93 protein-coding genes, 3 tRNA genes and 3 pseudogenes (2 of these 99 running past the window's edge) are annotated in these 115,343 nt (G+C 57.9%); 38 read left to right on the forward strand and 61 right to left on the reverse strand.

The window, feature by feature from the left end:
* Window positions 1-404, reverse strand: partial view of an MDR family oxidoreductase gene (locus tag RYB66_RS14100; protein WP_057403945.1) — the beginning only. The gene continues 580 nt to the left of window position 1, outside the view; only the first 404 of its 984 coding nucleotides appear in the window; its start codon is at window positions 402-404; the stop codon falls past the left edge of the window.
* Between the two features lie 49 nt (window positions 405-453).
* Window positions 454-1,089 (reverse strand): TetR/AcrR family transcriptional regulator, encoded by a 636-nt coding sequence (locus tag RYB66_RS14105; protein ID WP_016981564.1) that lies wholly within the window; start codon window positions 1,087-1,089, stop codon window positions 454-456.
* 142 nt (window positions 1,090-1,231) lie between these two features.
* Between RYB66_RS14105 and RYB66_RS14110 the strand changes: the two genes are divergently transcribed.
* The 6 genes from RYB66_RS14110 to RYB66_RS14135 all read left to right on the forward strand — a co-directional run bounded on the left by RYB66_RS14110 (window position 1,232) and on the right by RYB66_RS14135 (window position 6,365).
* Complete coding sequence (locus RYB66_RS14110; protein WP_002553427.1) at window positions 1,232-2,311, forward strand: NAD(P)H-dependent flavin oxidoreductase; 1,080 nt, start codon at window positions 1,232-1,234, stop codon at window positions 2,309-2,311.
* Between the two features lie 101 nt (window positions 2,312-2,412).
* Window positions 2,413-3,180, forward strand: coding sequence for a molybdate ABC transporter substrate-binding protein (modA, locus tag RYB66_RS14115; RefSeq protein ID WP_005743781.1), 768 nt, complete (start codon window positions 2,413-2,415; stop codon window positions 3,178-3,180).
* Window positions 3,181-3,861 carry a molybdate ABC transporter permease subunit gene (gene modB, locus RYB66_RS14120; RefSeq protein WP_005743783.1) on the forward strand — a complete coding sequence of 227 codons (681 nt, stop codon included), beginning with the start codon at window positions 3,181-3,183 and terminating at the stop codon, window positions 3,859-3,861.
* Window positions 3,862-3,864: 3 nt separating this feature from the next.
* Window positions 3,865-4,953, forward strand: a complete 1,089-nt coding sequence (gene modC, locus RYB66_RS14125) for a molybdenum ABC transporter ATP-binding protein (protein WP_005743784.1) — start codon at window positions 3,865-3,867, stop codon at window positions 4,951-4,953.
* Between the two features lie 88 nt (window positions 4,954-5,041).
* Entirely contained in the window at window positions 5,042-6,112 is a 1,071-nt protein-coding gene (locus RYB66_RS14130) for a DNA topoisomerase IB (protein WP_004665279.1), read from the forward strand.
* Between the two features lie 167 nt (window positions 6,113-6,279).
* Window positions 6,280-6,365: transfer RNA gene (locus RYB66_RS14135), tRNA-Leu, on the forward strand.
* Between the two features lie 478 nt (window positions 6,366-6,843).
* Here RYB66_RS14135 and RYB66_RS14140 read toward each other — a convergent pair.
* From RYB66_RS14140 to RYB66_RS14160, 5 genes are all read right to left on the reverse strand, one after another.
* Window positions 6,844-7,032 (reverse strand): hypothetical protein, encoded by a 189-nt coding sequence (locus tag RYB66_RS14140; RefSeq protein WP_080725955.1) that lies wholly within the window; start codon window positions 7,030-7,032, stop codon window positions 6,844-6,846.
* A 398-nt stretch (window positions 7,033-7,430) separates the two neighbouring features.
* Entirely contained in the window at window positions 7,431-8,105 is a 675-nt protein-coding gene (locus RYB66_RS14145; RefSeq protein WP_080725956.1) for a lytic polysaccharide monooxygenase auxiliary activity family 9 protein, read from the reverse strand.
* 168 nt (window positions 8,106-8,273) lie between these two features.
* Window positions 8,274-8,660, reverse strand: coding sequence for a VOC family protein (locus RYB66_RS14150; RefSeq protein ID WP_002553400.1), 387 nt, complete (start codon window positions 8,658-8,660; stop codon window positions 8,274-8,276).
* Between the two features lies 1 nt (window position 8,661).
* Entirely contained in the window at window positions 8,662-9,675 is a 1,014-nt protein-coding gene (locus tag RYB66_RS14155) for an isopenicillin N synthase family dioxygenase (RefSeq protein WP_044323259.1), read from the reverse strand.
* Window positions 9,676-9,887: 212 nt separating this feature from the next.
* Window positions 9,888-10,541, reverse strand: a complete 654-nt coding sequence (locus RYB66_RS14160; RefSeq protein WP_005743803.1) for an isochorismatase family cysteine hydrolase — start codon at window positions 10,539-10,541, stop codon at window positions 9,888-9,890.
* 193 nt (window positions 10,542-10,734) lie between these two features.
* Here RYB66_RS14160 and RYB66_RS14165 point away from each other — a divergent pair, with 193 nt between their 5' ends.
* The gene (locus RYB66_RS14165; RefSeq protein WP_004665266.1) at window positions 10,735-11,112 is read left to right on the forward strand and encodes a YceK/YidQ family lipoprotein; all 378 of its coding nucleotides are present in this window, start codon (window positions 10,735-10,737) and stop codon (window positions 11,110-11,112) included.
* 86 nt (window positions 11,113-11,198) lie between these two features.
* Here the strand turns inward: RYB66_RS14165 and RYB66_RS14170 are convergent.
* The 5 genes from RYB66_RS14170 to RYB66_RS14190 all read right to left on the reverse strand — a co-directional run bounded on the left by RYB66_RS14170 (window position 11,199) and on the right by RYB66_RS14190 (window position 19,087).
* A tRNA-Cys gene (locus RYB66_RS14170) sits at window positions 11,199-11,272 on the reverse strand.
* A 200-nt stretch (window positions 11,273-11,472) separates the two neighbouring features.
* Window positions 11,473-13,212 carry a tannase/feruloyl esterase family alpha/beta hydrolase gene (locus RYB66_RS14175; protein ID WP_005777057.1) on the reverse strand — a complete coding sequence of 580 codons (1,740 nt, stop codon included), beginning with the start codon at window positions 13,210-13,212 and terminating at the stop codon, window positions 11,473-11,475.
* Window positions 13,213-13,326: 114 nt separating this feature from the next.
* Window positions 13,327-14,736 (reverse strand): efflux transporter outer membrane subunit, encoded by a 1,410-nt coding sequence (locus RYB66_RS14180; RefSeq protein WP_046832838.1) that lies wholly within the window; start codon window positions 14,734-14,736, stop codon window positions 13,327-13,329.
* The gene (locus RYB66_RS14185; protein WP_005777053.1) at window positions 14,736-17,882 is read right to left on the reverse strand and encodes an efflux RND transporter permease subunit; all 3,147 of its coding nucleotides are present in this window, start codon (window positions 17,880-17,882) and stop codon (window positions 14,736-14,738) included. Before RYB66_RS14185 ends, RYB66_RS14180 begins: the two co-directional genes overlap by 1 nt.
* Before the next feature lie 2 nt (window positions 17,883-17,884).
* Window positions 17,885-19,087: an efflux RND transporter periplasmic adaptor subunit gene (locus tag RYB66_RS14190; RefSeq protein WP_005777050.1), complete on the reverse strand. Its 1,203-nt coding sequence runs from the start codon at window positions 19,085-19,087 to the stop codon at window positions 17,885-17,887.
* 144 nt (window positions 19,088-19,231) lie between these two features.
* Between RYB66_RS14190 and baeS the strand changes: the two genes are divergently transcribed.
* Entirely contained in the window at window positions 19,232-20,623 is a 1,392-nt protein-coding gene (baeS, locus tag RYB66_RS14195; protein WP_005777049.1) for a sensor histidine kinase efflux regulator BaeS, read from the forward strand.
* Window positions 20,624-20,628: 5 nt separating this feature from the next.
* Entirely contained in the window at window positions 20,629-21,303 is a 675-nt protein-coding gene (locus RYB66_RS14200; protein ID WP_029240834.1) for a response regulator, read from the forward strand.
* 763 nt (window positions 21,304-22,066) lie between these two features.
* Here the strand turns inward: RYB66_RS14200 and RYB66_RS14205 are convergent.
* The 9 genes from RYB66_RS14205 to RYB66_RS14245 all read right to left on the reverse strand — a co-directional run bounded on the left by RYB66_RS14205 (window position 22,067) and on the right by RYB66_RS14245 (window position 31,365).
* Window positions 22,067-23,467, reverse strand: a complete 1,401-nt coding sequence (locus tag RYB66_RS14205) for an LLM class flavin-dependent oxidoreductase (RefSeq protein ID WP_004665253.1) — start codon at window positions 23,465-23,467, stop codon at window positions 22,067-22,069.
* Between the two features lie 4 nt (window positions 23,468-23,471).
* On the reverse strand, window positions 23,472-23,912 hold the full coding sequence (locus tag RYB66_RS14210) for an acyl-CoA dehydrogenase family protein (protein WP_005733099.1): 441 nt from the start codon (window positions 23,910-23,912) through the stop codon (window positions 23,472-23,474).
* Between the two features lie 15 nt (window positions 23,913-23,927).
* Entirely contained in the window at window positions 23,928-25,142 is a 1,215-nt protein-coding gene (locus tag RYB66_RS14215; RefSeq protein ID WP_316894663.1) for an SfnB family sulfur acquisition oxidoreductase, read from the reverse strand.
* 184 nt (window positions 25,143-25,326) lie between these two features.
* On the reverse strand, window positions 25,327-26,106 hold the full coding sequence (locus RYB66_RS14220; RefSeq protein ID WP_016982582.1) for an ABC transporter ATP-binding protein: 780 nt from the start codon (window positions 26,104-26,106) through the stop codon (window positions 25,327-25,329).
* A 5-nt stretch (window positions 26,107-26,111) separates the two neighbouring features.
* The gene (locus RYB66_RS14225; RefSeq protein WP_057413699.1) at window positions 26,112-27,443 is read right to left on the reverse strand and encodes an ABC transporter substrate-binding protein; all 1,332 of its coding nucleotides are present in this window, start codon (window positions 27,441-27,443) and stop codon (window positions 26,112-26,114) included.
* Window positions 27,444-27,490: 47 nt separating this feature from the next.
* Window positions 27,491-28,558: a branched-chain amino acid ABC transporter permease gene (locus RYB66_RS14230; RefSeq protein ID WP_016980662.1), complete on the reverse strand. Its 1,068-nt coding sequence runs from the start codon at window positions 28,556-28,558 to the stop codon at window positions 27,491-27,493.
* A 21-nt stretch (window positions 28,559-28,579) separates the two neighbouring features.
* Window positions 28,580-29,461: a branched-chain amino acid ABC transporter permease gene (locus RYB66_RS14235; RefSeq protein ID WP_005733105.1), complete on the reverse strand. Its 882-nt coding sequence runs from the start codon at window positions 29,459-29,461 to the stop codon at window positions 28,580-28,582.
* A 3-nt stretch (window positions 29,462-29,464) separates the two neighbouring features.
* Window positions 29,465-30,259 (reverse strand): ABC transporter ATP-binding protein, encoded by a 795-nt coding sequence (locus RYB66_RS14240; protein ID WP_029240831.1) that lies wholly within the window; start codon window positions 30,257-30,259, stop codon window positions 29,465-29,467.
* Window positions 30,260-30,264: 5 nt separating this feature from the next.
* Window positions 30,265-31,365, reverse strand: a complete 1,101-nt coding sequence (locus tag RYB66_RS14245; protein ID WP_005777039.1) for an AMP-binding protein — start codon at window positions 31,363-31,365, stop codon at window positions 30,265-30,267.
* 280 nt (window positions 31,366-31,645) lie between these two features.
* On the opposite strand from RYB66_RS14245, the gene RYB66_RS14250 reads away from it, so the two are divergent.
* Window positions 31,646-32,884: an acyl-CoA dehydrogenase family protein gene (locus RYB66_RS14250; RefSeq protein WP_010197248.1), complete on the forward strand. Its 1,239-nt coding sequence runs from the start codon at window positions 31,646-31,648 to the stop codon at window positions 32,882-32,884.
* A 9-nt stretch (window positions 32,885-32,893) separates the two neighbouring features.
* Here the strand turns inward: RYB66_RS14250 and RYB66_RS14255 are convergent, their stop codons facing one another.
* The 6 genes and pseudogenes from RYB66_RS14255 to RYB66_RS26625 form a co-directional block, all read right to left on the reverse strand.
* Entirely contained in the window at window positions 32,894-33,880 is a 987-nt protein-coding gene (locus RYB66_RS14255) for an ABC transporter permease (RefSeq protein ID WP_004665242.1), read from the reverse strand.
* Window positions 33,877-34,881 carry an ABC transporter permease gene (locus RYB66_RS14260; RefSeq protein WP_016980663.1) on the reverse strand — a complete coding sequence of 335 codons (1,005 nt, stop codon included), beginning with the start codon at window positions 34,879-34,881 and terminating at the stop codon, window positions 33,877-33,879. Before RYB66_RS14260 ends, RYB66_RS14255 begins: the two co-directional genes overlap by 4 nt.
* Window positions 34,868-36,439 (reverse strand): sugar ABC transporter ATP-binding protein, encoded by a 1,572-nt coding sequence (locus tag RYB66_RS14265; protein ID WP_010197252.1) that lies wholly within the window; start codon window positions 36,437-36,439, stop codon window positions 34,868-34,870. Before RYB66_RS14265 ends, RYB66_RS14260 begins: the two co-directional genes overlap by 14 nt.
* Before the next feature lie 15 nt (window positions 36,440-36,454).
* Complete coding sequence (locus tag RYB66_RS14270) at window positions 36,455-37,459, reverse strand: sugar ABC transporter substrate-binding protein (protein ID WP_005777033.1); 1,005 nt, start codon at window positions 37,457-37,459, stop codon at window positions 36,455-36,457.
* Between the two features lie 216 nt (window positions 37,460-37,675).
* On the reverse strand, window positions 37,676-38,854 hold the full coding sequence (locus RYB66_RS14275) for a methyl-accepting chemotaxis protein (protein WP_394298301.1): 1,179 nt from the start codon (window positions 38,852-38,854) through the stop codon (window positions 37,676-37,678).
* A pseudogene (locus RYB66_RS26625) lies at window positions 38,828-39,349 on the reverse strand (MCP four helix bundle domain-containing protein); the annotation flags it as partial. The pseudogene RYB66_RS26625 and the gene RYB66_RS14275, both read right to left, overlap by 27 nt.
* Before the next feature lie 162 nt (window positions 39,350-39,511).
* Here RYB66_RS26625 and RYB66_RS14280 point away from each other — a divergent pair.
* Window positions 39,512-39,943 (forward strand): VirK family protein, encoded by a 432-nt coding sequence (locus RYB66_RS14280; protein WP_005746443.1) that lies wholly within the window; start codon window positions 39,512-39,514, stop codon window positions 39,941-39,943.
* 321 nt (window positions 39,944-40,264) lie between these two features.
* Here the strand turns inward: RYB66_RS14280 and RYB66_RS14285 are convergent, their stop codons facing one another.
* Complete coding sequence (locus tag RYB66_RS14285) at window positions 40,265-40,717, reverse strand: DUF3237 family protein (protein WP_058402371.1); 453 nt, start codon at window positions 40,715-40,717, stop codon at window positions 40,265-40,267.
* Between the two features lie 401 nt (window positions 40,718-41,118).
* Here RYB66_RS14285 and RYB66_RS14290 point away from each other — a divergent pair, with 401 nt between their 5' ends.
* Window positions 41,119-41,886, forward strand: a complete 768-nt coding sequence (locus tag RYB66_RS14290) for a C1 family peptidase (RefSeq protein WP_044345144.1) — start codon at window positions 41,119-41,121, stop codon at window positions 41,884-41,886.
* Between the two features lie 5 nt (window positions 41,887-41,891).
* Here the strand turns inward: RYB66_RS14290 and RYB66_RS14295 are convergent, their stop codons facing one another.
* Entirely contained in the window at window positions 41,892-43,091 is a 1,200-nt protein-coding gene (locus RYB66_RS14295) for a XylR family transcriptional regulator (RefSeq protein WP_316892257.1), read from the reverse strand.
* 182 nt (window positions 43,092-43,273) lie between these two features.
* Here RYB66_RS14295 and xylA point away from each other — a divergent pair, with 182 nt between their 5' ends.
* The 6 genes from xylA (at window position 43,274) to RYB66_RS14325 (ending at window position 50,337) form a co-directional block, all read left to right on the forward strand.
* A complete protein-coding gene (gene xylA / locus RYB66_RS14300) occupies window positions 43,274-44,590 on the forward strand; it encodes a xylose isomerase (protein WP_316894672.1) in 1,317 nt (438 codons plus the stop codon).
* Between the two features lie 139 nt (window positions 44,591-44,729).
* A complete protein-coding gene (xylF, locus tag RYB66_RS14305; protein WP_054077933.1) occupies window positions 44,730-45,731 on the forward strand; it encodes a D-xylose ABC transporter substrate-binding protein in 1,002 nt (333 codons plus the stop codon).
* Window positions 45,732-45,824: 93 nt separating this feature from the next.
* Window positions 45,825-47,381 carry a D-xylose ABC transporter ATP-binding protein gene (gene xylG / locus RYB66_RS14310; protein WP_316894674.1) on the forward strand — a complete coding sequence of 519 codons (1,557 nt, stop codon included), beginning with the start codon at window positions 45,825-45,827 and terminating at the stop codon, window positions 47,379-47,381.
* On the forward strand, window positions 47,382-48,518 hold the full coding sequence (locus tag RYB66_RS14315; protein WP_004667661.1) for a sugar ABC transporter permease: 1,137 nt from the start codon (window positions 47,382-47,384) through the stop codon (window positions 48,516-48,518).
* A 143-nt stretch (window positions 48,519-48,661) separates the two neighbouring features.
* Window positions 48,662-49,054, forward strand: coding sequence for a CesT family type III secretion system chaperone (locus tag RYB66_RS14320; RefSeq protein ID WP_225231678.1), 393 nt, complete (start codon window positions 48,662-48,664; stop codon window positions 49,052-49,054).
* A gap of 143 nt (window positions 49,055-49,197) precedes the next feature.
* Window positions 49,198-50,337 carry a type III effector gene (locus RYB66_RS14325; protein WP_234696685.1) on the forward strand — a complete coding sequence of 380 codons (1,140 nt, stop codon included), beginning with the start codon at window positions 49,198-49,200 and terminating at the stop codon, window positions 50,335-50,337.
* A 45-nt stretch (window positions 50,338-50,382) separates the two neighbouring features.
* On the opposite strand, the gene RYB66_RS14330 is transcribed toward RYB66_RS14325, so the two are convergent.
* The 11 genes from RYB66_RS14330 to RYB66_RS14380 all read right to left on the reverse strand — a co-directional run bounded on the left by RYB66_RS14330 (window position 50,383) and on the right by RYB66_RS14380 (window position 62,837).
* The gene (locus RYB66_RS14330) at window positions 50,383-50,817 is read right to left on the reverse strand and encodes a RidA family protein (protein WP_005733123.1); all 435 of its coding nucleotides are present in this window, start codon (window positions 50,815-50,817) and stop codon (window positions 50,383-50,385) included.
* 40 nt (window positions 50,818-50,857) lie between these two features.
* On the reverse strand, window positions 50,858-52,441 hold the full coding sequence (locus RYB66_RS14335) for a flavin monoamine oxidase family protein (protein WP_005746432.1): 1,584 nt from the start codon (window positions 52,439-52,441) through the stop codon (window positions 50,858-50,860).
* Window positions 52,442-52,463: 22 nt separating this feature from the next.
* Window positions 52,464-53,393, reverse strand: coding sequence for an ABC transporter substrate-binding protein (locus RYB66_RS14340; RefSeq protein ID WP_005733125.1), 930 nt, complete (start codon window positions 53,391-53,393; stop codon window positions 52,464-52,466).
* A 28-nt stretch (window positions 53,394-53,421) separates the two neighbouring features.
* A complete protein-coding gene (locus tag RYB66_RS14345) occupies window positions 53,422-54,207 on the reverse strand; it encodes an amino acid ABC transporter ATP-binding protein (protein WP_057401204.1) in 786 nt (261 codons plus the stop codon).
* Window positions 54,200-55,174 carry an amino acid ABC transporter permease gene (locus RYB66_RS14350; RefSeq protein WP_002553360.1) on the reverse strand — a complete coding sequence of 325 codons (975 nt, stop codon included), beginning with the start codon at window positions 55,172-55,174 and terminating at the stop codon, window positions 54,200-54,202. The genes RYB66_RS14345 and RYB66_RS14350 overlap by 8 nt, the downstream gene beginning before the upstream one ends.
* A 41-nt stretch (window positions 55,175-55,215) precedes the next feature.
* The gene (locus RYB66_RS14355) at window positions 55,216-57,666 is read right to left on the reverse strand and encodes a TonB-dependent receptor (RefSeq protein WP_316894676.1); all 2,451 of its coding nucleotides are present in this window, start codon (window positions 57,664-57,666) and stop codon (window positions 55,216-55,218) included.
* 533 nt (window positions 57,667-58,199) lie between these two features.
* Window positions 58,200-58,868 (reverse strand): DUF3313 domain-containing protein, encoded by a 669-nt coding sequence (locus RYB66_RS14360; RefSeq protein ID WP_316894678.1) that lies wholly within the window; start codon window positions 58,866-58,868, stop codon window positions 58,200-58,202.
* 431 nt (window positions 58,869-59,299) lie between these two features.
* The gene (locus RYB66_RS14365; protein ID WP_316894680.1) at window positions 59,300-60,136 is read right to left on the reverse strand and encodes a sugar phosphate isomerase/epimerase; all 837 of its coding nucleotides are present in this window, start codon (window positions 60,134-60,136) and stop codon (window positions 59,300-59,302) included.
* A gap of 1 nt (window position 60,137) precedes the next feature.
* The gene (locus tag RYB66_RS14370) at window positions 60,138-61,370 is read right to left on the reverse strand and encodes an NAD(P)/FAD-dependent oxidoreductase (protein WP_316894681.1); all 1,233 of its coding nucleotides are present in this window, start codon (window positions 61,368-61,370) and stop codon (window positions 60,138-60,140) included.
* A gap of 18 nt (window positions 61,371-61,388) precedes the next feature.
* Window positions 61,389-61,709 carry a MocE family 2Fe-2S type ferredoxin gene (locus tag RYB66_RS14375; RefSeq protein WP_003376651.1) on the reverse strand — a complete coding sequence of 107 codons (321 nt, stop codon included), beginning with the start codon at window positions 61,707-61,709 and terminating at the stop codon, window positions 61,389-61,391.
* A gap of 36 nt (window positions 61,710-61,745) precedes the next feature.
* Window positions 61,746-62,837 (reverse strand): fatty acid desaturase family protein, encoded by a 1,092-nt coding sequence (locus RYB66_RS14380; protein ID WP_316894683.1) that lies wholly within the window; start codon window positions 62,835-62,837, stop codon window positions 61,746-61,748.
* A gap of 121 nt (window positions 62,838-62,958) precedes the next feature.
* Here RYB66_RS14380 and RYB66_RS14385 point away from each other — a divergent pair.
* Window positions 62,959-64,049 (forward strand): annotated as a pseudogene (locus tag RYB66_RS14385) (LacI family DNA-binding transcriptional regulator).
* Between the two features lie 6 nt (window positions 64,050-64,055).
* Here RYB66_RS14385 and RYB66_RS14390 read toward each other — a convergent pair.
* Window positions 64,056-66,050, reverse strand: coding sequence for a sigma-54 interaction domain-containing protein (locus RYB66_RS14390; RefSeq protein ID WP_057423228.1), 1,995 nt, complete (start codon window positions 66,048-66,050; stop codon window positions 64,056-64,058).
* 192 nt (window positions 66,051-66,242) lie between these two features.
* Here RYB66_RS14390 and RYB66_RS14395 point away from each other — a divergent pair, with 192 nt between their 5' ends.
* From RYB66_RS14395 to RYB66_RS14410, 4 genes are all read left to right on the forward strand, one after another.
* Window positions 66,243-67,265, forward strand: coding sequence for a Gfo/Idh/MocA family oxidoreductase (locus RYB66_RS14395; RefSeq protein ID WP_046832840.1), 1,023 nt, complete (start codon window positions 66,243-66,245; stop codon window positions 67,263-67,265).
* Window positions 67,262-68,050 (forward strand): TIM barrel protein, encoded by a 789-nt coding sequence (locus RYB66_RS14400; RefSeq protein WP_005777002.1) that lies wholly within the window; start codon window positions 67,262-67,264, stop codon window positions 68,048-68,050. Before RYB66_RS14395 ends, RYB66_RS14400 begins: the two co-directional genes overlap by 4 nt.
* A gap of 92 nt (window positions 68,051-68,142) precedes the next feature.
* On the forward strand, window positions 68,143-69,069 hold the full coding sequence (locus RYB66_RS14405) for a sugar ABC transporter substrate-binding protein (protein WP_005732034.1): 927 nt from the start codon (window positions 68,143-68,145) through the stop codon (window positions 69,067-69,069).
* A 47-nt stretch (window positions 69,070-69,116) separates the two neighbouring features.
* Window positions 69,117-69,239: a hypothetical protein gene (locus RYB66_RS14410; RefSeq protein ID WP_005777000.1), complete on the forward strand. Its 123-nt coding sequence runs from the start codon at window positions 69,117-69,119 to the stop codon at window positions 69,237-69,239.
* A 313-nt stretch (window positions 69,240-69,552) separates the two neighbouring features.
* Here RYB66_RS14410 and RYB66_RS14415 read toward each other — a convergent pair.
* The 5 genes from RYB66_RS14415 to RYB66_RS14435 form a co-directional block, all read right to left on the reverse strand.
* Window positions 69,553-69,628 (reverse strand) — tRNA-Gly (locus RYB66_RS14415).
* Window positions 69,629-69,694: 66 nt separating this feature from the next.
* Window positions 69,695-70,255 carry a CDP-diacylglycerol--glycerol-3-phosphate 3-phosphatidyltransferase gene (pgsA, locus tag RYB66_RS14420; protein ID WP_002553346.1) on the reverse strand — a complete coding sequence of 187 codons (561 nt, stop codon included), beginning with the start codon at window positions 70,253-70,255 and terminating at the stop codon, window positions 69,695-69,697.
* A gap of 32 nt (window positions 70,256-70,287) precedes the next feature.
* Window positions 70,288-72,111: an excinuclease ABC subunit UvrC gene (uvrC, locus tag RYB66_RS14425; protein WP_316885855.1), complete on the reverse strand. Its 1,824-nt coding sequence runs from the start codon at window positions 72,109-72,111 to the stop codon at window positions 70,288-70,290.
* A gap of 2 nt (window positions 72,112-72,113) precedes the next feature.
* Window positions 72,114-72,758 carry a UvrY/SirA/GacA family response regulator transcription factor gene (gene uvrY / locus RYB66_RS14430; RefSeq protein ID WP_002553344.1) on the reverse strand — a complete coding sequence of 215 codons (645 nt, stop codon included), beginning with the start codon at window positions 72,756-72,758 and terminating at the stop codon, window positions 72,114-72,116.
* Window positions 72,759-72,936: 178 nt separating this feature from the next.
* Window positions 72,937-73,230 (reverse strand): helix-turn-helix domain-containing protein, encoded by a 294-nt coding sequence (locus RYB66_RS14435; RefSeq protein ID WP_005746418.1) that lies wholly within the window; start codon window positions 73,228-73,230, stop codon window positions 72,937-72,939.
* A 129-nt stretch (window positions 73,231-73,359) separates the two neighbouring features.
* Between RYB66_RS14435 and RYB66_RS14440 the strand changes: the two genes are divergently transcribed.
* The 7 genes from RYB66_RS14440 (at window position 73,360) to RYB66_RS14470 (ending at window position 81,503) form a co-directional block, all read left to right on the forward strand.
* Window positions 73,360-73,596: a DNA-binding protein gene (locus tag RYB66_RS14440; RefSeq protein ID WP_002553342.1), complete on the forward strand. Its 237-nt coding sequence runs from the start codon at window positions 73,360-73,362 to the stop codon at window positions 73,594-73,596.
* A gap of 702 nt (window positions 73,597-74,298) precedes the next feature.
* A complete protein-coding gene (locus tag RYB66_RS14445) occupies window positions 74,299-75,381 on the forward strand; it encodes a 3-deoxy-7-phosphoheptulonate synthase (protein ID WP_005746416.1) in 1,083 nt (360 codons plus the stop codon).
* A gap of 81 nt (window positions 75,382-75,462) precedes the next feature.
* Window positions 75,463-75,744, forward strand: coding sequence for a peptidylprolyl isomerase (locus RYB66_RS14450; protein WP_002553340.1), 282 nt, complete (start codon window positions 75,463-75,465; stop codon window positions 75,742-75,744).
* Between the two features lie 224 nt (window positions 75,745-75,968).
* Window positions 75,969-77,837, forward strand: coding sequence for an extracellular solute-binding protein (locus RYB66_RS14455; protein WP_316894687.1), 1,869 nt, complete (start codon window positions 75,969-75,971; stop codon window positions 77,835-77,837).
* Window positions 77,838-78,902 (forward strand): microcin C ABC transporter permease YejB, encoded by a 1,065-nt coding sequence (locus RYB66_RS14460; protein ID WP_016980726.1) that lies wholly within the window; start codon window positions 77,838-77,840, stop codon window positions 78,900-78,902.
* A complete protein-coding gene (locus RYB66_RS14465; protein ID WP_016980727.1) occupies window positions 78,902-79,924 on the forward strand; it encodes an ABC transporter permease in 1,023 nt (340 codons plus the stop codon). The genes RYB66_RS14460 and RYB66_RS14465 overlap by 1 nt, the downstream gene beginning before the upstream one ends.
* A gap of 1 nt (window position 79,925) precedes the next feature.
* Window positions 79,926-81,503: an ABC transporter ATP-binding protein gene (locus tag RYB66_RS14470; protein ID WP_029240837.1), complete on the forward strand. Its 1,578-nt coding sequence runs from the start codon at window positions 79,926-79,928 to the stop codon at window positions 81,501-81,503.
* A 48-nt stretch (window positions 81,504-81,551) separates the two neighbouring features.
* Here the strand turns inward: RYB66_RS14470 and RYB66_RS14475 are convergent, their stop codons facing one another.
* The gene (locus RYB66_RS14475) at window positions 81,552-82,721 is read right to left on the reverse strand and encodes a PilT/PilU family type 4a pilus ATPase (RefSeq protein WP_005746411.1); all 1,170 of its coding nucleotides are present in this window, start codon (window positions 82,719-82,721) and stop codon (window positions 81,552-81,554) included.
* A gap of 123 nt (window positions 82,722-82,844) precedes the next feature.
* Between RYB66_RS14475 and RYB66_RS14480 the strand changes: the two genes are divergently transcribed.
* The gene (locus tag RYB66_RS14480) at window positions 82,845-83,120 is read left to right on the forward strand and encodes a peptidylprolyl isomerase (RefSeq protein ID WP_002553334.1); all 276 of its coding nucleotides are present in this window, start codon (window positions 82,845-82,847) and stop codon (window positions 83,118-83,120) included.
* A 74-nt stretch (window positions 83,121-83,194) separates the two neighbouring features.
* Here RYB66_RS14480 and pgm read toward each other — a convergent pair whose 3' ends face one another.
* From pgm to RYB66_RS14500, 4 genes are all read right to left on the reverse strand, one after another.
* The gene (gene pgm / locus RYB66_RS14485; RefSeq protein ID WP_219169147.1) at window positions 83,195-84,841 is read right to left on the reverse strand and encodes a phosphoglucomutase (alpha-D-glucose-1,6-bisphosphate-dependent); all 1,647 of its coding nucleotides are present in this window, start codon (window positions 84,839-84,841) and stop codon (window positions 83,195-83,197) included.
* A gap of 115 nt (window positions 84,842-84,956) precedes the next feature.
* Window positions 84,957-87,284: an ATP-dependent DNA helicase gene (locus RYB66_RS14490; RefSeq protein WP_316894690.1), complete on the reverse strand. Its 2,328-nt coding sequence runs from the start codon at window positions 87,282-87,284 to the stop codon at window positions 84,957-84,959.
* Between the two features lie 105 nt (window positions 87,285-87,389).
* Window positions 87,390-88,796, reverse strand: a complete 1,407-nt coding sequence (locus tag RYB66_RS14495; RefSeq protein WP_316894692.1) for a PLP-dependent aminotransferase family protein — start codon at window positions 88,794-88,796, stop codon at window positions 87,390-87,392.
* A gap of 91 nt (window positions 88,797-88,887) precedes the next feature.
* A complete protein-coding gene (locus tag RYB66_RS14500; RefSeq protein WP_316894694.1) occupies window positions 88,888-90,390 on the reverse strand; it encodes a hypothetical protein in 1,503 nt (500 codons plus the stop codon).
* 659 nt (window positions 90,391-91,049) lie between these two features.
* Between RYB66_RS14500 and RYB66_RS14505 the strand changes: the two genes are divergently transcribed.
* Complete coding sequence (locus tag RYB66_RS14505; protein WP_316894696.1) at window positions 91,050-98,876, forward strand: Tc toxin subunit A; 7,827 nt, start codon at window positions 91,050-91,052, stop codon at window positions 98,874-98,876.
* A 52-nt stretch (window positions 98,877-98,928) separates the two neighbouring features.
* On the opposite strand, the gene RYB66_RS14510 is transcribed toward RYB66_RS14505, so the two are convergent.
* Window positions 98,929-99,951, reverse strand: coding sequence for a zinc-dependent alcohol dehydrogenase family protein (locus RYB66_RS14510; protein ID WP_005776975.1), 1,023 nt, complete (start codon window positions 99,949-99,951; stop codon window positions 98,929-98,931).
* A gap of 309 nt (window positions 99,952-100,260) precedes the next feature.
* Here RYB66_RS14510 and RYB66_RS14515 point away from each other — a divergent pair, with 309 nt between their 5' ends.
* Window positions 100,261-101,175, forward strand: a complete 915-nt coding sequence (locus RYB66_RS14515; protein ID WP_002553328.1) for a LysR family transcriptional regulator — start codon at window positions 100,261-100,263, stop codon at window positions 101,173-101,175.
* A 23-nt stretch (window positions 101,176-101,198) separates the two neighbouring features.
* Window positions 101,199-101,309, forward strand: a pseudogene (locus RYB66_RS14520) (Arm DNA-binding domain-containing protein); the annotation flags it as partial.
* A gap of 68 nt (window positions 101,310-101,377) precedes the next feature.
* Here RYB66_RS14520 and hutH read toward each other — a convergent pair.
* The 7 genes from hutH to RYB66_RS14555 form a co-directional block, all read right to left on the reverse strand.
* Window positions 101,378-102,901, reverse strand: a complete 1,524-nt coding sequence (gene hutH, locus RYB66_RS14525) for a histidine ammonia-lyase (protein WP_316894699.1) — start codon at window positions 102,899-102,901, stop codon at window positions 101,378-101,380.
* A gap of 70 nt (window positions 102,902-102,971) precedes the next feature.
* Window positions 102,972-103,856, reverse strand: coding sequence for an ABC transporter substrate-binding protein (locus RYB66_RS14530; protein ID WP_316885795.1), 885 nt, complete (start codon window positions 103,854-103,856; stop codon window positions 102,972-102,974).
* A 49-nt stretch (window positions 103,857-103,905) separates the two neighbouring features.
* The gene (locus tag RYB66_RS14535; protein ID WP_316894701.1) at window positions 103,906-104,607 is read right to left on the reverse strand and encodes an ABC transporter permease; all 702 of its coding nucleotides are present in this window, start codon (window positions 104,605-104,607) and stop codon (window positions 103,906-103,908) included.
* Window positions 104,604-105,254 carry an ABC transporter permease gene (locus RYB66_RS14540; protein ID WP_316894704.1) on the reverse strand — a complete coding sequence of 217 codons (651 nt, stop codon included), beginning with the start codon at window positions 105,252-105,254 and terminating at the stop codon, window positions 104,604-104,606. The genes RYB66_RS14535 and RYB66_RS14540 overlap by 4 nt, the downstream gene beginning before the upstream one ends.
* The gene (locus RYB66_RS14545) at window positions 105,251-106,363 is read right to left on the reverse strand and encodes an ABC transporter ATP-binding protein (RefSeq protein WP_316894706.1); all 1,113 of its coding nucleotides are present in this window, start codon (window positions 106,361-106,363) and stop codon (window positions 105,251-105,253) included. The genes RYB66_RS14540 and RYB66_RS14545 overlap by 4 nt, the downstream gene beginning before the upstream one ends.
* Before the next feature lie 221 nt (window positions 106,364-106,584).
* A complete protein-coding gene (locus RYB66_RS14550; RefSeq protein ID WP_054077715.1) occupies window positions 106,585-107,454 on the reverse strand; it encodes an NAD(P)-dependent oxidoreductase in 870 nt (289 codons plus the stop codon).
* Between the two features lie 312 nt (window positions 107,455-107,766).
* Window positions 107,767-108,495 (reverse strand): UTRA domain-containing protein, encoded by a 729-nt coding sequence (locus RYB66_RS14555; RefSeq protein WP_162235187.1) that lies wholly within the window; start codon window positions 108,493-108,495, stop codon window positions 107,767-107,769.
* A gap of 218 nt (window positions 108,496-108,713) precedes the next feature.
* On the opposite strand from RYB66_RS14555, the gene RYB66_RS14560 reads away from it, so the two are divergent.
* Window positions 108,714-110,720, forward strand: coding sequence for a CoA transferase (locus tag RYB66_RS14560; RefSeq protein ID WP_316885786.1), 2,007 nt, complete (start codon window positions 108,714-108,716; stop codon window positions 110,718-110,720).
* A 324-nt stretch (window positions 110,721-111,044) separates the two neighbouring features.
* Here RYB66_RS14560 and RYB66_RS14565 read toward each other — a convergent pair whose 3' ends face one another.
* Complete coding sequence (locus RYB66_RS14565; RefSeq protein WP_316885784.1) at window positions 111,045-111,314, reverse strand: hypothetical protein; 270 nt, start codon at window positions 111,312-111,314, stop codon at window positions 111,045-111,047.
* Window positions 111,315-111,697: 383 nt separating this feature from the next.
* On the opposite strand from RYB66_RS14565, the gene RYB66_RS14570 reads away from it, so the two are divergent.
* Complete coding sequence (locus RYB66_RS14570) at window positions 111,698-112,390, forward strand: hypothetical protein (protein ID WP_057401798.1); 693 nt, start codon at window positions 111,698-111,700, stop codon at window positions 112,388-112,390.
* Window positions 112,391-112,496: 106 nt separating this feature from the next.
* Here the strand turns inward: RYB66_RS14570 and RYB66_RS14575 are convergent, their stop codons facing one another.
* Window positions 112,497-113,684: an MFS transporter gene (locus tag RYB66_RS14575; RefSeq protein WP_316885780.1), complete on the reverse strand. Its 1,188-nt coding sequence runs from the start codon at window positions 113,682-113,684 to the stop codon at window positions 112,497-112,499.
* A gap of 110 nt (window positions 113,685-113,794) precedes the next feature.
* Between RYB66_RS14575 and RYB66_RS14580 the strand changes: the two genes are divergently transcribed.
* A complete protein-coding gene (locus RYB66_RS14580) occupies window positions 113,795-114,421 on the forward strand; it encodes a TetR/AcrR family transcriptional regulator (RefSeq protein WP_316885777.1) in 627 nt (208 codons plus the stop codon).
* Window positions 114,422-114,522: 101 nt separating this feature from the next.
* Window positions 114,523-115,343, forward strand: partial view of an ABC transporter ATP-binding protein gene (locus RYB66_RS14585; protein ID WP_016980566.1) — the 5' end (the start) only. The gene runs 1,033 nt beyond the window's last position; the window shows 821 of its 1,854 coding nt (coding positions 1-821); the start codon lies at window positions 114,523-114,525; the stop codon falls past the right edge of the window.

Raw genomic sequence — 115,343 nt, forward strand, 5'->3', positions numbered from 1 at the left:
CTGAGCATTGCGGTATAGCCCGCCGTGCCAATGGCCATCGCCTGCGCGGGCGTGAAAGCATCCGGCAATGGAATGAGCCATTCGCTCTTGAGCCGCGCCTTCTGTGCCAGACCGCCCCAGTGCCCTTCGCCAACACCCCAGCCATTGAGCAGGACGTTGTCACCCACCTTGTACTCAGGCGTATCGCTGGCTTGCACCGTACCCGCCAGATCAATACCCGGCACCATCGGAAAGCTGCGCACAATAGGGCTTTGGCCGGTGATTGCCAGCGCGTCCTTATAGTTCAGCGTGCTGTGCGACACGTTTATCGTCACGTCACCTGCAGGCAACTGTGCTTCGTCGATATCGGTCAGATTGACGCGATAACCTGCCTCATCCTTGTCGATCAAAATGCCCTTGAACATGTGCGCCTCCAATTTAGACTGATCGTCTTTAAATAGCCCTGAAAAAAAGTCATTGCGGCAAACCACGAAGGTAACCGGCAATAAACGTGTTCAGTGGTGTGTCGCTTTTGACCAGCCGGGCGCGGAGCACCGCCCCTTCCCAGCCGATCCAGAAAAACGCGGCCAATTCATCGCAATCGGCACTTCTAGCCAACTCACCATGCGCCTGTGCGGCCCTGAGGCAGCAGGCCAGCTTCGACTGCCAGTCCAGCAGCGTCTGCTCCAGTACGGCACGAAACCCCTCCGGCAACAGACCGACTTCCTGGCCCAGATTGCCGACCATGCAACCGCGTCGATAATCATGCCGCGCCATGCCGCTCTTGGCGCTCTGGACAAAACCGACCAGTCGCTCCAGTGGTGAAAGCGCTTCGTCCAGCAGCCAGTGGTCCAACCGCTGTGCAAAATAGCGAGCGTATTCATCCAGTACCGCCCGGCCGAAGGCTTCCTTGCTGGTGAAGTAGTGATAGAACGAGCCTTTGGGAATGCCGATTTCCTTGAGGATGTAATCCAGCCCGGTGGCCGAGAAGCTTTGCTCGGTGAGCACTTCCAGACCGCGGCGCAACAGTGCCTCGCGGGTTTCGAGGTTATCGCGGTCCACTTTCGGTGGCCGCCCGGGGCGTCTGGTTTTTACAGGCAATTGAGTCATGCAGGAATATTAGACCGATCGTTTTTTATGTCAACCTCGCCGCGCGGTCTATGTGTTGCGCCGGAAATGCCGTTTGCCATTCACGCTATTCTCGCGCTCAATGCCCTGTGCATGACTGCCCGAATACAAGCCGGAGAAACACATGAGCCAATGGCCGGACACCCGCATTATTGACCTGTTAACTATAGAGCTGCCGGTGCTGCAAGCGCCTATGGCCGGAGCCACCGGATCACAAATGGCCATTGCTGTCGCGAAGGCTGGCGGGCTGGCATCGCTGCCCTGCGCAATGCTGACCCCTGAGCAAATCGAACAGGAAGTCACCACCTTTCGGCAACATACCGGCAATCTGCCCCTGAACCTGAACTTCTTCTGCCATCAGGCTCCGGCCTACGATGCCGAACGCGCCGAGCATTGGAAACAGGCACTTAAACCCTATTACGAAGAGTTGGGGGCCGATTTCGATGCGCCGACGCCCGTCTCCAACCGTGCCCCTTTCGACAGCGCCACCTGTGCTCTGGTCGAGCGCCTGAAGCCGGAGGTGGTGAGCTTCCACTTCGGCCTTCCCGAGCGAGCGCTACTGGAACGGGTCAGAGCCACCGGGGCAAAGATCATTTCATCGGCGACCACGGTCGAGGAAGCCGTCTGGCTGGAGCAGCATGGCTGCGATGCGGTAATCGCCATGGGCTACGAAGCCGGTGGTCATCGGGGCCTGTTCCTCAGCGATCAACTGCACACTCAAGTCGGCACTCTGGCGCTGGTGCCGCAAATAGTGGACGCCGTGCGCATTCCGGTCATCGCTGCGGGTGGTATTGCAGATGGTCGCGGGGTTGCGGCGGCGTTTGTTCTGGGTGCCTCGGCGGTACAGGTAGGTACGGCGTATCTGTTCTGCCCTGAAGCCAGCGTCAGTGCACTGCATCGCCAGGCGCTGCACACTGCAACGGACAGCCAGACTGCGCTGACCAACCTCTTCACCGGGCGTCCGGCGCGCGGTATCGTCAACCGGATCATGCGCGAAGCTGGCCCCGTCAGCCCACTCGCCCCTGCGTTCCCGCTGGCAGGCGGTGCCTTGATGCCGTTGCGCGCACAAGCGGAAAAACAGGGCAGCAGTGACTTTACCAACCTCTGGGCAGGTCAGGCAGTTGGTATCAAACACCAGTTGGGTGCGACCGAACTGACTCGGCAACTGGCTGAAAACGCGCTGAAAATTCTCTCACCCCGGTAAAACAGTGCTTTCAGAACAACAGGCTATCGCTATATATTTAACTATATAGCGAAACGCCTTTATTTCGACGGCGTGCGTTTTCATCATCAAGGAGCTGTTCCATGCGAACGACCAAGCTGCGCGCCATTCTCAAGTTTTCTGCCCTGGCCTTCGCCGTATCAGCTACAGCCAACGCGTTTGCCGACGAGGTGCAGGTCGCCGTCGCAGCCAATTTCACAGCGCCCATTCAGGCGATTGCCACTGACTTTGAGAAGGACACCGGCCACAAGCTTGTTGCCGCGTTTGGCGCTACCGGTCAGTTCTACACACAGATCAAGAATGGTGCCCCTTTCGAGGTGTTCCTGTCGGCCGACGACACCACCCCGGCAAAGCTTGAGCAGGAAGGCGACACCGTCAAGGGCTCGCGTTTCACGTATGCGGTGGGCACCCTGGCGCTGTGGTCGGCCAAGGACGGTTATGTAGACAGCAAGGGCGAAGTGCTCAAGGCCAATCAGTATCAACACTTGTCCATCGCCAACCCAAAAGCTGCCCCTTATGGCCTGGCAGCGACGCAAGTGCTGAGCAAACTGGGTCTGACCGACGCAACCAAAGCCAAGATCGTGGAGGGCCAGAGCATTACTCAGGCCTACCAGTTCGTTTCCACCGGCAATGCGGAACTTGGCTTTGTGGCCCTGTCGCAGATCTACAAGGACGGCAAACTGACCAGCGGGTCGGCCTGGATCGTGCCGGACGCCCTGCATGACCCGATCAAGCAAGACGCCGTCATCCTCAACAAGGGCAAGGACAACGCCGCTGCCAAGGCGCTGGTCGAGTACCTGAAAGGCCCGAAAGCCGCCGCCATCATCAAGTCCTTCGGATACCAGCTGTAAATGCCACTGGGAAGTGCCGACATCGCGGCGATCTGGCTGACACTGAAGCTGGCGTCATTGACCACCGTCATCCTGTTGATCATCGGCACGCCCATCGCGCTGTGGCTGGCGCGCACTGATTCATGGCTCAAGGGGCCGATTGGCGCGGTCGTCGCCCTGCCCCTGGTTTTGCCGCCGACAGTCATCGGCTTTTATCTGCTGCTGTTGCTTGGCCCCAACGGAGCTGTGGGCCAGCTCACCCAGAGCCTGGGACTGGGCACGCTGACTTTCAGCTTTGCCGGACTGGTGATCGGCTCGGTCCTGTACTCGATGCCTTTCGTCGTCCAGCCGTTACAGAACGCATTTGCAGCCATTGGCACCCGTCCGCTGGAGGTGGCAGCCACGTTGAGAGCGGGTCCATGGGACACGTTCTTCCGCGTGATTCTGCCGCTGGCAAAGCCTGGCTTTATCACTGGGGCGATTCTGGGATTCGCGCACACGGTCGGCGAGTTCGGCGTGGTGCTGATGATTGGCGGCAACATCCCCGAGAAAACCCGTGTGGTGTCAGTACAGATTTTCGATCACGTCGAGTCCATGGAGTACCTGCAAGCACACTGGCTGGCCGGAGCGATGCTGGTGTTCTCCTTTCTGGTGCTGTTGGCGCTGTATTCCAGCGGTAAATCCAAAGCAGGATGGAGCTGAGTCATGGCCTCACCGATAGAAATCCGCCTGCACATGACCTACCCGGATTTCACCGTGCGTACCGACCTGACCCTGCCGGGGTCGGGCATCACCGCACTGTTCGGGCCTTCAGGCTCGGGCAAGACCACCTGCCTGCGCTGCATTGCCGGGCTGGAAAAAGCTGGCCAGGGCTTCATTCGTGTTCATGATGAAGTCTGGCAAGACACTGAAAAAGGCGTTTTCCTCGCTCCGCACAAACGGGCGATCGGCTATGTATTTCAGGAAGCCAGCCTGTTCCCGCACCTGTCCGTGCGGGCCAATCTTGAATTCGGCATGAAACGCATCCCGCGTCAGCAGCGCAACATTCAATTGCCGCAGGCCACTGAACTGCTCGGCATCGACCATCTGCTGGAGCGCAGCCCTGACAAGCTGTCCGGTGGGGAGCGTCAGCGCGTGGGCATTGCACGCGCACTGTTGACCAGCCCGCGCCTGATGCTGCTCGATGAACCTCTGGCAGCGCTGGACGCCAGGCGCAAAAGTGAAATCCTGCCGTACCTGGAACGCCTGCATCGGGAGCTGGACATCCCCATGCTGTATGTCAGCCACGCTCAGGATGAGGTTGCACGCCTGGCAGATCATCTGGTGCTGCTTGAAGCCGGCAACGTACTGGCCAGCGGCCCGATTCGCGAAACACTGGCGCGGCTGGACCTGCCACTGGCCATGGGCGGCGATGCGGGCGTGGTCATTGAAGGCACGGTCAGTGCCTATGATCGTCATTACCAGTTACTGAGCGTGACGCTGCCCGACAGCACATTGTGCATGCGCGTCGCACACGCCGAAATGCAGATCGGCACCCTTCTGCGCGTCAAGGTTCAGGCCCGGGATGTCAGCCTGAACCTGCAACCCGACGATCAAAGCAGCATTCTCAACCGCTTGCCGGTCACGGTGGTACAGGAAGCGCTGGCCGACAACTCGGCACATGTGCTGGTGAAACTGGACGCCGGGGGCACGCCTTTGCTCGCGCGCATCACGCGCTACTCCAGTGACCAGTTGAACCTGCACAGAGGCCAGTCGCTTTGGGCGCAGATCAAAGCGGTTGCCGTACTGGCCTGATGCCCTGAAAAACCGGTCAGTCAGCAAATAAACGGCACCACGGTAAAAGACCGAGGTCAGTGTTTTTAACTGCCTTTGGAAATTAGCCATGCCTGACTCGACTGCCATCAGCCAGCCCGCCAGTGACCTGCATTATGTAGACGACACTCAGCCGGGCCTTACGCGCAAGGTACTGCGCGGCAAATTCGCCTACTTCAACATTGAGGGTAAACGCATCAAGGACGAGTCGGAGATAAAGCGCATCAACGCGCTGGCAGTCCCGCCCGCCTACACCGATGTGTGGATCTGTGCCGACCCGATGGGCCACCTGCAGGCTACCGGACGTGACGCACGCGGCCGCAAACAATACCGCTACCATCCGCGCTGGCGCGAGATACGCGATCAGGACAAATACTCGCGCCTGATAGAGTTCGGTCATGCGCTGCCCAAGGTTCGCAAGCAGATAGAAGCACAACTCGCGCAGCCGGGCATGGGCCGGGAAAAGGTCATGGCGACGGTCATTTCATTGCTGGATGCGACGCTGATCCGCATCGGCAACAGCCAGTACGCCAAGGAAAACCGCTCATACGGCCTGACCACGCTGCGCAACAAGCATGTCGAGGTCAAGGGCGGCCAGATCCTCTTTGAGTTCCGGGGTAAAAGCGGCGTTGAACACAAGGTCAGCGTCAAGGACCGGCGCTTGGCCAATGTGATCAAGCGTTGCATGGAATTGCCGGGACAAAACCTCTTTCAGTACCTGGACGAAGATGGCGTGCGCCATGCGGTGACGTCATCCGATATCAACGCCTACCTGCAAAGCCTTACCGGCTCGGATTTCACCGCCAAGGATTACCGGACCTGGGCAGCGAGTGCTCTGGCGCTCGCGACGTTGCAGAAACTGCATTGGGAGCCGGAGGCCGACGCCAAGCGGCACATCGTCGATATGGTCAAGGCGGTCTCGAAACAACTGGGAAACACCCCTGCCATCTGCCGAAAATGCTACATCCACCCCGCAGTACTGGAAGGCTTCCTGCTCGGCAACCTGGCCAAACTCCCCCGCTCCCGGCAACGCAAAGGCCTGCGCCTGGAGGAAGTCGCCTTGGCGAGCTACCTGCGATTACTGGCTGACAAGGTCGAGGCTGTAGTGAGCGATGCGGTGGTGAAAGAGAGCAAAGCCTGAGCCGTCTGAACGCGGCACGTCAGCCTTTGCTCCAATAAAATTTCGTAGCCTCATGATTTACCAAGCATTTCCGGCAGGCAAAAAAGCGGCATTCCGAGTCATTTGTGACGCTTTCAAGCTTGCTTCATGGGTGCCGGGTGTATATATTCCCTGCTCTTGGCGCTACCGCCCCGATGGCGAAATTGGTAGACGCAAGGGACTTAAAATCCCTCGTCCTTTGGACGTGCCGGTTCGACCCCGGCTCGGGGCACCATATATAGATCAAGGGCTTACAGGGCATTTTGCTCGGTAGGCCCTTTTTGTTTTGTTCCGCAAAAACAGTCGTGGTCCGCAATTCCAAAAAAACTCCTTCTCCGGCGTCCTGCTGACGAACACCACTCCCCAAATCTGAAAGACTCAACTGCTGTATACAAATACAGCAGTTGAGAATCCCCCATCATGAACATCGACTACGCCGAAGACTGAGTGTTTCGCGGATGCCTTTTCAATAGCTATCGGTGAAGCTTCAGACCCGATTGGGCGCAAGGCCAGTCGGGTTTCCTTGTCTCTGTTCGCCGGCACGATCGCAAGCATGCAACCCGGGCCGCCCCCCCAACCGATGACAACCTTACAAATGCGAGGCACACGCTGGATTCCTGCTCTTCCTCTTGGAAATGTTCAGGTTTGAAAGCATCATCTCCAGAACCCTACCCAGATGCCAGGCGCGGTCGTACAGATCCCGGATCTACTGCCTACTTTCCCCTGAATACTCTTGTGCAGATTTGATCGACAACAAATGCCATCGCGATCATCCAGCCGACAAAAAATACCGTCCGTGTGCCGTGATCTATTCCAGGTATCTCAAACCCAAGCCACGCACCTGCAAACATCAGAGGCACAAACAAAACAAGGGCAAGCAATCGTTCTAAAAGCCTGTTCACACTTGAAACTCCACATAAAAAGCGTGAGTCAGTTTAAGCCTCTTCATGCTGCCAGAGCCCAAGGCGCTGACTTCTCGCCCTCGGAAATATGCAAGGCTACTCTTTCAGTTGAAATGGGTCGTATAACCAAAACCATGAAGACGGTTCAGCAAAGTCCACGTGAGATAGCCTATCGACGGGACGATGGCGACCGTTTCAGGTATCGCTGCAAACTGGAGAGTGAGCGAGTCATTTGGAGAACATCCCTGAGTGATACCGGCGAATGGGATCGCTGGGGCTTGCTGCGCAGTCTTCACGTCTGTCGCTGCACTCCAGTAACCTGAACACCCAGGATGCAAGACGGAACCCGAGCCTGGGAGCACCCTGCGGTTAAAGCGCAGACCTTGCAGAATGCCGATTTACTCACCAAAGTCGACATCAAATGCTTGGTAAAACGCCATCGGCGACTCTGCAACAATCCAGAGCAGAAGAATGCAATGGTGACCCTTTTTGCCCTCTGGCAACACTGCCGAATCTATTATTGCCGGCTCAAGCTCACCGCGGTGTTTGTTAAAAGGCTGAAGAAGGGAAATTTTTTCGTCAAAAGGGTTCTCTTGAAAGTGATTGCGAGTCAATCGGGTGCTCTCGTCCCATCCATCTTTGGTAATGAACCAACGATAACCACGCGTCACATGAGGCGCTTCATACCTCCAGGTTACGTCAAACGTACTCCCACTTTTCACGCTCAGGCGAGGCCAGCCTTCAGTGTTAATGATGCCCTTCTTTTTCAGTGCCTCAGTGAGCTCTGCATCGGTGTAATTCAAACAGTCGCGCTCATCAGTCCAGCCTGCACTCACTATCAGTCCATCTACTGGCGGGGCAGCACTATCAACATCGCCATCTGCATACTCGTCTGAGCGAGGAAAATCGTGTGCAGGGCCTTCTAATTTATCAGGGAAGTTTTTGCCGCTTTCTATTCCGTGCAGATGCCACTCCAGTACCATCCCCTGATCCATGGCATACGAGCCCCGCGATGCAGGCTCGATAACCCTGCCGTGTCTGGGTTGCTTACTATCAGATTCACTCATTTCCATATCCTCAATTGTTGAATAAGGCATGCCTTGCCTGTCGCACAATTGAAGACCTGCTTCCATGGGCCGGATAGCTAGCAGTACAGCCAGTAGATTTTTCTGTGAAAACCTGAAACGTGAGGGTTGGTGAACTACCCAACCCGCCACCGTTGTTGTACGTGCCCGCAGCACTTAAAGCATGAAGTTAATCCGAAATATATTCCCCTCGGGGTCCAGCAAAACCGCCTGATACCAATGGTAATACGTCAGATACGGCGCCTTGATCAATCGCGCACCCAGCGCCACTGCTTGAGGCACCAACCTGTCCACCTCGGATTGCTCATCGACATCAATGTTGAGGAGAAACCGGCAACCGGTGCTACCAGTAAACTCATCCAGCCCCAACAATTCGTAGGCATCGAGTGCATTGAAACCGATGCAGGATTTGCCTGTATCCAGCCCACGAAAAATAGGCGACCTGATGGCCTCGATTTCACTGAAGCCGAACAGCTTCGAGTAAAAACCGCTTAAACCGATGATGTCCTGCGCGAACACGTTGACGTATGAAAGTGTGCTCATATCAGGCTACCTTGCTGCCGCCGAAGGTCGTCTGTTTGACGAACTTGGCCAGCAAGTGATCGCCCGAAGTCACCGGCGCGTGCCGTGGCGTGGTGCCAGGCGGCAGGCAACCGGGCAGGCACTCGATCAAGGTGTCGTAGTTGGGTTGATGGAAGAACACCAGTGACTGCCGACGGTTGTCCTGCTCACTGCTAATGGGCGGGTTGACCACGCGGTGCAGGGTGGAAATCCACTGGTCGTTGGTCCACTGCATCATCAGGTCGCCGATGTTGACCACAAAACCGTTCTCGACATAGGGCACATCGACCCATTCGCCTTGCTGATTACGTACCTGCAAGCCGCCCAGTGCATTATCAGGGCGCACGATGGTCAGGCTGCCGTAGTCGGTATGCGCACTGGCGCGCAACTGGCCGGCTTCGACTTCGGTCTTGATGTCCGGGTAACTCAGGCTGCGGAACATACTGATATGCCGGTCGATTCTGTCATCAAAAAAGCACTCGTCCAGCTCCAATGCCAGGGCAAACAGGCGCATCAACGATTGCGCCAGTTCACTCATCGCCTCGAAATAAGCTTGATACGCCTCTTTGAACCCAGGCAACAACGCTTCAGCAGGCCAGACATTCGGCGCGAAATGCGAACCTGCTTCGGCGTTGTGGTAATAATCTTCATTCGGCACGTTGCTTGGCCCGATGGAGAAGGATTCCTTCAGATCTCCCGGCGCACTTTCTTCCAGAGAATATGAAAGGCTCTCCTCGGCTATCGCGCTGTACCCACGCACCATCTCCGGGCTGGGACGATCAACCTTGCGTTTTTCCGCCAGCGGCAAATCAAAGAACTGGCGGGTCAAACCGGAGACCTTATCAATAAGTTCTTTGGGAATCTGGTGCTCGGTGATTACCAGAAACCCAATGTCCTTACACGCTTGATTGACTGCCTGCGCCACGGCTGCCTTGCCGTCCGGTTCTCCTGAAAAATAAGGGGCCAGGTTGATAATGGGCACATAGTGCAGAGTCATACGGCTGCTTCCTCTCGCTGACACGGTGCGGGAAAGTTTCACCGGCAAGGGTGAAGGTCAGCGAGACGAGAGCAGAAAGCATGCCACTGCAAGAATTCACAATTCATACAAACAGTTAGCCGTATCGACCGTTCAAGCCAGATCAAACGGTCTGAAACGGAACGCATGGTTTGAATGCGCACAGATGAAAAACGGCCCAGAACTGCGCACATTTATCTCCCGTGCGGATACGCACTTTCAATACGCCGGATGACCTCGGCGGTCGTGGTGACCTCTCCGAACTCATAGGCAATAGTCGTCAGCGATATACGCTGAACGTCTGCGGCTGAAACTGCACCAAAACCGACATCCGGGTAGTCCATCGCAGCATTGGCGTCACTCAGGGCGATAACCTTGTATTCCCGGTGCACGCCGTCCCTGATCGTGGTTTCACAACACACGTTGGTGACCGTACCGCAGACAATGATCGTGTCGACATCCCGCGCGCGCAGCACCGTGTCCAGGTCCGTGTTGTGAAAGCCGCTGTAGAACAGCTTGTCGACAATCACATCACCCGACTGGGGCGCGAGCGCTTCGATAACCTCAACGTCCGGATCATGCCGTGCCAGTATCTGATCCACATTCGGGTACAAATCGCGCATGCGCCCGGTGTCCGAACCATCGCCGCGCACGATATGGCGCAGATAAACCACCGTCACCTGAGCAGCTCGTGCGGCCTGCAGCAGCTTCTGGATCGGCTGGACGATATCCGCCGTACTTTTTACGTACAACGCTCCAGTGGGCTCACAAAAGACTTTTTGCATGTCTACGACGATGACCGCCGTTCTGCGCGGGTTGATCGGCCATCGGACAAGGGGTTTGCTCATCGGGTTTACCTCGGTTATGCCTGACAGGCTGGTTGGGCATGGCAAGCAATAATCGTGCTGCATGTGACAGATCAATTCCCGGCGAAACAACCATACATTGAACACCCACGGCGATCATGCAACACCGACGGGCATGTGCCTCACGCGCTCGCTCTGCCGTCCCAATTGCATTGAAAACACAAGGAACGTAGTCATGAAGCCAGGTTTCGTAACGCAAAAAGAGTCATGTGTGCCTCATCTGAAAATTCAGTGCCTGCTATTGCTCACGCTTGCTTTGACGGGATGCGGAACAATCAACACAACGTTCAGGCCCGATTCCGTCGCAGGTGAAAAGCTCACTGACTGGAAATCAAATTGCTCCTCCATTCCGCGCGTTTACAGCGGAGTTATGCTCGATTTCTGTGAACTGAACGCAGAGCCCAAACAGAGTAGCGCTTATCAGAAGACCAATGCTCCCGAGTGGGTTCTACTGGACATGGGCTTATCAGGCATCGTAGATACATTGCTCCTGCCTTACACGATTTATCAGCAAAACCAATACGGCTATATCAACGCAAGCCGCTTTAAATAGCGGCCGAGCTCGGTTTTCAAACCCCATCACTTTCATCGCGCCCAATAAAAAACCCCGCAGACGTTAATCTGCGGGGCTTTGAATAGTGGAGGCCGAGGTCGGAATCGAACCGGCGTAGGCGGATTTGCAATCCGCTGCATAACCATTTTGCTACTCGGCCTCAAACGAAAGATGCTTCACTTAAACATCAAACGTATTTTCATTTCGCGGGAAACCGGTATTTCTTTGGTTTCCAACCCATTGAATCTAAAGGGTTTTTTTCAATTCCTCGCTCAGGAATGGACGCAATTCTGTACTGGTTCGCATGTCATGTCAAGAACGAGGAGAAAATAATTCGCTCACTGCGCGCAGGTGTAACAGCTAATCAACCTGACGCTCCAGAGGCGCATACGGTTTGAAGAAGCCTGCCCCCATCCAGTGCGGTGTTTTTTCTGTGGTCAATGGCTGGGCGCGCTGGTAGCTGTTCGCGTTTTTCGAATAGCCCTTGTGGTCGTACTCGGCCATGAACGGGTACGGGAAGACCTTGCGGGTACGCCCGCGATTACCGACGTTTTCCTTGACCATCGATGCTGGCAGGGCTTTTGGCAGCGGTTTCTGCCGGTTGCCAGCCTTCTCGGGGCCTGCCTGTCGGGCAACAATCGCATCCGGTGCCTGGCTTTTTTCAACCCAGGCCATGATCGGCGTCAGCAGATCAACCAGGCTTGGCCCTTCCCCGCCGCCGCAGTGATAAACACCGGGCAACATATATAGCCGTGAGAACGCCTCGGTGCGTGTCTTGCCCATCTGTGCTTCGACCGCCTCGTGGTACGCCAGGGTGTTGAGCGGCGAGATGTTCGGGTCGGCCCAGCCGTGCCAGAGAATCAGCTTGCCGCCGCGGCTGGCGAATGGTGACAGGTCCGGGTTGGTGGCATCGTATAGCGCATGCAGCGGGCGTAGTTGATCAAAGGTTTTCTTGTCGAAGTCCAGTGCGTTCAGATCGAAATCCGCGCTCGGGTTCTTTTCGAACACCACATTGCGAATGGCCTCCAGTGCAGCCGTTTCGCTGTAGACGGGCTGATCGGCGCTGACCGGTACGAATACGCCCGCCCAGGCCAGTTCCGAGCCAGGCTGCGGCCCGCCCAAGGTCAAATGTTCGCCACTGACAGGGTCTTTCGGCCCCTCGTAAAAACGTCTGACAGCAGCCACTTCTTCTGCGCTCAGGCAATTGGCAGTGTCGGCTGCTGTCTTGCATTGCAGTACGGCGGGGTCGAAGTGGCAGATGCGTGGGTCCGCTACAAGGCCATCGATTTGCCCGTCCAGCACATCACATTGGGCGAGTACGGCCTTGTGCAGCAGTGGCAGTCTGGACGCGAGGAGAATCGGCTTGCCGTCTGCCCCTCGGTTGGAGCGGGCCATCCAGCCGTGGTACAGCGTTTTCTGTACCTGAAAGTTGAGCGCAGGAGCCCCGGCGATGATGCCGTCGAAATCGTCCGGGTAACGCTGGGCCTCGATCAGGGCCTCGCGGCCGCCGTCCGAGCAGCCACTGAAGTAGGCGTATTCGGCTTTGCGGCCATAAAACGCAGTGATCAGTTTCTTCGACGCCAGCGCGGTGAGGTGCACGCCACGGTGAGCGAAATCGGCGCGTTTCTGCGGGTCGTCGCCAAAATGGTTATCTGCCGCCTGATGCCCCATGTCGGTGGAGGCTACTGCAAATGCACCGGTATCAAGCGGCTTACAGCCATCAGCGGCGCGTACGGTCGAGTTGATGTTGCCACACAGCCCACCGCAGCCGACTTGCAGGTAGCGTTGTGCCCAAGTGCCGGTAGGCAGTTCAAGCCTGAAGTTTATCTGCGGTGCCAATCGGCCTTCCACGGCACACACTGCTACATCGTTGCGCATTGATTCACTGGCCGATAGCACACGACTGCCCTGCCCGCCGATATCGTTGAGGTCCACGCCGGTCAGCGCAGAGCACGCGCTGACCGGCTTGACCACCGCAAGCCGGGCAATGTTATCGGCAGTTGCAGAGGACGGCGTACGAGCCTGGGCTGGCGTCTGAATGATAAGTGAAGTGACCAGCAGCGACAGAGCGCGGACGTACTTCGGCTGGGAGGGTTTCATGAGAACTCCTGTTCATGAAGGATCAAAACCACAGTGCGAGCACCTAAATGACCGCACTGCAGGTAAGGGTAAAACGTTTAAGCGAGGCAATTATTCAAAGGCTAGTAGAAAAAGTCATCCCGGATTCCATCCGCCGCCCATGACCTTGTAGAGCGTTACCCGGTTGCTCTGCTCGGTAAGGCGAAGGGAAATCAGCTCCTGCTCGGCACTGTACAGCGAGCGCTGGGACTCAAGTGCCTCCAGATAACTCTGCGACCCGCCGCGATACAGGGCATCGGCCAGTTCGTAGCTCTTGCGACTGGCATCGGTATAGGCCTGTTGTGCAGCCACCCGCTCGTCCAGCGTGCTGCGCACCGCCAGTGCATCGGCCACTTCTTTGAACGCAGTCTGAATCGTCTGCTGATAGGTCTGGATCTGAATCTGGTTTTCCACCTTGGCCGAGTCAAGCGTGGCCTGATTGGACCCGCCATCGAAAATCGGCACGCTGATGCTCGGCGCAAAGCTCCATGAGCCGCTCCCGGACGTGAACAGACCTGACAGGCTGGTACTGGCAGAGCCTGCATTGGCGGTGAGGGTGATGCTGGGGAAGAACGCGGCACGCGCTGCGCCAATGTCGATGTTCGCTGCTTTGAGGCTGTGTTCGGCGCTCAGCACATCCGGACGACGTTGCAGCAGGCTGGAGGGCAATTCGTCCGGCACCTGCACCAGTTGCGCCACGGATGGCACGTCGGCAGTGGGCAGAAGCTCCTCCGGCAGATCGCTGCCCACCAGCAGGCGCAGGGCGTTGCGGTCCTGAAGAATCTGGCTTTTATACTGCGCCACATCGCCCCTCGCCGACTCTACCGTGGTTTGCGCCTGAGCCACTTCCAGGCCGGAAGAGCCGCCCAGAGCATGGCTGCTTCTGGTCAGGTCGTAGCTTTGCTGCTGGCTGGCCAGCGTATCTTCAGCCAGTTTCAAAAGCTGGTTGTCGGCAGCCAGGGTGAGCCAGCCGGTCGCGACTTCGGCAATCAGGCTGATCTGCGTGCTGCGCCGGGTTTCGGTCAAGGCCAGGTAATCCTCGAGCGCTTCGTCCTGAAGGTTCTGGATACGCCCGAACACATCCAGTTCATAGCTGCTCAAACCCAGTTGCGCGCTGTACTCATGGCTGATCGACGACTTTCCGGTCATTGAGGTCGATGACGGCGTGCGTGTATGCGTGCCGCTACCACTGGCATCAATGGTCGGCAGGCTCGCTGCACGCTCGATACGGTATTGAGCCTGGGCTTTCTCGACATTCAGGCTGGCCAGGCGCAGATCACGGTTATTCACCAACGCCAGGGTTTGCAGACGTACCAAACGCTTGTCGGTGAAAAAGTTCTGCCAGTCGATATCCGTGGGCACGCTGCCTGACGCAACAGGTTGGCCCGCCGTCGCCGCCAGCCATTGGTTCGATACAGGCGCTTCGGGGCGTTGATAATCCGGAGCCAGGTTGACGCAGCCTGTGAGCAGCGCCGTGACAGCCAGCGAAGGCCAGAAAAGACGCATCATGCTTCACCTGTAGATGTGGATTGGGCAACCGGAGCATTGCCTGCAGAACGACTGAAGCGGCGACGGACTTCGACGAAGAACAGCGGCACCAGAAAAATACCCAGCACGGTGGCGCTGAACATACCGCCCAGCACGCCAGTGCCGATTGCATTGCGCCCAGCCGAGCCTGCGCCGGTGCTGAGGGCCAGCGGCAGCACACCGAACATGAACGCCAGCGAAGTCATCAGAATCGGACGCAGTCGTTGCCGGGCGGCAAGAAGGGTCGCTTCATGCAGGCTTTTGCCCTGTTCCTGAAGATGTTTGGCGAACTCGACGATCAGAATCGCGTTTTTCGCCGCCAGGCCCACGGTGGTCAGCAAGCCCACCTGAAAGTACACGTCATTACTCAAACCGCTGAGCCGTGTCGCCAGAACCGCGCCGACAACGCCCAGAGGCACCACGAGCATGACCGAAAACGGTACTGACCAGCTTTCATACAAAGCCGCCAGGCAGAGGAACACGAACAGCACTGAAACCGCGTAGAGCATGGGCGCCTGAGCGCCGGACAAACGCAGTTGATAGGACTGCCCGGTCCACTCGTAACCGATGCCTTCGGGAAGTTGCTTGATGATTGCTTCAACGGCATCCATTGCCGTGCCCGAGCTGACACCCGGCGCAGGATCACCCACCACTTCAAGCGACGAATTGCCGTTGTAGCGTTCCAGCAACGGCGAGCCATAGCTCCAGCTACTGCGGGCAAACGACGAGAACGGGACCATTTCGTCATTGCTGTTGCGCACGAACCAGTGGTTCAGATCGGCTGATTGCATGCGCGAAGCAGCCTCGCCCTGCACGTAGACTTTCTTCACTCGCCCCTGGTTGAGGAAATCATTGATGTAGCTGCCACCCAGCGCAGTGGACAGGGTCGAATTGATGTCGCTGGTAGACAGGCTCAGCGCACCGGCCTTGCGGTCATCGATGGTCACTTTTAACTGTGGGGTGTCGTCCAGGCCGTTGCTGCGCACGCCCAGCAAGCTCGGGTCCTTCTTCGCCAGCTCGATAAACTGCTCGCGTGCCGCGACCAGCGCCTCATGCCCCACGCCGCCAAGGTCCTTGAGCTGCACATCAAACCCCGAACTCTGCCCCAGCCCGCGCACCGCAGGCGGTTGCATGACAAACACGCTGGCGTCGCCAATGCTTGCCAGCGCCAGAGTCGCCCGCTGCGCCAGCTGCGCGGCGCCCTGCCCCTTGCCGGAACGCTCACTCCAGTCCTTGAGCTTGATGAACGCCCTGGCGGTGTTCTGGCTGTTACCGCCCATCCCCAGCCCGGAGATACTGATCAGTGCCTCGACCTCCGGCTGCTTGAGCATGTAGGTCTCGAACTGCCGCATCACCGCCTGCGTACGGCTGTCGGTAGCGCCTACCGGCAGCTGGATCTGCGCCATCAGCGCGCCCTGGTCCTCATCCGGCAAAAACGATGTGGGCAGGCTGACATAACCCACCGCCATGGCCACCAGCACCAGCACGTACACCAGCAGAGCCCGCCCGCGATGGTTGATCACACCGCTTACGCCTCGCTGGTAACGGTCGGCGCTGCGGTCGAAGGAACGGTTGAACCAGCCGAAAAAGCCGCCCCGTTGTGCATGCAACTGAGCGTCCGAGGCTTTGAGCATCGTCGCGCACAACGCTGGCGTCAGGGTCATTGCAACCAGTACAGAGAGCAGCATGGCCGAAACGATAGTCACCGAAAACTGCCGGTAGATAATCCCGGTGGAGCCGCTGAAAAAGGCCATCGGGATGAATACGGCGCTCAGCACCAGCGCGATGCCGATCAGCGCACTGGTAATTTCATCCATCGATTTGCGGGTCGCCTCCAGCGGGCTCAGTTGCTCTTCGCTCATGACCCGCTCGACGTTTTCCACCACCACAATCGCATCGTCGACCAGCAGGCCGATGGCCAGGACCATGGCAAACATGGTCAGGGTATTGATCGAATAACCAAACAGCGCCAGCACGCCGAACGTGCCCAGCAGCACCACCGGTACGGTAATCGCCGGAATCAGCGTGGCGCGCAGGTTCTGCATGAACAGAAACATGATCAGCACCACCAGTACGATTGCCTCACCCAGCGACTTCACCACTTCTTTGATCGACAGGCTCACGAACGGTGTCGTGTCATAGGCAATCACCGTCTTCAGTTGCATCTGCGTAGGGTAGAACGGTTCCAGTTCCTTGAGTTTGGCCTTGATCGCTTCGCCAACGCTCAGCGCGTTTGCGCCTGACGCCAGTTGAATGCCCATTGCCGCCGCAGGCCTGCCATTGAGCGCCGAATTGATGTCGTAGCTCTCGCTGCCCAGTTCCACCCGCGCCACATCGCGCAGGAGCACAACAGCACCGTCGCTGGAAGATTTGACGACCACGTTTTCGAATTGCTCAGGCGTCTGCAGCTTGCTGCGGGCGCTGATGGTCGCGTTCAGTTGCTGGCCGGTCACCGCAGGCAAGGCGCCCAACTGGCCTGCCGAGACTTCGGTGTTCTGCGCCTCCAGCGCCGAGCTGATGTCGGAGGGCATCAGTGCGTACTTTTCCAGCCTGGCCGGGTCCAGCCAGATACGCATGGCGTAACCCGAACCCAGAGTCTGCACGTCGCCGACGCCATTCACACGGCTGAGTTGGTCGAGCAGCGTGCTGGAAATGTAATCACCTATCTGCGTACCCGTGACACTTTCGTTATCGGATGCCAGGGCAACCAGCATCAGAAAATCGGAACTGCCCTTGGTCACCGTCAAACCTTCACTCTGCACGCTTTGCGGCAAACGTGATTCAGCCTGTTGCAGCTTGTTCTGCACCTGCATCTGCGCCACATCAGGGTCGGTGCCTGCGGCGAAGGTCAGGTTGATGTTCGCACTGCCCGCAGAGCTGCTGGAGGCGGACATATAAGTCAGCCGGTCCAGCCCCTTCATCTGCTGCTCGATGACCTGGGTAACCGAGTCTTCGACGGTCTTGGCCGATGCGCCAGTGTAGGTGGCCGAGATCTTTACCGTCGGTGGCGCGATATTGGGGTATTGCTCAAGTGGCAGCTGGCTGATGGACAACCCGCCGGCGAACATGATGCAAATGGCAATGACCCAGGCGAAGATGGGGCGATCAATGAAGAAACGAGCCATGTTCAGCGCTCCTTCACGTCAGTGGCAGCGACAGTGCCGCTCGGCGATGGCGAATTCGGGCTGTCGGCGTTCTGAACACTGACTTCGGTGCCCACCGGCGTTTTCTGCCCGCCCTCGACCACCACCTGCTCATTGGCCTTGAGCCCGCTGCTCACCCACCACTGGTTGCCCACTGTGCGGTCGACACTGATCACCCGCTGCTCGATCCTGCCGTCAACCACCAGCAACACTGTGGTCTGGCCGCTGGCACTGCGGCTGACGGCCTTTTGTGGAATCAGGATCGCGTTGTGATCCTGCGCCTGCTCCAGCACCGCTACCACGTACATGCCCGGCAGCAACAGCCGCTCGGGGTTGGCAAAGCTGGCACGCAGCGTCACGGTGCCGGTGCCTTCATTGACGCTGACGCCACTGAATTGTAGGCGGCCGTCGTGGTTATAAGTGCTGCCGTCATCCAGCTTGAGGGTGATTCGGGCTTGCCCATCGCCGTTGGTTTGCAGCTTTCCGCTGGCCAGGTCGCGCTTGAGACGCAGCAACTCGGTGGTGGACTGCGTGACATCGACGTAAATCGGGTCCAGTTGCTGAACCGTGGTCAGCGCCGTGTCCTGCTGGGCCACCACCAATGCACCGGGGGTGACGGTCGAGGTCTCGATACGGCCACTGATGGGCGCGGTAATACGTGTGTAAGCCAGGTTGATGCGCGCGGTCTGCACATCGGCCTCCGCCACTTTTACCTCCGCCGCAGCGGTCAACAGACTGGCCTCGGCGTCTTCTTTATCCTGCTGGCTGATGGCATCTATCTTTGCCAGTCCAATATCTCGCCTGGCGGTCGCCTGCGCCGATTTGAGCGTGGCACGGGACTTGGCGAGCGTGGCCTGTGACTCCGCCAGCGCAGCCTGGTAGGTCGCACTGTCGAGCTGATACAAAGGCTGGCCGGCCTTGACGTCTGCCCCCTCGACGAACAGCCGCTGCTGAACGATGCCACTGACCTGCGGCCGTATCTCGGCGACCATGAACGCTTGAGTGCGCCCCGCCAGCTCGGTGGTCAGCGCCTGGCTGCGCGGCTGGACAGTGATGACCGACACGCTTGGTTTTGGCGCAGCGGGCGGCGGATCATCCGCCGAACAACCGCTCAGAAGACTGATAAGGGCTGCGTAGATGACAAAGGTCACCGTCATCAGGTATTTGGCGAAAATCTTGCTCGACATGTTTGCCTCAGGACGTTGTGGCGAAAGCCTGATGTCAGAGTGCGAGGCAAATGTGCAGGAAAATTGAAGATTGCTGCGCCGACTTGAAACTTGCGGTCACGAAGGCCTAAATGGACGCCGTCTTCAGGGAAAACCCGAGCTTTCATGAAATCGAGCATCTCCACCAAATTATTTGTCGCGGTACTGGCCAGCGTGCTGTCAGTGATCCTGATCATGGGTCTGACTGCGAACTGGAGTTTTGCCCGTGGCTTTCTGGGTTATCTCAACGAGCAGGCCATGCAGCGCATGTCGCCGGTCCTGCCGCGGCTGGCCGTGGCCTATGCTCGCGAGGGCAGTTGGGAGTTCATGCGTGACAACAAGGATCGCTGGTTTGAGGTGATGCGCCCGGAGCCCGCACAGGACTTCGCCATTCCCGGACTGGCAACACCCCCCACTTCCGATCTGACTGGTGCAGTGTTTCGAATCGCCCTGCTGGATGCGCAGAAGAACCTGGTAATGGGGTTTCCGGGCGTGCATGACGATGAGTTCATGCGCCCGGTGGAAGTCGCCGGCAAAATCGTGGGCTGGCTGGCCGTCACACCCTTTCAGAGCGTCAGTGAAGCGGGTGGCGAGCGCTTTCAGCAGTACCAGCTGCGCGCCAGCCTGGCGATGGGTGTGCTGTCGCTGCTGCTGGCCGTGCTGATTGCCTGGTGGATTGCCCGCACGCTGCTCGACCCGGTCAAGCGTGTGGCCGCTGCAACCCATCGGCTCGCCGCCGGGGAATACAGCAGCCGCGTGGCGGTTTCCTCCAATGACGAGGTAGGCCAGTTGGCTCGCGACTTCAATCAGTTGGCCTATACCCTGGAGCGCAATGAAAAGATGCGCCGGGAATTCATGGCCGATGTCTCCCATGAGCTGCGCACCCCGCTGTCGGTACTGCGTGGCGAACTGGAAGCCATCGAGGATGGCGTGCGCACCCTGGATCAGGCATCGATGAAGTCGCTACAGGGTGAAGTCGGCATGCTCAGCAAGCTGGTGGATGATCTCTACGAATTGTCGCTGGCGGATGTGGGCGCCCTGACCTACCGCAAGGTCGACTGTGACCTGGCAGAGCTGCTGACAAACATCACTGAGATGTTCGAGGAGCGTTGCGCCGCGCGTCAATTGAGTTTGCAGCTGGAACTTGCGACTCACCCCTTGTCGGTACACGCAGACCCAGGCCGCCTGCAACAGTTGATCAGCAACCTGCTGGAAAACTCGGTGCGCTACACCGATGCCGGTGGCACGGTGCAGGTTCGCGCAGCCATGCGCGATGATGAAGTGTGTATCGAAGTCATGGATTCCGGCCCCGGTGTCGATCCAGCACAATTGCCCAGGCTGTTCGAACGCTTCTATCGCGGTGAAACATCGCGTAACCGCGCCAGCGGCGGTGCGGGTCTGGGGCTGGCGATCTGTCACAGCATCGCCCTCGCCCACGGCGGCAGCCTCAGCGCCGAACACTCGCCTACAGGCGGCCTCTGGCTGACCCTGTGCCTGCCTGGACGGCTGCGACCATGACCTCTATGACCACCGAAACGCCGATTCTCATTGTCGAAGACGAACCCAAACTGGCATCGCTGATGCGCGACTACCTGATCGCTGCCGGTTATTCGACCCATTGCCTGAGCAACGGTCTGGAGGTAGTGCCAGCAGTCAGAGCCCAGCCGCCGCAACTGATCCTGCTGGATATCATGCTGCCAGGTCGCGATGGCATGGACATCTGCAGGGAGCTGCGCAGTTTCAGCGCCGTGCCCATTGTCATGATCACCGCGCGGGTCGAGGAAATCGATCGTTTGCTGGGCCTGGACCTCGGTGCGGATGACTACATCTGCAAACCGTTCAGCCCGCGTGAGATGGTAGCCCGCGTCAAGGCAATACTGCGTCGCACTTCCTCAACCGACCCGCACACGTCCAAGGGTTTGCAGGTGGACGAAGCGCATTATCAAGCCTCGTTCAATGGTGTCAGCCTGGACCTGACCCCGGTTGAGCTGCGTCTGCTGGCCACTTTCGCCCGCTCACCGGGTCGGGTCTTTTCCCGAGACCATCTGCTGGACCGGCTCTACTCGGATCATCGCGTAGTAACCGACCGCACGGTGGACAGCCACATCCGCAACCTGCGTCGCAAACTGGAGCAGGCCTGTCCTGGTCAGGACCCGATCCAGTCGCTTTACGGCGTGGGCTACAAGCTCGAGCTTTGACCGTCACAGCGTTGAGCACACGTCATCATCCATGCCGTTCCAAGCACCCAACATCGGACGCGGAGCGTCCAGAACGGCATGCGACGCAGAGCGCCGCACGATAGTTGCGATGATCGTTCCGCACGCTCCAGCGTGGGAGTGCCGTTCGTGACGCTCCGCGTCACAAATCTGCGCCGCGCCGCAACCTCAAGACCGGACGCAGAGCGTCCAGAACTGCATGCGACGCGGAGCGCCGCACGATAGTTGGGATTATCGTTCCGCACGCTCCAGCGTGGGAGTGCCGTTCGTGACGCTCCGCGTCACAAATCTGCGCCGCGCCGCAACCTCAAGACCGGACGCAGAGCGTCCAGAACTGCATGCGACGCGGAGCGCCGCACGATAGTCGGGATTATCGTTCCGCACGCTCCAGCGTGGGAATGCCGTTCGTGACGCTCCGCGTCACAAATCTGCGCCGCGCCGCAACCTCAAGACCGGACGCAGAGCGTCCAGAACTGCATGCGACGCGGAGCGCCGCACGATAGTCGGGATTATCGTTCCGCACGCTCCAGCGTGGGAATGCCGTTCGTGATGCTCCGCGTCACAGATTTGCGCCGCGCCGCAACCTCAAGACCGGACGCAGAGCGTCCAGAACGGCATGCGACGCGGAGCGCCGCACGATAGTCGGGATTATCGTTCCGCACGCTCCAGCGTGGGAATGCCGTTCGTGATGCTCCGCGTCACAGATTTGCGCCGCGCCACCTGGGCAACGACAGTCGTCAAACGTTTAGGCACTCTCCGTTTGGCGAGCGCGATTTAGTGCAGCGAGGTCGCGAAAGGCAGCGCCCGGGTGCCCCGCTTCCAGGCGCGGTCCTTCGCCGAACAGCTTTTCGCGCAGGGTGCCTTTGGCATATTCGGTCTTGTAGACGCCGCGTTTCTGAAGTTCCGGCACCAGCAGGTCCACCGCATCGATGAACGTTTCATGGGTCAGCGCGTAGGCCAGGTTGAAGCCGTCCACGTCGGTTTCTTCAACCCACTCCTGGAGCAGGTCGGCCACGGTTTCCGGGCTGCCGACAAACAGCGGGCCGAAACCGCCGATACCGACCCAGTCGGCCAGCGCCTGCGGCGTCCACACCGTATTCGGGTCAGCAGTGGAAAAGGTCTCGACTGCCGACTGAATGGCGTTGGTGTGTACATGCCGAAGCGGCTCATCAGGCTTGAACTGGCTGAAGTCGATGCCGGTCCAGCCGGAAATCAACGCCATCGCGCCTTCATAACTGACCCAGCTTTTGTATTCTTCAAACTTGGCCTTGGCCTTGGCGTCCGTTTCACCAAGGATCACCGTCTGCAAGTTGAAAATCAGCACACTGGAGGGGTCACGACCGGCCTCGGCGGTGCGGCGACGGATATCGGCCACGGTCTTTTTCAGTAGAACCTTGGAGGGTGCGGCCACAAAAACGCATTCGGCGTGCTCGGCGGCGAACTGCTTGCCGCGGCTTGAAGCCCCAGCCTGATAGAGCACCGGCGTACGTTGCGGCGAGGGCTCGCACAGGTGGATACCCGGCACCTGGAAGTGTTTGCCAACATGACGAATCTCGTGGATCTTACCGGGGTCACTGAATACCCGACGCTCGCGATCACGCAGAATCGCGCCCTCCTCCCAACTGCCTTCCCAGAGTTTGTAACAAACCTCCAGATACTCCTCGGCATAGTCATAGCGCGCATCGTGCTCGGTAAGGGTTTTCTGCCCCAGGTTCTTCGCGCCGCTCTCCAGATACGACGTGACAATATTCCAGCCTGCGCGGCCCTTGGTCAGGTGATCGAGCGTCGACAGACGTCGGGCAAACGGATAAGGATGTTCGAACGACAGTGACGCGGTCAGGCCGAAGCCCAAATGTTCGGTCACCAGCGCCATGGGCGGGATGAGCTGCAACGGGTCGTTGACCGGCACCTGCGTGGCCTGGCGAATGGCCGCCTCACCGTTACCGCGATAAACATCGTAAATGCCCAGCACGTCGGCAATGAACAACCCATCGAACTTGCCGCGCTCAAGAATTCTGGCCAGATCGGTCCAGTATTCCAGGTCCTTGTATTGCCAGGAGCGATCACGAGGATGAGCCCAGAGGCCAGGCGATTGATGACCGACGCAGTTCATGTCGAACGCATTGAGGCGAATCTGACGAGACATACACTTACTCCTGAAGCTGCGGCGGAACCACGCCATTGAGGCGTTGATTGCCGATAACCTGATAGTGCCAGCGCAGCGGTTCACGACCGGTCGGGGCAGGCAATGACGAACGTTGGCCGGTCAATTCGTACTGAATATTGCCCACCGCCTGCAATGCATCGGCACTGGCGATGACCGCCTCGCTGCTGGCGACAAGGCGCTGCTCGGGCGAGCCATCCAGCCTCCGGGCACGCTCCAGCAGCGCGGCGGCAACCTCCAGACGAATCTGCAGATCTCCGACTTTGCTGATCACATAGGGGTCATCGACAATGCGCTGTAGGTCACTGAGCGGCCATGGCTGAGCGTGCTCACGCAGGTAATCGAGGGTGTCTTGCAAGCCTTCGCGCGCCTGACCAAGGTCTTCAGCGGCGACCTTCAGTTGTGCGGTAATAGCGGGATGCGTCATGGGCGTACTCCTTGATCAGTTCCAGGCATGGCGTGGCGATGCAATGCCGTTGAGCACCTGATTACCGATCAGGTGATATTTCCAGCGTGCCGGGTCATGCAGGGTGTGGGTGCGCGCATTGCGCCAGTAACGGTCCAGATTGAGTTTGCCCAGCACCGAACGGGTGCCAGCCAGTTCGAACAGCTGGCTGCTGGCGAGCAAGGCAATCTGTGCCGACAGCACCTTGGCCTGCGCGACGATCACCGATGCTTGCGCGACGCTGGCCTCACTGGGTTCGGCCAACGCATGGTCAATGGCTTGGCCGGCCTTGGCGAGAATCGCGTCGGTGCCATGCAGCCGCCACTGCAAGTCGCCGATGGTGGCGATGCTGAACGGGTCCTGCCAGCCGAAATCCTGCTTGCTGTCGATCCATGGCCGCGCCAGTCGTGCGTGCTTGAGGGTTTCCTCGAAGGCGCCGTGGGCGATGCCGGTGTCCACCGCCGCCTGAATGATCTGCGAAATCGGCCCGTCGGCAGTCGGCTCATCGAATGCCCGGTGCGCAGGGATCACCGCGCTCGACGGGACTCGGACAGCGTTCAGGACTGCCCCGCCGCTGGCGGTGGTGCGCTGGCCGAAACCGTCCCAGTTGTCGATGATCGTCAGGCCAGGATTATCACGCTCGACGAACGCGATGAAGGCCTGATTTTGCTCGTTGACCCCGGCCACTGGCACGATGTGCGCGAACAGCGCGCCGGTGCAGTAAAACTTTTCACCGTCCAGCACCGCGTGCTCGCCATCGAAGCGGATACGGGTCTGGAATGCACCGGCGTTCTTGCTTTTCGACTCGGAGAACGCATTGCCGAAGCGGTAACCGGCCAGTGCCTTGCCGAAATAGTGGCGCTTCTGCTCCTCGGTGCCGGTCTGCAGCAGGATATCGAGCACGCCCAGATGGTTCTGCGGGATCTGCCCGAGCGAAGAGTCGGCGGCAGAAATGATCTTGATCACTTGCGCAACAGTGACGTAGGAAACGCCTGCACCGCCATAGGCTTTGGGCACGGTAATGGCCCACAGTCCGCTGGCGGAAAACTCATCCAGCTCGGCGACCGGCAGGCGGCGTTCGCGATCACGCAGCGACGCTTCCTCGGCAAACCGGCTGGCCAGTGCTGTGGCGACTTCGATGGCTTCGGCATCGGAAGCGATGACATGCGCTCTGGGCGGTGCTGCAGGTGGAATTGAGAGTGGGTTACTCATGGACTGGCTCCTGCTCGTTGGCGACAGGTTGAAAACACTCAACACGCTTGACCTTGAACAGTGCACAGCCCGTGCCGTAAATTATTTTTCTTTTAAAACAGTCGCTTGCATTAGATTTAAGATTCTCGGCGGTGCCCCGCAGAACAAAATGTCCGAACACTGTTGCTGGGCGAACAGCGGGGATTCACGCTTGGGTCGCCGTGCCCAGATAGAAGTTCTGGATATCGTCACTCCCGGCCAGTTCCTGCGCAGTCCCTGAGCCCACCACCCGGCCGTTCTCCAGCACATAACCGAAGTGCGCGTATTCCAGGGTCAGATTGATATTCTGCTCGGCCACCAGCAGGCTCAGCCCCGCCTCGTGATTGAGCCGCGCCAGCGTGTCAAAAATTTCCTCGACTACCTGCGGAGCGAGGCCCATGGAAGGCTCGTCGAGCAGCAGTAAACGAGGCTGGGACATCAATGCCCGGCCGATGGCGACCATCTGCTGTTCACCGCCCGAGGTATAGCCGGTCAGCCGTTTACGCAGCAGGCGCAGCCTGGGGAAGTAGCTGTAGACCCTCTCCAGCCTGGCCTTGATTTCGGCCCGTGATGGTCGCGACACAAAAGCGCCGATCAGCAGGTTCTGCTCGACACTCAAGTGGGTGAAGCAGTGTCGACCTTCCAGCACCTGCGCCAGACCGTTTTTGACCAGTGCCGAAGGATCGGAATGGGTGATTGGCAGGCCCTGATAGTGAATCCGGCCACTGACCACCTCGCCCCGCTCGGCACTCACCAGTCTGGAAATGGCCTTGAGCGTAGTGCTTTTGCCCGCGCCATTGGCCCCCAGCAAGGCCACGATCTGGCCCTGCCGAACCTGCAGACTGATCCCGCGCAACGCGAGGATGGATTGCTCGTAGAACACCTCGACCTGCTCCACCGACAGAATGGTTTCGGCAGCGGGCGCAGCATGCGGGATCAGGCTCATCGGGTTTACTGCTCCTTGCTGCAATCGCGCGGGGTAATGCCTTTTTCCTTGACGTACTGCGCAGCCGATGCCTCGATGATGGGCCGCAACAAGGCACGATCAGCCTGTATCCAGTCGCTGATCAGGTTCCAGCGCTGGCCGTCCCATTGCTGAAAGCGCACCGCACCACCGCCTTCGTGGTCAGCGCACGACAGCTTCAATGGCTGTACCAGCCCTTTGGCACCCAGCGCCTGCAAGCGTGCGTCGTCAAGGTTCAAATGCTCGAACCCCCAGCGCACCTGCTCGCCAGTCAGTGGCTTATTGCCGAATCGGGCCTGTGCAATGCGCAGCGCTTCGACATTGAGGATGCCGTTCACCACACCCAGGTTGTAATACACGGTGCCAAAACGTTTGGGGTCGGCCAGGTTGCCTTGGCCCTTGTCGAGCACCGCCGTCTTGATGCCTTGCAGCACCGGGAAGTCGGTCCCGGAGGGGTGCGTGGTGATAGAAATGAAGCCCTTGGCGGCTGCCCCTGCGGGAATCACGTCTTCCTCGGAATTGCTCCAGATGTTGCCAATGATGTGATCCACCGGAAAGCCAACCTTCTGCGCCGACTTCAGCGCCACCGGATTCATCACCCCCCAACCGCGCAGGATCACCCAGTCGGGCTTGAGGCGACGAATGTTCAGCCATTGCGATTGCTGTTCGTTACCGGGGTGCGGCACTTCAAGGGTGGTCAGCTCGAAGCCGTAATTTTTTGCCAGGGTTTCCAGTACACCATTGGTTTCCTTGCCATACGGCGAGCCGTGATACAGCACAGCGATTTTCTTGCCCTTGAGCGACGCCAGGCCGCCTTCACGCTGACCGATGTAATTGACGATGGCCGACACTTCGGAGTACGGGTTCAACTGCAGCGGAAACACATAGGGAAAGACACTGCCGTCTGTGGAATCCGTGCGTCCGTGGTTGATGGTGATCAGCGGAAGTTTGTCGGCAGTAGAGCGCTCCAGCGTGGCGTAGGCGATGCCGACGGAAAGCGGATTGGTCGCCGCAGCCGGCGCACCGTTAAGCCCGCCTTTGAGACGCTCGTAGCACTCGACGCCCTTCTCCACCACGTATTCGGTTTCGCACTCCGACCAGGTCAGCTTGACGCCATTGACCCCACCGTTGGCATTGACGTATTGCAGGTAGTCGATGAAACCACCGAAAAACCCGGTGCCGCCCGCAGCATAAGGGCCTACCCGGTAGCTCTGCAGCGGGAAATACTGCTCGTTGGCAGCCTGTGCCGTGGTAGCCAGACCACACCCCAGCAGGGCCATACCGAGGGCCAGACGCAACAGGGATTTTCGGTGTTTCATAGGCGCATTCCTTGAGGTACACGAGGTTTTTGTGGGTGAGTAACCAGTCAATAGCGCAGCGGCCAGACGCGTGCGCGCTGACGAAAGCGCAGCCAGAGACGCGCCAGCCCTTCGGGCTCCTTGATCAGAAAAGCGATGATCAAGGCGCCGAAAAGCATTTTCTGAATGTTTTCCAGTTGCCCGGAATCGATCAGGCCGACCGGCAGCAAGGCGCTGAGGTTGCCGAGCAGAATCGGGAACAGCACGATGAACGCCGCCCCAAGGAAGTTGCCTTGCACGCTGCCCAGCCCGCCGATAATGATGATGAACAGAATCTGGAATGACCGGTTCAGGTCAAAACCATGCGGCTCGACCGTGCCCAGATAAGCGAACGCCCACAGCGAGCCAGCGACGCCCAGATAGAAACCGCTGATGGCGAATGCCAGAAGTTTGGCTTTGAACAGGCGGATGCCGATTACCGCAGCGGCGGTGTCCATATCGCGCACGGCCATCCAGTTGCGGCCCAGCTCCCCGCGAAGCAGATTTCTCGCCAGCCAGAAAAGCAGCACTACCAGCCCAAGCGTCAACAGGTAGCGGCCTTGCGGCGAGCTGAAATTCACCCCGGTGATGATCAGTGGCGGCGAGGTGATCACGCCCGAGGCATTGTCGTTGGTGAACCAGCTGAAGCGGGTCAACACCCACTCGACCACAAACTGTGCGGCGAGTGTCGAAACCAGCAGGTAGAAGCCCTTGATCCGCAGGCTCGGCAGCCCGAACAGCAACGCCACCAGCGCAGACACCAGCCCACCCAGCGCGAAGCCGAGCAGCAACGGCATGCCCGGCACCCGCAGTTGCAGGTTATAAGCAGCGAAAGCACCCACCGCCATGAACGCAGCCGAGCCCAGCGATAATTGCCCGGCGTAACCGATCAACAGGTTCAGCCCCAGCCCCGCCAGCGACAGCACCAGAAACGGAATCAGGATCGCGCTGAACCAGTAATCGTTACCCAGCAACGGCACTGCGATAAAAGCGAATACCAACAGGCTCCACAGCCCGATGCGGTCCTGGCGCAGACGAAACACCCGGCGTTCATCCGCGTAGCTACTCGCCAATTGTCCGGTTTCTCGATAAAGCATGGCATTGATCCTTGATGAAAGTCAGACGCGCTCTATCGCCCGCTCGCCGAACAGGCCGGCAGGGCGAACCAGCAGAAACAACAGCGCCAGCACATACGGCACCCAGTTTTCGATACCGCTGCCGATGATCGGCCCCAGGTAAATCTCGGCCAGCTTCTCGGCTGCGCCGATGATCAGACCGCCGACAATCGCGCCGCCAATCGAGGAAAAACCGCCAATGATCAACACCGGCAGCGCCTTAAGCACCACCAGTGACAGGGAAAACTGCACCCCCAGCCGCGCCCCCCAGAGCAGCCCGGCCACCAGTCCGACAAACCCGGCCACGGCCCAGACCACCGCCCAGATGCGTGGCAAACGGATACCCACGGCCAGCGAGGCCAATGGGTCGTCCGCCACTGCACGCAACGACAGACCGATACGAGTACGGTTGAACAGCAACGACAGGGCAATCACCAGCGCCGCAGCCGTGCCCGCCGCGAACAGGTCGAACTGCGAGAGCAACATGCCGCGAATTTCCAGTGGCTCGTCAGGGATGCCCAGCTCAAGGCCGTGAACCTGCGCCCCCCACAGCGCCTGGGCCAGTCCTTCGATCATGTACGACAGGCCAAGGGTGGCCATGAACAGAATGATCGGTGGACGATTGACCAGTGGGCGCAGAACCATTCTTTCGATCAACAGCGCCAGCACCACCATGCTGGCCAGCGTTGCCAGAAACGCCCAGAAAAATGGCACACCCCGCTCCAGCAGGCTGACAAACGTCAGCGCCGCGAACAGCACCATCGCGCCCTGAGCGAAGTTGAACACCCCCGACGCCTTGTAGATCAGCACAAACCCAATCGCCACCAGCGAGTACATGACACCTGCCAACAGCCCGCCGATCAGCACTTCAAAGAAGAATTCCATGGTTTATGGTTTCCCGACCGAAGACGAACGACGCGTGCCGAGATACGCAGCGATTACCTGAGGGTTGGCGCGAACCTGCGCGGGTGTGCCGTCCCCGATCTTGCGACCGTAATCCAGCACCACCACATGGTCGCTGAGGCCCATCACCACACCGATGTCATGCTCGATCAGCACCACAGTGACGCCCAGCTCACGATTGATATCGCGGATGAACTGACTCATCTCGTGCTTCTCTTCGGCATTCATTCCGGCCATCGGCTCGTCCAGCAACAGCAGACGCGGTTCCGCCGCCAGGGCGCGGGCCAGTTCGACACGTTTTTGCAGGCCATAGGAAAGTTTGCCCACCAGTGCATGGCGCCACGGGTGGATGCGCAGAAACTCAATCACCCGCTCGGCATGCCGGCGTTGTTCGTCGTCTTCGGCAGGTGCCCGACCGATGCGCAGCATCTGCTCAAGCCAGGTACTGCGCCGTTTGAGATTGCGCCCGGTCAACACGTTGTCCAGCACACTCATGCCCTTGAACAAGGCGATATTCTGAAAAGTACGGGCGATACCGCCCTCGGCCGCCTGGTGCGGACGCATCCGGCGGCGCGTCTGGCCGGCATAAGTGATGGAGCCGCTTTGCGCCTGATACACGCCATTGATGACGTTGAGCAGCGAACTCTTGCCCGCACCATTGGGGCCTATCAATGCGCAGATCTCGCCTGTAGCCACCGAGAAACTGATTGAGGTAACAGCTTTAACCCCTTTGAAAGATAAGGAAATATCTTCAAGTTCCAATAGCGCCACAGGCGCCAGCGCATTCAAGACGGCACACCCAGTAGTGCTGGCGCATGCGGCATATCATCTGCCGGTTCTTGTGGCTGACTGGTTTGGCTCGCAGCCCCCAACCTGATTGGCCTGATACCCAGAGCCGTAAAAAACGCTTCGCTCTGTGGCGTCAGCGCATCGCCTGCCAGCAATGGTTTAGCCAGCCGACTCATGCCCAACACGTCCAGCAGCGGGCGGCGAATCAACCAATAACCCAGCCAGCGCCGCACGGCACCCGGAGCAGGAGCCATCGCCCATTGATAAAGCCGGTGGCTGATGCTGGCTGGTAGCGGCAAGCGCTCCCTGACCCAGAGTTCCAGACGTGCGTAGGACTCGCGAGTGCCCAGCACCAGGGTGGGCCCCAGTTCGCGACGGTCGTTGTCGCGAGTGCCAAGGGCCTCGGGAAAATTCAGGCAAAACCCGGCAACCAGCCAGGGTGCCAACAGATAGCGCGCCTGCCCGCTGGCGGCAAACACTCTGGCGGCCAATGCCTGATCCTGGCTGGAAAGCGCATGCCTTTGCGCCAATTGCCTTGCGTCCGAAAGCAGAACTGCATGACTCAACTGCAGGTCCGGCTGCCAGTCGACAGCGGGAAAGACAAAGGCCGCAGCCCGGCTCTGGCGCGGATCGGCAACGTCGCCAGCCGATCCATTCAGCAGTCGGGCATAGTCGATCACCCCGCTGTCATCAGCCTCAGTCAGGCCGCGCTTGTCCAGCAACACGACGATGCCCGATGAAGCGACGCGCACCTGGAGAAGCGCTTCCAGCCCGTCGACCACTGCAAACTCCGGGGACTGGCCTGCCAGCCATGTGCGGTTATCCAGCGCCGGGTCGAGCAGGCTGACGCTGCCCCCAAGCCAGTGCGCCGCCAGCGTCAACAACAACGCTTCGGATCGCGCCTCGCTGATAATGAACAGCCTGTCGGCCGGGCCGAACCCGACGCCCTTCAAGGCAGCGGCCAAGCTTCTGACGTCAATGGCCAGCTCGCCCCAGCTACGTTTCTGCCAGATACCGAATTGCTTGTAACGCAAGGCCGTCTGTTCAGGACGGCTTTGAGCCTGCTGTAGCAGCGCCTGGGGCAATGAGTCGCACATGTTGCGCTTCCGTCGATAAAGAATCGATGAAGCCATAGCAGCGAGCGTGCCAGTCTAACAACCTTATTAATATCAATAGGTTGCAACGCCTGAATGAGTTTTGTCACTGTGCGGTTTGCAGACAAGCTGTCGCGCGGCTGTTGCCCGGACAACAGATGAATCCGCCAATTAAAATAAAATCTATAAAAATCAGATAGTTAGATTAAGGCATAAAGCATGCAGAGATCTGCACGAACCCACCCGGCCCATGTGCCGATCTCTTCGCGTTCAGGAGTACCGCATGACTCAATCAACCGGCTCAAACCCTCTCTCGCTGGGCACCGATTACGAAACTCTGGCCAACCGGTTCCGGCCGATTTTCCGCGAGATTGGCGCTGGCAACGTCGAACGCGAGAAAGCCCGCGCCCTGCCCTATGAACCGATTGCCTGGTTGAAGAAAGCCGGTTTCGGCGCTGTGCGGGTACCCGTCGAACACGGCGGTGCGGGTGCTTCGGTGAGCCAGCTGTTTCAACTGCTGATAGAACTGGCCGAAGCCGACTCGAACATTCCGCAAGCCTTGCGAGCGCATTTCGCCTTTGTCGAAGACCGCTTGAATGCACCACCCGGCGCCGACCGGGACACATGGTTTGCACGCTTCGTGGCTGGGGATCTGGTCGGCAACGGCTGGACCGAGGTAGGGGCAGTGAAAATCGGCGATGTGATAACCAAAGTCAGCCCTCAAGGCGATGGCTTCGTGCTCAACGGCACCAAGTTTTACAGCACCGGCAGCATTTTCGCCGACTGGATCGACGTCTACGCCCAGCGCGCCGACACTGGAACCGATGTGATTGCGGTGGTGGATGCGAGGCACGCAGGCGTGCGTCACAGTGACGACTGGGACGGGTTTGGCCAGCGCACCACCGGCAGTGGCACCTCGGTGTACGACAATGTGCCGCTGCCTGCCACACATGTCATTCCGTTCGAGCAGCGTTTCAAATACCAGACGGCGTTCTATCAGCTGGTGCTGCTGGCGGTGCTGGCAGGTATTGGCCGAGCCGTCGAACGCGACATCGCGCATGAAGTGCGCGACCGCAAGCGCATCTTCAGCCACGGCAATGCGGGCAGCGTCAGCCAGGACTCACAGGTGCAGCAAGTGGTCGGGCAGATCGCCGCTCAGGTCTACGCCGCCGAAGCGGCCACCCTGCGTTCTGCCGAGCCTTTGCAACGCGCTTATGTGGCACGCTTCGGCAATAATCCACAGCAGGAAAAAGACGCCAACATTGCCGCGGAAATCGAGACGGCCAAGGCGCAGGTCATTGTGTCGGAACTGGTGCTGCGCTCTGCCACCGAGCTGTTCAATGCGCTGGGCGCGTCAGGCGTCAGCGTCAACAAGGCGCTGGATCGCCACTGGCGTAATGCTCGCACAGCGGCATCGCACAATCCGCTGATCTATAAGGCGCGCATTGTCGGTGACTGGCGCATCAATGGTACCGAGCCGCCTTTTGTCTGGCAGATCGGCAGCGGTACCGGCAAAGCCTGAGGCGTAAGGTTACGCCGCGTTACGCAACAGGTGGCGACTGGCAAAGCTGAACGCCAGCACCAGAAAGATCAGCACCCCGGTCGCCACCTGCTGCCAATAGAAGTTCCAGCCGATCAACAACAAACCATTGGCGATGACGTTGATGAACAGCACGCCCAATAACGTCCCGACAATGTTGGCACGCCCATGGCGACTCAGCGTCGTGCCGATGAACACCGCACCAATGGCGTTGATCAGGTAGGCATTGCCCGACATCGGCACGTAGGCGTTGACCGTGGAACTGAGCAGGATACCGGCGACCGCGCAGGCCAGAGCGCTGGCGACAAACACCTGTACGGCGATGCGCCGGGTAGAAAGCCCCGAGTAATACGCCAGCTGCGGCTGAGTCCCCAGCGCAAGCATTTCCCGCCCCAAACGGCCACGCGCCAGCACCAGCCCGTAAAACCCTGCCAGCACCCCGACCACCACCAGAGGCAATGGCACGCCCAGAATCAGTACACCGCTGATGCCCGGCAACGCGCCCTGAGCGATGTAGATAGGTTGACCACCGTCGGATAACAGCTGCTGCACGCTGGTGCCGATAAACAATGTACCCAGCGTCGCCAGAAACGGCGAAATACGCAGCCCGGCGATCAGCGTCGCATTGAACGCGCCCGCCGCGCCGCCTGCCAACAAGGCCACCGCGATGGCCGCACCCAGACCGTGGCCGCCATTGAGCGTGACGACAAAGCCGAGGCTGGCAAAGTCCAGCGCTGTTCCCACCGACAGATCGATGCCGCCGGCAGCAACTGCCCAGGTCATACCGACGGCCACAATGGCCAGCAACACAAAATTATTCAGCACCAGGCTCGACAGGTTGCCCCAGCTCAGAAATCCCGGTGCATTGATGGCGAAAAACAGCAGGATGATCAACACCAACAGCGGCAGGACCGCAGGCAAAAGGCGCGGCAGGAATTTCACCAGTGTTGAAGAAGTGTTCAGGGTCAGCGTATTCATTGTTCACCCTCCCGGCGGCCCAGCGCCCCGGAAAATGCCACCACCAGCAGGATCAGCACGCCTTGAACGCCATTGACCCAGAAATTGGAGATGTTCAGCAATTGAAAGCCATTGATCAGAAAACCCAGCAGCAACGTCGCCAGCAAGGTGCCAGGAATGTTGGCGGTCAGGCGCCGCGAGAACACCACACCGAGAAAGGCAATCGCCACCACTGAAAGCAGCATGTCGCCGGAGCCGGTGGTGCTGCCACTGAAAAATGCAGCAGAGCAGAACGCCGCAATGGCGGCGCAGCCACCGGCAATCAGGTAGCTGGCGAACACATGGCCCTGCAGATTCAGGCCGGCAGCAGTTGCCGCTTGCGGGTATTCACCGATGGCATACAGGCGCAGGCCAAACGCGCTGTGCTGAATCAGCAGCCACAACAGCGCTGCAACACTCAGCAACACCCACGCCAGCGCCGGAATGCCCAGCCAGACGCCGGAAGCCAGACTGTCCAGCAGCGCGGAATCGGTAGCCAGTACGGTGTTCTGGGTCAGCACCAGCTCCAGACCTGCAATCACATTCATGCTCGCAAGTGTCGCCAGCAACGGCGGCAAGCGTAAAAACACCACTCCCAGACCATTGAGCGCGCCAACCAGCAGACCACAGGCGAGCGTCAAACCAATCGCTTGCCAGGCTTCGAAACCGGCGTTGTTCAGACTGCTGTAAACGGCTGCGCACAGACCGAGATTGGCCGCCAGCGAGAGGTCCAGCCCGCCGCTGACAACGTTGGAGCCACCGCCGATGACCACACATGTCAGGCCCAGCGCCAATATGCCCAGCACGGCTGACTGGGCGAACACGTTGCTGATGTTGCCGATACTGAGAAAGTTGGGCGCGCTGACCGCAAAGCCCAGCAGTATCGCCAGAAATACCAGTAACGAACCGCGCTGTGCCAGCCGTACCAGCCAGCGTTGCGAGGGATCGCCGACCTGAATGACTGATGTTTCAAGCGTGGACATGGCGGGTCTCCTGGAGAGTATTTTTACCGTCATGACGGCTTTCGCTGGCACCGGTGGCGCAGGCCAGCAACTGGTCACTGTCGGTGCTCGACGAATCGAATTCGCCCGCAATACGCCCCCTGTGCAGCACCACAATGCGCTGGGTGATGCCGATCAGTTCCGGCAGGTCCGACGACAGCACCAGCACTGCTGCACCGCCTTCAGCCAGCCGGGCAATCAGCCGGTAGATTTCCACCTTGGCACCAATGTCGACACCCACACTGGGCTCATCCAGCAGGTACAACGTCGAGTGTCGACTCAGCCATTTGGCCAGGGCGACCTTTTGCTGGTTGCCACCACTGAGCAATTGAACCGCCGCATCATGGTCTGAGGTCTTGATCGCCAGTTCACCGATCAGGCGCTGACTTTCCCTTGACTGCGCAGCACCGTCGAGCAATCCCCAGCGGCTGAAGCGCCCGAGGCTGGCCAGGGTAATGTTCTCCAGCACCGAAAGCGCTGGCGCTACGCCATGCGTGCGGCGCTCTTCGGGGACCAGCGCTATACCGTTGCGCACCGCATCACGAGGGGATTTCAGGCGCAACGGCTGACCATTCAACAGCACGTCGCCACGATCCGGCTTGAGCAGCCCGAACAGGCTCTTGAGCAGTTCCTTGGCACCCGAGCCGACCAGCCCGGTCAGGCCCACCACTTCGCCACTTCGCACGCTCAGGTCAACGCCGTTGTAAAAGCGCCCTGCCCCCAGCCCGTTCAATTGAAGCACTGGCGGGCCGGGCTGCGTCTGCGCCCGGAAATATTGCTCACCCACGTCACGATTGACCATCAGCCGGGCGATCTGCGCGGTGCTGACAAGCGCGGGATCAACCACCGCCACATCGCGTCCATTGCGCAGCACGGTGACCTGATCACACAACGATTCGATTTCCTGCAGGTAGTGGGAGATGTACACAATGGTCAGCCCGTCATCGCGCAAGCGCCGGACAATGGCCAGCAACCGGTCCACCTCCTGTTTGACCAGTGACACACTCGGCTCGTCGAACACCAGCACCTGCGGTTTGGCCAGCAGCGCGCGAGTGATCTGCAATATCTGCCGCTGCGCGCTGTCCAGATCGCGTACCAGCGCCCCGCTCGGCAGGCGCATGGCAAAATAATCATCCAGCAACCGGGCCGCTTCGCGCTCCTGAGCGCGTCGATCGACGAACAGACCGCGTTTGATTTCCTGCCCGAAAAACAACGCCTCGCCGACGCTGAAGCTGCCCGGCAGCAAGCGCTCCTGATGAATGAAATGCACGCCCGCGGCTTCAATCTGGCGCGGAGTAAAGCTGTCGAACTGCTGGCCATGGATACTCAAGCTGCCCGCATCGGCGCTATGAATACCGGCGAGGACCTTGATCAGGGTTGATTTGCCTGCGCCGTTTTCGCCAACCAGCCCATGAATCGTTCCGGCCTCGACCCGCAGGTTGACCCCATCCAGTGCCTGAGTGGCACCAAAGCGCTTACTGATGCCCTGCAAGTGCAAGGCCGCCGTTGCAGTCGTAACGTCTGCAATCGCTGCTCTCATGGTCGATCTCCTGCGTCAGTTATCACCCCTGAGTTCCTGCACTTGCGGCAGGTTGGCGGCCGTGGTCAGCAAGGTCGGCACCTGAGTCTCTTTGGGCAGGTCGCGTTGCCCGGCCAGGTAGCGAGCGACGTTCTGCACCGCGGTCTTGCCGATCAGGGCCGGCTGCTGCGCAACCACCGCACCAATCGGCGAGTTCTCACGGCGCATCAGCTCAAGCACTTCCGGGGTGCCGTCGACGCCATAGGTCTTGATTTCAGTTCTTCCGGCGTCGATCAGTGCCTTGCTGGCACCCAGCTGGGGAATATCCCAGGCCGCCCAGATCGCCGAAACACTGCCTTTGGGGTACTTGTTAAGCAGTGCCGAGACTTGCGAGTAAGCGTCTTGAACCGTGTTGGGAATGACGTCACGCAACTCCGGCTCGATGATTTTCAGTTCCGGATGATCCTTGAGCGCCAACTTGAGCTGGTCGTAACGAATGGCACACACCGGCACACCATAAAAGCCGTTGAATACCAGCACGCTGCCCTTGCCACCCGCGTCTTTGATCAGTTGCCCGGCCAGTGCCTTGCCGGTGGCAATATTGTCCGAGGTGGTGTTGTTGAGGCTGTATTGCGAAGGTGCATCGATGGTGAATAGTGGAATCCCCGCCTTGCTGATGCGCTTGAGCCAGGGGTCGATAACGCTGAGTGTGCCCAGGGTCTGAATCACCGCGTCGGGCTTTTGCGTAACCACGGTCTGCAGTTGATTGACCAGGTTCTTGTCGTTGCGACCTGCATCAAGCGTTATAGGCGTGCCGCCCAGGCGCTTGACCTCATCCACCTGCGCCTGAAACGTCTTGATATCGAAGTAGTGACTGGTACCGGTCATGCTGATCGCGATGCGCTTGCCCGCCAGCGAAGGTACATCGCTGTCATCGGCATATGCCGTCGCGACAAGGCTGGTGGCCAACACGGTCAGTGCCAGAGCGCGCCCTAATGCACGCAGGCGGGTTGGCTTAAAAATCGGGACGGCATCAGGCATTCGGGTGGCTCCGCTGGCTCAGGAAAACAATCCTGATCAGCAGTGCACAGGTCATGCCCAAAGCCCTGCGGTTACGCTGGCAACGGCGCAGAGCCTGGCTTGCAGGCTATTGCGCCGAATTGCGTCTAGGCTGATAGCCGACGCTTCAGGCCCAAGGCGGCGAACACATTGTCGATTCGCTGTTGTCCGGGCAACAGCAAGGTCATGCCTGACTGCTTAGCTAAGCTTGAACTGCCTAAGGGTAGTAGTCAGATCACTCGCCAGTTCGGCCAGCGACTGACTGGCACTGCCGGTCTGGCCGGTGCGCACTGCCGACTGCGCCGACAAGTCACGGATTCGTACCAGGTTGCGATCCACTTCGCGCGCGACCAGCGCCTGCTCCTCAGAAGCGCTGGCGATCACCGTATTTCGCTCATCGATGACCATGACCGAACTGGCGATACCGGCCAGCACGGCGTTGGCCGACTCGGCCTGCTGTTTGGTACGTTGGGCCTGCTCGGTACTGACTTCAAGCGCCACCAGCGTGCTTTTGGTGCCCTGCTGGATGTGCCCGATCATGGTCTCGATCTCACGGGTCGACTCGCTGGTGCGATGAGCCAGCGCGCGAACTTCGTCCGCAACTACGGCAAAACCCCGCCCGGCATCGCCAGCCCGTGCCGCCTCGATGGCGGCATTGAGGGCCAGCAGGTTAGTTTGCTCGGAGACTGCGCGAATAACATCCAGGACCTTAGTGATATCCAGCGTGCGGGTTGCCAGCGCCTGCGCCTCGACCGACGCGGTGCCGACATTGCGGGTCAGTTCAAGGATCGACTGAACGGTTTGATTGAGCTCTTCCTGACCTTCGCGGGCCGACACCGAAGAGGCTTTGGATTCTTCCGAGGTGGCCACCGCATTTCGCGCTACTTCGTCGACCGCCTGGCTCATCTCGGTAACGGCGGTGGCGGCCATTTCTATCTCGCTGTTCTGCACCACAAGGTCAGCGTTGCTGTTGACCATCAGCACACTCATTTGCTCTGTGGCCGAGGCCAATTGGTGAGCGGCATCGCCCACCTGACTCAGAGTCTGGCTCAGATTGCCGCGCATGCGCTCCATCGATTGCAGCAAAAGGGCCGCTTCATCAGTGCCCTCACGGTTGATTGCGCTGGGACGCAGGTCGCCCGCAGCAATGGTTTCCGAGCTGTGCAGCGCCTGACTGATCGGCACTGCCAGACTTTTGATCAGGCGCCAGGCGAGCAATACGGTCAGCAACACCGTCAGAAACATAACCCCCTGAGTGACGATCAGGGCGTTTTCATACACCGACGTCGCTGCAGCGCTGGATTCGGCTTCGGAGTCATCATTGATCTTTTCCAGCTTGCCAAGGGCGGCTTCGATACTTTCCGCCATGGCCTTCATCTCGCCCCAGACGAGCGCCCTTCCGGCCTCTGCCTGATTCTCGTTGATCAGCGTATAGACCTTTTCGCCACGCTCGATGTAGCCCTGATAAGTGCTCTTCAGACCCTCTACGAGCACGCGCTCTTCATCATCGGTGATCAGCGGGTCGTAGGCCTCTACGGCCTTTTGAAAACCAGCCTTTCTTTCAAGGAACTCGTTGTGAGCCTGAGCTACCTGCGCAAGATCATGCGTGGCAAGCATTTTGGCCACGGTGGTGCGGGTTTTCTCGACCGCCAGGGCAATATCGTCACCCAGCGCAATCCCTGGAAGCGCGTCGTTTTCGATTTCAAGCGATTGCTCACGAATACCGTGCAATTGCTGAATGCTAAAAATACCAAGCCCGAACACCAGCACCACCATCAACGCAAAGCAGGCGGAGGTCCGCGCGGCTATTTTCAGCTGTCTCAGCATGTTCAATCCCCTTCCCGTGGCTGACGAATAAATTAGCACCGTCATTTCTATCGGCTGATCGAGAAAAAGAATGAAGAACGTCGAATCAGAGCCGTGCCACTGCTATTCAGGGCCCACTTCAAGGAAACCTTATGGTAGGTTTCGCGACGCTCGATAACCACGAGATGACGGTCTTTTCAACCTTCAGACTGACTTACTGGAGTTGCCATGAAACATTATTACGCTGCCGCATTACTTGCCCTTGCACTACCCGGTGCTGCTCACGCTGGCGACGCGCTGGTCAGCTACCCCGCTATCATCCAGGCGTTGAACACCGGAGAGTCGGTCGCTGTGGCGATTGATCTTGGGCAATGCAAGTCTTCGGTCGCGGGTGCCGAGCCGTCCAAAACCAAAGGCGGCAAACGCATCGATGCCTACCGCATCACTCCCGACGGCACCCTCGCGTTCTCGGACAGCCACTTCACCCTCGATCGCGATAACAAACCTATCGAGCAGTTCATTCGCTACCAGATACGCTCTAATGGCAGTGCCGTATTCAGCATGACGACGCTGAGTGTTCCCGGCTATCAGCAGGTCGGCAATCCGGTGAGTTATGAATGCGCGATCGGCAAAGGACTAAGCTTTTTTGCCAGCCAGTAACGGTCACGCCACAACCAAATGAACCAGACATATATCCGGCGTGGGCGACAGACCGTCCTCACGCCCTTGAAAGTAACGCTTGAATTGCTTATTGGTGGACAATTTCGAGCACTTCAAAGCCGACTGATAAACTGAGAATGGTTGAACCCAGCCTGCACGCAAGCCGCCTTGTGAGACTGACCAGTCTCTGGTTATATACATAACCAGCAAAAATGATTTAAACGCCATTACTCCGACCCGCCAAGTGTCAGCGACAAGGTTTATACCTTGATAACACACTTGACACTTGCTTTCACACCCACGCGCTTCTTTGAAGGCTCTCTATATCTCGTTAACCTGATAAATACTGACACGCAGGCGGTCATCCCCGGCTTTTATATTTAATCTGCCGACGTACAGGTTTCTCTGCAGGTAATCATGAGCGCCGGAAGGAACGCTGAACTGTTTGCTGCATGTGCACCGACAGCGCGATTCGGCGAATGGCGCGCGGTCCGTTTCATCGAAGGCCACGAGCCCTTCTCCGACGACATCTATCTTTGTTCCGTCGTCAGTCAGCAAGGTGTAGTACAGGCTGAATCGTGCAAGGCTGTCATCCTGGGGCACGAGAAAAAGGCTACCTCCCGGAAGAACCTGCCCCTGCAATCGATCGCCGTTAAATTCTCCTCCCAGTATCTCACCGCTGCTGCGTTGCCCTCGTTGAGGGTTACAAAGCGCTTGCGGCTTATCGATACGCAGGTGAGCAGCCAGTATTTCATGCAGTTGCATCGTCTCCATCCCTCTACCCCTCATCTTGCATGCGGTGGCTCGCGCCTGCCCATAACTGTACCGAGGTGTATCTTTTAGCCCGGACATCGCATGCTGTCAATTTAAATGTACCAGCTGGTACGCTTATGAGGCTTAGGATAAGCGTCTGTAAAGCAGTATCGTTTTGCCACTTTCGATAAATCTCTGTGGCTCGCACCCAGCGCAGAAAAAAGCGGAAATTCTATTCCGCAAGTTCATTTAAAAATTGATTCACATGGCCTATTACTCAACTAACAGTACTGGCCAAATTAGCCCACTCGGCCAACTCATAGCTCACTACTTACTAAATGAAGTTTAATCCGCGCCTGCCAAAAACCTGTTTACATGAGGACTGTCAACTTTTCCGACAGTGTCTTACAAGGAGATACGAAATGACCTATACCGTGAAACAGTATGGATGGATTCGCGATCTGCCTGATCATCGCGATCATCTTTATGCGGCCCCCACAACGGCGCTGGCGGCGCTCCCACACATGGTTGATCTGCGCCCCCATTGCCCGCCCGTATACGACCAGGGCCAACTGGGCAGTTGTACCGCGAACGGTATTGCCGGAGCGATTCAGTTTGATCGCATGAAGCAAAAGCTGACGCCAGCATTCGAGCCCTCGCGGTTGTTTATCTACTACAACGAACGGGTCATTGAGCATACCGTCGATTCGGACAGCGGCGCGATGATCCGCCACGGAATCAAAAGTGTAGCGGAGCAAGGTGATTGCCCTGAAAAAGAGTGGCCTTATGACATTGAAAAGTTCGCTGTCAAACCTTCGGCTGCCTGCTACAAGGACGCTAGAAAATACAAAGCGGTGTCCTACCAGAAGGTTGCGCAAAACCTCAACCAGATGAAAGGCTGCCTGGCGGCAGGCTATCCGTTTGTCATTGGTTTTTCCGTCTACGAGAGCTTTGAGAGCAAGAAAGTCGCCCAGACCGGGCATGCTCCGATGCCGGGCCCTCACGAAAAGATGCTCGGAGGGCACTGCGTGTTGGCAGTGGGTTACAACGATGCCCATCAGCATTTCATCCTGCGCAACTCATGGGGCACTGGCTGGGGCATGGAAGGCTACTTCACTCTGCCCTACAGCTATCTGCTGGATGAAAATCTGTCCACCGACTTCTGGACGATAAGGGTCGTGGCTGCCTGACCTTCTCAGGCACCTGGACATTGCACTGCCGCATTGACACCTTGCAGGTACTCTCGCGGCGTGCAACCAAATTCCCGGCGAAATACCGTGTGCAGGTATTGCGCCGACCGGAAACCACAATCGCGTGCGATGTCGGCAATTGCGCAGTCAGTGTTTTGCAGCCCGTGTGCGGCAGCGGCCAGTTTGAAACGCAGGATCTCGTCATGCACGCTACAGCCCCGCACCCGGCGAAAATGCGCTTCCAGCGACGAGCGCGAAACACCCACGTACGCGGCTACCTGTGCGGTCTTGATGCCTTGGCACGCGTACTGCCGGATAAACAGCAACGCCTGCATGACATACGGGTCCCCCAACGGTTGGTGCAGACTCGAAGCCTGTACGTTGACAGCGTCCGGCGGTATCAGAATGTGGGTGCCGGAAGACGGCATGCCATGCAACATCTGGTGCAGCAGGCGCGCGGCGGTTCGGCCCATTGTGTCGGTGCCTTGAACCACCGAGCTCAGCGGTACACGCGTGAGGGTTCTGGTCAACGGATCGTTGTCGATGCCGATCAGCGCCACTTGTTCAGGCACGGCAATTCCGGCAGTCAGGCAGGCCTGCAACAACTGACGGGCGCGGGCATCTGTCACGGCAATGATGCCGATAGGCTTGGGCAGGCTTTGCAGCCAGGCAATCTGCTGTTCCACAGCGCTGTCCCAGAGCGGTGCACTGGTGCCCAGGCCGCGATAAACCTCGGCGTGCAGGCCATCGCGCTGCAGCAGTCGACGAAAGGCCTGCTCGCGCTCCTGCGCCCAGCGATTGGCCTGAGCCTCAGGCAGACTGAAGCAGGCAAAGCGGGTCAGCCCAGCCACTATCAAATGCTCGTAGGCGGCCTTGATCAAGGCGTGGTTGTCGGTCGCGACATAGGGAATGCCCTTCGGGTAGGCGCGCTCATCCTGGTAGGAACCGCCTACCGCCACCACCGGCAGCCTGATGCCAGCCAACGCCTCGCCAATCAGCGGGTCGTCGAAGTCGGCAATGATCCCGTCACCCTGCCAACGCTCGATGCCTTTCAGGCGACAGAGAAAATCTTCCTCCAGAAACAGATCCCAGGACACCCGGGTACTGCTTAGGTAGTTGCCGATGCCGCTGATGATGCCGCGGTCATAGATCTTGCTGCCGTTGAACAACAGTGCGATACGGTGAACGGGGGGTACGGTTTTCATTATTTTTATGCCGGATTTTTATATCGATTCGATAAGCACTACGTCGCTCTACACAGACTAGGCCCGCAAAGGACCAATCTCAATACTCAAAATCGCACTGCGCGTTGACGATTTTCATAATCAGCAGGCCTGGGGCCGTTGCTAGTATCGAGGCATCGCCAAGAACAATAAGGAAAACGCAGATGCCGTACTTCCCCGCCGTCGACAAGGTTCGCTACGAAGGCCCTGACAGCGACTCGCCCCTTGCCTTTCGTCACTACGATGCCGACAAACTGATTCTCGGCAAACCCATGCGCGAGCATTTGCGCATGGCGGCCTGCTACTGGCACACGTTCGTCTGGCCGGGCGCCGACGTGTTTGGTGTCGGCACTTTCAAGCGTCCATGGCAAGGTTCCGGGGACCCGCTGGAGCTGGCTATCGGCAAGGCTGAAGCAGCTTTCGAGTTTTTCTCCAAACTCGGCATCGACTACTACAGCTTCCATGACACCGACGTGGCACCGGAAGGCAGCTCGCTCAGGGAGTATCGCAACAACTTCGCGCAGATGATTGATCAGCTGGAACGTCATCAGGAGCAAACCGGGATCAAGCTGCTGTGGGGCACCGCTAACTGTTTCAGCAACCCGCGCTTTGCCGCAGGGGCCGCCAGCAATCCGGACCCTGAAGTATTTGCCTACGCCGCGACTCAGGTGTTCAGTGCCATGAACGCCACCCAGCGACTCAAAGGGGCCAACTACGTCCTGTGGGGCGGTCGTGAAGGCTACGAAACCCTGCTCAATACGGACCTCAGGCAGGAGCGCGAACAGTTGGGCCGCTTCATGCGTATGGTGGTCGAGCACAAACACAAGATTGGCTTCAAAGGCGACTTGCTGATCGAGCCCAAGCCGCAGGAGCCCACCAAGCATCAGTACGATTATGACAGCGCCACGGTATTCGGTTTTCTGCAGCAGTACGGTCTGGAAAAAGAGATCAAGGTCAACATCGAAGCCAACCACGCGACCCTGGCCGGACACAGCTTCCACCACGAAATTGCCACAGCAGTCTCGCTGGGGATCTTTGGCAGCATCGATGCCAACCGCGGCGACCCGCAGAACGGCTGGGACACTGACCAGTTCCCCAACAGCGTCGAGGAGATGACCCTCGCCACCTACGAGATTCTCAAGGCCGGTGGTTTCACCAATGGCGGCTACAATTTCGATTCCAAGGTCCGTCGTCAGAGCCTCGACGAAGTCGACCTGTTCCACGGCCACGTTGCCGCCATGGATGTGCTCGCCCTGGCGCTGGAGCGCGCAGCGGCCATGGTGCAGAACGATAAGCTTCAGCAGTTCAAGGACCAGCGCTACGCAGGCTGGCAGCAGCCGTTTGGCCAATCCGTACTGAGCGGAGGTTTCAGTCTCGCTTCGCTGGCCGAGCATGCGTTCGCCAACGACCTCAACCCACAAGCCGTCAGCGGTCGGCAGGAATTGCTTGAAGGAGTGGTCAATCGTTTTATCTACTCCTGAAGCAAGGCTGAACGGACGCCGCAGTGACATTCTCACGACAAATCTGTGCCCGCGGCGTCCGACAGCGTTTTACAGTTGCACCGGCATTACGCTGCACATCATGAAGTGTCTTTCGAACAACAATAAAAGGACGCACCCTATGAACACCCTGAAACGCACGCTGCTTGCCAGCGCTCTGGCCTTGCTGTCCCTGCCGGTCATGGCCGACTCCGCCCACCCGAAAATCGGTTTTTCCATTGATGACCTGCGTCTGGAACGCTGGTCACGCGACCGTGATTACTTCGTTGCGGCAGCGGAGAAACTGGACGCCAAGGTCTACGTACAGTCGGCGGATGCCAACGAGCAGAAACAGATATCGCAGATCGAAAACCTCATCTCTCGCGGCGTCGATGTGCTTGTCATCGTGCCGTTCAACGCCACCGTGCTGACCAACGCCGTTGCCGAAGCCAAGAAGGCCGGGATCAAAGTGGTATCTTATGACCGGCTGATCCTCAACGCCGACATCGACGCTTACATCTCCTTCGATAACGAAAAGGTCGGCGAAATGCAGGCCGGCGGCGTACTGAAAGCAGCGCCCAAGGGCAACTACTTTTTGCTGGGCGGAGCCCCCACTGACAACAACGCCAAGATTCTGCGCGAAGGTCAGATGAAGGTGCTGCAGCCAGCCATCGACAAGGGCGATATCAAAATCGTCGGCCAACAGTGGGTGAAGGAATGGAACCCCACGGAAGCCCTGAGCATTGTTGAAAATGCCCTGACCCGAAATAACAACAAGATCGATGGCATCGTTGCTTCCAACGACGCCACCGCCGGGGGCGCGATTCAGGCGCTGGCCGCACAGAAACTGGCCGGCAAAGTGCCTATCTCGGGGCAGGATGCGGACCTGGCGGCGGTCAAGCGGGTCATTGATGGCACCCAGACCATGACCGTCTACAAGCCGCTGAAGCTGATTGCCAGCGAAGCCGCCAAACTGTCGGTGCAACTGGTGCGCAACGAGAAGCCTGCCTTTACCGCGCAGTACGACAATGGCAGCAAGAAAGTCGACACCATCCTGCTGACCCCGACACCGTTGACCAAGGACAACATCGACCTGCTGGAGAAAGACGGGTTCTACACCAAGGCGCAGATGGGCGGCCAGTGAGCTATCGATAATCAGTCGATAGAAAGCCTGGGCCTGTGCAGAACGGCTGCGCAGGCTCAGGCACGCCCTTGGATCCCCGTGTGAGCCTGTGCCATGTCCGACTATCTGTTGCAAATGAACGGCATCGTCAAAACCTTTGACGGCGTCAAAGCCCTGAACGGCATTGACATAAAGGTCCGGCCCGGTGAATGCGTCGGCCTGTGCGGCGAAAACGGCGCGGGCAAGTCCACGCTGATGAAGGTGCTGTCAGCGGTTTACCCCTACGGCACCTGGGACGGCGAGATCCTCTGGGATGGTAACCCCCTCAAGGCGCAGTCAATCAGCGAAACGGAAGCAACCGGTATCGTCATCATTCATCAGGAACTCACGCTGGTGCCTGACCTGTCGGTGGCCGAAAACATCTTCATGGGTCATGAACTGACGCTCCCGGGTGGGCGCATGAACTACCCGGCCATGATCCATCGCGCCGAAGTGTTGATGCGTGAGCTCAAAGTGCCAGACATGAACGTGGCACTGCCGGTTTCCCAGTACGGCGGCGGTTACCAGCAACTGGTGGAAATCGCCAAGGCACTGAACAAGAAAGCTCGTCTGTTGATCCTCGACGAGCCGTCCTCTGCCCTGACACGCTCGGAAATCGAGGTGCTGCTGGACATCATTCGTGACCTGAAAGCCAAGGGCGTGGCGTGCGTGTACATTTCGCACAAACTCGATGAAGTGGCGGCCGTGTGCGACACCATTTCAGTGATCCGTGATGGCAAGCATATCGCCACCACCGCCATGTCGGGCATGGACATCCCGAAGATCATCACCCAGATGGTCGGTCGCGAAATGAGCAACCTTTACCCCACCGAACCCCATGAGATCGGCGAGGTGATTTTCGAGGCGCGGAATGTTACCTGTTACGACGTCGATAACCCCAGACGCAAACGGGTCGACGACATTTCGTTTGCTCTCAAGCGCGGGGAAATTCTCGGCATTGCCGGGCTGGTAGGCGCGGGTCGCACCGAACTGGTGTCCGCTCTGTTCGGTGCCTACCCGGGCCGATATACCGGTGAAGTGTGGCTGGACGGCCAACCTGTCGACACGCGCACGCCGCTCAAATCAATCCGCGCCGGCCTGTGCATGGTCCCGGAAGACCGTAAGCGTCAGGGCATTATTCCGGACCTGGGCGTTGGTCAGAACATCACCCTCGCGGTTCTCGATACCTACTCGAAAATGACCCGCATCGATGCCGAAGCCGAGCTGGGCAGCATCGACCGGGAAATCTCGCGCATGCACCTCAAGACGGCCAGCCCGTTCCTGCCGATCACCAGCCTGTCCGGTGGCAACCAGCAGAAAGCCGTGTTGGCGAAGATGCTGCTGACCCGCCCGCGCGTTCTGATTCTCGACGAACCGACCCGCGGCGTCGATGTGGGTGCCAAGTACGAGATTTACAAGCTGATGGGCGCGCTGGCGGCCGAAGGTGTGTCAATCATCATGGTCTCTTCGGAGCTGGCCGAAGTACTGGGAGTCTCCGACCGTGTGCTGGTGATTGGCGAAGGCCAGTTGCGCGGCGACTTCATCAACCATGAACTCACTCAGGAGCAGGTGCTCGCCGCTGCGCTCAGCCACCCCGATGCCCCTGACAATAATGCCCGGAAGACCGCATAGATGAACCAGGTCAAACAGTTCTTCACCCGCTACAAAATGCTTGCGCTGGTGATTGCCATCGCAGTGATCTGGCTGTTCTTCAGTTGGCAGACCGATGGAGGGTTTCTGACCCCGCGCAACCTTTCCAACCTGCTGCGGCAGATGTCCATCACCGGCATTCTGGCTTGCGGCATGGTATTGGTGATCATCAGTGGCGAGATCGACCTGTCGGTGGGGTCATTGCTGGGCCTGCTCGGGGGGCTGGCGGCGATTCTGGATGTGGTTTACCACGTGCCGCTGCTGGCAAACCTGAGCGTGGTTGCGCTATGTGGGCTGATGATTGGCCTGGCCAACGGCTACATGACGGCCTACCTGCGCATTCCCTCCTTCATTGTCGGGCTGGGCGGTATGCTGGCCTTTCGCGGCATTCTTCTGGGGATTACCGGCGGCACGACCATCGCCCCGGTATCGCCTTCGCTGGTCTACGTCGGCCAGGGATATTTGCCGCACTCTGTCGGTACAGCGCTTGGCGTACTATTGCTGGCCCTGACGCTGTTCCTGACCTGGAAACAACGGCGCAACAGAGCCCTGCACGGGCTGGCGGCACATTCGATGATCCGTGATGTGTTACGCGTAGTATTGATCGGCGCTGTGTTGGGCGGGTTTGTCTATGTGCTCAACAGCTACGACGGAATCCCCGTTCCGGTATTGCTGTTGCTGGTCCTGCTCGGTGTGTTCAGTTATGTCACCAGCCAGACGGTTTTCGGACGGCGCGTCTATGCGGTGGGCAGCAACATGGAAGCCACGCGGTTATCCGGCATCAACGTACAGGCCGTAAAACTGTGGATCTTCGGCATCATGGGCGTCATGTGTGCCTTCGCCGGGCTGGTCAATACCGCACGCCTTGCTGCAGGCTCGCCCTCGGCCGGCAACATGGGCGAACTGGACGCCATTGCCGCCTGCTTTATCGGCGGCACCTCCATGCGCGGTGGCTCGGGCACTGTCTACGGTGCCCTGCTTGGCGCGCTGGTCATCACCAGTCTCGATAACGGCATGTCCATGCTCGACGTCGACAGTTACTGGCAGATGATCGTCAAGGGCGGCATCCTCGTGCTGGCGGTGTGGGTGGACGTGAGCACACGGGCCGGACGGCGGTGATTCGCAGAAGTCAGAGGTTGTGCTGAACACTTTATTCTGGAGTTTCCGGTCTCGACAGGTCCCACAGGTTAATCGAGATACCGGGAACCACAGCGTGCGTTCCGGCCGCTCACCGTCGATATGGTTTTCTACGGATACTGGCAATGAACTCATCCTCCACTCTACAAAAGCTGCTTGATAGGCGTGGTCAGGCGGCCAACGGAAATTCTGCGACACAGGCCGTACAGTGGCAGGAAGGAATGAACCTCACGCTGCATGTAAACGGCGATAGCCTCACGATGTTGGCAGAGACCATCGATCTGCGTGCCGACCCTCAGGACGACATCCTCTTGCGCAAGCTGCTTGCCCATGCTTTTCCGGGCCTGCGGCTACGACGCGGCGCGTTGACCATCAACCCGGGCGAGAACACGTTGGTGTATTCCTACGAGCATGACTTTCTCGCACTGGACAAGACCCGATTCGAAAATCTGCTGGCTAACTTTGCCGAAACAACGCAGGAGTTGCGTAACACCGCGCAGCGCCTGCGTTACCGCTGAGGACAGAGCCCATGTTGAACAAGCCGACGTTGAACGAGATTTCCCCTACCGCACAAGCCGCTGCTTCCCATGCCGTCGAGGGCCCCACAAGCCCCACGCCAATGCGACTGGATGCAGCGCAAGGTCAGCGATCACTGCCACCGATGGACGCGCCATCGTCGCTACGCCTACGAGCGTCCGGCACATCGTCAGGTGGAGAACCGCAGGCGGCTCAGGAAAACTCAGGCAGCGCGGCTGCAGACAACAATGGAGCCGCACGCGCTCGGCGAGAGCCGGGGATTGATCCAGTCAGGCTTTTTGTGAAACTGATGGTAGGAACCCTTGCGCTCTCGACAGGATGTCGATTGACAAGGCATCCGGATGATTTTGCAAAAGATCCTGGAGGCAGTATATGGGCGGCCATGAGTTTAAAGCATCGCTCTTCTCAGAACGATCTGGATCAGGGAAACAGAACGGTTCTGGAGCGTTACGGCGCCTACATTCCCAAAGACAGTAACTGTTTCAAAGCAAAGGCAGACGTCACTCACGACATTCCCCCTGGCGTCGCAGGTCAGTGGAACGTTAAAACCCGTCAGGTGAAGCTGAACCCCAACATTGCGCTTGAAAGTCACCCGGCCGAGGTCGCAGGGCACGAGTTCATACACTGTTACACCCACCCGGAGTTCAGGGGTCGTCACATTGATCATCGGCACTGGAAAGCCTTGAACGAAGGCCTGACCACTCATCTGACGGAAAAACTACCCACGCCGAAACGCCTCTTGCCTATCCCTCTGGCCAAAGACCCCTATCACGGTTTCAAACTGGCCACAGGAGACTCATGGCCCGCTGCGGCGAAACGTATTGAAGGTGCTGTCGGCGAAGATACGCTGCTGAAAGCGTTCTTCGGCGGCGACGATGACGCCATCAGTGAAGTCGCCAAAGCCGCTGCCCAGATCTATCCCCGGCTTGCGTCAAGCCGCACCGAGCAGGAGTTGTACAGAGCCGGAATGATGCGCGGCTCGCAGCAATTGGCTGAGTGTTATGCCGGTGCCTTGCTCGCCAGCGGCCAGCCTTTGCCCGAGAGCTGGTCACGCAATATGCTCCCGGTGTTCAGTTTCTCGGACATGCAACCCGAGCAGGCGAAAAAGGCGCAATTGCAAGCAGAGCAGAGCCAGGAGCGAATGGGCATCATATTTGATGCGGCATTTTTCTCACCAGACCTGAAGACCCAACGACAGGCATTGGGCATGCTGCGCGAAGATCTACTGATGCACTGGGAAAACGTTGTGCCCGATAAAGGCTGATCCATCGAAGCCCTCGCTTTAAAGGCTACCGGGAAGGAAAGGTGCTCAAGCCTGCCTGGCCGCTACCGCTTCCACTTCGATCAGCGCACCGGGCAACGGCAGCGCCACTACCTGCAAAGCGGTGCGCGCGGGTTTCAAGGGTTGCTCGGGGGTGCCGAAAAACTGCGTGTAACCGGCCTGCAGGCCTGCAAAGTCAAGCTTGCCGCCGGTTTCCTCGGCCCCCACCAGAAACACCCGCAACTGCACGATATCGCCCAGATCAAGGTCCTGTTGCCGGAGGATATTGCGCAGTTTGTTGAACACCGAAACGCTCTGCACTTCAGTGTTGCCATAGGCGGCAGGCGTACCCGCCGGAGCGTGTGGGTCGGCAAGGTCGGGCAAAGTGCCGCTGATGAACACCAGGCTGGCCGAGGCAGGCACGGTCACGGTTTGCGAGATTGGAAAATCGCCGACGCTGGTACGTTGAATGCTGTCGCTCATGGTGTCACTCCTCAATGGATGTTGATGCTGCAATAAAGGCTCAGGACGCCGTGAGGGCCGCCGTCTGTCGTTGCTGGATGACCCGCTCGGCCAGTTGCCCGACCACATGGCGCGCCGAATTGGCGGCTGATTCCTGCCAGATACCCACGCCGCTCTGCACCAGCCCGTCGCCAGCGAAGTAAACCCGGCCATGAGGTTCATCCAGCAAGGCGCTGGCGTCGGCCGGGAAATGTTCGCGTTGCAGCCACGGGCCTTCGCTATAAGGAATCTGCTCCCAGGACACGGCCAACGGGTTACGCAAGTGATGCGAGTAACCGGGATGCAGCAGTTCGACCGCCTCTCTGGAGGCTGCGTATTGCGCCTCGAACGGTTTCGCGCCGAACACGTCGGCACCCTCCCCGGTCACGTAACCGGCGACGAGCAGGCCATCGCGGGTGTTCAAGTCATTGCTCGGGTACCACAGCAGGCGCGCCGGATGGTCGATCCAGGACAACCCGCCATAGGTGCGGTAATCGGTTTCCCAGAAGCGCGGGGATTGCCACGCCACCTTGGTCGCCTGATCGTTGCGGGTGCTCAGCAAAGCGGCCTTTACCGGATTACTGAAGTCGGTATCCAGCCTGGCCAGCAACGGCAACGGCAGGGTCGACACCAGATAATCGGCGCGTACTACCTGTTCGCGGCCGCTGTGTCTGTCGTGATAGGTGACCGCCACACCGTCTTCCAGTTGACGAATCTGGCGCACCTGCGCGCCCAGTTGCACCTGTTCAGTGAGGCGCTGGTAAAAGGCGTCGGTGATGCGGTCCATACCGCCGACCGGCTGAAACATGGTCGCCGAGAACTCGGGAAACTCAGTGTGCAGCAGCGCGCCCCACAGCTCGGGATGCAGCAGGCGCTCCAGCCCTACCGGCTGCGCACTGGTCGGCAATGCCCCCGGATGCGAGAGCGACTCCTGATGTCCAGAACGCAGGCTGCCCTCATAAGCCAGTTCCTGCGAGAGGTCGCCATACACCTGCAAAAACGCCAACAGGCGCTGACGCTCTTCGCCGCTCAACACATCGTCCAGAGCATCGCGCTGCACCGCCGTGGCCAGTAGACCCGAGAGGTGGCCGCGGGCGTCGTTGATAGCCTGGCCGACAGTGAACGCGGGCTGTTGCAGGTCCGGGCGGACCTGAGCGCCATGGCTGCTGTTGACCAGCACTTCAAGCGGCACCCCCAGCTCGCTGCAATAGTCGAGCAGCGTGCGGTGCTGGCTGGGAATCCGCGCTGGCCCGGCATTGAAATACAGCCCGGGATCAAAGCCCACGGTCTGCGTGCGACCGTCCTTGTAGTCCACCTGATCGCCGCTGCGTAACGTCCAGTTGCGGCCGCCCACTCGATCACGGGCCTCCAGCACTTGCACAGTAAATCCTGCCCGCGTCAATTCCAGCGCAGTCACCAGCCCGGCGATTCCGGCACCCAGCACCAGTACGCGAGTGCCCTGCCCCAGCCCGTTTCCGAGTTTCAGAGGTTTTGGCCGCCGGTGTGATGAAGGCCCCAGCCCCAGTACCGCAAGCGCGTCCTTGACGGCTTTTTCGCCACCTACCGCAGCAATGCTGGAAAGTGCTTCACGTCGTGTCAGTCCCATATCATTTGCTCCCTTGAAGTCCTCAATCCGGTAAGCCGGGCGGGTTGATCAGCGACTTGTCGACGCGCTCCACATCCAGGCCCCAGCGCTGCAACACTTGCTCGTACTGCCCGCCGGCAATCGCGCCTTCAAGGGCGGTATGAATCGGTTTGACCAGACCGTTGTCCTTGCGCGTGGTCACTGCGATATCAGCCTGCAATGGCCAGCCGCCGTTAACCGTGCCGACCCGCTTGATGCCTCCGGTGATGGCGGCCGAGTAGGCATACACCGAATTGGGCCCGAACAGCGCATCACTGCGACCCGACTGAATGGCAAGCTGCGCAGCCGCCTGATCATCGAAATACTGCAACAGCGCAGGCTTGATACCAGCCTTTTCGTTAGCCTCGTTCCACGCCAACAGGACCTTTTCCTGATTGGTGCCGGAGCCGACGATGATCTTCAGCCCCGCGATGTCCGACGCCTGTTTTATCTCGCTGATTTTGCTGTTGGTCTTGACATAGAAGCCCAGGACATCCTGGCGGTAGGTGGCGAAATCGAAGCGTTTCTTGCGCGCTTCGGTCACGGTGACGTTACTGATGACTGCGTCGTATTTGCCCGAACTGACGCCCAGTGGCCAGTCCTCCCAACTGGTCTGCACCACGTTCAATTGCAGGCCCAGGCTGTCCGCCACCAGTTGCGCGGTGTCGGCCTCGCTGCCGATGGTGGTCTTGTCATCATTGGCCAGCAGCGCCAGGGGCGGCCCCGCCACACCGGAGACGGCTACGGTGAACTTGCCTGGCTGGGCAAACTTGAAGCCCGCCGGGATCTGCGCAATGGCCGCTTCGTTGCGCGGTACATGAATGCGTTGCCGGTCAGGACTGAGGTCGACCGGTTGCGCGGTGGAAGCAAAAGCACTTTGCGCCACGCTGACGGCTATCGTCAGCAGGGCTACGCGGGCGGTATTCACTAGCATCAGCAATCACTCCTTGAAAGCGGGAAATTCACAGCACCTTGCCGAGAAAGGCAGCGGTGCGAGGGTGTCGGGGATGGTGGAAAACCTGTTCCGGCGGCCCTTGCTCAATCAACTGGCCTTCGCACAGAAACACCACGTGATCCGCCACTTCCCGGGCAAAGCCGATCTCGTGGGTCACTACCACCAGCGTGACACCCAGTTGCGTGAGCCCTTTGATGACATCCAGCACCTCGCCGACCAGCTCGGGGTCGAGGGCTGAGGTAGGTTCATCAAACAGCAGCACCTTGGGGTCCAGCGCCAACGCACGGGCAATGGCGACGCGCTGTTGCTGGCCCCCGGAAAGCTGGCGTGGGTAAGCGTCCACCTTGTCTGCCAGGCCAACCCTGGCCAGCAATTCACCTGCTCTTGCCTGCGCCTCCGCCTTGCTCCAGCGTTTATGGGCCAACGGTGCTTCAGCAATGTTTTCCCAGGCGGTAAGGTGCGGGAACAGGTTGAAATTCTGAAACACGAAGCCAACCTCGATGCGCCGCTTGAGGATTTCACGCTCCTTGAGCTCATAGAGCAGATCACCCTTGCGCCGATAACCAACGTAGTCGCCGTCGATGGTGATGTAACCGCTGTCGATCTTTTCCAGGTGGTTGATGGTGCGCAACAGCGTGGACTTGCCCGAGCCGGACGGCCCGAGAATCACCGTGACCTTGCCCGGTTCAATGCTCAGGTCAATGTCCTTGAGCACCTGCTGGCTGCCAAAGCGTTTGCCCACGCCCTGGATCTGAATGCGCCCTGCGCGCACGGGTGCAGAGGCTTCACTCATGATGCTTCTCCTTCAACCAGCCGCGCACTCGCTGCAAGGGCGTGGGCGGCAAAACACGCGCCGTGCCACGAGCAAAGTGTCGCTCGACGTAGTACTGCGCGCTGGTCAACAGCGTGGTGATGATCAGGTACCAGACAGTGGCAACAATCAGCAGCGGAATCACCGCCTGGGTACGGTTGTAGATGACCTGCACGGTGTAAAACAGCTCTGGCAAGGCCAGCACGTAAACAATGGAGGTGCCTTTGACCAGGCCGATGATTTCGTTGAAGCCCGAAGGCAGGATCGAGCGCAGTGCCTGGGGCAGAATGATGCGGAAAACCCGACGCGAAGCCGGCAAGCCAAGGGCTGCAGCGGCTTCATGCTGGCCAGCATCGACACCGATCAGCCCGCCACGAATGATTTCTGCGGTATACGCCGCCTGCATCAGGCTCAAGCCCAGGACCGCCACGGTGAATTGACTTAGCACGTCGACCGTTGACCATTCGGCGAAGACCAGATCGGTAAACGGCACGCCCAGTACGATGTGGTCGTACAGGTAGGCGAAGTTGTAGAGAATGATCAACACCAGCAGCGCCGGCATCGAGCGAAAAAACCAGATGTAGCCCCAGGCCAGCGCCGCCAGCAGCGGTGAGCCCGACAGGCGTGCCAGCGCCAGCGCCGTGCCGAGAATAATACTGAACACGGTGCTGAGCAGTGTCAGCAGCAACGTCTGGGCCAGGCCGCGCAGCACTGACGGCGAGAAGAACCATTGCCCGAACACGCCCCACTCCCAGCGCGGATTGGTCGCCAGCGAATGCACGATGGCGACCAGCACCAGTGCAGCGAATATCGACCCCACCCAGCGACCGGGATGCCGGGCGGGTACTACTTGCAACGCCTTGATCGGTGGTTGTGCTACCCGGCTCTGGCGCAGCGGGTAACGGCTGGTCTCGTCGATGAAGTCATAGGGTTTGGCGACAGTGGGCATGCTTGTTCCTCGCACTCAATAGGGGTTTTCAGGTGCTGGCCTTAAAAGGCGTAAGTCAGCCGGGTGTAGTAGTAACCGCCGGTAAAACCGTAGGGCGAATAGGTGCCGTAACTGCTGACCATGGTGCTGCTGGGAACCCCCTGTTTCTTTGGATAGATGTCGAACAGGTTCTTTGCGCCGATGGCAACGTTGAGGTTTTTGCTGAGGTTGTAGCCGAGGTCCAGATCGGTGATCCACTTGGCGCTGTACACCCGATCCAGATCGCGATTGGCTGAGGAATTGACCTCTTTGTAGGAACCGTAACGGGTCAGCGCCAGGTTCAGGTTGAAGCGCTCGATGCTCCAGTCGCCGCCCAGAATCAGTTTGGTACGCGGCTGCACGCCGGTAATCAGATTGCGCGCTTCGCGGTCCATCAGCTCATAGGACGTACCGCGGATCGAGGTGGATTCCTTGTAGCTGAGGATCTTTGTCTGGTTCCAGTTGAACGCCGCTGTCCACTTCACTGACCCGTACTGCCCAAGGTCCTGACGGTAGTTGCTGACCAGATCCAGCCCCTTGGTGCGGGTGTCGGCACCGTTGATGAAATACTGGCCGCCCGACGTCGAATCGATGCCGTTGTTGAGCAGCACCTGAGTGACCTCATCACCCAGCAGGGTGCCGGTCAGAGTGATGCGGTCACGCAGATTGATCACGTAGGCATCGGCGGTCAGGGTCAACTGATCGGTAGGCGTCAGGGTGAAACCGAGGCTGAAATTGGTGGAGCGCTCCGGCTTGAGGTCCTCGGCACCTAACGCTCTGGCGGCACCCGAGCCGGTCGGCAGTACGCCGTAATTGATCGACTGATACACGCCGTCCACCACGCCGTAAGTGGTCGAACGTGCACTGAACAGACTGTTGGCCAGGGATGGCGCACGAAAGCCATTGCTGACGGTGGCGCGAACGGCGAACTGCGGGGTGAAGTCGTAGCGTGTGGTCAGCTTGCCGCTGCGGGTCGCACCCACACCTTGGTTGTAATGTTCATAGCGCAGTGCGCTGCCGACATACCAGTCAGGCACAGGGTTGAAGCCTACGTCGACATAACTGGCGACACTGTTGCGCGAGGCGCTGCTTTCTTCATCCGGCGAAATGCCGTTGGTGACCTGCGCACCTGACGATGCACAGTTGCCCGGTGCGACGCAGTAACCACCGTTGGCATAGGATTCATAGTCGCCCGCCTGCACCTCATAGGTGTCGCGTCGATGTTCAAGGCCGTAGGACACGTCGAGGGGCTTTTGCAGGCCGATGTCAAAGCCGCGCTTGAAGTCCAGATTGGTGGTCAGCTCGGTGGAAATCCACGTTCCTGATGTGAAGCTGTTGGGCGTGGCCTCACCCAGCGACGGGTTCTGGTTATGCGTGGTGCCCTGCTCCGCCTCGTTGCGCCCGTAAGTGCTGGACAGATCCCAGTCCCATTCACCAAACGTGCCTTTGCCACCAAACGCAGCCTGAAAATCGTCTTCGTCGATGTACCAGGTCGGTGTGTATCCCGCCGGATAACCATTGGGCCCGGTGGTGATCGTATTGGTAATGGTCGGCAGGCGAAAATTCTGCCCCTGCTCGGCCTTGCGACGCGAATAGGTGGTGAAGGAATACAGACTGAAACTGTCATCGATCGGCAGCTCGGCGTTGTAGCCCAGGGTCAGCAGATTGGTTTTCGGCGTGCCGTAACCGCCATACGTGGACTTGCCCGCCAGGTCGTAGGCTTGTTCGTAGCTGTAGCCATTGGCGCTGGCCTTGTTGTCGTCATTCTGGCTGCGGGCATCCAGCGCCAGTTGCACGATACCGCCGTCGCCAATCTCGAAGCCTTTATTGAGGCTTTGCTGCACGGTCTGCTTCTTGCCGTCATAACCGAGCCCGGCGTTGGTCACCGAGGTGCCGCTGGTGTCGGCCTTGAGGATGACGTTAATCACCCCGGCAATGGCATCGGAGCCATATTGAGCCGCGGCACCGTCACGCAGCACTTCTACATGATCAATGGCGCTGATCGGGATCAGATCGAGGTCTGCCGGCGCAGCGCCGGTGTTGATGCCGTTGATATTAAGAGTCGCGCTGGTATGGCGGCGTTTGCCATTGACCAACACCAGCACCTCGGCGGCACTCAAACCACGCAAGTTAGGCGCACGGGCAATGCCGCTGGCGTCCCAACCAGTTTTTTCCGGCAGTGTCAGTGATGGAATCACTGCGCTCAATGCCTCCATCAGACCCGGCTTGCCAGTGCTCTGTAATTGCCTGGCACTGACCACATCGATCGGCACCGGGCTGCTGGTCACAGTGCGCTGCTCGGCACCGCGATTACCAGTGACCACCACGGTGGACAAGGTACGACGCTCATCCTCGGAGGTTTTTTCCTCGGCCTGAATCGTCCCTGACAGCAAAACGCTCCCTATCGCCAACGCCAGCGGGCAGTAGCCCAGCACGGCAGTCGAGGCTCGGGCACGGTGTAAAGCTTGCTTCATATTCACTCCAGACATGGCCGTCATTGAAGCCATGCATGCAAATCGCAAAGTCGGGCGTTCCTGCTGTCGTAGGGACAGCGCGGTACGCACGTTTCAGGCTGTGCAGGTAAAACCTGCGCGATGAGCTAGCGGTGGGGTGAGAAGCCGGTTGGCGGCAGAAGTGACGCGCAGCGCCTGTCAACAGCAGGGCGAGAGGAATAAAGCCAGTGGCAGGATTGAACAGACAACATACGTTGAACTCCCTTCCAACGATTCTGCTTGAGGGGAATGGTTTATCCCTCGGTCATGGCGCACTCGACGGCGGCCTGATGCGCAGAATCCTGATAACGATTGGTACCATCCGAGGTAAGGGGTAGGCTGTTGAAACCAAACATAACGGAATCAATTTCGAAAATATAATTCTATTTGGTCATAAGCTAATATTATTATTTTTGATTTATATTTATTTTATTATTCACAAATAGCATTTTCAGTTCTCAGGTGTCTGACTGACAGGAAGACCCGATTATCAGGCCGGGCTTCCCAAGGCTGCTTTACTTTGAGAGCAACAACTCAATCAGCTCATCCGAGCCTCTGGAAATACCCGCCTGCGCCGCCGACAAACGCCCGAAGGTCGAGCTTATGTCATAAACCTTTGGATATTGCCGAGTGACATAGGACTCCAGAAGCTGCGAAGTGGACGCATCGTAGATCTCGACGGCATAGCTGACGGACCCGGTAAACGTACCTTCACGGTCTCTGGAGGCCTGAACGAGGTTATATGACCCCATGCCGATATCGAATCGGGAGAATGTAGACAGCCCGGTAACAGTGGTCTCGGCCCCGGTCAGGGTGAGGCGAATGCGCATTGTCCCGCGTGAAGGTGTGTCGGTGAACCGGAAATGCTTGCCCAGGGCTTCAGAGAACCTGACTGTCATGTCGTTGGCCAGGACGGTCTTTTCGTTGCGCTCCAGGTCTGAAAATTGCGCATCCGCTCCCGAGTAGATCACCACAGGTTCAAGCATTACTTTATCGTATTGGTTCCATTTGACTGACGTCGAGTACTTGAAGGGAATACGACCCGAGCTGTCCTGTTTGTTGGGCCGCATTTCAAGTGATGACTCGATTCCTGAATAAGGCGACGGCTCGTGACTGGCACACCCCGTGACCAGAAAAACCAATAACAACAGCCCGGCCAACTTCATGTTTTTAACGTAGTGCATGCAGAACTCTCCAGCGTGATCAGGTTATTGAAATTCAAGCACTCACCGTCAATCCCCGAGCCCGACTACTATCAGGCACGCACCGTCACGGGCAGTACCTTTGAAGGGCACTGGTAATATCCCGGGACTGTTTATCCAGAAGCACGCTTTCCAAGGGCACTGTATCTCGGAGCACTCTCTTGCCTGATGCAGGGCCATCCATGATCGCGACGTACCGCGTTGCACGGCATTTAATCGATCATCATCAGACTGCTCTGCGAGGCGCTGCCGGACTGTTCTGGATATGTGTCAGTCTGCAATGAACTGCGAGACCACCAAAACTGTACCGACGTGTATAGTTTTAAACCGTTGGCGATGGGTCGTCAACCTAAAATGTACACATCGGTATGCTTTTGAAGAGTTTACTATTCGCATCAAGCGGGCTGAACCCGTCAGCCCCTTGAACGGCAATCATTCCAGATTCCGCGAATCAGATCCTTGAGTAACAGTGCCTCGCTCCAGCGATCTGAAATTTCGCGCCCGTCACTCCCTGTGATTGCATACGGGGGCGGGCCCAGCTCGCACGTGAAAGACAGGCTGGCTGGTTTATTCGGTCGAGCCAGCCAATCTTCAATACCGTAACGCCACCAGGCTGAAAACCGCTCAAGCCAGGGGCGGTGTTGTGCAAAGCTCAAAGGCACCTGCACTTGTTCACTATTGGCTATACGGCCGTGAAAGCCCCAACTATGGCGCAAGATGCTGTGAATGTGCTCGTCGTCCTCGGCCGTCGCCGACTCGGGCAACTCCCGACCTACCACGTAGTGGGACAAATCAGCCAGCAGTTTGAGGTCCGGCATCTGCGCCAGCACGTCGAGGGTAAACAACAGATCACTGGTAAGGCGGTAACGGTGAGTTTCCAGCAGAACCGGAAAGTCCACCTGCTCGGCCAGACGCTGCCAGCCCTCGATCAACGTGACCGCCTGGGCCAGCGTCCGCGGACGTGCATCGGCCTGCAGAGTCAGGTGATGACAACCGTAGCGGCAAGCAACTTCAAGCGCCCTGTCCAGATCGGCCACTGTCTGTGGGAATAGCTGACCTTCAATCTGTAAGCCACGGGCCTCTGCGGCGGCATGCAGCCGCATGACATCGGGGGCATGCCAGTAATGGTCGGTGATCCCGTCAAAGCCGGCAGCGGCAATTCTGTCCAGTTGCGCCTCGATGGGAAGGTCACACTGGCCACGATGGTCCTGCATGGCCCATAGCGACTGAAATACCAGAAATGTGTCCATGTCAGAGCCTCAGCAGTTGTTTGAGCGAACACTCGGGGTCGTTGAGCATGGTGACGCTCAGCGGAGTTCGGGCAACGATCAGGCGCTCACACAGCTTGATATCTTTGGCAACGCTGTTGCCCAGCGCCAGGCCACAGGCCCCCTGCAGTCGTTGTTGCGCATCCAGGTAGAACAGCAACCGCCCACCGCAGGCCAATGCGCGGCTGGCTGAAGGCAGGGGCTGCGTGGTTACACCGACTGTCTGCACGCTCCAGTCGTACTGATCGGACCAGAAGCCGGGCACGTCCTGGAACGGAAGATCGTACCCCAGCATATTCAATGCGCTGTGGCGCCCCTGCGCTTCGGCGTTGCGCCAGGTCTCCTGCCGCTGATATGCCCCCTCCGGGTGCAGGCGATACTCACACACATCACCGGCGGCGAAGATGTCCGGGCAGCTGGTGCGCAGTCGATCGTCGACACGAATCCCTTGCCCCACGGCAAGGCCAGCCGCTACTGCAAGCTCGATGTTCGGCTGCATGCCAACGCCGACAACCACTGCGTCACAAGGCACACTCCGGCCGTCGACCAGCAGCACTGACTCGGCGCGCTCATTGCCTTGCACGTCTTCAAGCACGACATTGAGTTGTACATCGACGCCGTGCTGCCGATGCAAATCCAGCAATGCCCGGGACACTTCTTCAGGCAAGACGCGCCCGGCCAGACGAGGGCCTGCTTCGAGCAACGTCACCTGGCAGCCTAGAGCCCGCGCCGTCGCCGCAACTTCAAGGCCAATGAACCCGGCACCGATGATCACCAGGCGTGAACCGTGGATCAAGGCACCCCGCAACGCCAATGCTTCATCGTGGGTGCGCAGGTAGAAAACATTGCTCAGGTGCCTGGGGATCTGTGCCAGGCAACGCGCCCTGCCCCCGGTCGCCAACAGCAATCGGCTGTAAGGCAATTCATCGCCGTCAGCCAACTGCAGGCGATGACCCTGCGGGTCGAGGCTCTTTACCGGATTGTCGGTCAGATGCTCGATACCCAGCTCAGTGAGGCGCGTGTCCGCACACAGGCTGCAACCGGCCAGGTCCACGGAGCCTCGCAGCACGCCCTTGGACAAAGGTGGGCGCTCATACGGCACGTGCGGCTCGGCGCCGATCAGTATCAGTCGGCCGGCGTAACCCTGATCGCGCAAGGTCAGCGCTGCACGGCCACCTGCATGACCCGCGCCAACGATAATCAATGGAGCATTCATGGCATGCACTCCTGATTTTCAGTCACTGACCGCAAGCAAAACCCGCCCGGCTTCGACCCGTACGGCAAAGGTCTTGAGATTGACGCACACGGGTGCTCCCAGGGCTTTGCCATTGCGATAGTCGAAGCGGCCGTTATGTTTAGGGCATTCGATGACGTGATCTATTACCAGCCCGTCGGCGAGGTGAATCTTTTCGTGGGTGCACAGGCCCGCCGTGGCGAAAAATTCGTTGTCGGCGGAACGGTATACGGCATAGGTATGCGGGCCGTGATCGAAGCGAATGACGTCTTCTTCATCAATTTCGCCCACGGCGCATACATCAATCCATTGATTGTTCATGGTTTTTCTCTCTCGTTCGGGTACAACCGGAAAGTGTCAGCCGGAGGTCGCTTCAGGCTGGGGACGTGCGGTGGTGGCAGGCGCTGAAGCATGTGACACCTGGCGCTTGATGAAGTAGGTCGGGTCGCGGCGCTGCCTCAGGAGGGTTGGAATAATTTCCTTGAAGGCTTCGCCGAGGCTGGCATAAGGCGGCGGACAGTCGTGGCGGATCTCTTCATGAAGTTGCGCCAACGCGTGATACGGCACCATCGGGTACATATGGTGCTCAAGGTGGTAGTTCATGTTCATGTACAGAAAGCGCAGCACGCGGTTCATGTAGATAGTGCGGCAGTTGCTGCGATGATCGAGCACGTCTTCAGCCAGCCCCACATGTTGAGTAAGGCCGAACAGGTAAGACAGCCAGCCGCCATAAAGCATGGGCAAACCGACGTACATGAGGGGTAACCAGCTTTGCAGATACAGTGCCGCAGCAACCACTCCGGCATAAATAGCGAGCCAGATACGCGCGGCCAGAAACACTCTGGGCCATTCGGACACCGGGATGAAATCCTTCTCTTGCTCGCTCATGTGCGCAAAAGCATGTCGGCACACGCCGCCCATTGTTTTGATCAGCAAGGGAATCTGAAACAGGCTCAGGAACATCATCACAAGGCTCGGCGGCCGTGGCTCGACAATTTCCGGGTCGCGACCTACCACGATAGTGTCGGTATGATGCCGCGCATGGCTCCAGCGCCATACATGTGGCTCGAACATGCACATGAAACTGGCCACCTGGTACAACCCGTCATTCATCCACCGGGTCTTGAACGCGGTGCCGTGGCCAGTCTCGTGCCAGCGCGGGTTGGAGGCTGTGGCGTAAAGAACGCCGTAAGCCAGGAAGAACGGCACACATGCCCAGGAACCCCAGAACCAGTAGCCGCCAAAACCGCTGACCAGCAGCGCCAGCAACCAAATGGCAGTGTCGAGCAAGGCCGGGCCGTCGCGGCGCTGCATCAATTGTTTCATGCGTTGACGAGAGATGGGCGACTGGTACCACTCGGCAGATACCAGGCCTTTTTCTGCTGCACGGGCAGCTTCGGGGCCGGTCAGGCTATAGTCGCGCTGACAGGCTGCAGTGTCTTGAGGCATTGTTATTATTCTCCGCAAGTGTGAAGTTTCAGGAACTTTGCGTAAGAAAATATAGAGAGCACCCACCCCCCTCTCAAGGCCTTGAATACATTCACTATCAAGCTATCATCGAGCATCTGCGGTGCTTGATAGTTTTCTATCAAGCCGCTTCAAGGGCATGTCATGAATAACAATAAGCGCCCCACCATCGCGACTGTTGCCGCGCAGGCAGGCTTGAGTGTCGCGACTGTCGATCGCGTGCTCAACGCCCGCGCTCCGGTAAACCCCGCTACCGCCGAGCAGGTGCTGAAGGCCGCGGAAGCAGTGGGTTATTTCGCCGCACGGCTGATTGCGCAGCGCATTGTCGAGCAACGTCCCACTTACCGTTTCGGCATTCTGTTGCTGAACACCGCCCAGGCGTTCTATGCCAACCTCGCTCAGGCCATTGGCCAGGCCGCGCAACGTCGTATCGGGGCCAATCTGACCTGCCAGTTCGAATACGTGACTGATCGCAGCCCGGCCGCCATCGTTGCCCAACTCGAACAACTGGCAGTGCAATGTGACGGCCTGGCGGTGGTCAGCTTCGCCCACCCGCTGATCAACGCTGCTCTTGAACAGATTCGCCAGGCTGGCGTCCCGGTGATAGCGCTGCTTTCAGACATTCATGAGAAGGCCGATGAGCCTTACGTCGGTCAGGACAATTATCAGGTCGGACGCACCATGGGCTGGCTGCTGGCACGTACCTGCGGTGCTCGCAAAGGCAGCATCGGCATTCTGCTCGGCGGCCATCGCTTTCTCGGTCATCAGGCGCGGGTTGAAGGGCTACACAGTTACCTGGCAGAGCATGCGCCGGGGTTACGTCCTCTGGTGCCGCTGATCAACCTCGACAACTGTGATATCACCGAAGAGGCGAGCCTGGAATTGCTGGGCAATCATGACGATCTGCGCGGGCTGTGCGTGGTGGGCGGTGGTGGCGACGGCATCATCAGTGCTCTCTCGCAACTGCCCAGACGTCCAGCGCTGTGCTGCATTTTGCAGGAGTCCACCGAACTGTCGCGCCTCGCACTCGCGAACGGGCTGGTTGACGTGGTGATCGACTCCCAGCCTCTTCAAATTGCCGAGGCACTGGTAAATCTGCTGATCGAGTTGCAGACCGTCAACAGCTTCGATCCGCTCAGGCACCGGGTGTATGTACCGCTACAGATCGTGACCTCGGAGAATACCGACGCCTGACCGGCGTCAGAGCCCTCGAAAATCGGCGGCGTTCAAGCCGAATCGACTCATTTTGTTGTACAGCCCGCCGCGGGAAACGTTCAGCTGTCGAGCAGCGAGGCGAATGTTGCCTCGGGTGCTTTCGAGCGCCGCAATAATCGCGTGCATTTCGTGGGTGCCAAGGTCATGGGCCGCCAAAGGCACTGGCAGCCGGCCCGGCACCGCGGGGCCGCTCCGCTGCCTGATTTCAAGGGGCAGATCGGCGGGCTGGACGAGCTCACCCGTGGCCAGATTGGTCGCGCGCTCAATGCTGTTTTCCAGCTCTCGCACGTTGCCCGGCCAGCTATAAGCCACCAGCAATTCCAGGGCTTGCGCAGAAAGCCCCAGCACTGACTTGCGCAATGAACGGGCACAACGATCAAGAAAATGTTGCGCCAGCAAGGCAATGTCTTCCCGACGCATACGCAGCGGCGGTACGGTCAGGTTGAGCACGTTGAGTCGGTAATACAGATCTTCACGAAAGGCGCCTTCGGCCACTGCCTGACTCAAGTTACGGTGAGTGGCGGCAATGATGCGTACATCCACTGGTCGCGAGCTTTTCGCCCCGACCCGGGTCACTTCGCCCTCTTGCAACACCCGTAAAAGGCTGACCTGCGCATCGAAGGACATGTCGCCGATCTCATCAAGAAAGATCGTGCCGCCATCGGCCAGTTCGAACTTGCCCGCCGACCCGCCTTTAGCCGAACCCGTGAATGCGCCCTCGACATGGCCGAACAGCTCGCTTTGCACCAGGTCCCGGGGAATCGCACCGCAGTTGACCGCCACAAAAGGCCCGCTATTGCGGTCACTCGCATTATGGATCGCCTGGGCGAACAACTCCTTGCCGGTGCCGCTTTCGCCAAGAATCAAGGTGGTGGAATCGCTGCGACTGGCGATCCGCCCAAAATGCACGGCATCTGCAATCGCCCGTGAACGGCCCTGAATGGTCTCGAACGTGTAACGGGCCTGAGTGCCGATAATTCGCCGGGTGATCTCCCGAATGCGCCGATTTTCTCGCAGCGACACCACGCGCCCGCCCTGCTCCAGTGGGCATACCGAAACCAGACAGGACAACTGGCTGAAATCATGCAGTTCAAAGGTGCAGTCCAGGTCCCGCAGCCCTTCACCGATACGCGCCAGAATCTGTTCGTTCAAATCACTGCGCCCCAGACGCTGGAACGGGCTGCCCAGCAAATCCAGGCCGACCCGAAAAAGCTGCCGGGCATAGCGATTGAGCGCTTTTATACAGCCTCGTTCGTCCAGTACCACCAAACCTTCGTTGAGCACTTCGAGAACGGTTTGCTGTTCTTCCAGCAGCGCCTGCAAGGCCATTTGCCGCGAGACGGCCTCGGCCGCCGCCTGGACAGTGCCGAGCGTATGAAAATGGAACCAGCCAGGTTCTGCGGTCAGGGTCAGCATCGCCAGGGTCTTGCCTTGGGCATTGCGGATGGGCGCCGCAGCGCAATGCATTCGCCGCTGACGAAGGCCTGTACCGAAGTTTTCCTCTGCCAGTACATACACCAGGGAATCTTCAGCCAGGGCCAGCCCGGTGCAGTTGGTGCCCTGCACCGACTCCAGCAAACGCGTACCCACCGGCGTCAGATCCAGCCCGCAAAAATACAGTGTGGTGCCCTCAGCATCGGTGAGGTTGATATGGCCTCTCGGGTTATAGGCAAGCAAGCCGCGCATCACTTGAGCTGCTGCGGCAATCAAAACCCGATTGGCCGCCAGAGTAGCCGCAAGGTGTTGAGGGTCGACAAACCGGTAGTCGCTGTCTTCAGGGTTCACGCCGCCTGCGATGCTGCGTCCCCAGGAATCCCAAATAACCTTCCTGACCGTCGCCGGGCGCTCGTCAACGCCACTCAGGCGCGCCCGCCAGGCCTGCTCCAGTTCGGGTATGGGACCGCTGTTGAGTGCCACGGTCCCCAATGCGGTGAGGTATCCGAGGTCTTGCACGCTGAAGGTCGCAGACTGTGAGGACATTGATGTATCCATGTTCATATATTCAACATGTCAGTATAGACATGTCATTAAAATGAACACCTTTTGACTGGAAATTTTTAATAAACTTTTAAAATCAATAGCTTAAGTTATGGCATGGCCTTTGCTCTCCCCCTTTGCCCGGCGCGCTTACGGCCGGAAAATAATCGAACAACAATTAAAAAGGGTTATTTCATGAGCAAAAAAATTCTCCGCCTTGGTCTGATTGGCGCCGGTCGCATGGGCAGCTTCCACGGCCAGACCGCCGCCCACCATATTCCCGGTGCCTGCCTTGCGGCCATCGCCGACCCCACTCCGGGCCAGGCGTCGCGTCTGGCCGCAGAGTTAGGGGTAGATCGGGTTTACACCGACCCTCAGCAATTGCTGGACGACCCAGACCTGGATGGCGTGCTGATCGCTGCCCCCGCGCGCAGCCACGCAGAATTGGTCATCAGCGCGGCGCGGGCCGGCAAGGGCGTTTTTTGCGAGAAACCCATGGCGATCACTCTCGAGGAAGCCGACCGCGCTATCGCTGCGGCCGCCGATGCCGGCGTGCCCTTGCAAGTCGGTTTCAATCGTCGCTTCGCCAAAAGCTTTCGTACGGCTCATCTGAACGTGGTTGAGGGGCGTATAGGTACACCGCAACTGTTGCGCTCGTTAACCCGAGATCCTGCGCTGAACAATCCGGCAGCCTCGCCGCAATGGGTGATCTTTCTTGAAACGCTGATTCATGACTTCGATACCCTGCGCTACCTGAACCCCGGCGCCGAGGCAGTCAGCGTGTTCGTCATGGCTGATGCGCTGATTGCACCGGATTACAAGAACAATGGGTTTCTGGACACAGCGGTGGTGATGATCCGCTTCGACAACGGTGCCATTGCCACCGCTGAAGCCAGCTTTCAGGCGGTCTACGGTTACGACGTCCGGGGCGAGGTCTTCGGCAGTGCCGGCATGTTGACTATGGGCAACGTCAGTGAATCTGATCTGACCCGTTATCTGGCCAATGGCATACAGGCCGACTCCCAACGACTGGACACCGACCTGCTGCGTGACGCCTACATCGCCGAACTCAATCATTTTGCCGACTGCCTGCGTACCGGGGCCAAACCCCTGGCCAGTGGCGAAGATGCCCGAGCGGCGCTGGCCATTGCCCGCGCCTGCATCGAGTCGTTCCAGCAAGGCCGACCGGTGGCGGTGTCACGAGGAGTCTGCGCATGAGCTCCATACCGTTCACATTAGCGGTCAGCGCCGAGATGGTGTTCCTGGATTTACCCTTCACCGAGCGTGTCAGGCGTATTCACGAGCTGGGCTTTAGCGCCGAAATATGGAGCTGGGCCAATAAGGACATCACAGCGCTGGCTGCCACAGGGGCGAATTTCACCTCCATGACCGGCTACACCCACGGCAATCTGACCGATGCCGACGCAATCCAGCACCTGCTGGACAGCGCACGCGAATCCCTCGCGGTTGCCGCCCGGCTCAATTGCCCGAGCCTGAACCTGCATGGCACGGGCCTTGACGACAAAGGTCTGCCCGTCAATCCGGTGGCTCATGTCAATGGACGCATGTGGCTGAGTGCCTGCAAAACGCTGGAAAAACTCGCTCGCCTTGGCGAAGAGGCAGGCCGGGTATTCTTGCTGGAAAACCTGAATACCGAGGTCGACCACCCCGGCACCCCGTTCGCTCGCGCTGAAGACACATTGGCCCTGATCGAAGCCGTGGGCAGCCCGCACCTGAAAATGAACCTGGACCTTTATCACGCGCAAATCGGCGAAGGAAACCTGATCGAACTCATCCAGCGCTCAGGCAGCGCCATAGGAGAAATCCAGGTCGCCGACGTTCCCGGTCGCCAAGAGCCCGGTACAGGGGAAATTCATTATCCCGCCATTGCCAGAGCGTTGTTCGATATCGGCTACACGGGTGTCGTCGGGCTTGAAGGCTGGGCCAGTGGCAACAGCGAAGCAGCACTGGAACGCTTCAAAAAAGCCTTCACCCTGGCTTGAGGAACACCTTGGCACGCTCTCGTGAAAAGCGCTGGAAACGTTCATGACAGGTCTTGGTGAACGTCACACATAACAACAAAAGGAAACGTCTCATGCCCTTCTGCAAACTGTTTATCGCCGTGCTGTTACTGGTTTCCAGCCAATGGGCTGCTGCGAGCTACCGAATTGGCGTCACGATCGCCAGAGTCGACGATAACTTCATGACCTATGTGCGCAGCGGCCTGGAAGAAGCTGCCCGAAAAGAGAATGTGCAGCTCCAGTTCGAGGACGCTCAAGGCGATGTCGTTCGCCAGATCAATCAGGTTCAGGGCTTTCTCAGCCAGAAAGTGGATGCGGTCATCGTCTTGCCGGTGGACACCGCCGCCACGGCAAATATGACCCGCGCAGCAGTCGAGGCAAAGATGCCGCTTGTCTACGTCAACCGTCACCCGGATGAGCGCGTCTTGCCCAAGGGCGTTACCACCGTGGCGTCCAACGACATTGAGGCAGGACAATTGCAGATGCGCTATCTGGCAGAAAAGATGGGAGGCAAAGGTACTATCGCGCTCATCATGGGTGACCTTGCGCAGAACTCGACACACGACCGCAGCGAAGGCGTCAAACAGGTGCTCAAGGACTATCCGGGCATAACGATCGTCGAGCAGCAAACAGCGGAATGGCAACGTAACAAAGGTATGGACCTGACCAGTAACTGGCTACTGGCGGGCAGAACCTTTGATGCCATCGTGGCCAATAACGACGAGATGGCCATCGGCGCCGCCATGGCGTTACAACAGGCTGGCAAAGCGAAGGGGGAAGTTGCAATTGTAGGCATTGACGGCTTGCCTGATGGCCTAGCGGCAATCAAACGTGGAATGCTGGCAGCCTCGGTGTTTCAAGACCCGAAAGCCCAAGCGACCACAGCTCTGCAATCGGCCATAAAAATGATCAAAGGCGAGCCGGTCGACGCCGAGGTCTGGGTGCCCTTCCAACTCATTACACCGGAGCAGGTAGCGGTGTTCGAGCAACATTATAAATAGTAGTCGGGAAGGCGAGTATCGAATGGAGGGATGAACGCCCTGACCAGATGAGTTTCGAAGCTCAGGGGCAACGCATGGCATGGGCTGCCAAGCCGGGTATCGACACTGGCGTAGAAGGTGTGCGCTGGGTAAAGTCTGCCAATAACGATGCCGTCTGGGTGAACTACTAAAGCACTGACTGCCGGGTTTCTTACCCGGCAGGATGGCTGCCCTGCCGGCGATTCAACCGACAGTGGCTTCCTTGACGAAGTCTTCGTAGGTGCGCAGCGGGTGCCCGATAATGGCCTCCAGCCGGTCTACTGTTCCTTCGACTGCTTGAGGTGGCGACGGCTATATGGCTTCGGACGCCAAAACTGCTTCAGACAATCAGAAGTACATCACAAGAAAGTAAACCCGGGATATTTACCGCAAAAACGAAAAAAGACGCCTAAGCGTCTTTTTTGTTAATCCCATATGCCTCTTGTGCATACATGGATTTATATTTGGAGCGGGAAACGAGACTCGAACTCGCGACCCCGACCTTGGCAAGGTCGTGCTCTACCAACTGAGCTATTCCCGCATTGTCTTGATGACGGGCGCTATTCTAGCGTTTCAGAAAGCTGCGTCAAGCCCTTGATTCAAAAACTTATTTTTTTTCTGCCGTAGTCTTGAGGTGCGGCCACGCGGCTCTGAGGTATTGCACCATCGACCACAGGGTCAACCCCGCTGCAACGAGCAGCAATGCGTAGCCGAGAATCACCCAGATCGTGATCGCAGGCGGGTTACCCAGCAGAATAACCAGCGCGAGCATTTGCGCCGCGGTTTTCCATTTGCCCATATTGGAAACGGCAACCTGCGCACGCGCGCCGATTTCCGCCATCCACTCGCGGAGTGCAGAAATCACGATTTCGCGACCGATGATCACCGCTGCGGGCAGCGTCAGCCACAGATTGGCATGCGCCTGAACCAGCAGCACCAATGCCACGGCCACCATCAGTTTGTCTGCTACCGGGTCGAGAAAGGCGCCAAAAGGCGTACTTTGTTCAAGACGGCGGGCCAGATACCCGTCGAGCCAGTCGGTCGCCGCAGCGAACGCAAAGACTGCACTGGCGGCCATGTAGCTCCAGTGATAAGGCATGTAGAACAGCAAAATGAAGATCGGAATCAATAAAACGCGTAGTACGGTGATCAGATTAGGGATATTCATCGGCACAACTGGCTACGAGGTGAGCGGGCATTCTACTCGCTGTGCAGGTTTGCATAAATCGACTCTGCCAGCTTTTTACTGATTCCGGGTGCTTTTGCGATTTCATCGATGCTGGCACGGGACAATTCCTGTAATCCGCCGAAATGTTTGAGCAGGTCACGACGCCGGGTCGGCCCGACGCCTGCAACGCCCTCAAGGGTCGAGGTGCGCCGGGTCTTGCCGCGCCGCGCGCGGTGACCGGTGATTGCGAAACGGTGGGCCTCGTCGCGAATCTGCTGGATAAGGTGCAACGCTGGCGAATCGCCGGGCAGCGTGAATTCATGTGCTGCGTCGTTCAGGTAAAGGGTTTCAAAGCCCGCCTTGCGCGTGGTGCCCTTGGCGACACCGAGCAGAATCAGATCAGGCACCTGCAATTCATTGAGCACATCACGGGCCATGGACATCTGGCCCTTGCCGCCGTCCACCAGCAGCACATCCGGCAACTTGCCCTCCCCGGCCTTGATGCGGCTGTAACGTCGGGTCAAGGCCTGGTGCATGGCGGCATAGTCGTCGCCCGCCGTTACGCCTTCGATATTGAAACGCCGGTAATCGGACTTGATCGGGCCTTCCGGACCGAACACCACACAGGACGCTACGGTCGCCTCACCACTGGAGTGGCTGATGTCGTAGCATTCGAGACGCATTGGCGGATCTTCAAGCCCCAGCACCTTGGCCAGCGCTTCGAACCGCGACGCAACATGCTGACGGTTGGCCAGCCGCGCAGTCAGTGCCTGCTCGGCATTGGTGACCGCCATTTGCTGCCAGCGCGCCCGGGTGCCGCGCACGCGATGACTGATAACCATCTCGACGCCGCGCAATTCTTCGACGGCGTCGACGAACGCAGGGAAATCGTCGTTGATGACATTGACGATGACTTCGCCGGGCAGCTCACGGTCGATGCCGCCGAGGAAATACTGAGCCAGGAATGCCGACATCACTTCGCCGACCTCCTCTTCTATGCCGACCTGCGGGAAGAAGTTCTTGCTGCCCAGCACCCGCCCGCCCCGCACGCTGATCAGGTGCACGCAGGCACCGCCAGGGTTGACGAACGCGGCGACCACATCGACATCGCCGGTACCGCCGTCCATGCTTTGCTGATCCTGGACGCGGCGCAACAAGGCGACCTGATCGCGCAACTCGGCTGCGCGTTCGAAGTCGAGCGCCATCGCGGCTTTTTCCATGGAGGCGTTCAGTTCGTCACTCAGGGCATTGCTGCGTCCCTCGAGAAACATCACCGAGTGACGTACGTCCTCGGCATACACCTCAGGCTCGACCAGCCCGACACACGGCCCTTTGCAACGTTTGATCTGATATTGCAGGCAAGGACGCGTGCGGTTCTTGAAGTAGCTGTCCTCGCACTGCCGCACCTGAAAGGTCTTCTGCAGCAGGCTAAGGCTCTCGCGAATCGCGCCGGCACTCGGGTAAGGCCCGAAATAACGGCCCTTGGCTTTTTTGGTGCCGCGATGAATGCTCAGTCGCGGGTAGTTACCATCGGACAGAAACACATAGGGATAGGACTTATCGTCACGCAGCAGAATGTTGTAGGGCGGCCGCCACTCCTTGATGAGGGTCTGCTCCAGCAACAGCGCTTCAGTTTCGTTGCCCGTGATGGTCGTTTCAATCTGGGCGATGCGCGACACCAGCGCTCCGGTCTTGGGCGCGTGTCCGGTTTTGCGAAAATAGCTGGCAAGACGCTTCTTGAGGTTCTTGGCCTTGCCGACGTAAAGCAGTTTAGCTTCGGCGTCGAACATACGGTAGACGCCGGGACGACCGCTACAGGTCGCGAGAAATGCACTTGGATCGAATGTCTGGGTCATGTTCAGGCGCTGGCATCAACCATGCCGTGACGTACAGCGAGCAAAGCCAGTTCAACATCACTGCTGATCGAGAGCTTTTCAAAGATACGGTATCGGTAGGTATTAACGGTTTTCGGTGACAGGCACAGCTTGTCCGAGATGGTCTGGACTTTCTGGCAGCCGACAATCATCAGGGCAATCTGGATTTCACGCTCGGAAAGCAGATCGAACGGCGAATTGTTGACCTGCGGCTGAAACGACTTCAAGGCCAACTGCTGGGCAATCTGCGGGCTGATGTAACGCTGACCGGCAAACACCAGGCGAATGGCCTGGACCATTTCGGCAAGCCCCGCACCCTTGGTCATGTAGCCGGCAGCACCTGCCTGCAGCAAACGGGTCGGAAACGGGTCTTCTTCACAGACAGTGACTGCGACGACCTTGATATCAGGGTGGCTGCGCAGCATCTTGCGCGTCGCCTCCAGCCCACCGATGCCCGGCATCTTGACGTCCATGAGTACAACGTCAGGCTTGAGCTCGCGCGCCTTCTTCAGTGATTCCTCGCCGGAATCAGCCTGCCCGACAACCTGCAGACCGTCTATGTCGGCCAGCATGCGTGTGATGCCTGTCCGGACAAGATCATGGTCATCGACAACTAGCACCTTAATCAAGCAGACACCTCGCGCAACGGTCATAACGAATGCCAATCACCATAACAAAAACAATGAGTCAGACCTAGCACTGCGAACTCAGACTCTCGACAACTTGACGGTGGGTGCTTCGAGAACGACGGAAAAAAACCGCAGGCCGCAGAAAATCAGGCTGCATGTCCGCCTCGCAATGCCTGCCCTAAGGAAGCTTTTCAGGAGCGGAAAGCTCGGCAATGGTCGTCGTCAAACGCCTGATCGCATCCTGATCATCCTTGGCCAACACCCGGTAATTACCCAGAATCTTTTCTTCGATCACACTGAGGTTGTCAATCGGCACCGGCGTGCGCGCTCCCGTCAGCACATAGAGCACATCCACACCTTTGGCCGCCACCGCAGCCAGGTAATCGGCCTTGGGCGCGCGATCACCATTTTCATACTTTCCCTGGGCGTTAGCCTCAACTCCCCCTATTTCACCGAAGGTACGCTGAGACATGCTCAGACGCTCTCGTTCTTTTCTCAGCCGACAACCGATTCCACTCATTTGAATCTATGATCCTGTTAAAGCCATCCTAACGAATGTTAGAATCCCGCGGAATTGAATAGATTTGAACGGTTTTGAACTATGCCCGGAATACGCACCGCCGCACAAGCCAAGGCCTGGCTCGAACAACAGGGAAAATCTGTTCAGGAATTCGCTCGGGAAAACAGCATTGATCCGGCGACAACTTACCAGGTGCTGGCAGGCCGCAAGAAAGGCAGGCGCGGTGAAGCGCATAAGGTAGCCGTATTGCTGGGCATGAAGATCGGGACCATCCCGAACATGCAAACCCCGCAGGAAGAAGTAATGGGTGAAGAGTAGCTGATCCTGCCGGAGACTGCAGGCGCAATATGTAGAAGCCTGGCCGAACCATAGCCTGCCGCCAGGTAACTGTCATCAGCCGTTGAGCGGTTTACCCCTCGCCCTCTGGACCACCACGTCAATGCTCGTAGCCATTGATAATCCTGGTGATTGAATTTTCCAATTGAATGCGCCGCCGCTCCTGAAGTAAGCTTCGGAGCAATCAACGGAGACCCACCATGCTGCAATCCACTTCATCACTGCTTAAAGCGGCTACCGGCATATCCTGCCGTGCATGCGCTGTGGCTGTGCGGGTTGCCTCGGTGAACGCTCCTGTTCAGCTCAACTCTTATTATGGGTATTGGTTTAGCCACTGGCGCGCCTGATACCTATCCGGCGCCCACTTCAAGGGGACGCCAACCAGAGAATTCTCTACCCCCGGTCGGCTTCCCGACCGGGGGTTTTGTTTTTTCAGGGCCAGGTATTTTCAACCCTTCATAAATATCACGCTGCACATTGAGGACTACGACATGAACTACGCCACTTATTACCGCAACGACATCGACTTCGCCTGGCGATTTAGCCATCTCCGTTCGGGACAGCCTGCCGCCTCCGTTCGGTCACTGCCAGGTGGCAACCACAAACGCCCGGCCAATACGGCCCTTTGTCGAACACCCCAGTAGGTCTGCGCGGTACTGCACCGCCAGCCCAGGAAGCCAGAATATGAATTCGTCCGTTGTCGTAAAACCGTCCGACCTGTCCAGCCATGCCGTTGCTCTGGCAGACAACAGCCCCGCCTCGAAACGCCTGCCCGGCACGCTTGAACTGAAAATGCGCCTGCCGCTGAATGCAGCGCTGACCGAACAGGTTGCTGCCCATCGCCGCGCCGTACGCGCCATCCTTGAAGGTGAAGACTCGCGACTGCTCGTTATCGTGGGCCCCTGCTCGATCCATGACCCGCAATCTGCTCGTGAATATGCCGAGCGACTGGCCGGCCTTGCGGCGCAAGTCAGTGATCAGATGCTGCTGGTGATGCGCGCCTACGTCGAAAAACCGCGCACGACAGTGGGCTGGAAAGGCCTGGCGTACGATCCCCATCTGGACGGCAGTGACGATATGGCTGAAGGCCTGGCGCTGTCGCGACAATTGATGCGTGACATGCTGGAAATGGGCCTGCCGATTGCCACCGAGATACTGCAACCCATGGCCGCGGGCTATTTCGATGACCTGCTCAGTTGGGTCGCGATCGGCGCACGTACCACCGAGTCGCAAATCCATCGGGAAATGGCCAGCGGGCTGCCCATGGCAGTCGGCTTCAAGAATGGCACTGACGGTGGCGTCGCGGTGGCCAGCGATGCAATGCGTTCAGCGGCGCATCCGCATCGCCACTTCGGCATGGACGGTCACGGTCATCCGGCAATCATCCAGACGCAGGGCAATCCGGACACTCACATTGTGCTGCGCGGCGGCCACAGCGGCCCCAACTACGATGGCCAGAGTGTCGCTCGGGTGCAGGCCAGCCTGACCAAAAACAATATCGCATCGCGAATCATGGTCGATTGCAGCCACGCCAACAGTGGCAAGGACCCGTCACGCCAGCCCCACGTCTTTAACGATGTTCTTGAACAGCACCTGGCCGGCAATACCTCACTGATCGGCATGATGATCGAGAGCCACTTGTTCGACGGCTGCCAGGCATTGGGCGGGACGCTGCAGTACGGCGTTTCGGTCACCGATGGCTGCCTTGGCTGGGAAGGCACCGAACAGCTATTGCGTCGCGCGGTTGACCGTCTGCGTTACAGATAAACAGAGCGAAGGAACTTTGTCGGGAAATACCGCACTGAATCCGGTAGGCTGTTTCTTTTTTTTCACAGGAGATTATTCCCCATGGCTAAAGCCACTGCCCGCCACATCCTTGTTTCGAGCGAAGAAAAATGCAACGAACTCAAGGCTCAGATCGAAGGCGGCGCTGATTTCGCTGAAATCGCCAAGGCCAACTCCAGCTGCCCATCGAGCCGCCAGGGCGGTGACCTGGGTTCGTTCGGTCCAGGCCAGATGGTCAAGGAATTCGACACTGTCGTATTCAGTGCTCCGGTGAACACCGTTCAGGGTCCGGTAAAGACTCAGTTCGGCTACCACCTGCTGGAAGTGACCAGCCGCCAGGACTGATCCTGCTGCGCTGAGTACCAGACGGCTCATCTTCGGATGGGCCGTTTTTGCAGGTGGCCGTTAATACCGTTGCCTGCTCGTAGCAGCTTGGCGAAGCGACCATTTGTCTGTAGAAGATACCGCGACGCAGATGCCTGAGCGCTGCCGGGATTTTCGTCATACCTTGACAGCCAGTCGCCTTTAACCCTGACATTCGCTTGCGGACGTCAGTCAGGATTCGAGTCATGCGTTTTGTTTTTTCATCGTTGCTCGCCTTGACGCTGACCTTCGTTGGCGTTGTTCAATCGCTGTCTGCAGCACCACAGCACGCACTGACCGTTTACGGCGAGGCCCCGCGCTACCCTGCCGACTTCAAACATTTCGATTATGTGAACCCGGACGCCCCGAAAGGCGGCAGCATGCGCCGCTCGGCCATTGAAATAGGTCAGTTCGATCACTTGATGCCGTTTACCGACAAAGGTATGGGGGTTTCGCAGATCAATGGCCTGCTCTATGCCCCGCTGGCCATACGCTCTATGGATGAGCCTTATACGGTCTACGGACTTGTCGCCGAGAAAATGGAGCGTGGTGCAGACGGCCTTTCCTTGCGCTTTTACCTCAACCCGAAGGCGCGTTTCGCGGATGGCACCCCGATTACCGCCAACGACGTCAAGTACACCTACGAACTGCTGATGACCCAAGGCAACATGCAATACCGGACCCAGTTTGAGGCGGTCAAAGGCCTGGAAGTCGAATCCCCCTTGCAGATCCGTTTCGACTTCAAGCACAGCGACAGCCGCACCCTGCCCCTGGACCTCGCTTCACTGCCGGTGTTCCCGGAGCACTGGTGGAAATCCCGCGACTTCGCCAGTGGCGCGGGGTTTGAAGTTCCTCCGGGCAGCGGGCCTTACACCATCAGCCGTGTCGACCCGGGGCGCACCGTCACGTTTCAACGTGACCCAGGCTGGTGGGGCAAAGACCTGCCGGTCAGCAAAGGCCTGTACAACTTCGACACCTTCAGCATCGAGTATTTCGGCGACATTGACGTGGCACGCACGGTTCTCAAGGGCGGGGCCTACGACTACAACCGCGAGTTTTCAGCGACCGGCTATTCAATTCGTTATGACGGCCCGGCACTCAGTGACGGTCGCTTGCAGAAGGCCCAACTGGCCAAGGGCGCGGTGCAAAGCTCACAGGGCTTCGTATTCAACCTGAGCCGACCGATGTTTCAGGACCGCCGCGTGCGCCAGGCGCTGTCGCTGCTCTGGGACTTCGAATGGACCAACCGGCAGTTGATGCGCAACATGTACATTCGCCAGGACAGCTTCTTCTCCAACTCGGAGCTGGCTGCCAGCGAGCTGCCGACTCCCGCCGAACTGAAAATCCTTGAGCCGCTGCGTGGCAAGGTCCCTGACCAGGTGTTCGACAGCGTGTTCAAGGCACCAAAAACCGATGGCACAGGCTTCATTCGCGACAAGCAACTGCAAGCACTGGCGCTGATGAAAGAGGCTGGCTGGAAGCCGCAGGGCGACCAACTGGTTAATGCTCAGGGCGAACCCTTCAGCTTTACGTTTCTCAACGCACAGAACGGTTTCGAAAGGATGCTGCTGCCCTACAAACGCACGCTGGCGCAGATCGGCATTCATTTTGATATTCGTCGCATCGATTCCGCGCAATACCTCAACCGAGTAATGGCCCGCGATTACGACATGATTGTCACCGGCTACCCGGTATCTACCTCGCCCGGGGCCGAGTTATACAACAGCTTTGGTTCGAAAGTAGCGATGGACCCAGGTTCCAGCAATTACATGGCACTTCAGGACCCCGCCGTAGACACCCTGATTGCAGGCCTGCTCAAGGCTGACAACAAGCAGACCATGACCGACTATGCACATTGCCTGGACCGGGTACTGCAATGGAATTACTACTGGATTCCCAACTATTACCCGCCAGGCTCCTCCACCGTCTGGTGGAACCGTTTCGGCATTCCGAAAATCCAGGCCAGCAACAATGAAGCCATCGAAACATGGTGGGAAATCAGCCCGACGCCATTGACCAATGAGCAGTTCGCTGAAAAACGCGGTGCTTCAGCCATCGTTTCGGAGATGCACTGAATGCTCGGCTATATTTTGCGTCGCCTGCTGCTGATCATCCCTACTCTGCTGTGTATTTTGCTGGTCAACTTTTTCATCGTGCAGGCCGCGCCGGGCGGCCCTGTCGAACAGGCTATTGCGCGCTTGCAGGGAATTGGCGGTGCGACCGTGGGCGCGGGGGCGAGCGAATCGGCCGATGCCGGACACTCCCGAGCGTCCCGAGGACTGGACCCGGTACTGATCAAACAGATCGAACATCAATACGGTTTCGACAAGCCCTTGCATGAGCGGCTCTGGCTGATGCTGAAGAGTTACGCCCGACTGGATTTCGGCAACAGCTTCTTTCGCGGTGCCACGGTGACCGACCTTATTCTGCAAAAAATGCCGGTCTCCATATCATTGGGCCTCTGGGCGACGTTGCTGACCTACCTGGTATCCATCCCGCTGGGTATTCGCAAAGCGGTCAAACATGGCAGTCAGTTCGATATCTGGAGCAGCACCGCGATCATCATCGGTTACGCCACGCCAGCCTTCCTGTTCGCCATGCTGCTGGTGGTGGTGTTCTGCGGTGGCACGTCACTGAACTGGTTTCCGGTGCGCGGGCTGGTCTCGGACAACTTCGAGCAACTGACCACCGTCGGCAAGATCGCTGACTATTTCTGGCATTTGGTGCTGCCTGTTTCAGCGCTGGTGATCGGCGGTTTTGCCACACTGACCCTGCTGACCAAACATTCCTTTCTCAACGAAATAACCCGTCAGTATGTGACTACCGCCCGCGCCAAGGGTATGAGCGAGCGGCGCGTGCTCTATGGCCATGTGTTTCGCAATGCCATGTTGCTGGTTGTGTCGGGTATTCCGCAGGCGTTCATCAGCGTGTTCTTTGCCGGTTCGCTGCTGATCGAAGTGATCTTCTCGCTGGATGGCCTGGGCCGCATGAGCTATGAAGCGGCCGTTTCGCGGGATTATCCGGTGGTGTTCGGCTCGCTGTTCATCTTTACCGTCTTCGGCCTGCTGATAAAACTGATTGGCGATGTCTGCTACACGCTGGTTGACCCCCGAATCGACTTCAGCGCGAGGAATGCATGATGCGTAGCCTCTCGCCGCTGGCCCGTCGCCGTCTGGAGCGCTTTCGCAGCAATCGCCGGGGCTGGTGGTCGCTTTGGCTATTCTGCGCGCTGTTTGCCCTGACTCTGGGCGGCGAGCTGATCGCCAATGACAAACCGCTGATAGTCAGTTACCAGCACTCGCTCTACTTTCCGGTGTTCAAGCGCTACACCGAGCAGCAATTTGGCGGCGAACTGCCCTTCCAGCCGGATTACCGCAGTGACTACGTGCGCCAGCTGATTACCAAGGGCGACGGCTGGATGCTGTTTCCGCCAGTCCCGTTCAGTGACGACACACCTAACTATGAGCTGACGACACCAGCGCCTAGCCCACCCTCTGCAAGCAACTGGCTGGGTACAGACGATCAGGCGCGCGATGTACTGGCTCGAGTGATTTTCGGTGCGCGCATTTCAATTCTATTTGCCCTGGTGCTGACCTTCATCAGTGCCTTGATTGGCATCTCTGCCGGCGCGCTGCAAGGCTATTACGGCGGCTGGGTAGACTTGCTCGGTCAACGTCTGCTGGAGGTCTGGTCCGGCTTGCCTGTGCTGTACCTGCTGATCATCCTGTCAGGCTTCGTCGAACCCGATTTCTGGTGGCTGCTGGGCATCATGGCGCTGTTTTCCTGGCTGACGCTGGTTGATGTCGTGCGCGCCGAGTTCCTCCGTGGGCGCAACCTGGAGTACGTCAAGGCAGCGCGTGCACTGGGCCTGGGGGACCGGAAGATAATCATGCGTCACATCCTGCCCAACGCAATGACTGCGACGCTGAGCTATCTGCCGTTCATCCTCACCGGTGCCATTTCGACCCTGACCGCTCTGGATTTCCTGGGCTTCGGCATGCCAGCGGGCAGCGCTTCACTGGGCGAACTGATCGCCCAGGGCAAGCAGAACCTGCAAGCGCCCTGGCTGGGCCTGACAGCGTTCTTTGCCCTCGCGTTGATCCTGACGCTGTTGGTATTCATAGGCGAGGCGCTGCGTGATGCCTTTGACCCGAGGTCCTGATATGCCGGAAAACCTGATCGAAATTCGCGACCTGAGCGTTGCGTTCAGCGGGCAAAAGGTCGTCAGCAACCTGAGCCTGGACGTACGCCGCGGTGAATGCCTGGCGCTGGTGGGTGAATCCGGCTCTGGCAAGTCCGTCACTGCGCACTCGATCCTGCAACTGCTGCCGCACAACGGTACGCTGACCACTGGCAGCATCACCTACCGGGGTCAACAACTGGTGGGTGCCGACCAGCGCACCCTGCGCGAGCTGCGGGGCAACCGCATTGCCATGATTTTCCAGGAACCGATGACCTCGCTGAACCCGCTGCACAGCGTGGCCCGACAGATAGGCGAGACGCTGCTGCTGCATCGCGGCATCAGTGGCCGTGAAGCGCAGAAACGCATTGTCGAACTGTTGGAAATGGTCGGCATTCAGCAGCCGGAAAAACGCCTGAAAGCCTACCCGCACGAACTGTCCGGAGGCCAACGCCAGCGGGTGATGATTGCCATGGCGCTGGCGTGCGAGCCGGAACTGCTGGTTGCCGACGAACCGACCACTGCGCTGGACGTCACCGTGCAACGCAAGATCCTCTTGCTGCTCAAGGAGCTGCAGCAGCGCCTGGACATGTCGCTGCTGCTGATCAGTCATGATCTCAATCTGGTTCATAGCGTGGCGCAGCGCGTCTGCGTCATGCGTGCCGGCGAGATTGTCGAGCAGTCCGATTGCAAATCGCTGTTCAAATCGCCGCAGCATCCTTACAGCCGCCTGCTGCTGGATGCCGAACCTGCGGGCGAGCCGCTGCCACGCGACACGCGGGAAACGGTTCTGCAGGTCGATAACCTGAAAGTCTGGTTCTCCCTGACCGGCGGCATTCTGCGGCGGCACAAGGAGTACCTCAAGGCGGTGGATGACATCAGCCTGAGTATCGAGCGCGGCAAGACCCTCGGTATCGTTGGCGAATCAGGTTCCGGCAAGTCGACACTGGGCCAGGCGATCCTGCGCCTGCTGGAATCACGCGGCGGTATCCGCTTCCGCGGGCAGGCGCTGGACGGCCTGAGTCAGAAAAAGATGCGCCCGTGGCGTAAAGAGATGCAAGTGGTCTTTCAGGACCCTTACGGCAGCCTCAGCCCGCGCATGTCAGTGGCGCAGATCATCAGTGAAGGACTTGAGGTGCACAGCCAGTTCGCCCCTGCCAAATGCGATGCCGAAGTCATTCGGGCGCTTGAAGAAGTCGGCATCGACCTGCAGAGCCGGCATCGCTACCCCCATGAGTTTTCCGGTGGCCAGCGTCAGCGTATCGCCATTGCACGGGCGCTGGTGCTGAAACCCGCGCTGATTCTGCTCGACGAGCCTACCTCGGCGCTGGACCGCACCGTGCAGAAACAAATCGTCGCACTGCTGCGCGAGCTTCAGGAAAAGCACGGCCTGACGTACCTGTTCATCAGTCATGACCTGGCGGTGGTCAAGGCGCTCGCCCATGATGTCATCGTGGTAAAGGACGGCAAGGTTGTCGAGCGCGGTGCCAGCCACGATGTGTTCGAATCACCGCAGCACCCCTATACACAGGAATTGCTGGCTGCTGCGCGCCCTGAATAATCTGGTCCACAATGAAGCTTCTGCCCGGAGCGCAGGAGCTTCACCGATTTACGCCTGCGGCCCCGGCGCGTCGTCATCGACCAGCCCCCACTCGGCGGTACTTGCCGTGCTGCTGCCGGTCGGGGCCGGGGGCGGCGTCGTCAGGCTGGCGACTCCGCCTTCACTGTGCAGTTTGAGGCGCAGACGAACGTTGTTCTGCGAGTCGGCATTCTTCAGCGCCTCCTCCTCGCTGATCGCCCCCTCGACGGCCAGATTGAACAACGCCGTGTCGAAGGTCTGCATACCGAGGCTGCCGGATTTCTCCATGATGCCCTTGAGTTCGGTCAGTTCATTGCGCTGAATCAGGTCGCGAATGGTCGGCGTGCCCATCATCACTTCAACCGCTGCGCGACGTTTGCCGTCCGGGGTTCTAACCAGCCGCTGGGACACGAACGCCTTGAGGTTATTGCCCAGGTCATGCAGCAACTGCGCACGACGCTCTTCCGGGAAGAAGTTGATGATCCGGTCCAGCGCCTGGTTGGCGTTGTTGGCATGCAGGGTCGAGATCGCCAGGTGGCCGGTGTCGGCAAACGCCAGCGCATGCTCCATGGTCTCGCGATCACGAATTTCGCCGATCAGAATCACATCCGGAGCCTGACGTAACGTGTTCTTCAGCGCCGCGCGGAAGCTTCGGGTATCAACCCCCACTTCGCGCTGGTTGACGATGGACTTCTTGTGCCGATGGATGAATTCGACCGGGTCTTCAATGGTGATGATATGGCCGCTGGCGTTGCGATTTCGGTAATCGATCAGCGCCGCCAGCGAGGTCGATTTGCCCGAACCGGTGGCACCGACGAACAACACCAGCCCGTGCTTTTCCATGATCACATCGAGCAGTACGGGCGGCAGGAACAGGTCCTCGAAACGCGGAATATCCAGCTTGATATTCCGCGCGACGATCGACACCTCGTTACGCTGCATGAAGATATTGATCCGGAACCGGCCGATGCCCGCCAGCGAAACAGCAAGGTTCATCTCCAGTTCGCGCAGGAATTCGAGCTTCTGCTCCTCGTCCATCAGCCCTTGGGCGATCACCGCAACCTCGCCCGGCTTGAGGGTTTCACTGCCCAGCGGCTTGAGCACACCGTTGAACTTGGCGCACGGAGGCGCTCCGGTGGAAAGATACAGGTCCGATCCGTCCTGACTGGCCAGAATCTTCAACAGCGCCGGAAAATCCATAATCAATACCGTACAAAATGAAGTAAATAGACGACGACCGTCATGACGGCACGCGTGACGCACGGGCGTCGCTCAGCAAGAGCAGGCATAATGGCAGCCTTTTGCAGCAGGTGATATTGCGACATGAAAGCCCAAGCCCGCCATATTCTGGTGAAAACCGCCGAAGAGGCCGAACAGCTCAAGCTGCGCATTGCCAAGGGTGAGGCGTTTGACGTGCTGGCTAAAAAGCATTCTAGCTGCCCATCCGGCAAACGTGGCGGTGATCTGGGCGAAGTCCGGCCAGGGCAAATGGTCGGTGCCATCGATCAGGTGATCTTCAAGAAGCCGCTACGCGTGGTGCACGGCCCGATCAAAAGCAAATTCGGTTATCACCTGGTGCAGGTCTTCTATCGCGACTGAGCCACAGGTCAAAAGCTGAAAAACCCCGAACCGGTTGAGGTTCGAGGTTTTTCGGGCCTTGACGAAAGCAGTGATTATTTCGGCGAAATCGCCCCGTCCACCAGCACTTGAGCTTCTGCTACCAGGCGCTTGAGGTGATCTTCGCTGACAAAACTCTCGGCGTAGATCTTGTAGATGTCCTCGGTGCCTGAAGGGCGTGCCGCAAACCAGCCGTTTTCGGTCATGACTTTCACGCCACCGAACGCCTGATCATTACCCGGCGCGTTGCTAAGCACCTTCTGAATCGGCTCCCCCGCCAGCTCGGTGGAAGTCACCTGCTCCGGCGACAGCTTGCTCAGCAGCGCCTTCTGTTGCGGGTTGGCCTTGGCGTCGACGCGAGTCGAGAATGGTTCGCCCAGTTCGTCGGTCATGGTCTTGTACGTTTCGCTTGGGTCACGACCGGTACGGGCAGTCATTTCCGCAGCCAGCAAGGCCGGAATCAGACCGTCCTTGTCGGTGGTCCAGACAGTACCGTCGCGGCGCAGAAACGAGGCGCCGGCGCTTTCTTCACCGCCAAAGCCCAACGAACCCTCGAACAGGCCCTGCGCGAAATACTTGAAGCCGACCGGCACTTCGTACAGGCGTCGACCCAGGCGCGCAGCCACACGATCGATCATGCCGCTGCTGACCACAGTCTTGCCGACTGCCGCATCGGCGCGCCACTCAGGACGGTTCTGGAACAGGTAGTCGATGGATACCGCCAAGTAGCTGTTGGGCGTCATCAGGCCACCGCTCGGGGTCACGATGCCGTGGCGGTCGTGATCCGGGTCACAGGCAAACGCCACTTGATAACGGTCCTTGAGACCGATCAGGCTCTGCATGGCATGGCTGGAAGACGGGTCCATACGAATCTGGCCGTCCCAGTCAACGGTCATGAAACGGAACGTAGGGTCGACAAACTTATTGACCACATCCAGGTTCAGGCCGTAATGCTCGCCAATCGCCGACCAGTAGTTCACCCCGGCCCCACCCAGCGGGTCGACACCGAGACGCAGACCCGAATCGCGAATAGCGTCCAGATCAATGACGTTCTTCAGGTCGGCTACGTAAGTGTTGACGTAGTCATGGCGGTGAGTGGTGTCGGCACGCAGTGCTTTTTCATGACTGATGCGTGAAACGCCAGTGACTTTATCGGCCAGCAGTTCGTTGGCCTTGTTCTCGATCCACTTGGTGATATCACTGTCAGCCGGGCCGCCATTGGGCGGGTTGTACTTGAAGCCACCGCTTTGCGGCGGGTTGTGCGACGGCGTAATGACGATGCCATCAGCCAGCCCCGAAGTACGGCCACGGTTGTAACAGATAATGGCGTGAGACACCGCAGGGGTTGGCGTGTATTCATCGCCTTGCGAGATCATCACCTCAACGCCGTTGGCGGCCAGCACTTCAAGAGCAGTGGCAGCGGCTGGCGTGGACAACGCATGGGTATCAGCGCCAAGGAACAAAGGGCCGTCGATACCATTTGCCTTTCGGTACAGGCAGATCGCCTGGCTGATAGCCAACACGTGCCATTCGTTGAAGCCCAGATCGAACGACGTGCCACGGTGTCCGGAAGTGCCGAACGCAACGCGTTGAGCAGGTACCGATGCATCAGGTTGACCGGTGTAGTAAGCCGTGACCAGTCTCGGAATATCGACCAGTAACTGCGCAGGTGCCAGCTTGCCGGCGAAAGGACTGAGACTCATACAACCTCCACTAAGAAATGAAATACGGAGAAAAAATAAAGACTTGCTGCAGGTAAAAACATAATCGATGCGGCAGTTTACTGGCAGTTCGACAGCGCTGCTTGAGTATCGATCCCTAAGCCGTTGACGTTTCAGGCCGCCACCACGCCGGAAACAGCTGCTTGACCTTGTGCTCGGCAAAACGATCGTCGATCAGCATCACCACGCCACGATCACTCTGGCTGCGGATCACCCGCCCCGCTGCCTGCACCACCTTCTGCACGCCGGGGTAAAGATAGGTGTAGTCGTAGCCAGCACCGAACAGTGCAGCCATGCGCTGCTTGAACTGCTCGTTGACCGGGTTGAGCTGCGGCAGCCCCAAGGTGGCGATGAACGCGCCGATCAACCGTGCGCCCGGCAAGTCGATACCCTCACCAAAGGCACCGCCCAGTACGGCAAAACCGATGCCCTGACTGCTCAGGGTAAAGCGGTCGAGAAACGCGTGACGCTCACTCTCGCCCATGCCCCGCGCCTGCTGCCAGAGGGTGATGTGCGGATGAGTCTGCGCCATCAGTTCAGCCACTTGTTGCAGGTAATCAAAACTGCTGAAAAACGCCAGGTAGTTACCTGGCCGCGCTTCGAACTGCTCCGCCATCAGCTCGACAATCGGTGCCAGCGAGGCCTGACGATGAGTGAAACGTGTGGAAATGCGGCTGACAATCCGCACGTCGAGTTGGTCGTGATTAAACGGTGATTCCACATCGATCCACGCTGTGTTGACCGGCAGCCCGAGCAGGTCCGCATAGTAATGCCGCGGGTTGAGCGTTGCGGAAAACAGCACGGTGCTGCGCGCAGCGGTCAGGCGCGGACGGATGAAGCGTGCTGGAACCACGTTACGCAGGCTGAGGCGCGACAGAATGCGCTTGCCGCCCGCCTCGCGCCGGGTGATGTCGAATATAAAATGCTCGTCGAACAGCTCGGCGATGCGTGCAAAGCCGATGGCTTCCAGATAGAAACCCTGCAACGTGCCATCCACTGCCTGCGGGTGCTCGTTGAAATGATCACCAATGGTCGAGATGCACTGGTTCAGGCTGCCGATGAGTTTTTCCGGTGCCGCCGAGTACGCCTGATAGGCAGCGGGCTGCACTTTGTGCAGCGCATTCCATTGCCGGTCGAGACGCTGCAAGGCTTTTTTAACGGGTTCGGGCGACGTCTGGATCAGGGCTTTCAACTGGCTCTGATCAAGACTGGCGCTGTACATCTGCCGGGCCCGCTCGACCATGTTGTGCGCTTCGTCGACCAGCACCGCCACGCGCCACTGATTGAGCTGGCCGAGGCCGAACAGCAGCGCACTGAGGTCGAAGTAATAATTGTAATCAGCGATTACTACATCGGCCCAGCGTGCCAGTTCCTGGCTGAGGTAATACGGACAGACCTGATGCCGCAATGCGGCCTCGCGCACGCTGGCCTGATTCAGCCAGGGCGACTCAAGTGCAGCGGCGCGGGCCGCTGGCAGACGATCGTAAAAGCCATTGGCCAGTGGACAGGAATCTCCGTTACAGGCCTTGTCCAGATGCTCACAGGCCTTGTCCCGCGCCACCAGTTCCAACACCCGCAGCTTTAGCTCCGGCGCACTGTGATTGATGACCTCAAGCGCATCCAGTGCCAGCCGACGCCCGGGAGTCTTGGCGGTGAGGAAGAAAATCTTGTCAAGCTGCTGACCGGGCGCCGCCTTGAGCAATGGAAACAGCGTGCCCACCGTCTTGCCGATGCCCGTAGGTGCCTGAGCCATCAGACAACAGCCGGTGCTCACCGCCTTGTACACCGACTCGGCCAGCACCCGTTGCCCGGTTCGAAAGGACGCGTGAGGGAACTTCAGGCTGCCCAGCGTCTTGTGCAGCGCCTGCGTATGCGCCATCTGTTGCTGCGCCCAGCCGAGGAATATCGTGCACTGTTGCTCGAAGAACTGTTGCAGCGTCGTTGCACTGAATGGCTCGCGAATCAGGGTTTCCTGCTCGCTGACAATGTTGAAATACACCAGAGCCAGCGTCACTTGTTCAAGTTGCAGACGCTGGCAAAGCAGCCAGCCGTAGACCTTCACCTGTGCCCAGTGCAATCGACGATGGTTGGCGGGCATCGCATCCAGCTCGCCGCGATAGGTCTTCACTTCTTCCAATTGATTGCGACCGGCGTCGTACCCGTCCGCCCTGCCCCTTACCGTCAGCTCGCGATAATCGCCACTCAACGACAACTCGGCCTGATAATCAGCGCCACGACGCGACGCGACCGTGCGGTGTCCGGCAATCCCTTCCTGAGCCGTGGGTGATGGTGTGAAGCGCAGGTCAAGATCGCCGACCTTGGCGGTGAACTCGCACAGTGCGCGCACGGCCACGACATAATGCGCAGGCGAGTCGCTGATGAGGGCTTGCCCGGAATCGGGTTTTACAGGGGCGGTCGGAGTCACTGCGCTGGGAAGCCGTAGGTTGTGAATACTGGACAGGCGTCCAGTTAACAGCCTTGAATCACGTCTGGCAAACATAAATGGATCGACGGCTTGCGATGTCAGTGCCTAGTGCAGACGCGCCTGCGTTAACGCTCCTCCCAACGCGGCCAGGCGCGCGGCCGGATCCTGACCCCAGTCGATGGCGTAGCTGACCCATAAATGCTGCCCATAACGGTTTTGCAGGCTGAACAGTTCGCCGGGAGTAATGACGATGCGCTGGGCCAGCAGCCTGTCGAAGACCTGGCGCATGTCTACGGGATGCATGCTCTCGGCCCAGACACCGCAGCCGCCCTCGGGTACCTGATAACGCAACGCTCCACCCGTCTGTTCATCCAGTTGTTGTGTCATCGACTGCATGCGTCTGACCAGCGTTTCTCGCAACGCCACCAGTTGCCTGTCCAGACGCCCACTGCTGCACAATCTGGCAATCGCCCGCTGACGAATCGGCGGCAGTTCGAATGCTCGCAGCCAAAAATACTGCTGCCAGCGCACCTCAAGGGTTTTGCACAGCAGATAGCCGTAAGGGGCTTCAGGCCCAAGACTCTTGTCAAATGCGCCGATAATCACCAGACGCTGCGGGTCAACCCAGTGGCGCAGAGGGGCCTGCTCGTGCGCAAATTGCAAACCCGCATGGCTGTCATTTTCCAGCACCCAGACCTGATGACGATTTAACGCGTACGCAACGGCCTCGCTGTTACCCGGAGGGCGCATGCTGCCTCGCACCGGGTTCAGTAAAGAAGGCAACACGGCAAGCCCGATATCATTGTCGCGCAACAGGTTATCGAGTCGCGCAGGATCAAGGCTGCCGGTCTCGTCCAGTGGCAGCTCGATAACGCGAATGTCGAACGATTGCAGCAAGCGCAGCAACGCCCAGGCGCAGGGCGACTCCACCAACACCACAGTGCCACGCAGCCCCAACGTTTCGATAACGGCCTTGAACGCCCCGTGCAGGTCTGGGGCGATATAGACATTGTCAGCATGCCAGCAGTGTTCTGCATCACGGGTGTAGCGGGCCGCCAACGCGGTGCGCAGCTCTGGCTCGCCGAACGGCTGAAAACCTGGCTCCCGCAGGCGCGGATAATGCCGAGTCAGTTCTCGCTCCATTGCCGGTAGCGAACTTTCCTGTGCATGCAGAAGGGTCGGTTCATCGCAACCCAGCAGCGACATGCCCGGACGACTGGCGTTATCGCACAGCACGTGTAACAGATCGCCATCGCTGTCAGAACATGCCCGCCCCGCCCTGTTCCCGCTGCACGGTGCCGAGTAATAGCCCGACTTGGGAAGCGAATAGACGCGCCCTTCCTTTTCCAGTAGCGAATAGGCGCTTTGTACTGTGGATATAGATACGCTCAGTCGCTGCGCCAGCTGTCGCAGTGATGGCATCTTCAGCGCCAGCTCGCCTTGTTGCTGGTCGACCAGCCGCACCAGATAGCGGTAAACCGCCTGGTAAGCAAAATCCATGTTGTTTTTCATCCAGGTATCCGCCGCTCAGCCAGACCAGACTTTAGAAAGTCGCGACATGACTGATGCCGGTTGCCGACAGCAGCCATGATCCGAAACCGGTTCAGCGCCCGGAAAGCATCTCGACCACTGCCTGACCGGTCGCCGGGTCAACGGTCATGATTCGGCGTTTGTCAGGATCGGCAGCGCGAATTCTGGCGATGATTGAATGCGGGTCATCGAAGTTCACCCGTTGTTTGCCGTAAAGGTTTTGCAGCGATTGGAGGCTCAGACCGCTGATATCCACCAGCCACTGCATCACTTGATCCGGGGCCGTCGAGCCCGAGAGCACCTTGTGCAGATCCGGCAGTGCCACCAGCATGCCGGGATGGCAGCGGCGCAGAAATGATTCAAGGCCGTCGCCCTGATTGACGAATGGCGAGAACAGCATGCAGACCAGTTGAGTCTCGTTCAGGCCAAACCCCTCCTGAGCGAAGCCTGAGGCCAGCTCGCGACGCGTCTCGATTCGCGCCCGCCCGGCATAAGCGCTGAGCGCCTGATCAATCAATCGTGGCGGCATCTGCTTTCTGCGCATCAGCGATGTTGCCAGCTCAAGGTATTCGGCTATCCCGTCGGCATAATTGCGCTCTTGCAGGTACTGCGCAGTCAGGCCCCGCATATGAGCCATCAGCAAAGGATTGGCGCAATCGGACTCACTGAAGCTGAACGACAGATCATCGAAGCGGAAATCAAGGAATTCAGTCAGCAGGTTCCAGTGCTCGTCTGCCTTGCAACTGACCAGATCGGCGATGGTGATAAAGGCTGGCGCGTTGGCTTTTTCAGGAACCGCTATGGATCGGTTTGCCCGCGGGCTGTCTTCGCCGTCCCCGTACAGTTCGTGGTAATACGCCTGGCCGATCGTGTCGATGACCTTGAGTACGCCAGTCAGCGTCTGGTTGCCCCAACTGCCCGTGTACTGCCCGGTGCGCTGGGCCAGACGCATGATCCACGTCGCGTACTGCCGCTGCTCCCTGTGTGAATCGCCGCTGACCACAGCATCGACACCGTTACCCCAGCTCAACGCGCGCCCCAGAAATTCCGCCAGCCCCAGATAGCAGGTATTGCAAAACGTGGTGCGCGCGTCACCTGCGGACAGATGTCCACCGAGCAGCATGTCTAGGCGATTCTGCTCGCGCCCTGCGCTGGAAAAAGGCAGATCCGGCTCGAAGGCCTGGGTGTACTGGTTGTCGATCACCAGCGTTTCGACGCGCGGGTCGTCATACAAAAACAATGCTGAATAGGTGCGGTTGATGTTATCCATCACCGCGGGTGTCATTCCCGCGTGGCGTCGATTGGCGACCCGCAAATTGAACGTACCGGGCGATCGACAGGCAATGCTCAACTGGGCGGCGCGCAAAAAGGCCAGCGTGTAGGCACTGTCCTTACCACCGCCGAACGCCACCAGCACCTTGAAACCGGAAATCCGCTCGATCCCGCCAGCCGCGACAATCAATCGCTGAATCAACAACTGCAATGCCGTGCGTTCCGCACGGGTGAAATACCCCAGCAAACGTTGCAATACTTGCTGATAGACGTAATTCATTGCCTGTTCGTGGATAGAGCTCATTGTGTGTCACCTGCCTGTCGCTCAAGACGCGACACGGTGCAGGCAGAACATTGAACATCAAGCTGACAACCAAGTTTATAGTCGAGCATGACTCATTCCCTGAGTGGTAATTACCGACGCATTATCAATATCTTCAAAACAATTACAATAGACAGTTTTCTTTTGAAAACAACGCAGAATGTTTACATAAGGCGGCCATATTAGACAACGCGTTTAAACGCCTCACTCATTCAGCAGCCAGGGACTTATTATTTTGCCAATTATACTCCACGCCAGATCCCTCCACAGGAAGCTCTCGGCGAGCAAGAGCGTATCGACATACAATGATGCTTTTACTCTGCCCTGTAGGAAATACCAGTGGCATTGTGCGCATTCTGACAGATTGATTAAACTTTAATACTCATGTCGCCCACAGCTCCATATTTACCTTCGTCCAGCGGAACTGAACCGGTACTTTCAATGAAGCAATAAAGAGCATCGTGCCCGGCGCGGCATTGTCGAGGTGAAATATCACACAGCCGGCATTCAATTGTCTCGATCATCGCCAAAGGTTCTAAGCGGCACTCACCGACATCGACCCACTCTGTCCTAAGCTTGATCAATGCGCTCTGCATTAAAGACGCACAAGGAGTTTTCAAACCCAACAAGGACGTACAACCATGGCCCTACCATCCGCTTCCCTCGAAAAAAGTTCATCTCCGACCTACGCCAGTCTGTTTCCGGAAAACCTAGCGCACACCACCTCCGCGGGCGCACTGGATTCCAGCGACGGGCCTCTTGCCTACCTGAGCGATCTGTATCAACGAGCCATCAAGCTGGAAATAATGGCCGACAACAAGGCCATCAAAATCGGTGTCCGACGCCCTGCGCTGGGCGATCTGCTGCTTGACGAAACCAGCGCCCACCAGACCGTATCCGCGCTAAAACTGGTGATCGATATACTCGCTCATCCCGCGCAGATGCTGGCCGGCATTACACCATTGCCGAATGCCATCGCCGCATCGGGCAGTCATGCAACGCTGCCATTCCATCTGGCTTTCCAACAAATGCGGGCGGTGCTTGAGCAGAAGGGCATCACGCTGTTCGATGTGCACAAGCTTGCGTCTTATGATTATCCCAACTTCTGCTACCAGAATTTCCGCCAGAAAGACCTGCGCGCGGCCATACTCTCGGGCAGCGGCCTTGACCCGTCCCTGCACACACTGCTGCTGGACAATGAGACTGCGGCAAAAGCCGATTTTTTCAAAACTGCCTACGGCGTAGCCGGTAGCGCAACCGAGGCTCTGCTGGCGATCAGCGATGTAGCCCTGTTTCGCCACCAGACTGGGCTGAGCGAACAGGACCTTTACGACCTGCTTGCCCTCAAAAGTACGGACGATGGAAAGCAGACCGGCTTCAGCACCACGGTAAAACGTTCCGAACACCTCCCTGTCGCATCGCAAACAGAGGTTGCAGCCAGTCAGGTTTACGGTGCCTCGTTTATCAACAATGCCAGCAGCCCGGCAATCGCCATTACAGTGCCCGCTGACAGCTCGTCAGGCCAGCAACTGACCAACGTCAACGCCAGCCATTTCGCCCGCCTGCACAAGCTCATTCACTTGCAGCACTTCCTCGGCCTGCCGTTCGCTGACGTCGATACGCTGGTAATGTCCGCCTTGCGTGCAGAAGGTCAAACCAAAGATTTCCACTTTACCGCCAACACGTTGCGAGCAATCAGCGTGTTCCGTTACCTGCATCGTGATTTCAAGGTCAGCGCATGGCAGTTTGCGACCATGCTTGGCGCGTTGCCGGTATATTCGGTGGGTCAGGCATTGCCCGCTCTGGATACCGTATTGGGTGCGCAGGCCGCCAACGGTAACGACAGCAATCAGACCCGAGTGATATTCGATGACGCTGAGTTCGATCTGGATACCGACGCGGGCCAGGCTACGCTGGCGCAGATGTGCTACGCACTGAAGATCGACGAACAGACCGCCAGAGATTTCGTTGCAACTACACAGCGATTCCAGCAACCCGCCGCAAAAGGCGCCCCGACAAAACTGCCCAAACGAACACTGACCTTGTTTTCTGCGTTATATCGTCAGGTTTACCTGCCGCGCCTGTTGAGGCTATCGCCGCAGGCCGGGGCCGGTCTGATGTCGCTGCTGTTCATCGGCAACGACGACCTGCTCAAGCAACTGGCTGGCGCACCGACGCTTCTTGATAAAGACGATCAGCCGGACATCCTCGACGTGATAATGGCTGCGGTGAACCTCACTCAGTGGGCGAGGCTGCAAAACATCGGTCTGGATCTACTGGCGTTGCTGCTGACGCCCACGCCGGATATCGAGGCGAAAACGCTCCCCGCTCCGGCCGACTGGCTGGAATTGATCACGGAATCTGCAGATCGGCTGGGCAAATCATCGCTGACAGAAGCCAGACTTGCATCATTGGCCGCTGTGCAGCAGGTTGCACTCAAGGACGACAAGAATACCTGGCTGCAGCTTTTCAACCCTCTGATTGACACAGATGGCTGGGTCAAGGCAATTCCCGTATTCCAGGGCCGGGACCGCTTGGCGGCGATCAATGCTCAGATTTCAATCTGTCTGACGGGCGCGTTAGCACAGAGTGATGCACTGGATGTAGATGCCTACCTCAAAACCGGTGAGGCCTTCGCCGCGCAGATCAATGGAGCGCTGATCGCTCAGGAAGATGTTATCAAGTCGTTGGGGGCGGCGCTGTCAGGCAATAGCAATCAGCCTGGTCGATCGGTATTGAGTGAACAGCACGTATTGCTCCTGTTGCGCTGGCTCGACATCAGTACCGCTACCTTGCTCAATGAAATAAAAAACAACGCAATTCAGGCGGGCAGCCAGAACACGTTCAGCAAAAGCGCATTCGTCATGTGGTCAGAGCTAAAACGCCATGCCGAACTGATCATGCGCTTCAACCTCAGCCCCGCCGGGCTTGAGTTGCTACTGGAATACCCTGAGCAAATGGCCTTGGACGAGTCGGGATCAAGCCTTGACCTGTGCTACCAGCTTTCATGCCTTGGCAATTGGGTCAAACGCGCTCAGGAGACTGGCTATCAGGAGTCCGATGTTCTGGATTATCTGCAGGCCATCAACAGCGATGGAGACGAGTCAACAGGACTTGAGGCGGCAGAGCGACTGGCGAAGTTGATTGGCTGGAACGCTGAAGAAACGCTATGTGCCGTGGGGACTACGTATCTGCCGGAGCCAAAGCCTGCGCCAGAGGCCACCAAAGTTATCGTCAAACCAGATCGTAAGACATTTGCCGATTACCTCGCCAGCCTGGACAAGAGCTCCAGAGACACCGTCAACGGGAATGGAGGAGTCTCATATATTGCACAAAACTATTATTGGACCCTGGACATCAACAATGTGTATTCAGGGATAAAGCCGATATTCATGTCGTTTCAAAAATTTTTAAGCGATAACCCTGGACCGCTGATCGTTAGTCCGGATGAGTTCACTGAAGTCTATTCGCAAAATAAGGAAAGAGCTGAGTCCCTGAAGAAAAGTGGCAAACTCTTAAAATTTAAAGGTCAGATTCTCGGCTTTACTGACCGCACGCGAACCGGGGACCCTTTAAATGGGCTGCTGAACACGGCACCCAAAGAAGTAGCTGAAGCCAAACCGATTCAGAAGAGAGCTTTCAATGTCGCCGATGTCGATCAGGTCCTGCGCTTACAGTTGCTTTGCCAGAAGACAGGGCTGTCATGCCAGTCGCTTATCGCATTGACTGCACTGGATGCAAAATCATCCTATGGACAGGTTCAGTCACTTGCCACGCTGTTGTTCGCAAGTTGTGATGAGGCCGAGCAGCACGCTATCAATATTCCGCTCAACGAAGCGTGGCGAGATGCACTGGTTGGCTACCTGCTGATCAACTTGCCCAACACGCCTGACTACAGGTTTTCCACTGCTGCCGACGCCGACGATCTGTCCAACTTTCTGCTGACCGACGTGCAGGTTTCCAGTGAAGTCATGACCAGTCAGATGGCGCATGCGACGGCCAGTTTGCAACATTACCTCAGCCGATTTTTCGCACACCTGGAACCGGGTTACGACACAGCGGCGCGGAATATTATTGCTGACGCGGACGACGAATGGCGTCGCTATTGCAACCAGTACGCGCGCTGGCGCAGTTGGCACCAACAGGTCAACCATCCGGAAAACCTTATCCAGCCAGCCTTGCGGCCCGGCAAGAGCCAACCATTCGTCGAGCTGGAAAATGAACTGAATCAGGGCAAACTGACCAACGACATGGTGCAACTCGCGGTGGCTAACTACATCGGCAAGTTCGAGCACGTCAGCAACCTGCAAGTGGTCAGCGGCTACCTCGACGGCTTTGACCCGGTAAGCGATACCTACCATTTCATCGGCAAGACCAACGTCGAACCGACTGAGTACTACTGGCGATCGCTGGATATCAGCAAGCGCGATAATCTGGGGCAACTCAGCCCGCTGGCATGGAGTGAATGGGAGAAAATCGGCTTGCCTCTGAGCGGGCAGATCGTGCAAACACCAACCACAGATGGGCAAACGCTGGATGTGATTCGTCCGATCATCATCGCTGGGCGTCCCTATGTGATCTGGGTCGAACGCTCGACCACTCCGATACCCAGCGCAGACGAAACGAAGCAGACGCCTACAAAGTTCAGAAAAATTACCGTGCATTACTGCTATAAGCAGATAGATGGGCTATGGAGCCCAGCGAATGAGTTGCTGGCCCTGGACGGGACAAAGGATGGCAAGCGTTTAAAAGATGAAAATAACAATTACCTTAAAGACGACACTTACAAACCCGGGCTAATTGCTATTGTGGACGAACATGGCAAGCGCGAGAACGACCCCTGGTTGATCGCACTGCTTTACGATGCAACGACAGAAGACAAGCCTGAAAGAGAGAACCCTATAAAAGGACAGCCAAAAATACCAGGTAAAAAGAAGGATGCGCTAGGAACGAAAGATTATGATTTTTTTGTTCAGGCGCGTGACTTGTTGTTGATTGATGAAAAAGTGATAGGCGAAGAACACCAAAATGAAGAGGACAAGGAAAGCAAACTGCTTACTGCATTGCATACTGAGTACAACGATGCTAGAAGGATTCAGCACGTGTATGTAGGTGATATTTTATCCAGCCAATCCTACAAACTTGAGTTTCAACTTACTGAAAGCGACTTTCCTATAAAATCGACAACAGATTCAACCAAAGGTGAAAACTTCACCCTCTTTACAAGAAAATATGAAAAAGCAGTTATAGATTTTTTCATTGACAGCACAGTACTTATACAGGATTCTGAACACATAAACGGGCTTGAAAATTATATCGCCGAAATACTCGAAGCCGTAGGTATCTCGTCACCTACTAAAAATCAAAAAAAATATGTTTTACAGTTAATGCTCGAATTACTTAACGACATCGGCGACGATGGAAGTAATGAAATTAGGACACAAAACCATTCAGAATTTTTTAAAATAAACAACACAATAAATACACCCGAATACTTAATTGAACACATAAAAACCTTAAACCTTAAAACTGCTTCAACAAACGGAAACTTAACTGTCGCACTAACTTTCACATCGAGCAAAATATCATACAGAAAACTTGTATTCACCAACCACGAGCATCTTGTGACCCTCGTCCCAGTCAAGGCGTCGCCGAGCACGCTATCGACTTATGTAAAAAGACCACTGAACAAAACCTTACGTATTTCATTCAACTTTTTGCAGCAAATACCGCTGCCCAACGGCGCATGGTCTGCCCTTCAGGGTGATGCCGCCTTTGCCTCCATACAGCTGAAAATCCTTACCAAAGCTGCCGCTGACGAAACGTTCGTAGAGCGGGCCAGGAAAGAGGTAGTGGCCAATGGGGAGGCTTTTATCGAAGCAGACCTTGATGAGATTTCACCTGGTACTTACCAGGTGGCGTTGGTGGGGGTGGACCACTGGGTGGTCAATCAACTCCATGAAGTCAAAATAGTCTCGTCTCGAACGTTTACTCTATGGGACTGCAAAATCACCCGCAACCCGGAACAGGCCCTTTACCTGGAACTCAGTGGTATGCAAGACCTCCCGTTCAGCACTATCCGGCTCAACACGTTGTTCGGCAAGCAACTGGTCAGCCGGGCCACGCAGTCGGTTGATCGTGTGCTGGCATGGGATACACAGATGCTACTGGAGCCTGCCATCGACGCCGAAAGTACAGTTTCGGTGGACTTCCATGGTGCCAACGGGCGCTACTTCCGTGAATTATTCCTGCATCTCCCGTTTCTGGTCACCACACGTCTCAGCGAGGAGAAACAGTTTCAGGAGGCGTTACGCTGGTGTACTGAGCACTTGTTTGACCCTTACCGCACTGGCACTGGAGAACATGACCAACCTGCGCTGTGGAGTACTAGGCCGCTTGCCGACATCAGCACAGGCACGTCGCAGCTTGATGATTCTGTCGACCCGGCGATACGGGCCTTCACTTCGTCCCGTCACTACCGGCAGGCAGTATTCCTGTTTCTGGTCGAACACTGGCAGCGCGAGGGTGATCATTATTATCGGCACCTCACCAGTGACAGCCTCACGCAGGCCTGGCTCAGCTATCAGCAGGCGCTCAAGCTGATCGGCCAGATTGCCGAAACATCAAGGGGAGACAGCTGGACGGCTCAACCGTTGAAAGGCGTCACCGAAGGGGCGTTCCGTACCCCGCTCAACGCCCGCCTTACCGATCTGCGCAGCACCATCGAACAGCGCCTGTTCAACCTGCGCCACGGCCTGACGCTTGACGGCAAGGCAATGCCATTTTTGCCACTCTACGCAACCGACGATCCGTTCAGCCATTCATCCGGGAAAGCCGGTGGACTCAGTTCCACCTATAATAGTGCCTTCGGCCTGATACCGGTCTATCGTTTTCCCGCACTGGTAACGAGGGTGCAGCAAGCAATAAGGGTGTTGACCGACATGGGTCGTCATCTGATGCATCTTATGGAGAGTGAATTTGACACATCACTGTCGGTGCAGCTACAGGACCAGCAAGTCCAGCTTGCTGACTTCACAATAAAGCTCCAGGCAGAAGCGCTCAACGCTGCCCAGGCAGGCAAACAGACGCTGATATCGGGTAAGCATGCAATAGATTTACGGCACACGTTTTATAGGGATCAGGTCTCCGAGGGGAAAACTGATCTTGAGTCTATAGCACTGCGTTGCAAGGTCGATGCTGCGTACATGGAAACTGCGACGTCGTTACCAGAGGCCGTGAAAGGAACGCTTGATGCGCTGCCCAATGTTTTCGGTATGGCAATGGGTGGTCAGGAATTTTCTGCTCCGGTGTCTGCCGCGATTGGTGGTGCTCATGCTTTGAGCAGAGCACTGGCCTTCGCGTCGGACAGATTGACTACCGAGGCCGAATACGAACGTCGCTCAAGAGGCTGGCAACTTGAAGTGGATCTCGCCGCTTTCGAAATGGCGACCCTGAACCAACAAATCGTCGAACAAGACATACTTATAAAATCTGCAGCAATCGCCGTCGAAGAAGCAAAAGCTCAGCGTATTGCAATGCAGGAAGCCTATGTGTCGATGACCACCGGCTTCACTATCATTCCTACCTACAACTGGCTGGTCGCGCGGATGAGCACTGTCTACGCCCCGGCCTACGATGCGGTATTGTCAATGGCTCTCGCCCTCGAAGGCGCCTGGCGCTATGAGATAGGCGACTACGAACATGCGCAGTTCATTCGCACCGGCGGTTGGAATGACAACTTCCGCGGCATGCTGGCCGGAGAGTCATTGCAACTGGATGTGCTGGAGATGGAAGCGGCTTACCTGCAGTCTTCCGAACGGCGCATGAACATTCGCAAAACGGTTTCGCTCAGATCCCAAGTAGGTATAACCGACGACGGTAAATGGCTTAAGACGTTGCAGGAACTGGGCACCAAGCCTCTGATGTTTTCCTTGAGAGCTGCTGACTTCGACCGTAACTATCCCGGGCATTATTTGCGTCAGCTCAAGCATGTGTCGGTGTCCTTCAAGTTGCAATCCAGTGATCCGGACGGCTTGCAGAACCTCTGCGCTGTGCTTAACCAGACCGGCAGCACCACGCTGGTCAGACCGGATATCGAAGCCGCCAGGCTTTTGTACGAAACACGCAAGTCCAACCCGTACCTCAAGACCAATCTGCGCGCGCAACAGCAAATCGCGCTGTCTTCCAGCCTGTCGGACGACGGCCGGGGCATAGGCAGCGAAAACTGGCTGTGCGAGCTGATGTTCGACGATGGGCGCTATTTGCCTTTTGAAGGGACAGGCGCGATATCGAACTGGACGCTGGAATTTCCAGATGCAGAAGTTGTGAAGCAATTCATAGGAAAAGACAACAAAGCTGCGGTTACCGACATTCAACTGCACATCGTCTACACCGCCGCAGAGGGTGGCAGTCAGTTCGCGTCATCCATCAAGCAATTATTGAAGGAGCAGGAAACGCCAAACTCCTGAATGCAAAAGCCCTCCAGAGCGGAGGGCTTTTTTATTACAGGGCAAAAAAATATTAGACCGATTCGACTTCCAGCACCGCACGCCCACCAATCGGGCAGACGTCCATGTAACGGTGCGCCTGCACCACCTGCTCGAACGGGAAGCTGCGCGTCTGCAACGGCGCAAGTACCTTGTCGGCGGTCATTTGATTGATCTGCTGCAAGGCGCGTTGCAGTGCAGCCTCATCCTGAGTAATACCCAGCTCAGGCTTGCCGGTGAAATTGCCCAGGCAGTGCACGTAGAACTGAATGTTTTTCTGGAACGCAGCGCAGGCCGGGAACGGCGTCTGATTACCGCCTTGCAGACCATACAGCACCAGGCTGCCGCGTGGCGCGAGCACATCACCCATGATCGACATCTGCGGGCCACCGAGGCCATCGAAAACAGCATCGACACCACGGTTTTCGGTGTACTTGTTGATTGCCATCAACAAGTCCTGCTCTTCGGTGACCACCACCTTGTCGGCACCCAGCGACTGTAAATACTCACGGGCATCTTCAGTTTTGGTCGCGGCGATCACTCGAACGCCCAGCGCCTTGCCCAACTGCACGAAAGCAGGACCGGAACAGTGGCTGGCGTCGGTGACCAGCACGGTTTGCCCGGACTTGATACGCGCCAGGTCAACATAGGCAAAGTACGCCACCAGATACGGTGTGTAATGCACGCTGGCCTCGACCGGCGAAAGCACATCCGGGTAGCGAGTCAATGCCCGACGCGGCAATACGATGGTTTCACCATAGACCGGGTGCTGGTTGGCATCGGCTGCCGGAAAGCTGGCGACCTTGTCGCCGACTTGCAAATCGTCGACCCCATCGCCCAGCGCAGTCACCACGCCAGCCATCTCATAACCCAGGCCGGCAGGCAGCCTGGCCTGGGTAGACGCGAGATTTTGTCGCCAGAGAACGTCGTACCAGCTGACACCGATGGCCTGGACGCGCACCTGCACCTCGCCGGTAACAGGCGACGCGACAGGATGCTCTTCGAGCTTGAGCACCTCGGCCGGGCCAAACTGGTGAAAACGGATCGTGCGGGACATTTAGAACCTCGCCTGGTAAACCTTGATGCCACAAACTTTATCCGGGCATTGCCGGGAACACTATCGGTGGCTATTGATAGTCGACATGCCTGTCATCGATTGTGTCCTGTGAGCTGCATGTCGCAGCCAGAAAGCGTCTGGAAGCCACGATGCGCAATGGCCGCCATTGTTCGCATGTCGACGAGACATTGCAAGCCATGTGGACATTCCGTGGCCTTGCCATTAATTTTCCCTGCGCCAGACCCGCATTTGCTCGTACTATCGCACCCTGCTCACGTCCCAACCGACAAATGGCCCGAGATATTCCGCATGAATCGTAACGACCTGCGTCGCGTCGACCTCAATCTGCTCATCGTTTTCGAAACCCTGATGCATGAGCGCAGCGTTACGCGTGCGGCGGAAAAGCTGTTTCTGGGTCAGCCAGCCATCAGCGCCGCGCTTTCTCGGCTGCGCGGCCTGTTCGATGACCCGTTGTTCGTGCGTACCGGGCGCAGCATGGAGCCCACCGCCCGCGCCACAGAAATATTCGGCCTGCTTTCCCCGGCACTCGACTCCATCTCGACAGCGGTCAGCCGTGCTTCAGAGTTCGACCCGGCCACCAGCACTTCAGTGTTCCGCATCGGTTTGTCGGACGACGTCGAGTTTGCCTTGCTGCCCACCCTGCTCAAACGCCTGCGCTCTGAAGCTCCAGGGATCGTGCTGGTGGTCAGACGAGTCAATTACATCCTCATGCCGCCATTGCTGGCCTCGGGTGAAATCTCGGTCGGCGTCAGCTACACCCAGGACCTGCCTGCCAACGCCAAGCGCAAGGTTCTGCGCAGGAGCAAGCCGCAATTGCTGCGCGCCGACTCGATACCCGGCCCCTTGAGCCTCGACGACTTCTGCGCCCGCCCCCACGCACTGGTCTCTTTCGCCGGCGACCTGAGCGGGTTCATTGACGAGCACCTGGAAAAAATCGACCGCAAACGCCACGTCGTCCTCGCCGTGCCGCAGTTCAATGGCCTGGCGACACTGCTGACCGGCACCGACATCATCGCCACCGTGCCTGATTATGCCGCGCAGGTGCTGACGGCGGCTGGCGGCGTTCGGTCTGAAGACCTGCCGATCGAGACGCGTACGTTTGAGCTGCACATGGCCTGGAGGGGGGCGCAGGATAATGATCCGGGGGAGCGTTGGTTGAGGTCGCGGATTCAGATGTTTTTTGGGGATCCGGATAGTCTGTAATGAAATCCCACTAAAATCAAAAAATACGTTATTGGCGATTGAAGTATCGGCTGTATGGCAAGGAAAACCGTTTCTCCATCGGCGCTTACCCCGATATCGGCCTGAAGGAGGCTCGCGACATTGCGCGCGGTGCGCTCATCACGCGGTCAAGACAATCACAGACTGTAAGTCCGCCACGGTGCTCTCGTGGCGGACTGATCAATTAGACGATAGTGCTCTGGATTGCGCGGGCAAGCCGGCCGTCGTCCATCATTTCACGAATCGCATGAAGCTCTGGATACATATCTCGATCCTCGTCACGTGCGGGCACGCAAGTACGGATCAAATCGTAAGCTGCGCCTGTACCTCGCCCAGGTTGTAACGGCCGCTGGAACTCCAGACCTTGTGCTGCACAAATGAATTCAACACTGAGAATGTCTGCTGCGTTGTTCGCTGCGGCACGCGCCTTACGCGCAGCACTTACACCCATCGACACGTGATCTTCCTGGCCTGCACAGGTCGAAACAGTGTGCACACTCGCAGGGGCCGCGAGCCCACGGTTATCGGCTGCCAGAGCGGCGGCAACATAAGGCGGAATCATGAAACCAGAGTTCGAACCCCGTCCATCTGCCAGAAATGCCGGCAAGCCGCTGAGATAACTATTGGTCAAACGGTCCGAGCGGGCCTGAGACATGCTGCTGAGTTGTGCGATTGCCACCGCCAGAAAATCAAGTGCCAACGCGGTTGGTGCACCATGACCATTGCCTCCGGGCAAGGCGATCAGCGTATCGTCCTCAACAACGAAAACCGGGTTGTCCGTCACCGAGTTTATCTCGATATCAAGCACGCTTCGGCAATAGGCAATGGCGTCACGGACAGCGCCATGTACTTGCGGAATGCAGCGCAGGCTAAGGGCGTCCTGTAGCCGGTGATCGACATTCGCCGCGATGATTTCACTGGAGTCCAACAGGCTCATCAATCGTGCGGCGGTTTTCACTTGGCCGGGGTGCGGTCGCATGCGTTGCAGGCGAGGGTCAAAACCCCTTGTATTGCCTTTCAGCGCCTCAAGGCTCATCCCCCCCGCTACATCTGCCAAAGCGATCAATTGTTCCGTCTCGTGGAGCGCCAGTGCGCCGATGCCGGTAATTTCGTAGGTTCCGCTGAGAAGAGCGTGCCCCTCCCGCGGGCCTGGCTCGCGTATAGCGATACCTGCCCGGGTAAGTGCCTCGCCGCCTGGCAACAATTGGCCCTGATACCACGCCTGGCCCTGGCCAAAAACAGCAAGGCCAATGTGCGCTGTCGCTATCAGATATCCAACCGAGCCGCCACCAGGTGACCAAGGCGTGACGCCACGGTTGAGCATCTCAGTCATGGTAATGATGAGGTCGGAACTGACACCGCTGGAACCCTGCAACAGAGCCTTGATCATCGTGGCCATGATGGCGCGTATAGCCTGGTCGTCGTGCGGTGCTCCTACCCCGCTTGCGTGACTTCTCAACATGTTGAGTTGCGATCGTGAAATCTCGTCCGAGCGTAGCGGCACTGAATACAAGTCACCCACGCCAGTGGTAAGCCCATAAATCGCCTTGCCGCTATCAAGTTCGAATTTGATGAGGTCGGACGTGCGTTTCATTGCGGCAAGCAACACAGGGTCTAGAACAACACGCGCCCCGTAGGCAATCGCTGCAATATCCTCGACAGACGTTGGCGCTGCACCCAGTTCGACGGTCGTCATGTTACTGGTCAAGATTGTGTCCTCACTGAAAGGTTATTCGGTTGGGTGGAACTCACCACGTCGCTGCAACACCGCGTGTGCCTCAGTTGATCTTGTGGGCGGTCAACCAGCGATCAGCAATCACGTCGATACTTTCATGCTCATCCACACTACCGTTCATAACGATGAGATCCTCAGTGGTCAACGCTGAGGAAACCGCATTGAATACGGCAGCCGCTTCAGGGCCGACTTTTTTAGCCGAGAAAATCGGCACAATGTTCTGGGCTGGAAAGAGGTTCAGAGTGTCCTCAAGGACGACAAGGTTGTTGCGTTTGATTGCTGGATCGGTCGAGGTCATATCGGCAGCATCAATTTGACCGTTCAACAAGGCGGAGAGCGTCAGCGGTCCGGCAACGTCCAGGGTTTTGAATGATTTGAATGTAAGGCCATACACGTCTTTAAGACCCTGGACTCCTTCTTTGCGAGACTTCCATTCCGGCGGTCCACCGAGGACTAGTTTGCTGGCGACGGGCTTGAGGTCAGCGATAGTCACAAGCTTGTATTTCTCCGCAGTGGCCTTGGTGACGACGACAACATCAGAGTCTTGAGCCGAAGATGGCGGCAACATCGATATGCCCTCCGGAAGCGCCTTACGCAAGGCTTCTGCCACCTCCTCGGGAGTATGCGCGGTTGCCTTTTTGTCGAGATAACTCAACGTGGCACCCGAATACTCAGGAATCATATCGATTGAGCCATCGAGCAACGCTGGCAGGTAGACCTCGCGGCTGCCAATATTCAGTTTGGTATTCACCGCAATACCCTTTGCCGTCAGAGCTTTTGCATAGATCGTAGCGAGCAGCTGGCTTTCAGGAAAATCCGCCGAACCAATCGTGATGGCCTCCGTTGTCGGCTTTTCGGCAGCCATGGCTGAAACGGTCAACAGGCTGGAGACAGCGAACAAACCCAAGGCAAACATTGCTTTCATCATCGTCTGAACTCTCTAAAAGATCCCGAGGGAGGTTAGGTGGGTGAAATCATCAACACATGGAACGACGCCGGACGCATTTCGACACCCTCCGGGTCAGCCCGGGGGATATCAGCAGAAAAGACAACAGACCGATCAGCAGATCGACTCCGAGCGCGAGGACAGCAACCAGAAACGCACCTGCCGCCATCTGCGCATAATCGTTCTGAGCGCGACCATCGATAATCAATCGGCCTATCCCGCCGAGTGAGACATACGCAGCGATGGTTGCGGTCGAGATGACCTGGAGTGTTGCGCCACGCAGCCCGGACAGCATGAGCGGGAGCGCACAAGGCAACTCGACACGGAACAGAATTTCCAATGGCCGGTAGCCCATGCCTCGTGCTGCATCGACAACGGCCTCATCAACAGCGACCATCCCGGCGTAGGTCCCGGTCATGATGGGCGGAACCGCGAGCAAAATGAGCACGATAAGACTCGGAACAATGAACGCCAGGTCCGACGCGAAAACGGGACCGAAGAGAATCACCAGAAGGACGATAAGACCGATGCTGGGCAACGCCCGCAGTATGTTTGCAAGCCCCGCGACCAGAACCACGCCACGTCTGGTATGCCCGACATACAGCCCAATTGGAACCGCAATGACCGCCGAGATCAGCAGTGCGATGCCGCTGTAAAGGAGGTGCTCCGCGACAAGCATGAGGACCCCTTCAGAGCCCGTCCAGTGGGAAAGATCAAAGAGCCAGTCGATCATGAGTGCCCCCTGCGCGGTTGCCAGGAAGTGAGTCGTGCAGCCAGGAAAATCACCAGCCCATCCAGCAGGACCGCAAGAATGAGGCAGAGCACGATGCCAACGATAATCGGGGTTAGAAAGCGCTGTTGCATCCCCTGTGAAAACAGCATGCCCAGTTGCGGCGTGCCAATGAGCGCCGCGACAGAAACCACGCTGACATTGGAAACAACGGCCACTCGTAAATTGGCAGCGATGACCGGGGTTGCAATGGGCAGCTCGACAGCAACCAAGCAGTGCAAGGCGCGGTAACCCATGGCATCAGCAGCCTGGAGTGTTTCTTCAGGCACTGAATCCAGGCCGTCGCTGACCGTGCGAATCAACAGTGCCAAGGTATAAACCGTGAGGGCGATCACCACGTTCATCGGGTCCAGTATTTTGGTCCCAATGATCCCCGGCAGGAGCACAAACAGCGCAAGTGCCGGGATAGTGTACAGAAGGCCAGCGGCCCCCAGGAAGACGGACTTGAAAACCCCGCTGCGTTGCGCTGCCCACCCTAGTGGCAATGCCAGAGCAAGACCGATAACGACCGGCAACAGTGACAGGATCAAGTGTGACCAGAACAGTCCCGCGATGGTCCCGGATTGCTGCATTATCCAGTCGAACTTCATGACACTTTCCTGCCCGGTGCATCCTGGGTATCACCGAGTGCCGCTGCGACGTCCGTCAGACTTACTGTCCCCAGGAGCATGCCATCATTACCCACGACAACACCGCGTCGGCTTGGCGCACTCAAGGTGGCGTCGAAGAGTTGACGAAGCGTCCCATCGACGGGTGCCAGGGTCCCGCTGAGGTTCAAATCGCTAACCTGAACCGACGCCTGCAGGTTGGGAGCATCTGCCCAGCCGAGCGGTCTCCCCGCCGCGTCCAGCACCAGGATCCAGCGATCATTAGCGAGGTGACGTGCTGCCTGCGCTGACTCACCGAGCTTTACTGTCGGTTCGAAACGAAGAGGCAAATTGTCGGACATCGGCGTGAATCCCAGAAAGCGATACCCTCGATCACGCCCGACGAAATCAGCGACAAATGCATCGGCGGGTCGGGTCAGCAATTCCTGTGGTGAAGCCACTTGAGCCAACTCACCACCGGTGCGAAAAACAGCTACCTGATCACCGAGTTTGAGTGCTTCATCAATATCGTGGGTCACCATAATGATGGTCTTGCCGATCTCGCGCTGTAGTCGCAGAAATTCATCCTGTAACTGCAGGCGTACGACCGGGTCAACGGCGCTGAAGGGCTCATCCATCAGCATGAACTCAGGATCTGACGCCAGCGCACGGGCAACGCCGACACGCTGTTGTTGCCCGCCCGAGAGTTGCCACGGATACCGATCCGCGAAGTCCAGCGCCAATCCGACACGCTCGATCAGCTCCAATGCAATGGTGCGCGCCTTGGAAGGCTTGATTCCGTTCAGCAGCGCTGTAGTGGCGATATTCTGAATTACAGTTCGATGAGGAAAGAGTCCGGCGTGCTGAATCACATAGCCTATCCGCCGACGTAACAATGCCACGTCCATCTTTGACGTCGGCTCACCATTGAGGCTAATGGTGCCTGAACTCGGCGAGATCAATCGATTGACCATGCGAAGCGACGTTGTCTTGCCGCATCCAGAAGGTCCGACCAGGACAGTCAACTTTCCAGTGGGTGCAACCAGCGACAGTCGGTTCACCGCAACAGCGCCGCCGATGTACTCTTTAGTGACATTCTCAAACGTAATCACAGCATTTCCTCATTCAAGAGCAGGGACCAGACCGCAAGTATTGCTTCAGCTCACCGGACGTCCGGCCCCTGTGCGATGCAAGGTGTAACGGGTAAGAAGAGAAGTGTTCATCAGCGTCGCAAACCCCACCCAAGAGGTTTGGCAGTCGGAATAAACAGCTAGACAGTCACCTGCCCCATGGCTGCGCCTCTGATGACAAATAGTCTTTCCCCCAACCCCTCTCAGGCGCACTCATTTCGCTTTTCGGTGATCAACACCACCGATGAGATGTCATCGTCGCCGTGCCCTTCCTGCGCCAGTTGCGCGAAATAACTTCTCGCAAGATCAGCAACGGGTAAGACCAATCCGTTTGCGGACATGATTGCCGCTGCGTTGTTGAGATCCTTGAGGAAGGTCCGCACATGGCCGCCCGGGACGAAGTTACGCTCTTCCATGCGCAGACCGTGGATCTGCAACATCTTGCTGTCCGCAAAGCCGCCCGTCAGCGCTGAGCGAACACGAGCTGGCTCCAGGCCCAGTTTGCTGGCGAGAACCATGACTTCCGAGACTGCAGTGATGGCAGTGGATGCAATGGTCTGACTGAGCAACTTGACCGTCTGGCCCGCGCCTGAGAGGCCAACGTGCGTTACACGGCCCATGCATTCCAATATGGGCCGGGCATATTCAATTGCATCGACACTGCCACCCGCCATGATTGCCAGCGTCCCCAGCTCGGCCCCATCCGGACCACCCGAAATCGGTGCGTCCACATAGGACATACCCATTGCGTGGAAACGCTGGTTAATTTCCGAGGACTCATGAGGTGCGATTGAGCTCATATCAATGATCACTTGACCCTCGGCCAACTGATCAAGCAACTCTGGCGCGAAAAGTACTTCGCGTACCGCTGCACCATTCTCGATGACTGAAATCAGCAATTGCACATCGGTCGCCACGTCCGCCAGTGTTTTAACCGCCTGCGCGCCATGCGTCGCCAGTGCTTCGGCCTTCGCGGGCGTCCGGTTCCAGACGCGGACCTGATGACCTGCGTCCAGCAATCGCCGCACCATGGGAGCACCCATTACGCCCGCGCCGATAAATCCGATCCTCATTTGGTGCACTCCTCAACGAATTAGGATGTCATTACATGTCATGTAGAGTTACTAGCAAGCTCCAAGCCAACTCGCTACGGACCAAAACGAACGTGAGAGAGATTTTTCGCCGCATCTAGTTGTCATGACATGTTTACACTATCTAGTTCTCTAGGCGCTGTCGATAGTTTTTCGAGGCAAGATTTGATCGCACAGATCACTCCCGAAAATATTCAGGCAATAAAAAACCGGCTCGGTGGCCGGTTTTTGCAATCCGTAGAACTACAGATCGGTGGGACGCAGAGATGTCGGCGCAATGTTTGGTGCCGCCTCTTAAGTCTGGGCCCCGTTCAGCAGAGCTGTGCCCACAAATCGCTGTCGAGATCCTGGGTGTACAAACCGGGTGAAAGAAGTCATCGCATCATTGACCCACGTTTTGCGCGTCAGTATCAGAAACGCTTCAGGGCCTGCCAACTCGAGTAGTGTCGACTCCACCCCGCTCGGCAACGCAGCCTGGATTTCGTGCTCAGACTTGGTCGGCATCGCAATGGACTGAAGGTAATCAGTCGTCGATTGCTTGGTGAAATCCTGAGCCAGGTAAAGCGGCGCAAAGCTTGGCGAGACATACCGGTCTTCCAGCTGAATCGGAACGCCGTCGGCGCAGTAGACCAATAGACTATGAAAGTAGTATTCCTGCCCTCCTGCCCCCTGCAGCAACGGTACCTCAGCCATGATTTTGGCCTTGGCCTTGACCCGTTCCAGCTTGTGGACCCTGATTGTCAGGATCTGTCCTCGACTGCGGATGTCGTCGGCAATGTTGTGCAGCTTTATGAAGGTAGACGCGACTCTCGGCGGAGCGACAAAGGTTCCCACGCCCTGAATCCGATCCAGCACGCCAGACTCCGACAGCTCACGAAGTGCACGATTGACCGTTAAACGTGAAGCCCCCATCTCGGCGACAAGTTCATTTTCGCTGGGAATTTTCTCCCCGGACCGGAAACGCCCACTTGCTATGCCGTCCAGTACATAGGCCTTGACTTGTTGATAGAGAGGAAGAGGCAATGGGGCACCCATCTTTTAAAAGAGGATTTAATCCTATCACGAATGAATTCAGGCGCATGCGCGCCATAAGCCGGGCTTGAGTGCCACCCGAGCCGCCTTTGGAGGGCATTTCATGTTTGATGTGGTTGTCATGACGTGTTTATATTAGCCAGGTGAAATTCACCCATTCAATGACGCGCACGCAATCCATAAACGCTCAGAAAATGACCGAGGTTCCTATGTCATCCACCACAGCATCACCCAGCCAAACTCAGGATTCGGCGAGCGCTGGCCCCCTCACGGGCCTGAGAGTTGTCGATTTTACCCGCGTGTTGTCCGGACCGTTTTCCACGGCGTTGCTGGCCGATCTAGGGGCTGAGGTCATCAAGATTGAGTCACCAGGGGGCGACGACTATCGTCATGTCGGGCCCTTTGTAGAAGGATCAAGTGCGTTATTCGCTTTTGCGAACCGAGGAAAAAAAAGCGTTGTTCTGGACTTGAAAAAGCCCGAAGACCTGAGCGCTGCACGCCAACTGTCGAGTACTGCAGACATCGTCGTGGAAAATTTTCGTCCAGGTGTAGCCGATCGCCTGGGAATAGGCTATGAGTCCCTGCGCTCATTGAACGAGAAATTGATCTACGCCAGTATTTCCGGCTTTGGACAACACAGCCCCTTCAAGGAAAAACCCGCCTACGACTTGGTCGTCCAGGCGTTGACCGGCTTGATGTCGATCAACGGCGATGCGGACGGCCCTCCCATGATTGTCGGCGAGGCATTCGGTGACCTCACTGCAGGATTATTCGCATCCTGGGCCATATTGGCGGCGGTGGTTCAACGCAACGCTAATGGAAAAGGCTGTCAGATCGACGTTTCAATGTTCGACTCATTGCTCACACTCATGCCCACTGCGGCGGCCAGCTACCTGGTCTCGGGCAAGGCTCCAACTCGAACAGGCAACCGTCACCCCTTCTCCGCACCATTCGGTGCATTTGCAGCGCACGACGGGAATGTCGTTATCGCCGTTTTAAACAACAAACTTTTCGAACAGTTTGCTCTCATCATTGGTCGCCCCGACTTATCCCGGGATCCGCGCTTTCAGAGCGATGAACTGCGGGGAATCAATGAAGCCGAGCTTCGAACTGCCATTGAGGCATGGAGCCAATCGAGATCTGTCGCCAGCATCGTTCAGGTGTTGGAGAAAACCGGAATTCCGTGCGCTGCCATTGATGATGTAGCCAACGCCGTGGACGGACCTCAGGCCGTCGCGCGGTCTCTGTTTCGTAAGGGGAATGTCGGCGAACTTGAGATGCGACTTCCGGAACAGCCGGTCCACTTCTCGACTATGTCCCGAGGGCAGCCGACGGTGGTGCCAGGCCTTGGACAGCACAATGACGTGCTCGCTGGACTGAAAACGGTCCTCAGTGATACTCAGCAGCCCTTAAACAAACAGCCTCAGAGCGTTGAGAATACTGAAGTTGTGACCCTGAATATTGATGGACCGGTTGCGACTATCACTATCAACAGGCCTGATGCCGCCAATGCATTGAGTGCCGAAGTCAGGGAAAAATTGCTGACGTTAGTCACAGAGTTGGAGTCAAACCGATCCATACGTGCAGTGATCCTGACAGGTGCTGGGTCCAAGGTATTCGCGGCAGGCTCGGATATTCGAGACATGGCATCGATGACCGGTGCCGAATCGATGGCGTTGTCTGAAAGTATTTTGCACCTCAACAATCGGATCTCAGCCTTGACCCAACCTGTCATCTGCGCAGTCAATGGTTGGTGTCTCGGTGGAGGCCTGGAGCTGGCGCTTGCCTGCGATATCCGAATCGCCTCGGATTCGGCAAGATTTGGATTTCCCGAAGCGAAGCTGGGAATCATGACAGGAGGCGGCGGCATACCACGCTTGATACGCGTGGTGGGGAGCGGCGTCGCACGGCACATGACACTGACCGGCCAATTCCTCAGCGCACAACGTGCTTATGAATCAGGACTGATCACTCAAGTGTGTGCACCTGACGAGTTGATGAAAGAAGCAAAAGCCATGGCGATGCAAATCGCAACACTTGCGCCGATAGCCTTGTCCCAGATCAAACGCATCATCGCGGTTGTAGAGAATACAGATGTGACATCGGGTATGCAGGCAGAAGCCCAGGCTTGCGCGGTTTGCTTCTCCACCTGGGACAAGAAAGAAGGTATGGATGCATTCTTGGAGAAACGTCTTGCTGCTTTTGAATGGCGCTAGGTTCTGCAGGTGGTTAGCTTTCAGCCACCATACTCTCAATTGGACAGTCGATTGGGGCGGCAGAAAACCTGCGCTGGTATAGCAGCTTGTTGCCTGGCGCACCCGTCACTTCGCCCCGTTGCGGGAGCGCCAAGTCTGCGAGCGAACCTGACGCGGGCGGCACGCGTTGCATAGTTTCGAACCCGAGCGCATTACGCTAAATCAGCAGACAAATGTGATGCGTTCGCTCTACCGTCAATGCCAACGTGCTCTACGAAAAATACTGTTACGGCGCAAACTCACCACGTTGTCAAGGTGTTGTGTATCGCTATTGCTAGCCGTGATTCACTCCAGGCCACTGAATATCTCCGCACAAGGCACTTTAAAGGTCAAGCCACAATCAAAGGGATCGTTGAAAGTTTTAGGCTTCGCGCAGAACAAAGTATCGCTTTCGAAATTATCAAGGGCACCATTAGTAATACCCCGAAACTTAAACAGTTTGTTGGGAAGAAGGGGAAAAGCAATTTTTTTGGCCCTCGCAGCAGCACCAGGCTTGTCATACTCTTCGCGTATGATTTTTCTCAGTAACTCTTTGTCTTTTTTGACATCGACCATCAACGCTATCCTTGACGCCTCGTTAGTACAAAAGCGGGAGTGAACACGATTCCCCGAGGATCGAGACCGGCAAACGCTGCCAACCCATCAGATAGCCTGTCTCGATACTGCATATGCGCAAAACCATTTCGCCTTTCGCGCATCCGGCTCCGTGTCAAAGGAGCCCAAGGACCTGACTGAGGGTAAAAAAGTGTGCAATTGCGTGTCCCAGAGTCAGCCAATCACCACAAGCCCAATAATGTCGCTGAAGGTGCCAAGTCACACCTCCTGGCTAATGACCCGTGACATCCTCGCGTTGCTCCACTAAATTACGCCCCCCGAAACGCCCTGAGCCTTTCGCGCCTCACATCTGAAATGCCTCAAACCTGAAATAGTGAAATTCAATGCCTGATTCCCAGACCAACGAAGCCCTGACCTCCTCCAAGCTGGAATACGAAAGCGCAATTGGTCTTTCCCAGCACGTGCCGCAGGCCAAGACCATCAGCGAGATGGTGCTTGATGCGTTCCAGACCGCCAAGGAAAGCGAAGAAATCCGTGAGCTGCGTGCAGCTATTCGCCTGGCGCAGGATGAGCACGATGACGACAAAGCTTACGAACTGATGGGCCAACTGAAGCGCCTCAAGGATGCCGAAGCAGCAGACAGCGCAGCACTGGCTGATCTTGGCACGCAGTTCCCGATCAGCCGTATCCTGTCCAGCTACAAGAATGATCCGGCGTTTCAGGAGCTGGTATATGGCCTGGCGCTCAAGGTGCTGAACCAGACGCATCAGGCGATCAGCACCCCCAATACCGCCAAGAGCAAAACGACGCGTGCCCGAAAGGAAGCCGAGGTCTACACCATCAGCAAGGATGGCCAGAGTGTCAGCCTGCCGTTGCGCACCCCGCGTTCCAACCTTAATGTCGACCGCGAAGCCCTCGAGTTCCTTGGTTTCACCTTTGTCGGCGAAGGCGACACCGCCGAACTGCAGGAAACAACCTTCGTCGACAATGAAGGCAGCGAACTGCCGGTGACCCGTAAAAACATCGTCACCGCCCTGCAACAGGGCAAGGCATTCAACGCTTACAGCATTGCGTAATGACGATCGGCCGGCGATGCGATAACGCCATGGCGCTCGCCTCGCCGACGACCATGTGTTGAGCGAAGAGCAAGTCCAGTGGTTGTCTCCAGCCACTGGCACCGATTTACTCCATCAGCCGATCGCCTCTCGCAAAACCATGAGCCCGCGCACGCAGCGCAATAACCAGGCTCAGCACTAACAATGCAAACAAGACCCACGTAAACGAGCTCACGCCCCACTGTCCAAGCAACACTCCGCCCAGTAGCCCACCGCCTGCAATAGCGCTGTTCCAGACAACGACATTCATCGAAAGCGCCACATCAGCGCCCTCACCTGCCGAGTCGGCGAGCGCGGTTTGCAGAAGCGTGGCGGCACCCCCAAAGGTCAGGCCCCAGATAAATACGCCTACATAGATGGCCAGGGCCGAGCCAGAAAACAGGCCCAGGAACACCGAAACCGCCGCAAAGCTCGCGAGGCTGGCCAGCACGGTCTTGCGTAAATGACGATCAACCAGCCGTCCCGTTACCCAGATGCCTGCCAGCGCGGCGACACCAAATGTCAGCAATACCAAATCAACGTCACTCGCCAACCCGGCCTCGGAAACAAACGGCGCGACGTAGGTATAAAGAATGTTGTGAGCCAGCATCCAGGTGAAGACCACTCCCAGTACCGAGCGTACGCCTGGGGTGAAAAAGACCTGACGCAATGCCATGCGCTGTGAAGCGGACTGGCCAGGGTAATCCGGCACTTTGATCAGCACCCAGATGATCAACAGCAGGGTCATTCCGGACATCAACCCGAATGCCATGCGCCAGCCCATCAACCCGCCCAGCCAGGTTCCGAGAGGCACGCCCAATGACAACGCGATGGGCGTTCCTACCATCGCGACCGCCAGCGCGCGGCCCTGCAATTGCGGGACGACCATACGTCGTGCGTAACCCGCGATAAGGCTCCAGGCCAGCCCCGCAGAGACGCCAGCGAAAAACCTCGCGATCAGGGTCAGCCAGTAGCTGGAAGACAGCGCAGTGACGGAATTGAATATCAGGAAGCCGACAATCGTCAGCAACAAGACTGTTCGGCGGCGCCAGCTCTGCGTAGCGATGGTCAGCGGAATGGCTGCCAGCAGTGAGCCCAACGCATAAACAGTCACCATTTGCCCTGCAAACGATGCCGAGACTCCCAGGCCACTGCCGATTTCGGGCAGCAAACCCGCAGGCAACGTCTCGGTCACGATGCAAATGAACCCTGTCATCGCCAAAGCCAGCAATGCCCCGAGCGGAAGTTTTTCGCACTGTTTCTCGTCTGCCGTCATTCGAATCTCTCCACTAATATACTGATCGATACAAATATAGGCAGGACATCCAAGGTAGTCAATGACTTATGTATCGACTAGTATTTAAATGATTCTGAAGGAGACCTGGCATGGCAAAGATGGGACGTCCGCGCACGTTTGACCGTGACGTGGCAATCAATCAGGCGCTGCATTTGTTCTGGGAGCATGGATACGATGCGACATCCTTGAGCCAATTGAAGGCGAACATAGGCGGAGGCATTACCGCGCCAAGCTTTTACGCCGCTTTTGGCTCGAAACAAGCGCTGTTCAATGAGGTGATGGAGCGCTACCTCGCCACCCACGGTCGGGTTACCGACAGCCTGTTTGACAACACTCTGCCGCCCAGGGAGGCGATTGAACTGACCCTTCGCCGGTCCGCAAAAATGCAGTGCGAGCCCGATCATCCCAAGGGATGCCTGGTGGCGTTAGGCCTGATGAGCGCTTGCACGGAAGAGAGCAAGGCTATTTCCGCACCGCTCGCAAAAGCCCGGAACCTGAATCGTGCGGGTATCGTTGCCTGCATCCACCGCGCCGTTGCCGCAGGGGAGCTGCCCGCGACGGTGATACCGGAGACCCTCGCTGCTGCGTTCGACAGTTTTCTTCTGGGCTTGTCTACACTGGCTCGCGACGGTGTTCCATATGCCACACTGGATGCTGCAGTCACTCAAATGATGGGACTGTGGGATAGCCTGCGTAGTGTTGCCGACGACCAATGACCCGTAAGCTCAGAAACCTCTGCATTCCCTGGTAATGCCTCGACGCATTGTGCACAGGCGTCCAATGCCAGAATCTTCACTAAATCCTTTCGGAGACCACCATGCTTCGCGCGTTTGAAAAATGGCTCGACCCCTTCCCGCCCGACGAAGTGCCGCCGCCTCCTGACGGTCTGGTGCGGTTTCTCTGGGCCTGCACACGGGGGGCTCGTGGCTATATCCTGGCGCTTGCGCTATTGAGTGCCGGCGTATCGATTTACGAAGCGTGGCTGTTTTCTTTCCTCGGACAGGTCGTGGACCTGCTGTCGGCGTGGAAGGCCGGCGACGCGACGGCCATGCAGGAAAGTAGCGTGCTGTGGGGCATCGGTCTGGTACTGCTGACCAGCATCGGGCTGGTGGCGTTGCGTACGATGGTGCAGCACCAGGTATTGGCGATCAACCTGCCATTGCGGCTGCGCTGGGATTTCCATCGGTTGATGTTGCGCCAAAGCCTTTCTTTTTTCTCCGATGAATTCTCTGGCCGTGTCACCACCAAGGTGATGCAGACGGCCCTGTCGGTGCGTGAGGTGCTGTTCACCCTCATCGAAATCGCACCCGGAATCGGGGTGTACTTCATCGCGATCATTGCATTGGCCGGCGGCTTCGACCTGAAGCTGATGCTGCCTTTCATTGCCTGGATCGCCCTGTTCGGTCTGGCCATGCTGTATTTCGTGCCTCGCCTGGGCAAAGTCGGACAGGAGCAGGCTAACGCGCGCTCATCGATGACCGGGCGTATCTCGGATGCCTACACCAACATCACCACTGTGAAGCTGTTCTCCCACTCCAAACGCGAGGCGCACTTCGCACGTGCTGCAATGGAGGACTTCAAGCTCACCGGCTTTCGCCAGATGCGCCTGGTCAGCCAGTTCGAGATCGTCAATCAGGT

Source organism: Pseudomonas syringae group sp. 243L2, from assembly GCF_032587875.1.
Taxonomy (GTDB): Bacteria; Pseudomonadota; Gammaproteobacteria; order Pseudomonadales; family Pseudomonadaceae; genus Aquipseudomonas; species Aquipseudomonas amygdali.

What these genes read in the sequence shown, in the direction of transcription:
- RYB66_RS14105 (WP_016981564.1), bottom strand. Translation starts at nt 1,089, where the DNA reads ATGACTCAATTGCCTGTAAAAACCAGACGCCCCGGGCGGCCACCGAAA.
- RYB66_RS14110 (WP_002553427.1), top strand. Translation starts at nt 1,232, where the DNA reads ATGAGCCAATGGCCGGACACCCGCATTATTGACCTGTTAACTATAGAG.
- modA (WP_005743781.1), top strand. Translation starts at nt 2,413, where the DNA reads ATGCGAACGACCAAGCTGCGCGCCATTCTCAAGTTTTCTGCCCTGGCC.
- modB (WP_005743783.1), top strand. Translation starts at nt 3,181, where the DNA reads ATGCCACTGGGAAGTGCCGACATCGCGGCGATCTGGCTGACACTGAAG.
- modC (WP_005743784.1), top strand. Translation starts at nt 3,865, where the DNA reads ATGGCCTCACCGATAGAAATCCGCCTGCACATGACCTACCCGGATTTC.
- RYB66_RS14130 (WP_004665279.1), top strand. Translation starts at nt 5,042, where the DNA reads ATGCCTGACTCGACTGCCATCAGCCAGCCCGCCAGTGACCTGCATTAT.
- RYB66_RS14145 (WP_080725956.1), bottom strand. Translation starts at nt 8,105, where the DNA reads ATGGAAATGAGTGAATCTGATAGTAAGCAACCCAGACACGGCAGGGTT.
- RYB66_RS14150 (WP_002553400.1), bottom strand. Translation starts at nt 8,660, where the DNA reads ATGAGCACACTTTCATACGTCAACGTGTTCGCGCAGGACATCATCGGT.
- RYB66_RS14155 (WP_044323259.1), bottom strand. Translation starts at nt 9,675, where the DNA reads ATGACTCTGCACTATGTGCCCATTATCAACCTGGCCCCTTATTTTTCA.
- RYB66_RS14160 (WP_005743803.1), bottom strand. Translation starts at nt 10,541, where the DNA reads ATGAGCAAACCCCTTGTCCGATGGCCGATCAACCCGCGCAGAACGGCG.
- RYB66_RS14165 (WP_004665266.1), top strand. Translation starts at nt 10,735, where the DNA reads ATGAAGCCAGGTTTCGTAACGCAAAAAGAGTCATGTGTGCCTCATCTG.
- RYB66_RS14175 (WP_005777057.1), bottom strand. Translation starts at nt 13,212, where the DNA reads ATGAAACCCTCCCAGCCGAAGTACGTCCGCGCTCTGTCGCTGCTGGTC.
- RYB66_RS14180 (WP_046832838.1), bottom strand. Translation starts at nt 14,736, where the DNA reads ATGCGTCTTTTCTGGCCTTCGCTGGCTGTCACGGCGCTGCTCACAGGC.
- RYB66_RS14185 (WP_005777053.1), bottom strand. Translation starts at nt 17,882, where the DNA reads ATGGCTCGTTTCTTCATTGATCGCCCCATCTTCGCCTGGGTCATTGCC.
- RYB66_RS14190 (WP_005777050.1), bottom strand. Translation starts at nt 19,087, where the DNA reads ATGTCGAGCAAGATTTTCGCCAAATACCTGATGACGGTGACCTTTGTC.
- baeS (WP_005777049.1), top strand. Translation starts at nt 19,232, where the DNA reads ATGAAATCGAGCATCTCCACCAAATTATTTGTCGCGGTACTGGCCAGC.
- RYB66_RS14200 (WP_029240834.1), top strand. Translation starts at nt 20,629, where the DNA reads ATGACCACCGAAACGCCGATTCTCATTGTCGAAGACGAACCCAAACTG.
- RYB66_RS14205 (WP_004665253.1), bottom strand. Translation starts at nt 23,467, where the DNA reads ATGTCTCGTCAGATTCGCCTCAATGCGTTCGACATGAACTGCGTCGGT.
- RYB66_RS14210 (WP_005733099.1), bottom strand. Translation starts at nt 23,912, where the DNA reads ATGACGCATCCCGCTATTACCGCACAACTGAAGGTCGCCGCTGAAGAC.
- RYB66_RS14215 (WP_316894663.1), bottom strand. Translation starts at nt 25,142, where the DNA reads ATGAGTAACCCACTCTCAATTCCACCTGCAGCACCGCCCAGAGCGCAT.
- RYB66_RS14220 (WP_016982582.1), bottom strand. Translation starts at nt 26,106, where the DNA reads ATGAGCCTGATCCCGCATGCTGCGCCCGCTGCCGAAACCATTCTGTCG.
- RYB66_RS14225 (WP_057413699.1), bottom strand. Translation starts at nt 27,443, where the DNA reads ATGAAACACCGAAAATCCCTGTTGCGTCTGGCCCTCGGTATGGCCCTG.
- RYB66_RS14230 (WP_016980662.1), bottom strand. Translation starts at nt 28,558, where the DNA reads ATGCTTTATCGAGAAACCGGACAATTGGCGAGTAGCTACGCGGATGAA.
- RYB66_RS14235 (WP_005733105.1), bottom strand. Translation starts at nt 29,461, where the DNA reads ATGGAATTCTTCTTTGAAGTGCTGATCGGCGGGCTGTTGGCAGGTGTC.
- RYB66_RS14245 (WP_005777039.1), bottom strand. Translation starts at nt 31,365, where the DNA reads ATGTGCGACTCATTGCCCCAGGCGCTGCTACAGCAGGCTCAAAGCCGT.
- RYB66_RS14250 (WP_010197248.1), top strand. Translation starts at nt 31,646, where the DNA reads ATGACTCAATCAACCGGCTCAAACCCTCTCTCGCTGGGCACCGATTAC.
- RYB66_RS14255 (WP_004665242.1), bottom strand. Translation starts at nt 33,880, where the DNA reads ATGAATACGCTGACCCTGAACACTTCTTCAACACTGGTGAAATTCCTG.
- RYB66_RS14260 (WP_016980663.1), bottom strand. Translation starts at nt 34,881, where the DNA reads ATGTCCACGCTTGAAACATCAGTCATTCAGGTCGGCGATCCCTCGCAA.
- RYB66_RS14265 (WP_010197252.1), bottom strand. Translation starts at nt 36,439, where the DNA reads ATGAGAGCAGCGATTGCAGACGTTACGACTGCAACGGCGGCCTTGCAC.
- RYB66_RS14270 (WP_005777033.1), bottom strand. Translation starts at nt 37,459, where the DNA reads ATGCCTGATGCCGTCCCGATTTTTAAGCCAACCCGCCTGCGTGCATTA.
- RYB66_RS14275 (WP_394298301.1), bottom strand. Translation starts at nt 38,854, where the DNA reads ATGAAGGCCATGGCGGAAAGTATCGAAGCCGCCCTTGGCAAGCTGGAA.
- RYB66_RS14280 (WP_005746443.1), top strand. Translation starts at nt 39,512, where the DNA reads ATGAAACATTATTACGCTGCCGCATTACTTGCCCTTGCACTACCCGGT.
- RYB66_RS14285 (WP_058402371.1), bottom strand. Translation starts at nt 40,717, where the DNA reads ATGGAGACGATGCAACTGCATGAAATACTGGCTGCTCACCTGCGTATC.
- RYB66_RS14290 (WP_044345144.1), top strand. Translation starts at nt 41,119, where the DNA reads ATGACCTATACCGTGAAACAGTATGGATGGATTCGCGATCTGCCTGAT.
- RYB66_RS14295 (WP_316892257.1), bottom strand. Translation starts at nt 43,091, where the DNA reads ATGAAAACCGTACCCCCCGTTCACCGTATCGCACTGTTGTTCAACGGC.
- xylA (WP_316894672.1), top strand. Translation starts at nt 43,274, where the DNA reads ATGCCGTACTTCCCCGCCGTCGACAAGGTTCGCTACGAAGGCCCTGAC.
- xylF (WP_054077933.1), top strand. Translation starts at nt 44,730, where the DNA reads ATGAACACCCTGAAACGCACGCTGCTTGCCAGCGCTCTGGCCTTGCTG.
- xylG (WP_316894674.1), top strand. Translation starts at nt 45,825, where the DNA reads ATGTCCGACTATCTGTTGCAAATGAACGGCATCGTCAAAACCTTTGAC.
- RYB66_RS14315 (WP_004667661.1), top strand. Translation starts at nt 47,382, where the DNA reads ATGAACCAGGTCAAACAGTTCTTCACCCGCTACAAAATGCTTGCGCTG.
- RYB66_RS14320 (WP_225231678.1), top strand. Translation starts at nt 48,662, where the DNA reads ATGAACTCATCCTCCACTCTACAAAAGCTGCTTGATAGGCGTGGTCAG.
- RYB66_RS14325 (WP_234696685.1), top strand. Translation starts at nt 49,198, where the DNA reads ATGGACGCGCCATCGTCGCTACGCCTACGAGCGTCCGGCACATCGTCA.
- RYB66_RS14330 (WP_005733123.1), bottom strand. Translation starts at nt 50,817, where the DNA reads ATGAGCGACAGCATTCAACGTACCAGCGTCGGCGATTTTCCAATCTCG.
- RYB66_RS14335 (WP_005746432.1), bottom strand. Translation starts at nt 52,441, where the DNA reads ATGGGACTGACACGACGTGAAGCACTTTCCAGCATTGCTGCGGTAGGT.
- RYB66_RS14340 (WP_005733125.1), bottom strand. Translation starts at nt 53,393, where the DNA reads ATGCTAGTGAATACCGCCCGCGTAGCCCTGCTGACGATAGCCGTCAGC.
- RYB66_RS14345 (WP_057401204.1), bottom strand. Translation starts at nt 54,207, where the DNA reads ATGAGTGAAGCCTCTGCACCCGTGCGCGCAGGGCGCATTCAGATCCAG.
- RYB66_RS14350 (WP_002553360.1), bottom strand. Translation starts at nt 55,174, where the DNA reads ATGCCCACTGTCGCCAAACCCTATGACTTCATCGACGAGACCAGCCGT.
- RYB66_RS14355 (WP_316894676.1), bottom strand. Translation starts at nt 57,666, where the DNA reads ATGAAGCAAGCTTTACACCGTGCCCGAGCCTCGACTGCCGTGCTGGGC.
- RYB66_RS14360 (WP_316894678.1), bottom strand. Translation starts at nt 58,868, where the DNA reads ATGCACTACGTTAAAAACATGAAGTTGGCCGGGCTGTTGTTATTGGTT.
- RYB66_RS14365 (WP_316894680.1), bottom strand. Translation starts at nt 60,136, where the DNA reads ATGGACACATTTCTGGTATTTCAGTCGCTATGGGCCATGCAGGACCAT.
- RYB66_RS14370 (WP_316894681.1), bottom strand. Translation starts at nt 61,370, where the DNA reads ATGAATGCTCCATTGATTATCGTTGGCGCGGGTCATGCAGGTGGCCGT.
- RYB66_RS14375 (WP_003376651.1), bottom strand. Translation starts at nt 61,709, where the DNA reads ATGAACAATCAATGGATTGATGTATGCGCCGTGGGCGAAATTGATGAA.
- RYB66_RS14380 (WP_316894683.1), bottom strand. Translation starts at nt 62,837, where the DNA reads ATGCCTCAAGACACTGCAGCCTGTCAGCGCGACTATAGCCTGACCGGC.
- RYB66_RS14390 (WP_057423228.1), bottom strand. Translation starts at nt 66,050, where the DNA reads ATGTCCTCACAGTCTGCGACCTTCAGCGTGCAAGACCTCGGATACCTC.
- RYB66_RS14395 (WP_046832840.1), top strand. Translation starts at nt 66,243, where the DNA reads ATGAGCAAAAAAATTCTCCGCCTTGGTCTGATTGGCGCCGGTCGCATG.
- RYB66_RS14400 (WP_005777002.1), top strand. Translation starts at nt 67,262, where the DNA reads ATGAGCTCCATACCGTTCACATTAGCGGTCAGCGCCGAGATGGTGTTC.
- RYB66_RS14405 (WP_005732034.1), top strand. Translation starts at nt 68,143, where the DNA reads ATGCCCTTCTGCAAACTGTTTATCGCCGTGCTGTTACTGGTTTCCAGC.
- RYB66_RS14410 (WP_005777000.1), top strand. Translation starts at nt 69,117, where the DNA reads ATGAGTTTCGAAGCTCAGGGGCAACGCATGGCATGGGCTGCCAAGCCG.
- pgsA (WP_002553346.1), bottom strand. Translation starts at nt 70,255, where the DNA reads ATGAATATCCCTAATCTGATCACCGTACTACGCGTTTTATTGATTCCG.
- uvrC (WP_316885855.1), bottom strand. Translation starts at nt 72,111, where the DNA reads ATGACCCAGACATTCGATCCAAGTGCATTTCTCGCGACCTGTAGCGGT.
- RYB66_RS14435 (WP_005746418.1), bottom strand. Translation starts at nt 73,230, where the DNA reads ATGTCTCAGCGTACCTTCGGTGAAATAGGGGGAGTTGAGGCTAACGCC.
- RYB66_RS14440 (WP_002553342.1), top strand. Translation starts at nt 73,360, where the DNA reads ATGCCCGGAATACGCACCGCCGCACAAGCCAAGGCCTGGCTCGAACAA.
- RYB66_RS14445 (WP_005746416.1), top strand. Translation starts at nt 74,299, where the DNA reads ATGAATTCGTCCGTTGTCGTAAAACCGTCCGACCTGTCCAGCCATGCC.
- RYB66_RS14450 (WP_002553340.1), top strand. Translation starts at nt 75,463, where the DNA reads ATGGCTAAAGCCACTGCCCGCCACATCCTTGTTTCGAGCGAAGAAAAA.
- RYB66_RS14455 (WP_316894687.1), top strand. Translation starts at nt 75,969, where the DNA reads ATGCGTTTTGTTTTTTCATCGTTGCTCGCCTTGACGCTGACCTTCGTT.
- RYB66_RS14460 (WP_016980726.1), top strand. Translation starts at nt 77,838, where the DNA reads ATGCTCGGCTATATTTTGCGTCGCCTGCTGCTGATCATCCCTACTCTG.
- RYB66_RS14465 (WP_016980727.1), top strand. Translation starts at nt 78,902, where the DNA reads ATGCGTAGCCTCTCGCCGCTGGCCCGTCGCCGTCTGGAGCGCTTTCGC.
- RYB66_RS14470 (WP_029240837.1), top strand. Translation starts at nt 79,926, where the DNA reads ATGCCGGAAAACCTGATCGAAATTCGCGACCTGAGCGTTGCGTTCAGC.
- RYB66_RS14475 (WP_005746411.1), bottom strand. Translation starts at nt 82,721, where the DNA reads ATGGATTTTCCGGCGCTGTTGAAGATTCTGGCCAGTCAGGACGGATCG.
- RYB66_RS14480 (WP_002553334.1), top strand. Translation starts at nt 82,845, where the DNA reads ATGAAAGCCCAAGCCCGCCATATTCTGGTGAAAACCGCCGAAGAGGCC.
- pgm (WP_219169147.1), bottom strand. Translation starts at nt 84,841, where the DNA reads ATGAGTCTCAGTCCTTTCGCCGGCAAGCTGGCACCTGCGCAGTTACTG.
- RYB66_RS14495 (WP_316894692.1), bottom strand. Translation starts at nt 88,796, where the DNA reads ATGAAAAACAACATGGATTTTGCTTACCAGGCGGTTTACCGCTATCTG.
- RYB66_RS14500 (WP_316894694.1), bottom strand. Translation starts at nt 90,390, where the DNA reads ATGAGCTCTATCCACGAACAGGCAATGAATTACGTCTATCAGCAAGTA.
- RYB66_RS14505 (WP_316894696.1), top strand. Translation starts at nt 91,050, where the DNA reads ATGGCCCTACCATCCGCTTCCCTCGAAAAAAGTTCATCTCCGACCTAC.
- RYB66_RS14510 (WP_005776975.1), bottom strand. Translation starts at nt 99,951, where the DNA reads ATGTCCCGCACGATCCGTTTTCACCAGTTTGGCCCGGCCGAGGTGCTC.
- RYB66_RS14515 (WP_002553328.1), top strand. Translation starts at nt 100,261, where the DNA reads ATGAATCGTAACGACCTGCGTCGCGTCGACCTCAATCTGCTCATCGTT.
- RYB66_RS14530 (WP_316885795.1), bottom strand. Translation starts at nt 103,856, where the DNA reads ATGATGAAAGCAATGTTTGCCTTGGGTTTGTTCGCTGTCTCCAGCCTG.
- RYB66_RS14535 (WP_316894701.1), bottom strand. Translation starts at nt 104,607, where the DNA reads ATGATCGACTGGCTCTTTGATCTTTCCCACTGGACGGGCTCTGAAGGG.
- RYB66_RS14540 (WP_316894704.1), bottom strand. Translation starts at nt 105,254, where the DNA reads ATGAAGTTCGACTGGATAATGCAGCAATCCGGGACCATCGCGGGACTG.
- RYB66_RS14550 (WP_054077715.1), bottom strand. Translation starts at nt 107,454, where the DNA reads ATGAGGATCGGATTTATCGGCGCGGGCGTAATGGGTGCTCCCATGGTG.
- RYB66_RS14560 (WP_316885786.1), top strand. Translation starts at nt 108,714, where the DNA reads ATGTCATCCACCACAGCATCACCCAGCCAAACTCAGGATTCGGCGAGC.
- RYB66_RS14565 (WP_316885784.1), bottom strand. Translation starts at nt 111,314, where the DNA reads ATGGTCGATGTCAAAAAAGACAAAGAGTTACTGAGAAAAATCATACGC.
- RYB66_RS14570 (WP_057401798.1), top strand. Translation starts at nt 111,698, where the DNA reads ATGCCTGATTCCCAGACCAACGAAGCCCTGACCTCCTCCAAGCTGGAA.
- RYB66_RS14575 (WP_316885780.1), bottom strand. Translation starts at nt 113,684, where the DNA reads ATGACGGCAGACGAGAAACAGTGCGAAAAACTTCCGCTCGGGGCATTG.
- RYB66_RS14580 (WP_316885777.1), top strand. Translation starts at nt 113,795, where the DNA reads ATGGCAAAGATGGGACGTCCGCGCACGTTTGACCGTGACGTGGCAATC.